Source organism: Streptomyces sp. NPDC039609 (assembly GCF_055596705.1).
On record NZ_JBVIUJ010000008.1, the window covers coordinates 287,733 to 403,075 of the forward strand.

The following is a 115,343-nucleotide window of genomic DNA, read 5'->3' on the forward strand; positions in this document are numbered from 1 at the left end:
CATGCTGCTGTTCCGCGGGCTCACGGAGATCTTCCTCAAGGGCCAGACGCTCGGCCCCTTCCCGGACGGACTGCAGAAGATCGCCAACGGCTTCCTGCCGGAGGCGGGGCCGCAGACCAACTACCACAACCTGACCCTGCTCCTCGGCGTCGGTCTGATCGTCTACGTGGTCCTCCAGGAAGTGCGGGACCGTCGCCGTCAGCGGGAGTTCGCCCTGGAGACGCTCCCCACTGGCCTGTTCGCCCTCAAGGTGACGGCACTGGTCGCCGCAGTCCTGGTCACCACCCTGCTGCTCGCCAGCTACAAGGGCGCTCCCGTGGTCCTCCTGATCCTGGCCGCGCTGCTGGTGGCCTTCGGATACGTGATGCGCAACGCGGTGATCGGCCGCCACGTGTACGCGATCGGGGGGAACCTGCCCGCCGCGAAGCTGTCCGGGGTCAAGGACAAGAAGGTCACCTTCGCGGTGTTCCTCAACATGGGAATGCTCGCGGCGCTCGCCGGACTTGTTTTCGCGGCCCGCTTCAACGCGGCCTCACCGAAGGCCGGCGTGAACTTCGAACTCGAGGCCATCGCCGCCGCGTTCATCGGCGGGGCGTCGATGAGCGGGGGCGTCGGGACCGTTCTGGGAGCCATCATCGGCGGCCTGGTCCTCGGCGTGCTCAACAACGGCATGAACCTCGTCGGGGTGGGCACCGACTGGCAGCAGGTCATCAAGGGCCTCGTGCTGCTCGCTGCGGTCGGCTTCGACGTGTGGAACAAGCGAAGGGCAGGCGCCTGACACCGCTCCGGGGACATGGCTGTGCCCGCCGGCACCTCCGCCGGCGGGCACAGCCATGTCGGCGTGTTCGTACGCGGTCAGTCGCGGGTGCTGAACCGCAGGACCGTCCTCGACCGGTACTCCTCGCCGGGTCTCAGCACCGAAGACGGGTCATCGGGGCGGTTCGGGGAGTCGGGGAAGTGCTGGGTCTCCAATGCGATGCCGGCGCCCGCCCGGTAGGGCGTACCGCCCTTGCCCAGGACCGATCCGTCGAACTGCCCCGCGGTATAGACCTGGAGTCCGGGCTCCGTGGTCAGCACCTCCATGCAGCGACCCGTGGCCGGCGCGTGGAGGACGGCGGCCCGGCGCAGCGTCTCGTCGCCGTGCGGGCTCAGTACGAAGTTGTGGTCGTACCCGTCGGCCGCGCCGGGGCGAGCCAGGGCCTCGGCGATCCTGAGCGGCCGGCGGAGGTCGAACGCGGTACCGGAGACGGAGCGGTGGTCCCCGCGGGGGATGAGGTCCCCGTCGACCGGCGTGTAGTGGGAGGCGTCGATGGCCAGTTCGTGGCCGAGAATGTCGCCGGCGTCCTCGCCCTCGAGGTTGAAGTAAGCGTGGTTGGTCAGGTTGACCAGGGTGGCCGCGTCGGTGACCGCCGCGTAGGAGAAGGAGAGTTCGTTGTCGCGGCCGATGAGACAGCTGACGGTGACGTCCAGGTTTCCCGGGAACCCCTGGTCACCGTCCGGGCTGCGGAGGTGCAGGAGCACACCGGTCCACTCCGGGGTATGCAAGCTCTCGGCTTCCCAGAGCCTGGTGTCGAAGCCGTCGGTTCCGCCGTGCAGGCAGTGGCCGCCCTCCTGCGTGGTCAGCTGGTACGGCTTCCCGTCCAGGGTGAACCGGCCTTGTGCGATGCGGTTGGCGTAGCGGCCGACGGTGGCGCCGAAGTACCGGGCGGCGGTGGCCGTCCGGGCCGGGTCGCGGGGAGCGAGGACGACGTCGGCCGGGGTGCCGTACCGGTCCGGCACCCACAGAGCGTGGAGGCGGGCGCCGCGGGTGTGCACCTCCGCCGTGAGGCCGTCGGGAAAGCCGAAGGTCCATCGTTGCCCGGAGTCCGTGCCGGGGTGGCAGGCCGGTGGGCCTCCGGTGAACGGAGGACAGGAGGACGGGGTCATGGGAGTTCCTTGTCCGGAGTACGGCACAGCCGGGAAAGAGGGCTGAAGGCCCCTCTTTCCCGGCCGCGGTCGCCGTGGTCGGTGATCAGTGGTCTGCTCGGGATCCGGGCCTGCCCGGGAGGTCTAGTGCGCCGGGCGGGATCCGCCGAAGAGCCGTTGGAGGAGGATGAAGACGAACAACAGGCCGCCGATGACGATGCGCGTCCACCACGAGCTGAGCGTGCCCTGGAAGCTGATGATGGTCTGGATCAGACCGAGGACCATCACGCCCAGCGCGGTGCCCAGGACGAAGCCGGAGCCTCCGGTGAGCAGCGTCCCTCCGATGACCACGGCCGCGATGGCGTCGAGTTCCATGCCGACGGCGTGCAGGGCGTAGCCGGACAGCATGTAGAAGGTCAGCAGCAGACCGCCGAGGGCGGAGCAAAGGCCGCTCACGGCGTACACCGCGACCTTGGTGCGTCCCACGGGCAGGCCCATGAGACGGGCGGAGGACTCGTTGCCGCCCAGGGCGTAGACGGTGCGGCCGAAGCGGCTGTGGTGGAGGACGACGAAGGCGAGCGCCAGCACGACCAGGGCGATGACCACGGCGGGTGAGACGAACAGGCCCCCGGGCAGGAGCACCCGCGTCTGGGCGATCCGTGTGGTCGTCGGGTCGGTGAGGGAGATGGACTCGGTGCTGATCATGTAACAGAGGCCGCGGGCGAGGAACATGCCCGCGAGGGTGACGATGAAGGGCTGGATCTCGAAGGTGTGGATCACCCAGCCCATGAGGGCGCCGCCTCCTGCTCCCACCAGCAGGACCAGCGGCACCGCCAAGGCGAGCGGCGCGCCGTTCTGTTCGACGAGCCAGGCTGTCAGCATGGTCGACAAGGCCACCATGGAGCCGACCGACAGGTCGATGCCGCCGGTGAGGATGACGAACGTCATGCCGATCGCCACGACGAGCAGGAAGCCGTTGTCGATCAGGACGTTGAGCAGGACCTGTGCGGAGAAGAAGCCCTCGTACTGCAGGGAGCCGATCGAGAACATCGCGATCAGCAGAGTGGCCGTCACCATGAGCGGCAAACGGACGGCATGCCGTACCGAGAACCGCTGGAGCGGCCTGGTGAGGGAGCTGAGGGTGGTGCTCACGGGTGGACCTCCTGCTGGCGGGCTCCCACGTCGCCGGCCGCGGGCGCCCGGTCCGGGGCGGCCGCTCGGCGACGGCGTGAGAGTCGCGCGCGGAACGCGGGCGACTGGACGAGACACACGACGATGACGACCAGGGCCTTGAAGACGAGGGTGGTCTCCGGCGGTACGCCGAGGGTGTAGATCGTGGTCGAGAGGGTCTGGATGATCAGTGCGCCCAGGACCGTACCGCCGAGGGAGAAGCGGCCGCCCGTCAGCGCGGTACCGCCGATGACCACGGCGAGGATCGCGTCCAGCTCGATCCACAGGCCCGCGTTGTTGCCGTCGGCACTGGACACGTTGGAGCTGATCATCAGGCCGGCCACCGCGGCGCACACGGCGCTCACGACGTAGACCATGACCAGGAGCCCGGCCGCCCGGATGCCGACGAGTCGGCTCGCGACCGGGTTGCCGCCCACCGATTCGATGAGCATGCCGAGCGCCGTCCGCCGGGTGACGAGGGAGGTGACGGTGACGAGGGCCGCGGCGAGCAGGACGGCGAAGGGGAGGGTGAGCCAGTAGCCGCCTCCGATCATCTTGTAGACGCTGCTGGACACGCTGATGATCTGGCCGTCGGTGATCAGCTGGGCCACGCCCCGCCCCGCGACCATGAGGACCAGCGTGGCGACGATGGGCTGGACACCGAGCCGGGCGACGAGGAAGCCGTTCAGCAGTCCGATCGCGGCGGCCACGCCGACCGCCAGCGCGATCGCCGACATCACGGTGGGCAGACTTCCGGGGTCCTTAGCGGTGGCGATGTGCTCGCACGCGAGGGCGCCGGCGATGGCGACCGTCGAGCCGACCGAGAGGTCGATGCCCCGGGTCGCGATGACCAGCGTCATGCCGAGCGACACCAGGATCAGAGGGGCGCCGAACTGGAGGATGTCGATGAGGCTGCCGTACAGGTGTCCGTTCTGGACGCGGACGGCGAAGAAGTCATGGGTGAGCGCGACGTTCCCCAGCAGCAGGGCGGCCAGGACGGCGGCGGGCCAGAACAGGCGGTGCTCGGTGAGCTGCCGGGCGCCGGGCGCCCGGGCCGGACGCCCCCCGGCGCCCGTGTCGTCAGGTGGTGTCATGAGGTGGCTCCGGTGGCGATGGTGCCCAGGATCCGGTCGGGCGTCAGGGTCAGGTCGTTGGGAAGGGTGGCGACGAGCCGGTGGTCGCGCAGGACACCCACGCGGTGGCTCAGCCGCAGCACTTCCTCGAGTTCGGCGGAGATGAAGAGGACCGCGGTGCCTTCCGCGGCCAGGCGGGTGACCAGTTTCTGGATCTCCGTCTTGGCGCCGATGTCGATGCCCCGGGTCGGTTCGTCCAGGATCAGCAGTTCGGGATCGGTGAGCAGCCACCGCGCGAGCAGCACCTTCTGCTGGTTGCCTCCGCTGAGGTTGCGGACCTGCGCCTCGGGGGCGGCCGGACGGATGTCGAGGACCTCGATCCACCGGGCGGCGATCTCGTCCTGCCGGGTGCGGGAGAGGGGTCTGGTCCAGCCGCGTGCGGCTTGGAGGGCGAGCACGATGTTCTCGCGCACCGTGAGTTCGCCGACCAGCCCCTCCGCCTTGCGGTTCTCCGAGCAGAAGGCGATCTTGTGGGCGATCGCGGCGCGGGGGGATCGCAGGGCGGCGCGTTGGCCGTCGATCCGGAGCTCTCCTCCGTCGGCGTGGTCGGCTCCGAAGAGCAGCCGGGCCGCCTCGGTGCGTCCGGAGCCGAGGAGCCCTGCCAGGCCGATGACCTCGCCGCGGTGGATGTCCAGGTCGTAGGGCTGGACGGCACCGGACCGGGTAAGCCCTCGGGCACTGAGGAAGGGGGTGTCTGCGGACTCGGGGGTGATCGCGGTGCCGGTGTGGGACGTCTCGGCCAGTTCGTCGAGGGTGCGCAGTTCGCTGCCGACCATACGGTGCACGAGGGTGACGGGGGTCAGCTCGTGGATCCGGTACTCGCCTTCGAGCCGACCGTTCCGCAGGACGGTCACCCGGTCGCACAGGTCGAAGACCTGGTCGATGAAGTGGGTGACGAAGAGGATCGCGACGCCCCGGTCGCGCAGCCGGCGCACCAGGGCGAACAGCTGGGCGACTTCGTCCCGGTCGAGGCTGGAAGTGGGCTCGTCGAGGATGAGGACCTTCGCCTTGACGTCCACGGCCCGTACGATCGCGACCAGTTGCTGGACGGCGAGGGAGTGCGCGCTCAGCGGCAGGCGGACGTCGAGGTCGAGTTCCAGCTCGGTGATGAGCCGTGCCGCGCGTTCGTGGAGGGCCGACCAGTGGACGAGCCCCAGGCGCCGGGGTTCACGGCCGATGAGAATGTTCTCGGCGACCGAGAGGTTGGGGCACAGGTTCACCTCCTGGTAGACCGTGCTGATTCCGACGTGCTGTGCCTCCAGTGGTTCGGCGAACCACTGGAGGCTGCCGTCGACGGAGACCGTTCCCGTGTCGGGCGGGTGGACGCCGGTGAGTACCTTGATGAGGGTCGATTTGCCCGCGCCGTTCTCGCCCATCAGGGCGTGGACCTCGCCTGGGAAGAGGCGCAGGTCCACGCCGTCGAGGGCGAGGACTCCGGGGAAGGCCTTGCGGATGCCGTGGGCCTCCAGGACCGGCCGGCCGGTGCCTGCGGGTGTGCGGGGGGTGGGTGGGGCTGCCATCCGCCCTCCTCTCCTGAGGGATCGGGGGCGGCGCGAGGGCAGCCCCCGGTCTGCTGCGGGCGGAAGGTCAGTACTGACGGCCGGGCAGGGCGGCCGCGGCCTGGTCCTGGGTGAAGACGCCCTCCTTGACCTCGACCCGCCGCGGGACGCTCTCGCCCGCCACGACCTTCTTGGCGAGTTCCATCAGCTGGTCGCCGAGGAGCGGGTTGCACTCGACCACCACGTTGATCTTCTTCTCCTGCATGGCGACGAAGGCGTCCCTGATGCCGTCGACGGAGATCACCTTGATGTCGACGCCCGGCTTCTTGCCCGCTTCCTCGATGGCCTGGATGGCGCCCAGGGCCATGTCGTCGTTGTGGGCGTACAGGACGTCGATGTCCTCGTGGGACTTGAGGAAGGCCTGCATGACCTCCTTGCCCTTGGCCCGGGTGAAGTCCCCGGTCTGGGAGGCGACGACCTTGAACTTGGGGTCGCCCTTGATGGCGTCGGCGAAGCCCGCCTTGCGGTCGTTGGCGGGTGCCGAGCCGGTGGTGCCCTGGAGCTCGACGACGTTGACCGGCTCGGAGGTTCCCTCGTACTCCTTCACGAGCCACTTGCCGGCCTCCTGTCCCTCCTTGACGAAGTCGGAGCCGAGGAAGGACCGGTAGAGGGAGGTGTCCTGCGAGTCGACCGCGCGGTCGGTGAGGATCACCGGGATGCCGGCGTTCTTGGCCTCCTTCAGGACGGTGTCCCAGCCGGACTCCACCACTGGCGAGAAGGCGATGACGTCCACCTTCTGCTGGATGAAGGTGCGGATCGCCTTGATCTGGTTCTCCTGCTTCTGCTGCGCGTCGGAGAACTTCAGCGTGATGCCGGCCTTCTCTGCCGCCTCGCGTACGGACTTGGTGTTGGCGGTGCGCCAGCCGCTCTCGGCTCCTACCTGGGCGAACCCGAGCACCAGCTTGCCGTCGGAGGAGGCCTTGCCGGTGGTACCGGTACTCGCGGGCTCGGTGGTGCAGGCGGTCAGCACAACGCCGGCCAGGGCGGCGGCGGCGATGATGCGGAGGGCTCTGTGGGCCATGTCGTGGTTCCTCTCGGGACGTGCGTCGTACCAGGCGGAGCCCTGAAGGAGATGGGCCCAGCGAAGGCATGGCTGCGCAGCGGTAGTTGAGCCGGGCGGAGGCAGAGTGAAGCGTCGGCCCCGACGACCGGTGAGCTGGCGACGCGACACATTGTGAGCGCTAACAGACTTGTAACTCAAGGGCTCGTACGACCGTTACCCGTTCTTGACGCTCAGGGGGGTGAGTCGGCGACAAAGTACGCGAAGACCCTGAAGTCAGGAGGAGCACGCAGCTGCCGAGGTCGCCTCGGCTCTCCGAGCGGGCCATACGTCCTCCACCGACTCAAGGAGCCTTCCGCCGCCCACAGACCCGATTCAGCTACCTGACATGGAACATCGACTGAAGAGTTGTGAGCGTTAACACTCGTGGCCATTCCGTACGCGCGCACCGGAGCGGGCCTCGGCACACGCCCTTCTCACGCTCGGACCCCAGCCGAAGGGCCGCCGGAGTATCGCCACAGGCTGCCGAAAGCCCCGCGGAATGACGACCGTTGACACGTCCACACCACGCTTCGTATCGTCGCGACACGATTTGGAACAACGTCCGAGGTACCGAGCACCACGAGTCGCCCCATGTGTTCCATTCGGTCCAGCACCCATGGTCGACCTTCGGTGAGCCCTCGGAGGCAGGCTGTCGTCCTCGACGCTCCCGGAACGTTTCGCCTCGTGGAGCACGCGCCTCGCCAGCCAGGGCCCGGCGAAGCCCAGGTACACGTCCACGCCGTCGGGATCTGCGACAGCGACCGCGACGTCTACCTGGGCCGCCGCCCCGCTCCCTACGTGCGCTATCCGGTCACCCCGGGCCACGAGTGGTCCGGCACCGTCACCGCCGTGGGAGAGGGCGCGCCCGCTTCCCTGATCGGCCGCAAGGTCGTGGGCGAAGGGCTGCGGAACTGCGAGACCTGCGTACGCTGCCGCGACGGCGAGACCAACCTGTGCGCCCTCGGCTACGAGGAGACGGGGTTCACCCTTCCCGGTGCCATGGCCTCCACCCTCACCCTCCCCGCTCGTCTGCTGCACACGCTTTCGCCGGACGCCGACCTCACCGCCGCCGCGTTCCTCGAGCCGGCCGCCTGCGCGGCCGCCGCCGTCCTCAAGGCGTGCCCTCTGCCCGGTTCACGGGTGGCCGTCATCGGCTCCGATGCCCTCGGCCTGCTCGCCGCACAGCTCCTCGGCGCCTTCTCTCCGAGCGAGCTGACGATCGTCGTCACGAGCCCCGATCGAGCCGATCTGTCACGTCGTTTCGGAGCCACCGCCTACCGGACGTGGGACCGTGCCTCCGGTCTCGCGGACTTCGACGTGGTGATCGACGCCGCGGGCGCGACTTCGACCGCGCGGGCCGCGACATCTCTGCTGCGACCGGGAGGACGCCTGGTTCTTACGGGTATCCCGGTCCACGGGGCGGAAAGACTCGATCCCGCCCAGGTCGTCGCGCGGCAGCTGTCGATCGGAGCCGCCTTCGGAGCCTCCTCCGGCGCCTGGTCCTACGCCGTACGCGCCTTCTCCGCGGCAAGGCGACGGTGGAGGGGCTTCTTCCCAGTCTGGGAGCGCTCCCGAAAGGCGGCGTCGAAACCCTGCCGCACCCTGACGGTCCGTCAAGGTGGCTGACCGGCAACGGCCCTGCACGGCGCGCGGGTGAGCACGAAGGTGGGCGCAGAAGGCGGGCCGGAGCCGCAGGGCCGACCGAGAGGCCGGTCGCGAGGCGGTCCGTCAGGCGCTGGCGCGGATTCCCGGCACCGGCGATCGTGCGCACCGCACCGGCTGCCGACCTGTCCCAGGTGCTGCTGGTCGGCCACTCACGCGGCGGGGAGGGCGTCAACCAGGCCGCCACGGACAGCATCACCCCGCCTCCCGTCGATCAGGACGGTTACCAGGCCACGATGCGCTGGCGCATCCGCCGCACCGTCCTCGTGGGCCCGACCGCCTTCGGACAGAACCCGGCCCCCGACGTGCCGTCGATGACCATCCTGCCGGGCTGCGACGGCGACGTCGCCGACCTGCAGGGCGAGACGTACGTGGACGGCACGCGCGGAGTCAGCCGAGGTGCCGCCCTGCACAGCGCGGTCTCCATGGTCGGCGCCAACCACAACTTCTTCAACAGCGAATGGACACCGGGGCAGGCGACGGCTCCCGCCGAGGACGATTTCGCGGACCACTGCCGATCGGACCCGGTGTGCTCGCCGGGCGTGGCGACCCGGCAGACGGCAGTTCGGCAACAGGAAGCGGGCGCCACGTACATCGCCGCGGAGCCCGCCTGTTCGTCGCGGGCGGCGCGCACCGCACCACCGCCTTCGTACCGGACACCTCGCTCACCGTGAGCGGCGGACGGCTGTGTTCGGCGGTGGACGCCGACCCGACGGTCGCCTGTCTGAACTCTGACGGGACCGGGACCTCGCCGCACTTCGCGGAATGGGAACCGGGCCCCGAACCGGGCCGCCACGCGGTGGCCCTGAGCTGGCCGACACCGGGGTCCGCGGTACGGGTGCGTTCTGCCAAGCCGGTCTCCCTCTCCGGCGCCGAGGCGCCGGCCCTGCGGGTGATCGTGCCGCCGGGCACCACCGCAACCAAGCTGGATGTGTCGGTCGCCGACGCTTCCGACCGCCGGGTCACCCTCGGCGGGGTCCGTCTCGACGGGTTGCCGGGGAGCGACCGTACCGCCTGTTGCCGGGGACAGGAGATTCGCGTGCCGCTGACCGCCGTGACCCGGGCCGGGCTGGATCTGACGAGGGTCGAAAGCCTGGAGCTGACCCCGCGCAGCAGCTCCGGACGGGCCCTGGCTGATGGACGCCTGGGGCTGGCGCCCCGGCACACCGGCCGTCCGGCCGGCCGCACTGCCCCGCGTCGACATCGGCCGGCTGAAAGTCGAGGAAGGGAACTCCGGGACGCGCACCCACCAGGTCCCGGTGCGGGTCTCCGGCCAGGGCAGCGGCAAGGTCCGGCTGTTCGTCCTGGACCACATCACCGGACGGGTCACCACCCGGCTAGTGCCCCGGTAGCAATGTCGTCGACCTGCCGGTGGAGGTGGAGGGCAACACGCGCTACTCCTACGATGTTTCGCACGATGTCCTCGTGAAGTCGGTGCGGGGCGCGGTGGTCGGTTCCCACCACGGCGGCGTGACCGTGCAGAACGACGACCCGATGCCCGAGGTCACCGTGACACCGGTCACGGACCGGGTCTCCGAGGGGCAGAGCCTGACGTGGCGGGTGTCCCTGTCCGAGGCCGCTGACACCGAGATGTTCGTCCCCTTCGGCGTCCTTCCGACGGGCGACGACACGGAGCCGTCCAGCACGGACGTGGACCCGCGGTGGCTGATGGAGAACTACGGCGAATCGCCGCTCCCGGAGCGCCCCCTGTCCAAGGTGGCCGGAACGTCCCTGCTGTCCAGCGTCCCCGCTGGTCAACTGAGCACCGAGGAGTGCCATACCCAACGATCGCGGACGGTGACCGAACGGGAGGAAGTGGTGCGGATCCAGCTGTTCGGCTTCGAAGCGCCACCAGTCGGCCCGATCTTCGCCGGAAGGGTCGCCGACGGCTCCTGAGCGACGCCGGGCACACGTCATGGGCAGGGGTCCCGGGGACGGCCCGGCCCGTGGCGTGTCCGTCAGGTGGCCTCTCAAGCCACACCGGAGAGGCCGGCCATGCCTTGGGGCGCCGCGGTCATTCATCGAGGGCATCGGCCATGGTGTCGAGGTCGGCAAGAAGCGCGGCGAGGCGCTGGGGAGGGATGGCTTTGATCATGCGTTCTTCGATGGCGTAGACGACGCCGCGGGCCGCGTGCAGTCGCCGCCGGCCGGCGGGGGTGAGGTGGACGGGCAGGGCGCGGCCGTGATCGGCGCTGGTGGGCCGGGTGATGAGACCGGCGTCTTTGAGTCCGCGCAGGACCACGTTGGCCGACTGCCGTGTGACGAAGGTGCCGCGTGCCAGCTCGGCGTTGGACAGGCCCGGCTGTTCGTCGAGGAGTTCCAGACAGGAGTACTGCGGAACGGTGAGGTCATGCTCGCGCAGGGCCTTGTCCATGGCGCTGCGCAGGGCGGCTGAAGCGCGTTTGAGGCGATACCCAACGTGCTCGGTGACGTCTTTGGCGGGGTGGGGCGAGGGCACAGGAACACGGTCTCCCATGTCAGCATTTTGACATATGCGAGAAGCGGCACCTACGGTCACCCATGTCAAAGTCCTGACATCACACCCTGGCGCCCCAGTTCCGGAGGAACCATGCCTGCCACCGTCGAAGGTCCCGATTTCATCGCTCTGCAGGTGAAGGACGTGCCCGCCGCGGCCGCCTTCTTCGAGGAGCACCTCGGTATGCGCCGCGCACCCTCTTCACCCCCCGGCGCGGTCGTGTTCACCACCAGCCCGATCCCGTTCGCGGTCCGCGAGCCGCTCCCGGGCGTCGACCTGGATGGCGATAACCGCCTCGGCCTGGGGGTGGCCCTGTGGCTGCGGACCGCGAACGCCGCACAGCTGCGCGAGCAACTCGTGACTGCCGGAGTTGCGGCCGTCACGCCCTTGCAGGACAGCCCGTTCGGCCCCACCTTCACCTTCACCGGCCCCGGGGGCTACCTGCTCACCGTGCACGGAGGCTGACCACGGCCGCCTTGGGTCGCCGCGCGACCGACGACGGGCGCCTGTGACGCTGCTCCCGACGAGGAAGTCGCGCCGAAGAGACCAAAAGGGCCAGACGTCGCTGGCTGATGTCCGTAAATCGAGAGAGCCACATCGTCGGCCTGACACCACCTCAGAGGTGTTCCAGCAGATCGCGACGATGCCACGGGGCTGTGCTTGGATCGCAATTCATGGATGGCCTACACGAGGCCGGGCCTGAGGACCAATGTCTGGCATATGTGGTTCGTGGCCGACTCGTATGTGGTGCGCTGGAACCGGGCCCCGGTCTCCTATCTCTGCCCCACGGTCGTAGCCGCCGCGCCTGCGTTGCTTCGCGTCTGCCTCCTGCGTCAGGCCGAACGAGTAGTCGGCGCAGGGGGCGGAGGGGTGGGAGCGTTCATGCGTCGGGAGTGATCCCCTGAGGACGTGGTGACGTGTTGGACGCCGATGGGCAGTGACTGGGACCTGGTCGCGAACAAGTCACCCGACCCGGCTCGGCTTCGTACTGACGCTGAAGCTCTTCGAGCTGGAGCCCCCTTTGCGCACTCGGGCGGCCGGGTTTTCAGCCCCTTGCTGCCACGGCCGCGTCCCGGGCCGGTGGCCCGGCCCGTTTACCGTCTCGGTCCCGCGACGGCGTAGGCCGCGGTGCCGGCGACCGCGAGGACCACGGCCGTCCAGGTGCCCGCTGCCGTACCAGGCGGCAGTAGCATCCAGGTCGCCACCTGCATCGGCACACTCGTCGGGGGCGGGGCGAAGAACGAGAACGCGAGCCAGGCGAACGGCAGCGTCCAGGCGTACTGGCCGCCCGAGAGCGCCGCGCCCAGGGCGACCAGTCCCATCATGCCCGCGCTGTCCCGGAAGACGAACGCGGTCGTGGCTATGTCCTCGCCCATCGCCTGCACGGTCAGCAGCACCGTGCCGACGACTGCGCTGGCGAGCAGCACGTGCGCCGCCCTGTGGGGCACCCAGCGGATCGCGGCCGTCCGGTCCAGCGCGAGGTCGTGCCCGCTGAGCCCGATCGAGACCGCCATCGCCCCCGTCGCGAGGACAAGCACGGCCAGCCGCGGATCCCCCGGCCCCCCGCCCCCGTCCCGGGCGAGTGCCCACACCGACACCGCGCTGATCACCACCGCGGCGAGTGACGCGGGCACCTGCCGCGAGCGCGCGTACAGCGTCAGCCATCTCACCGGGACGCACCGCCTTTCAGCGCGTCGAACGCGTCGCCCTTGCAGGAGAGCGCGGTAGCGCGCATCGCGTTGATCCGCGAGAGCTGCTCGGCCCGCGGCAGCGCCTTGAGTTCCGTCCACACCGGGCGGGCCTCGGCGTCGACCTCGCGGCGCAAACTTGCCGGCATTGTGCCGGGCAGCGACCTGAGGTCCCCGAGGAGCCAGCCCACCGCGACGGTCTGCGCGAATTCATCTCCCCCAAAGCTGCGCCAGCCGACGGGTGCGCACCCTGGCACCATGCCTTTGGCGATCAGGGCCCAGGTCAGCTCCCCGCCCTTCGCGGCGGCAATGATGTCGTCGTCGAAGTCGAAGAGCACGGTCTTGCGGGACCACTGCGGCGTGGAGCCGGCCGGCAGGACGGCGGTGTTCTCCCGGACCGAGACCGGCGCCTGGCCGCCCAGAGCGTCGTGCAGCAGGCGCAGCGCCTCCCTACCGGGACCCGCGAGGTCGGCGAGTCGTGCCTGGTGCGCGGTCGTCACGCATACCGGGCCGTCGCACACCAACTCCGCGGCGGCCTCGTCGACCACGTACGTGCGGCGCGGGTCGGAGGGGAGGACGAGCAGGGCGATCACCGCGCCCACCAGGACGGGCGTCAGGGCGAGCAGCCGGGCGCGCGGGGTCGCGGCGACCAGCAGCGCGAAGCCGGTCGCGGCCATGCCGAGCAGCCAGATCGTCTGCCCGAGGTGCACGGAGGCGGAGAGGGTGACAAACACCTCGCGCACCTGCCCCACCGCCGGTGACAGCAGCGAGAGCCGGTTCACCACCGAGGCCGTCGGCACCCCCGATTCCGTCGACAGTCGCAGGAGGATGGCGAACACGAAGGCGCCCATGGCCAGCGCGGGCGGGGTGAGCGCGGACGGCAGCGCGCGCCCGGCCCCCATGCCCAGCACGGCTCCCGCGACGAGAGAGAGCGCCGCCACCAGCGAGATCGGCAGCCACCCGAGGTGCGTGTACTCGGTGTTGGCGAGCACCTGGACCGCGCCCACGAGGACGAGGAACACAAAGGCCGAGGGCAGGGTGATCGCCGTCGTGCCCGCCAGCGTGGCGGCGCGGTGCCAGGCGGGCCGCGATGTGGTCGTCAGCAGCTCGGACATCTTCGAGCGGTGGTCGCGCAGGCCCTGCAGCGCCCCGAGCCCCACGGCGAGCGGCCACAGGTAGGCCAGCAGGGCGCGGGTCCACAGGGCCATGGACGTCCACTGGGCCGTCCACGCCGTGGTGCCCCTCCACCATGCGGCGTTTACCAGGTACAGGAACGCCAGCGCGCTCGTCAGGACCACGGCCCCGGCCCACGGGGCGATGGAGCGCCTCAGCTCGATGCGCAGGACACGGAGGTTCACCAGCTGCCCCTTCCCTGCTCGGAGTTGAGCAGCAGCGCCGAGTAGCCGCGCTCCAGCGGGCTGTCACCCGCGTCCTCCGGGCCGCCGATCGAGGCCAGCTCGTCCGGAGGGCCCTGGAAGACCAGCCGGCCCTCCGCGAAGAGCACCACGTCGGTGCAGGCGGCGGCGACGTCCTCCACCAGATGGGTGGAGACCACCACGCACGTGTCCGTGCCGAGCTCCTGCAGCAGCTCGCGGAAGCGCAGCCGCTGCGCCGGGTCCAGGCCGACGGTCGGTTCGTCCAGCAGCAGGATCGTCGGGTCGTTGACGATGGCCTGGGCGATGCCGACCCTGCGCACCATGCCGCCCGAAAGGGCTTTCATCTTCTCGTCGGCGCGGTCCGCCAGACCCACCCGCTCCACGGCGCGCTGCACCGCCCCGGGGATGTCCGCCTTGGGCACCTCCTTCAGCCACGCCATGTACTCGACGAACTCACGCACCGTGAAGCGCTTGTAGTAGCCGAACTCCTGCGGCAGGTAACCGATCCGGCGGCGCAGCGAACGGTGCTCGCCCATGCCGCCCGCGGACTCTCCGAGCAGCTCCAGGGTGCCCTCGGTGGGGCGCAGTACGGTGGCCAGTGTCCGGATGAGGGTGGTCTTGCCCGCCCCGTTGGGGCCGAGGAGTCCGTGTATGCCGGTGCCCAGCGACAGGTCGAGCCCGTCGACGGCCATCCGGTTCCTGCCGACTTTGACCTTCAGCCCGACGGCCTGGATCTCCCAGGCGTAGGCCGTCGGCGCGACATCAGCCGCGCTCACCGCGGTCATCATGTGGTGTTCCTTACGTTGTTGGTGGGTTGATTCCGGTCACTCGTAGGACCGGGAGACCCAGGGATGCCGGTGTGGCTGCGGTGTTTCAGCCACTCATCGGGATGCGCGCGACAAGATGGCAGGTAAGGACACACCGGCGATGCCGGTGGTCATCGATGGGCTCCCAGCACGGAGTACGCGCCCCTGCGGGCGATCACGACACCGATGCCGAGCGCGAGGATCAGCCCCCACACGGGCAGACCGTCCGTCTGCAGGGCGAAGGTCGTGCGGCTAGCGACCAGGGTCGGCGCCACGACTACGGCGGCCCACACCGCGACCAGCGCAACAGCCGCACGGGTCACGCCGACGACACCGCCGAGCGCCAGGGTCGCCGAGGTGAAGGCCAGACAGGGCAGCAGCCATTGCGCGGCCGTCATCCCCGTCACCCATCCGGCCACCAGCAGCGCGGGGACGACCACGGCGAGCACGGAGGCGGTGCGCCGCAGCACCAGGTACAGCCCTGCTCTGGGCGCCGAGGCCGTCAGTTCATACGCCGGGTCGAGCCCGCGCGACCACGACGCCGCGACGCCGAGCACGGGCAGGACCGGGGCGAGCAGAAGGACCAGTGACACCCCGCTGGATCCGGTGCCGACCAGGTCGAGCAGGAGCGCGAGCAGTGTCACGCTCACGACCATGGCCAGCCACGGCACCATCACCGGCGTCATCCACGCGGACAGCCACACCGACCAGCGCCGCTGGCGCGGCGTCGTGGCGGTGGCGGCCAACTGGGGGCCGAGGCCGGACCACACCGTGTCGACCAGTGCCGCCACGGCGGGCACCTGCGCCCTAACGGCGGCCGACAGCCGGTCACGGCACACCCGGCACGCTTCCAGGTGGGCCTCCAGGGCCCACACCTCGTCGGCGGCGATGTCCGTGTCGCCGCGCGCGTAACCTTCGATGATCCGCATCGACGCGTGTTCCACGCTCATGCCAGCGTCCTCCGCATCGCGATCCTGGCCCGGCGGGCACGGGTCTTGACCGTGCCCTCGGGCAGTCCGAGCAGGACCGCGGTCTCCCTGACGGACAGTCCGTCGAGCACCATGGCCTGCAGTACCTCTCTGAGCTCCGGCGCGAGGCGCCGCAGCGCGTCGCCGACGTCACCGCCGACGGTGGCCGCGAGCGCCTCCTCCTCGGCGGCGGGCGCCAGGGGCTGCGGGGCGGCCGCGGGCGGCGGCTCCGCGTGGTGGGCCCTGCGCCGGAACGCGTCGACGAGGCGGCGCGCCGCGATCGTCCACAGCCAGCCGACGGCCGTTCCTCCGGCCGCGGCCCCGGCGAACGCACCCGCCGCGCGCCACACCGCCAGATACGTCTCCTGCATGACCTCGGCGACGATCTGCTCGTCCGCGCAGCGGCGGCGCAGCCGCACCGCCATCCACGGCGACGTACGCCGGTACAACTCCTCGAACGCGGCACGGTCGCCCTTGGCCACCAGCCGGACAAGACGCTCCTCGTCCAACTCGTGCAGCGCTGCTCTGACTGATCTCACACTCCCTAGACGCCCGAGCCGGGCCGCAGGTTTTCCCCCCAATGTGATCCCCGCCACCCGTGGGAAGACCCGTGGGTTCCACTCAACCGACGTTTCGCCGCTGTGCAGCGGTAGCTTCGCCGGCCCGGCAAGCCGGTCTGGGCTTCTGTATTCGTCGATTTGAGCCGCGTGTGGGAGGGGCTTCCTGCCGCGTGGGCCGGGTCAGGCGGGGCCGGTGTGCTCTTACGCCGGGTGATCCAGCCGGGGGTGAAGGCGCCCCAGCCCGGGTGGACGGCGGCCTTCCCCAGTCGTTGCGGGAGGTGCTGATGGAGCAGCACGGCCGACTGACCGCCGCCCCCTCGCTCCGGCTCGCCTCAACCCAGGCGGGGCAGGGGCGGTACGGCCGGTCAGGCTTGAACCGCGGCACGCAGGGCTCGCGCCAGCCACTCCAGCTCCTCCGACGTGTCGGGAGACGAATACTGTCCGCGCACGCGGGCGACGAGCCTGCGGTAGCGATCCGCCCCTGCCTCGATCCCGGCCTCCAGGCACAACAGCACGGCGGCCCTGTCGGCGTCGCCGAACAGCTCGGACAGCACTTCGGCCGCAGCCGGTCCCTCAGGGGCGATCCCGCATTTTCTCACCTCCGCGACGGTCTGCACGACCTGCCTGGCCCACCAGATGGACGCCCCGGGGGCACGATCCTGCCCGGGGACCGGGGTGCTCAGCTCCAGCATGGTGCGCATCCGGGCTCGGAAACCGGGGTCCCGCACCAGCTCGACCAGTTCGATCCAGGCGTCGACCTGCTCGGGTGTCGGGTCGTCGGGCAGTTCGATGCTGAAGGTGCGCATGCGGTCACGCAGGCGCGGGTCGACGTCGAGACCGCCGAACACCTCCTCCTTGAACTCGTCGATGATCTGCTTGCGCTCGGCGGCGGAAAGCCGTGCCAACCGGTTCATCAGTGCTGTCTCCTCAGCGGTCGAACCACGCTTCGATACGGTGGACAGGACGGCCCGGCTCACCTTGAGGGAGCGGATCTGCGCGTCGAGTGCGGCCACGTGCGCGTCGGCGACCTCGGCGACCGTGGTGCGGCCGCTCAGGACGCGGCACACGTCGTCGAGCCCGAGGCCCAGCTCCCGCAGGGTGCGGACCAGCTCGACGCGGGCCACGGACTCGGCGTCGTACAGCCGGTAGCCGCTCGCGGAGCGGGCCACGGGCGGCACCGCTCCCTCGTCCGACCAGAAGCGCAGCGTGCGCACCGAAAGTCCGGTGCGGTGCGCGAGCTGACCGATGGTGAGCACGTCGCGGCGTTCGTCTTCCATGGGCGAGATCCTGGACCCTCCAGCCGCTGGAGACTCAACCGCCGGGCACGCGAGCCGGTGGATCTTGACGTCGAGGGGCTTCCCGCCGCTTGCCGTGGCGGTCATGCAGGTCCACCTGAGCCCGTGAGGACCCGGCACACGACGGGGTCAGCGAAGGCGCATCAGTACTGGCAACACCACCTCCTCTGCGCGGAGGTTCCGGACGGGTTCCATGACGTGCCGAGCAGGAGGGGTCATCGGCGATGTACACGGTGAAAGGGACACCCGGCCCGGCACGCTCCTCCAGGTCGTGCCCGCGCTCCTGCTGCAGCCCTCTCCCCGTACGCATTCAGCGGACCATGCCCACCTTGCCCAGCCCCGCGGCCGTGCCGCCCGCCCGAGAAGGCGCACCATGACCACCAGCCCGTCCACCGCAAGCGGTACCGCTCTACAGCAGAAAGCCGCCCTCCAACCGAGATGTCGCACCGGTCAGGAGGGCGGCTTCCTGTTGCTGATAGCGCGTCAGCTCACACGTCGAACGTGTGTCCGCTCCGGCGTCGAAGTCAGGACGGGTCGCCGTACTGGAGGCCGCGTCCGTTGGTGCCGACGTACACGCGGCCGAAGGTGTCGGGGTCGCCGGTGATGACGCCGACGCCACCGATGCTGCCCCACTGGCGGGCGTCATCGTTGACGCGGAGCCAGGTGGCGCCCTTGTCCGTCGAGCGGAACACTCCGGTGACGTCCTTGACCGTGCCGATCAGGTACAGGGCCTGGTAGGAGGCGCCGGGTGCGGCCTTGCCGAAGCCGAGGGCGGAGACGGACTGAACCGTGGTGAGCGTGGTGAAGGTGCGGCCGCCGTCCGTGGAGTGCAGCAACCCCTTGGCGCTGCCGGCGATCCACAGGTCTCCGGCGACGCCGGGGACGGCCGTGAGCCGGCCGGTGGGCAGGTTGGTGGCGCGGGCGGTGAAGGTCGCGCCGCCGTCGGTGCTGGCGTAGAGCGTGCCGCCAACCAGTGAGTAGAAGGTCTTGGCCGAGGAGCGGTCGGCGACGACCACGGCGTCGGTGCGCAGGCCGCTGACCTTCGACCAGCTCGCCCCCTTGTCGGTCGAGCGGTACGGGACCTGGCCGGACTCGGTCCAGACGATGGCGGAGCCGTCCGCCGCGAGCGCGACACGGCCATCCTGGGCGCCGGCCACCGGCTCTGACGTGAAGCCGCTCCAGCTGACGCCGCCGTCGGTGGAGTAGGCGCCGTCCTGCGCGCCGCCACGGCCGACACGGACCATCATCGAGGGGTTGGCCTGAGCGAAGTCGATGTCGGTGCTGTTGGTCATCATCGGGTTGTTCAGCCGCCCGGCGGGCACCTTGGTCAGGTCGTCGTGGCGGAAGCCGCCTTGGTCGCCCATGGCCGTGATGACGGTGGCACCGCCGGGCGGGGCGATCGCGTCCATCAGCGCGGTCTCCTCAAGGCCCCGCGCTCCGACGGTCCAGTGGCTGGTGCCGCCGCTGTCGGTGGCGTCGGCGTCCTTGCTACGCCAGATGCCGTTGCCGGTGCCGTACAGCACGTGCCCGGAGTCGAAGGGGTCGATGGCCAGTGCGGTCATCCAGTGCCCGGTGTGGGTGCCGATGTACGGAGCGGCGGAGGCGTTCCGCACCGACTTGTCCGCCAGTGCCTTCCAGGTCGTGCCGCCGTCGGTGGTGCGGTAGATCTCGTCCTCGGGCCACCAGCGGTCGAGGGTGGTGACCATCACCGTGGACGGCTTGCGCGGGTCGACGGCCAGCCCGGAGAACCCGTACGAGCCGCGGGACGGGGTGATGTCCTTCCAAGTCCCACCGGACGGCGTGTGCTTCCAGACCGAGCCCGCCGTCACGCCGTTGGGCCCGAGGGCGTTGGTGTACGTCAGGTACAGCGAGCCGTCACCGGAGAGCACGCCGTGCTGCGGCAACTGGCCCGTGGGCTGGCCGGGGACGGCCTGCCAGGTGCTGCCGCCGTCGGTGGAGCGGTAGAGAGAGGTGGACCTGTCGGCGACGCCGACGTAGACCGTCCTGCTGCCGGCCGGGCCGTACGTCACGAAGGAGACGCCCGCACCACTGCCCGCACCGTCCTTGACGGGGAACGAGGAGACCTGCCGCCACGTCGCACCGCTGTCGGTGCTGCGCCACAGGCCGTTCTTACGGGTGCCCAGCAGCAGGGTGCGGTTGTCCGAGGGGTCGATCGCCAGCCGTTCGCCGGCCCCGCGGCCGTCCTCGTTGCCGCCCAGCTTGAACGGCAGGTCGGTGCGCTGGAAGGTGCGGCCCCGGTCGGTGGAGCGCAGGAGTGCGCCGTTGCCGGCCCACTCGTTGGTGTAAGTGCCCGCCGCCAGGTAGAGCCGACCCGGGTCGACGGGGTCGGTGGCCACCGCGTCGATGCCCAGCAGGTTCCAGTCCTTCTCGCCGACCCAGTCGGTCAGCGGGATCCACTGCTCGGCCGCGGCGTCCCAGCGGTAGGCGCCGCCCATGTCTGTACGCGCGTACAGAAGACCTTTCTCCCGCGGGTTGAACACCAGGCCGGTGACGTAACCCCCGCCCACCACCTGGGCGTTCTTCCACGCGTACGGTCCGGTCCCGGTGGCCGGGGCCTCGGCCGTCTTCACCAGCTTCCACTGCTGGTTGGTGCCGCCATGGCCGCCGTACTGGATGACCGCCGCGCCGTCGGCCGTGGAGCCTCCGGAGACGTCCAGGACCTGGCCGCTCCTGCGGGAGGTGAAGGTGACGGCGTCGGTACCGCTCACGTCGTCGACCCGCCACTCCTGGGAGGCGGAGGAGCTGTCGGTCTGCTGCTCGGCGGCAGCCGCCTGCGCGGTCGAATCGCCCGCTATGCCGAGCACTTTGCCGCTGTTGCGGTTCACCAGCTCGTAGTAGCCGTCGCCGGTGGACCTCAGCCTCCACTGCTGGTTGGCGGTGGTCTGATCAGTCCACTGCTGGATGCGGGTGCCGTCGGCGGTGGAGAAGGCGTTGACGTCCAGCACCTTGCCGCTGCGCACCGAGACCAGCTTGTAGTAGGCACTGTCGTCGACCGTCGCGGCCTGCGAGTCGTCCTGCACGAACAGGAGGTACGGCACGACGGTGGCGGGCACACCGAGCAGCAGAGCGGTGGCGGTCCTGCGACGGCGGTGACGTCCGCGGCGCCCGGCGTTGGTGGGGTTGTTCATGGGGGGTGTTTCTCCTTGTGCAACCGTGGATCGGGCAGGTCAGCGCTGCAGGGTGAGGACACCCGGCCGGTACGGCAGTCGGTCGTAGGGTCCGCCTGCGGTGGGGGACTTGCCCTGGTACAGGAACTGCAGATTGCAGGGGTCGATGGTCATGGTCTGGTCGGGGTTGGTGCGGACCAGGTCACCGTGGCTGATGTCGTCGGTCCAGGTCGCGCCGCTGTTGACCTTGCCCGCGAAGGGGTTGCTTTCGCTGGCGGCCTGCGGGGTCCACGAACCGCTCAGGCTGGAGGCCGTGAACGAGCGGAAGTAGCGCCGCTCGTTCGCACCCCGAGCCTCGACGATCATGAGGTACTGGTTCTGGCCCTGGACCTTGTAGACCTGCGGCGCCTCGAAGAGGTTCTTCGTCGTGTCGCTCATGACCGTCGTGTACGACGAGCCGAAGTTGCCCGGGAAGTTCCCGATCGGCATGCTCGCCCGGTAGATCTTGCCGTTGTCACCGGCGAAGAACAGGTACATGTTCTTCTCGTCGGCGATCAGGGTCTGGTCGATCGGCCCGGTGCCTGATTCGGTGCGGGGGATGCTGCCGGTGAACAGCGGCTGCGGCGCCGACCAGCCGTTGGGGTTGGTGGGGTCGCTCGACGTGCGGTAGCTGAAGGGCGATGCACCCCACTGGTACGCCAGCACCCAGATCTTCTTGGGCGCGAAGTAGAACAGCGTGGGCGCCACCGCGTTCTGGCTCATCCGGATCTGGCCGGCCGACGCCATGTCCGACCAGTTCGTGAAGGGGCTGAACGCCATCGAGCCGTACGAGGTTCCCGACGCGCTCGACGCGTAGACCAGGTGCTTGCCGTTGTGCACCACGTTGGTGAAATCCTTCACCGCGGCCCACCCGTTCGACGGCTGTGCGAGGGCACCCGTCGAACTCCACTTGTACGTCGACGGAAGAGCACACGTGCCGCCGCCCGTCCCGGACGAGGCGGTCCACTTCTGGTTGTTGACGGACGCGCAGGCGTACAGCTGGATCTTGGTGCCGTTCGCGGTGGCCGCGCCGACGGCGTCGAGGCACAGCCCGGACTGGACGCCGGTGATCGTGCCGTTGGTGCTGATGTTCCACTGCTGGTTGGCGCCGCCGTTGCAGTCCCAGATGACCACCGGGGTGCCGTTGGTTGTGCCCTTGCTCTTGGCGTCCAGGCACTTGTCGTCGTAGACCTTCAGCTGCTTGGCGGCGGTGTAGGTCCAGCGCTGGTTGGCCTGTCCGCTGCAGTCCCACAGTTGCGCCCGGGTGCCGTTGGCGGTGGTGGAGTCGGGGATGCCGATACAGCGGCCGGAGGCCACGCCCTTGATTTCCCCGGTACCGTCGGTCGGCTTGACCGGGGTGGTACCGGAGCCGGTCTTGAGAGCGTTCATGACGGCGGTGTACGCGGGCTTGGGCTTGCCGTTGTCGTCGAACAGCAGGGGGTTTTCGCCGCTGCGCCAGGAGTCGCTGTCACGGACGCCCCACACCGTGATGCCGGTGCACCGAGCCACGGACAGGCAGGTGCTGACCGTGTTCGCGTAGTGGGTGGGTGATGCCTGGGCGATGTCCAGCTCGGTGATCTGGACGTCGACGCCCAGGGCGGCGAAGGCGGCCAAGGTGGTCTTGAAGCTCGCCGGCGGGCCGCCCGCCCCGAAGTGGCTCTGGAACCCGACGCAATCGATGGGCACGCCGCGGGACTTGAAGTCCTTGACCATGCGGTAGACGCCCTGGGTCTTGGCGTCCGACCAGTTCTCGATGTTGTAGTCGTTGTAGCAGAGCTTGGCAGAGGAGTCGGCCGCACGGGCGGTGCGGAAGGCTTCCTCGATGAAGCCGTTGCCCAGCACGGTCTGGAAGACCGAGCTGCGGAGCCGGCCGCTGCCGCCGTCGGCGAACGCCTCGTTGACCACGTCCCAGGCGTAGATCTTGCCCTTGTAGTGGGTCATCTGGGTGGTGATGTGGTTGTTCATCACGCTGCGCAGCGTTTGCGCGTCGCGGATGGAGCTGACCCAGGAGGGGAGCTGCGAGTGCCAGACCGTGGTGTGGCCGCGTAGGCGCTGGCCGCGTGCCATGGCATGGTTGACGATCCGGTCTGCGGGGCCGAAGTTGAAATTGCCGCGGGACGGTTCGATGGCGTCCCACTTCATCTCGTTCTCCGGGGTGATCATGCTGAACTCCCGGTCCGAGATCGCGGTGTACGCGGAGTCACCGAGCCTGCCGGCGGCCACAGCCGTGCCGAAGTACCTGCCCGAGGGGGCAGCCTGGGTGCCCAGGCTCGCGGCTCCGGCGGAGCTGGGGAGGAGCGTCACGACGCCGGCCACCAGCGCCGTGGCCGACAGTCCTATCGCCCATGTCCGGCGTCGCCGGCGGAGCCGGTGCAGGCCCTTCATGATTCTCCTCGGGGGCCCTGCGTACCGGTCGCCCTGGGTTCGTGGGTGTGTTGCGTCATGTGAGGGGCTTTCTTCAGGGGATAGTCAGTGAGGGACGTCGGGACCCAGCCGCGCCGGCACGTCATGACAGGCGGCGGGAAGGACACCCCTGAAGTGGAGGCTTCCGAGCTCGCGGTCTCGTAACAGAAAAGTCGCGCCGTCCGCAGGATTGCCCAGTGATGCATCTCGCAGGCAGAAAGCGTTATGCCGGACGTCGTGGCCTGGTCGCGCCCGTGGAAGAGGGGCGCCGCACCGATCTGCAGTGAACGCCGGTCACGGCGTGGGCAGGAACCGTGGGGGATCCGGCTGGAGGAGCACCAGCTGTGACTGTGCGACTCGGTCGGGATCGCCCGAGGAGCGGTGCTCAGGCCCCGGGGCTGCGCACGATGAAGGAAGCCTGGCCGGCGAAGGCCCGCGTGCCGTCGGAGCCGTCGAGCCAGATACCGCCGTCGCGGTGGCGGAGGACCGATCCCGGATAGTTGTGCGCGTGCAGGGTCACGGACCCGGCGACCGCCCCGGGACGGGGACAGAAGGTGGCGTCTTCACGGAACAGTGCGCTGCCGTCGTCGGTGCTCAGCCGCAGCCTCAGGTAGTGGTGGCGAAGATACCGGCCGTCTGCGGCGCGGAGGGTGACGCACCGCATGTCGGCCAGTCCCCCGACGACCGTGAAGGTGACCCGCTGACGTGCCTGCGCGCTGCTGGACGCGGCGACGCTGCCGAGCGCCGCGAAGTCGCCCGTGTACGTGACGAACAGGCCGGGACTGTCCGCGGACTCCAGCGACTGTGCGCCCAGCGGAACGGTGCCCGCGACGGCGGACGGGCCGACCGAGGGCGGGCTCACCGGGGACGGACTCGTCGGGGACGGTCCCGCCGAGGTGGTGGTGCGCGAGGGAAGGGGCGTGGGAGTGCCGACCGTGGGAGCGGCAGTGGCGCCGGGCAAACGAGGCGCCGGTTCGGGCCAGGTCGCATAGGTGGCGGTCCCGGCGATGAGCACCGCGCCGGTCGCGAGGCTCACCAGCGGATGAGCGGTCACCGCCTGGAGTTTGCCGATCAGAGCGCCGTGCAGACCGCCTCCCCCCGTCGCCGTGCCGACGGCGACGGGGGCCGCGGCCAGCCCGGCGGCGCCCGCTGCCGTACCCGACAGCAAGCCCTTGGCGGCCAGCGCGGCGATCAGTGCGGCCGGGACGGCCAGCGTCGTGAGGCTGAGGGGCAGCAGTTCGGCCGGAACCCGTTCCGCCGACGTCGCCATGCAGACCGGGCAGTCACGTGTGTGCCGCGCGATCCGCTTGCGCCACACCGATGCACGGTGACCGTCCCAGCCGACGACGGTCTCCCCCAGCTGCGGACAGCGCGGGTCGGCCTCCAGCGCGGCGACGATCGTCCGGCACAGTTCCAGCTGCTCCCGCATGCGTTGCAGGCGCACTCCGACGTGCGCGACCGTGAGCCCCGTCGCGGCGGCCATGTCCTCCCGGCTGAGCAGGCCGGCGCACTCCTGCCACCACAGCGACAGCAGCACCCGGTGGTCCGGGTCGAGCCACCGGCCGGCTTCGACGACCCGGCGCCGCTCGTCCGACACGTGCAGCCGCAGGATCGTCACGTCCACGGGCTCGGCGCCGGCGTCCGGTATCCGGCGTGCCTCGTCGATGACCGTGGTCCGGTCGGCGAGGGCGTGCTGCCGGTGCCAGTGGGTGTTGATCTGGCGGAGCGTGATCGACACCAGCCAGGACCGAAAGCTCTCCGGGGCACGCAGGGCGGGCAGGTCACGCACCACGCGCAGCAGGGTCTCCTGGACGACGTCGTCGACGTCGGCATGTCCGCTCAGCGCTCGCCCGACGATGTTGTAGAGCAACGGCAAGTACGCGGCGATGAGCTCCTCGCGCGCCCGATCGTCACCGGCCTGCGCCGCGACAACCAGCCCCGCGTGGTCTGCGTCCTTGAGCCCCATTCCCACCTTCTTCAGGGGAGCGATCCGCCGAGTACGGCGGCACACCCTAGCCTCGACGAAGGCATACGGCCAAAGCCTGCGCCTCGGGCGGACGGTCCGCCCGTGCCGACATGGAAGGCCCGGCGCCCGGGGGGGTGTGTCCGGTCCCACTCGGCCAACTCGCTGACGGCCCATTCAAGCCGATGATCTCGGAAGGCCACGCGCGGTGGGGCTCCACGCTCCAAAGAACCCCTGACACAACCCGCACCGGACGCCCCACCTAGCGTCACGGAACGTCACTACCGAGAAGCGGATGAGACAGGAGTAGCCGACAGCTCGACAGCCAGCGCCCCAGCCACCTCAAGGTACCTACGACCACACACCCGAGGGCTCCAGCCGGCGGTCACTCACCGCGCATGACGACCCATCAAAAACCGCGCCGTCCGTGCGCCAAACGAGCGTCGAATATGCGTCAAGATATCGCACCCAACGCACGTAACGCCCATCACGCACACTCGGAGAAACACCAGGTCAGCGGCCCTTTTCGGCGGGCTCAAGGATCGCCACACACTCCACGTGGTGCGTCATCGGAAATATGTCGGCCTGAGCAAGGTACGCAAAGGCCCAGGTCAAGGACGGTTTTTCCGCTCGCTGACCCGCGTGCGGGCGCCCAGAGCGTCAAACGAGCGTCATGGCTGACAGCCCGTCCCTCCTACTCGGCGTAGGGCCAGCTGCCGCAACCGTCTCCCCCAGCACTGGGGATGTCCCCGACCGGGTCCGCCGGGGGCCACAGGCGACGACGGTAGTCACCGCCGCGGCAACGGCGGATCGGACGGCTACGAGCGGGAGGCGGCTTGGCAACCGGTGCAGAAACACCAGCGGCATCCTTCGTCACGAACGGCCGACCAGTTGTGGCCCGTCGGTGGACTGTCTGGTGGAGTCGGAGCATGGTGCCGGAACGTGTTACGTCCGAGGAACGTGCCGTGCCGCCCATGGAGCGGTCCCACTGGGTGGCTTTCGCCGGAATCCTTCTGATGCTCGGTGGACTGTTCAACATCATCAACGGCTTCGTCGCGCTGCTGGACGACGGCTACTACGAGACGACAACCGATCACGGCAACCGACTGCTCATCTTCAACTATGCCTTCTGGGGCTGAGTGTGGATCACCATCGGTGTCGCACAGTTACTGGCCGGCGTCGGCGTCTTCGTGGGATCACGGGGCGCCCGGATCACCGGCATCGTCCTGTCAGGACTGTGCCTGGTCGGCCAGATGATGTTCCTCTCCACCTTTCCGTTGTGGTCGCTAGCCACCATGGCACTGTCGCTCCTTGTGATCTTCGGTCTGGTCACCGAGCCTCGGCACGTTCGAGGCATGCGGGTCTGACCCTCTGCTGTTGAGCGGGAAGCCTCGTACGGCTCGGGAGTGCACAGTTGAGGAGGAGGCACATGCGTGGGGGCGACCGTGCCCGGAGTTGGCGTACGGCAGCCGCCGACGCAACTGGACGGGCCTGGGATCGGGTGAACGCCGACACGGGGCCGATGGTGCAGATGACCAGCGCGGCGCTCTTGCCGCCTGGGTGATCGCCACGCGGATCGTGGATCACCACGATCCGGTTCACGCCGAGCGCCGCTGTGGTCGGGCTCAACTCCTCCCGCGGGAAGCGTGGCGGCAACATGGGGTGTTGGCATCGTCATGTCCTGGGTGCGAGGACTTTTCGGCGAAGTGGACACGACACTTGCCGTGGCGCTCTTCATGTCGGCGGTGACAGCTCTCGCCGTCAATGCCGAGCGGATCGCGATTGCCCAGGCCGCGTCAGTAACCGTTGCACTGCGAGCCCCCGGACACCCGCATTCACCCACTCGCCGGACGCACCTCGCTTCGAAGCGTCTCCGTCTGGTCCGCACGTTGGCCCGAAGGTAGCGCGCCAGGCCGACGGACGGGCTGGGCACCAAGGCGCCGAAGCTGGAGCGGACCCCGGAGCCCAAGCGCACGGCGATGCTCACCGCGGTGATGCGTCACATGGAGACCAAGGCGATCGACGACGCCTGGATCTGTTCGAGATCCTGATGGCCACCAGGTTGATCAGCACCGCGAATCGGTCCATCGGCAAGCAGCGCCTGTCCACGCTGTTCGTTCAGGAGCTGGAGCTGATCGAGCAGAGCGGCTGCGATGTGGATGCGACCGCGCTGGAGGAGGTTGCGTCCCGGGCGGCATTGTCCAGCGCGGCCACCGTGGTGGTGAGCCTGGTCCCGGAGGACGACCGTGCGGCCGAGTCCGCGCTGCGTGGGCGCTGGCGTTGCGCTTCAACAAGTCGTTCCCTTCGCTGTCGGGAGAGTCGAAGCCGCTGGGGGCCGCAACCGGCGGGGCCCGCATCCTGGCCGGGGTGAAGCGGCTGCCGGCGCTGTCGCGGCGGAAGGTGGGCGAAGCCGCTGCCGCGGGAGGCCGACGACAAGCTGTGTCGGCGCACTGACGCAAGGCGGTGTACGCCAAAGCCGAGCTGCCGCAGGGGGCGGTGGACCGCGACGCGTACGTGGTGAGCGTGCTGGCGCAGCTGTTCCCCGCGCTCAAGCGCGCGACATCCTCGCGCCCCCCTCGCACCGCTGGTCCGACCCGCGCGCCCGCCTGCTCGACGGCAAGGGCTGGAAGGCGGTCCGCGAGGACGTCTTGGCCGGGCTGAGCCTGGAGGAGGACGCCCAGGAGCACCTGCGGGAGCGAACGGGGTCCTCGACGCGACATGGAAGCAGATGGCCGGGCGCCTGGAGGAGGCCCACACCGACGCGAAGATCAGCCCGCCCGGGACGGGCGCGTACGCGAGGCGGCGACGTTGCCTGAAGCGGCACTGGATTCCCGGCTCTGTTGCACGCGCGCGGTGACAGGGCTGCTCTGCCCCGACGCCGGATGCACCCGTGGCGTCGGCGGCCTCGAAGGGGGACGTCACCGGCTCGGCCGTACGCGTCCGGGCGGAGCGTGTGCCTATTGCGCAGGACTATGGATTCTGTCATATTCCATAGTGATGGGAAGGAGGCAGCGATGCCCCAAGACAAGGTCAGTAGTCGGGAGCGGATGGTCAACAGCGCGGTCAAGCTGTTGGCCACCCGCGGTGCGGCCGGCATCACGATCGACGGCGTGCTCGCCGACAGCGGGGCGCCGCGCGGGTCGGTCTACCACCACTTCCCGGGCGGCCGGGAGGAGCTGATCACCGCAGCGGCCCGGGCTGCCGGTGAGCGCATGTCCGCTTTCCTCCAGAAGGACGACGGTCCGATGCACCCGAAGGATGCACTCGCGCACCTGGCCGAGTTCTGGCGGTCGCTGCTGACCGCCAGCGACTACGGCTCGGGCTGCCCGATCGTCGCGTTGACCGTCGGTGGCGGCGACCAGGTCCCCGCCGCCGCCGAAATCGCTCGCGAGGTGTTCAGCGGCTGGCAGAAGCAGTATCGCGACCTTCTGGTCGCGCACGGGGTCCCACAGGATCGAGCGGCGAGGCTGGCCACACTCACCGTCGCCTCCATCGAGGGCGCGGTCATCCTGGCCCGCGCGCAGCGCAGCACCGCGCCACTGGACGAGGTCATCGCCGAGCTGACGGCGCTGCTCTGAACCCCACCACCACACCCCGCCCAGCACCGCACCGGTGCACCCCTCAATGAAGGAGATCCCCATGCCCATGCTCGACGTCTACATCCCCGCCGGCGCGATCGCCCCGGACGCCGAACGCACCCTGATGGACGAACTCACCTCGATCCTGCTGCGCGCCGAGGGCGCAGACCCTACGAGCGCATTCGCCCGACAGATCTCCTGGGCGTTTCTGCACCGCCCCGAGGTCTTCGTAGCCGGCGCCACCCCCGACAAGCCGCACTACCGGGTCATAGCAGGGGTTCCCGAGGGCCAGCTCAACGGCGCAGCCAAGAAGCAGCAGCTCGTTGCCGAGGTCACCGACGCCATCGTGCGCGCGGAGGGTGCGAACGACGAGCAGGCCAAGGATCGGGTCTGGGTGTTCCCGCTCGAGATCCCCGAGGGCCACTGGGGTTCCTTCGGCGGCATCCAGAGCCTGGCCAACATCTTGGGCGCGGCCATCGGCGACGCCGACAAGGGCCGCGGCGTCGCCCAACACCGCATCTCCCAGAGCCGCCAGGAACGCGGCCTCCCCACCGCCTGAGCACCCGCCAGGCCCCGACCTACGCCGGCCGGGCGTACTGACGCCCCTCTCCGCTGCTTGCCTCAGAGGGGCGTCGCGGCCGGGTGGCGGAGTGCGCGGTCGCGGCCACCTCGGCGTGGACAGATCGCGCTCTCGCCTCCCCGGCGACACCCCGGCCACGCCGCCGACTTCGCCAACGACACCCTGCCCGGCACCCACGGCGCGACCCTCATCGTCCACCCGAGGACCGAGAAGGCCCACGTGCGGCGGGCCCTCACGGACCTGCGCTACGGCACCCGTCGGCGTAACTGCTGGTCCGGCGTCAACCGCTCGGCTACCCCCTTGGGTGCCTACCCGGTCACACCCGGCAAGCGATCGGCAGCGGCATCGGATTCGTCAGCCACGCCGCCATGCTCGTGGACATCGAGAAGACCGTGGTGCGCGCCCCCTTCGCGCCCGCCCCACGCGGTCTGTTCACGGTTTCCCGTCGCCTTCCGCGACAGCCGTACCCCGTCACCAACCGCACCGGTCGCACCACCCTCGAACGCGTCACGCGCTTCACCACCGCCCCCGGCCTCGCCCAACTACCGGCCATCCTCGCCTCCGCGCTGCGCTGAACAGGCAGCGCTCCTTTCGTCGGCCGCAAGAAGGACCTGATCATCCACGGCGGCTACAACTACCCCCGCGATATCGAGGAAGTCCTCTACGAGCACCCCGCCGTGGCCGAGGCCGCCGTGATCGGCGTTCCGAACCCCACGCTCGGCGAGGAGGTAGCCGCGGTGGTGGCCCTGCCGACCGGCTGCCGAGGCAAGCGCGGAGGAACTGCGGGACTTCGTCCGCGACCGGGTGGCGGCACATAAGCACCCGCGTGAGGTCTGGCTGGTGGACGCTCTCCCGAAGGGGCCCACCGGCAAGATCCTCAAGCAGCAGATCACCGTCCCCGAGGCCCGCTGAGCCGGGCCCCGGCAGCCGACGACGGCGGCCTGACGCCGCCCTCGGCACCATCAAGTCCCGCATGCACGCCCCGACCCTGGCCACCCTTCGGGACACGACCAACCCCCTCGGCTAGTCACGACTGGTGCGCAAGGTGGCGGGCGGGAGGACAACAGCTCCCGCCGCCTCGGGCGCATCGCGCTGCCGCTTCGTCCCGTCCCGTCCCGTCGAGGTTGCGACTGGATTTGGCGGTCCACCGCAGTGGCGACATGAGACCCCCGCGGACGTCCGGCTCGACCGGGACGAGCAGCGCCGCCAGAAGTGCAGGTCCAGGTCAACGGCGCGCTGGCAGCTCCTCGGCCCACGTGCCGCGGTCCGCTGCCCCCGGTAGGCTGATGTTCGGGGCTCCTCATGGAGGTTCGTCATGCCCCGCCCTGTCTGGTCCGGAGCCATCTCGTTCGGCCTGGCCACGATCTGGTCAAGGTGCTGTCCGCGAGCGGGTCGGGTCGGGTCGGGTCGGGCACCGTGAACACTCCGCAGGACACGTCGAGTACGTCGGGTCGGACCGACCGTGACTCGGATGATGCTGTCCTCGCGGCTCTGTTCTCCGAAGCCCAGGTCGGCCTGCATGTCCTGGACACCGAGCTGCGGTTGGTCCGGTACAACTCCGCAGCCCGGAATATTCGCGCGTTCCCACTTGAGGAGTTCCTCGGCCGCAGGCTCATCGACGTGCTCCGGGGTCTTGACGTCGCGGAGGCGGACGCCATTGAGAACGTGGTCCGCGGGGTGTTGGACACCGGCAGGCCGATTCGCGATGTGGTGGTGACGGTACGTTCCAGGCATGAGCCGTTTACCCGGGTCACAGCATCGGTGTCTTGGTACCGGCTGGAGGGCCCGCACGGGCGTCCCCTGGGGGTGGCGGGCGCGATCGTCGATGTCACGGACCGTTACCAGGCCCAGGAGCGACTCGCCCTGCTGGATCGGGCAGCGGCCCGTATCGGCCACACCCTGGATCTCTTCCGCACGGCGCAGGACCTGGCGGACATCGCGGTCCCGGAGCTGGCCGACACGGTGACGGTGGACCTTCTCGACCTGGTCCTGCGCGACGACGACCTGGCACTCGCTGTCCAGCTGGCCGCACGTACCGCGGTCTGTCTGGACAACGCCCGGCTCTACAGCCGCGAACACTCCGCCGGTCAGCTCCTCCAGCTCAGCCTGCGGCCACCCGAAGTACCTGCGCACACTACGGTGGAGACGGCGCACCAATACCACCCCTCCAGCCCCAGCGGCGACTGGTTCGACGTGATCCCCCTGTCCGGCGCCCGAATCGCCTTGGCCGCCGGCGACAGCCCCGGCCGCGGAATTCGTGCCGCGGCAGCCATGGGCGAAATCCGAGCCGCCATCGGAGCCCTTGCCGCTCTGGACCTGCAGCCCGACGAGCTCCTTGAGCGCCTGCACGAACTGGTCACCCGGCTCAGAAGCCAGCAGCCCCGGCATGACGACGCCGACGGGCGAACCGTGGGCGTCACCTGTCTGTACGTGGTCTACGACCCGGCGACCCGTCAGTGCAGCATGGCCCGGGCGGGCCATCCGCCTCCGGTCCTCGCCTCCCCCGACGGCACCGTGCAACTCGCCGACATCCCCCAAGGACCACCCCTCGGACAGGGCCGCCCCGCCTACCGAACCGTCCAGCGGGAACTGCCGGAAGGCACCCTTATCGTCCTCAACAACACAGCCCTGGACCCCACCGGCTCCCCCACCGGAGCGGGGGACTGGACCGCATCCGCACCGCCCTGGCATCTGACGGCAGCTCCCTGCAACACATCTGCGACGCCCTGCTCGCCCTCTCGACCCCGGAGAGCCGCCAGGAGGACGCGGTCCTCCTTCTCGCCAGAACCCGTGCCCTCGACCCCGGCCGGCTCGCCTCCTGGACACTGCCCCCGGCGCCCGAGGTCGTGGCGCAGGATCGCAAACTCACCGTCGGCCAACTCAACGCCTGGAGCCTGGACGACCTCGAATACTCCACCTCACTGGTCGTCAGCGAGTTGGTCACCAAAGCGATCCGCTACTCCCACGGCCCGATCGGGCTGCGCCTGATCCGCGACCGGTCCCTCATCTGCGAGGTCTCCGACACCAGCAGTACCTCACCGCAACTGCGGCACGCCGAGGACACCGACGAGGGCGGCCGCGGCCTCTACCTGATCGCGCAGATGACCCAGCGCTGGGGCACCCGTCCCGGCCGTCGAGGCAAGACCATCTGGACCGAGCAAGAACTGCCGTGACCGGCCGGGCGCCCAAGCGGGCTCTATCGGCTCGCCCTGCCACCGCCCGGCCGGATGGCACCGACCCGTCCAACTCGCGCAACAGAAGCGCTGTGGGGGCAGGCCGACGGGTGCGTCCCGACCGCGCCGCCGACCCCCTATCGGTGCCTGGAGACACCCGCCTTGCGACGCGCAAGGCCAAACCCCTGGCCGCTGCAGACCGCGTCCTGCAGCCGGGTGATGGCGCATGAGGGACATCCGCACACCTCTGCCCCTACCGGGACTGCATTCGAATGATTGCGCCGAACATGTGCTTCCGAATGGGATGCGCCCTGGAGTTGCCCATGATCCCCACGATGCCAAAACTGCGGTCTCCGTCCCCGCAAGACGGGTGGCCCAGGACGCCCCGACTGTCATCCGCGGCCGAGTACGGACACTCACCGTCGATCGAGCCGGCCTGGGACACCTACCGCGGGGGACGCAAGAACCGCAGGGGACGCTGCCCGTGTGCTTATCGAGCCGCTTCGATCGTGTGGTCCTCCGGGTCCCTCAGCTCGCGCTTGAGGATCTTGCCGGTGGCATTCATCGGCAGGACGTTGCGGAACTCCACGAGGCGGGGGTACTTGTAGCCCGCCATCTCGTCCCTGCACCAGTCGATCAGCTCCTCCTCGGTGAGCGTCGATCCCGGGGCGCGGACCACGCATGCCTTGATCTCCTCGCCGTGACGGTCGTGCGGCACGCCGATGACGGCCACCATGCTCACGGCAGGGTGTGTGAGCAGTACCTCCTCGATCTCCCGCGGGTACACGTTGAAGCCACCGCGGATGATCATGTCCTTGGCGCGGTCGACGATGTAGAACCATCCGTCGGCGTCACGGCGGGCCAGGTCGCCGGTGCGGAACCAGCCGTTGCGCATCACCTCGGCGGTCGCCTCGGGCCGGTTGTAGTAGCCCTTCATGATGTTGTGGCCGCGGATGACGATCTCGCCGATCGCGTCGGCGCCCTGTACCGGTGTCCAGTCCTTGTCGACCAGGTCCACCTCGACACCCCAGACGGGGCGCCCGATGGATCCCGGACGCACCTCCTCGCCGCGCGGGGCGAAGGTGGCCGCCGGGCTGGTCTCCGAGAGGCCGTACCCCTCCATGATGGTGACCCCGAAGCGCTCGCTGAACCGGCGGTGGATCTCGACCGGCAGTGCGGAGGCTCCCGACACGGCGATCCGCAGGTTTCCGGCGATCTGCGACAGGTCCACCTCGGGTGCCTCCGCTTCGAGGAGGGCCCAGTACATCGTGGGAACGCCCGCGAAGAACGTGACCGCATGCCGCTGCATCAGGACCAGGGCGGACGCGGCGTCGAAGCGTGGCAGCAGTACCAGCGTCGCCCCCGAGGCGAGGCCGGCGTTCATCTGCACGACCTGGCCGAAGGAGTGGAAGAGCGGCAGGGTGATCAAGTGCACGTCGTGCACGACCTCGCCGAGCAACTTGTGGCAGGTCAGCACATTGAGCATCAGGTTGGAGTGGGTGAGCTCGGCGCCCTTGGGGCGGCCGGTGGTACCGGAGGTGTACAGGATGACCGCCGTGTCACCCGGCTCCGTGGCCACCGTCTCGAAGTCCGCGCTCTGGCCGGCCAGGGCCGCGGTCAGGGTCTCAGCGCCCGCGATCGGGGAGTCCGCGGTGGGGGCGGCGGTCATCAGGAAGAACGCGTCGCATCCGGGCGTCTCACCGAAGCCGGACCAGCCCTCCTGGCCCATCGGAAGATCCGGGCCGCCCTCGAAGCAGAAGTAGGCCTTGGCCTCGGAGTCCGCCAGGTGGTAGGCGATCTCACGGCCCTTGAGCAGCACGTTGAGGGGGACGACGACCGCGCCGGCTTTGAGGATGCCGTAGTAGACGATCGGGAACCAGGGGAGGTTCGGGCAGGACACCGCGACCTTGTCGCCCGGGCCGATGCCGCGCGCGTGCAGCAGGTTGGCCACGCGGCGGGCGGCCGTGTCCAGCTCGGCGTAGGTCAGGCGTTGGACGCCCAGCACGACCGCCGTGCGGTCGGGCACTGTGCGGGCGCTGTTCTCCAGCAGGGAGGCGAGATTGAGCATGAGGTCTCCGTAGGGATGCTTCGGCGGGCGCCACGGGCGTGGCGGATACGAGGGGCCGAGGGCCGGGGGTCAGCCCCGCAGCGCGGCGGCGAAGAGTGCGGGGAGCTTCGTCAGGCTCGGCGCCGCGGTGAAGCGAGTGAGGCGTTGCACCGTGGTCAGCGAGGTGCGGTGGGTGACGAAGTACGGGGGGCGCGGGGACAGGGACGGGTCGCCCGTGAACAGACCGCGCGGCGCGGGGGTGAAGGGAGCGCGCAGCACGGTCTTCTCGATGTCTTCGAGCATGAAGGCGTTGTGCACGAAGCCGATGCCGCTGCCGATGTTCTGGCGGGTGTGGCCGGGGAAGGCGCCCCAGGGGGTGTAGCCGAGGAGGAAGCCGACTCCTGACCAGCAGTTGACGCCCAGTGTGCCGTAGCGCAGATCGGCGATGGCGGTGCGCACCGTCTCCCGGTGGGCCTTCTCGGTCCTCGGGTGGACGATCAGGGTTGCGCCGAGGGTGCCGGGCAGGGTGTCGTTGGCGAAGTCGACGGCGTGGCGCAGGAATTCTGCCGGGGTCGCGCCGGGCAGTCGTACGACGCCCAGGGCGCTGCCGAAGACCTCGTCGGTGATGAGGACATCGTCGTGGTGGTCGGTGATGTCGGGGACGAGCAGCCGGCAGTCGTCGCCGTGCGTCTCCGCCTGCGGATGAGCCTCGCGTACCGCGGCGAGACGGCCTGCGGCGCCGGGGTAGTAGTCGGTGCGCGGGGGCAGCTCACGCAGTACCCGCCGGATCTCGTCGAGGAGCCGTTCGCTGCCGTCCCAGTCGCGCGGCAGGACCAGGATCTGGCTGGCGATGCAGTTGTGGCCGGAGTTGTTCATCTTGCTGGTGACGATGTGCTCGGCCTGGAAGCGGAAGTCGGCGTCGCTCCACGGGCCCGGCGCCACGATGCAGGGACTGACGCCGCCCAGTTCGCTGCTGAAGGGCTTGGCGATCAGCGGGAGGTCGTCACGGCGGCGTTGTTCCGCGTCCTCGCCGGTGCCCCAGACGATGGCGTCGTGGGTGCGGTCGCTGCCGGTGACATGTATGGCGTCGACGCCTTCGTGGCGGGTGAGATAGGCGCCCTCGGCCGCGCCGCCGTCGACGAAGCGCACCCAGCCCCGCTCGACGAACTCGGCGAAGACGTACTCGAAATGGGGTCGCAGGTAGGCGTTGACCGGGTTCATCTTGGCGATGACGACCTGGCCCTCGGCGTAGAGCTTGTGCAGGATGTCCAGCGCGGTGATGGCGGCGACGTTGCCGGCGCCGAGTACCAGGGCCAGGGCCGGGTCTCCCTGCCTGCCCCGGTACTCGCCCGCGGCGCATGCCCGCGCCTGCTCCGCCGTGACGCCGGGGCGCATCCACACCTGCGCCCGGAACCCGTTGAGCAGCAGGGTGTCCCAGCCGGTGGCGGGGAAGACGTCCACGCGGGTGCGGCCGTTCTCCTCGTGGACCGCCCTGCCGTCCAGCGGATCCCTGCCCGCTGCGATCCGTCGCAGGACGTGCAGAAGCGCCGCGGCGTTCTGGACCAGGGCCCAGGGGCCGCCCATCCAGTCTTCCGCCGCCCAGGGGGAGACCGGTTCGTACCCCTTCGCCCGGGAGCCCGCGGCGGCCATCTCGGCCGCACGCGCGATGACGCGCGGCTGCAACCGCTCCAGGAGGGCGATGCGTTCGGTGATCGGGGTGGTGGACCAGGACTCGGCGTTACCGCGTACGTCGGCCACGGTGCGGTCGAGGAAGGAGGTGTCGAGGGCGCTGGTGTTCAACGTCGTCCCTTGCGGAAGGTCGAGGGCGGGAAGGGTGGGGCCTGCCCCGTGCGTTGTGCGAGGAGCAAGCCCGTACGTGTCGTCACACGGAGAGCAGGCGGGCGTCGCGGTCGGGGTTGATCAACGTGACGGCGGCTATTCCGCCCACCAGGAGCAAGGCGCCGGTGATCAGGACCGCGTACTCGTAGCCCCCCGATCCATGGGTGTCCACGAGGCTGCCGATCAGCGTCGGGGCGATCAGACCGGCGGTGGTCACCACGGCGTTCATGATGCCCAGGGCGCCACCGCGACGATTGGCAGGAGCCAGCTCCATGATGGTGGTGGCAGCGATGCTGGCCATCGCTCCGGCGAGGCCGAATGCACCGACCAGCAGCACGACGGTCACGGCACCGCCAGGGGCCACGGGCAGGGCCAGACAGGAGACACCGGCGATGAGCAGAAGGGCGCCGCCGACCCCACCGCGGGCCCACCGGCTCGCGATTCCGCGGCGCAGCATCCATCCGGTCAGGCCCGCCTGTCCGAGCACCAGGATTCCGCTCAGACCCCAGAACAGCATCAGCAGCTGTGTGGACACGGCCGATGAGTAGCCAAGACCGTCACGGAGGTAGGAGGGGAGCCACACCAGGGCGAAGGCGATCACCCAGTAGGTGCTGAAGTAGCCGATCGTGACACCGATCCAGGTGCGGGTCGCGAGGATCCGGCGGTACGGCATCTTGGGCTGTGCCTGGCCCGCGCTCGCGGCGCCGGTCTCGGCCTCGGTCCCCTTGTTCGTCCCCGGCCCGTCGTCGGAGGCCGCCTCGGACGGGGAGTCGTTGTCCGACGTGGTCGCGTAGGGCCCTTCTCCTCCGAAGGGGATCCACAGCAGCGTCCACACCACGCCGGTCAGCGCCACCGCGGCGACGGCCGAGCGCCAGCCGTGATGGCTGATCAACCACGTCAGTACGGGAGCGGCGACCAGGACCCCCAGCGTGACCCCCAGGGCGATGAGCGCCCCGGGCAGGTTGCGCCGGTGGTTGGGGAACCAGGACAGGGTCGTCTGCTGGGCGACCGGGTAGGCGGGCCCCTCGGCGGCGCCGAGGAGAACACGAGAGGCGATGAGCACCGCCAGCCCTCCGCCGACGGCCAGTGGCGCCTGGGAGACGGACCACAGAACGGCCATGATCAGCAGCAGCCACTTCGGCCGTACGCGGTCGGCGAGCAGCCCCACCGCGGCACCGGAGATCGAGAACAGCAGGAAGAACGCGCTGTTGGCGAGTCCGAAGGCCGATGCGGACAGGCCGAGGTCCTGTCGGATCTCCTCCGCCGCCAGACCGAGCACGGACTTGTCGGCGAAATTGATCATCATGAAGACGACGAGCAGCGCCGTGACGATCCACGCGCGGCGTCTCGTTCTGCTCGGCGCCTGCGCGGTGCCGGCGGGCACAGCGGAAGCGACGTCGGTGTCGGTCACAAGGGCTCCGCGGAGACTGGATGGGGAGGGAGGAGGGGGCCGGGAGCTCGATCAGGAGAGCGGGACGCCGGCGATGGCGATGCGCTCCATGACACGGCGCTGCGGGAAGTAGTCGTTGATCGCGTAGTGCTGGGTGGCGATGTTGTCCCAGATCGCGACGGACCCCGGCTGCCAGCGGAAGCGCACCTGGTACTCGGGGATCCGGGCCTGGAGGACGAGCTCGTCGAGCAGTTCGCGGCTCTCCTCGTCCGACAGGCCGACGATCCGGGTGGTGAAGGGCTCGTTGACGTAGAGCACCTTGCGGCCGGTGCGCGGGTGGCGGACGACCACCGGGTGCTCGACGGCCGGCAGGTTCTCACGGTGTGCCGCGATCTGACTCTCGGTCATCAGCGCGCCGTGGCTCACCACCCAGTCGTGCACGGCGGTGAGGCCCTCGATCCGGGCCTTCATGGACTCGGTGAGGTTGTCGTAGGCGGCCGCCATGTCCGCCCACATGGTGTCGCCGCCGGCGGACGGAACCTCGACGGCGCGCAGGACGGAGCCGAGTGCCGGCGCGGCCATGAACGAGTGGTCGCTGTGCCAGATGTTCTCCGTGCCCATGAGCATGGCGTCCTTGGCCAGGCGGGTGACCACAGCGGTGTCGCCCTTGGGGAAGAAGGGGTTCTCCTCGGGCTCGCCCCACAGTGCGGAGAACGCGAGCTGGGCCTGCGGGTCGAAGGCGTGCTGGTCGCGGAAGAAGAGCACCTTCCACTCCAGCAAGGCCTGCCTGATCTCCGCCGCGAGCTCCTCGCCGATCGGGCGCGAAAGGTCGACGCCCTCGATCTCGGCGCCGATGTGCGGGGTGAGCGGGCAGACGTCCAGCAGCCGGTAGTCGGGCTGAGCCGCGTCAGGCGCGATGCGGTCGAGGGTGCGCTTGCCGTAGTGCATCAGCGGCTTGTCGAGCGCGGGAGCAGGGGTGGTGACGGCGCTGTCCATGAGAGTCCTCCGTAACGAGGCCGAAAATCGTTACGAGGAGTATCGTTATGAGGGTGCAGGGAAGCAAGAGACCTGACGCCATGAAATATGTGGAGCCGTAGAGCGCTGCCAGACGCCGTCAGCAGATCGGGCCGACAGCGCGGGCGACGAGATCGACCAGCGCTTCCACGAAACCGTCGTCAGGTATCTCCTGCTCACCGATCAGCCGGAAGAGCAGCGGTGCGGCCACCAGCGTGGCGGCGGCCCGGACATCGGTGTCCGGGTCCACGTCACCGCGGGCGATCCCCCGCTCGAGGATGCGCCTCGTCTCACTCGTGATCCGCTCGGTGTACTCCGCGTACTGGCCCCGGGTCGCGCCTGTCTCGGCGGCCGCTCCGATCATGCCCGCGATCAGCCGGTCGGTACCGGGCAGCCGATACGCCTCCAGGCGAGCGGTGAGGACGAAGCGGAGCTCGGCGCGGAAGTCGCCCAGATCAGGTACCGACAGGACGCCGAGACGGGTCTCGGCAGCAGCGATGATCAGATCCTGCTTGGTGGGCCATCGCCGGTACATGGCCGGCTTGCTCACCCCGGCGCGGGACGCGACGGCGTCCATCGTGACCGCTCCGATCCCCTGCTCGGTGGCCAGGTCCACGACCGCGGTCAGGACCGCCCCGGTGACCCGCTCCTCGCGCGGGCGCCCCGGCCCTCGTACGGCCCTGTCCCGCTGCATATCCACCATGCTCAGAGCCTACGGTCTCCGCCGGACCTGCCGGAACGAGGTGAGCTCGTCGACCGGAGCCCCCTACGAGGGATACTGCCCGCCAACGCCCTGGTGGTCGGCCTGGTGCACGATCACACGGCGGGCCGACCGGCGATGCATTCCTCGCCCTGGCAGTGAACAGGCAACACGCCCGTGTCCCGACTCGTACTCGCCTCTTGACTCATGCCCACGACAGACGCAGCGTCGCCGTCCACAGTTCCCTCGACCACGGTTGCGGAACGAACACGTGGCCCGTGTGAGGACGGTGCGGGCCGCCGCCGTGGCCGACGCACCGGGGTCGGAGACTTTGGTCCGCCACAGGCAGCAGCGACTGCTCGGCAACTCGCCTGGGCTCCGAGCGCTGCCCTGCCCACCCGCCCACGCGTGCGGGCAGCCACATGTCAGACGGCCGCCCAGCCGTCGACGACCGGGATCACGGCCCCGTTGATGAAGGAGGAGCTTCGCGACGAGGTAGACGACGGCGTCGGCTCGTCTTTGCCGTCCCGAGTGAGGGACTTCGGCTGAACGCCGACGACCAATCCAGCCGTGGACTTGCAGGCCCCGATCTCACCGATGTCCACAAGCCCGGCGGGCCATCGAAGCGAGCGTCATTTGAGCGTCAAGAACGTTCGCAAGACGGTCGCCCCGACGCCCTTCGCGCTCCCCGATCACCCCACCCGTTGTACATCGGGAAACAGGTCGAGAACGACCTTGAAGCAGAAAAGCGCAGGTCAGATGCCCTTTGTTGCCGGTTCGAGGATCGCCACGCACTCCACGTGGTGCGTCATCGGGAACAGGTCGAACGCCCGCAACGTCCGTACCCGGTAGCCGCCCTCCCTGAAGTACGCGATGTCTCGGGCCAGGGCCGCCGGGTCGCAGGCGACGTAGGCGATCCTTCGCGCCCCCAGGCTCGCGAGGTGCTTGACCGTCTGCTTGCCGGCGCCCGCGCGGGGCGGGTCCAGGACGATGAGGTCGACCTCGGTGATCCGGGTGCGCGGGAGGACCTGGTCGACCTTGCCCTGTTCGATGCGGACGCGGTCGTAGGCCTCGAGGTTGTGGCGGGCGTCCTCGACCGCGCGCTTGCCCGACTCGATGCCGAGCACCGCACCCTGGTCGCCCACGCGGTCGGCGATCGCGCCCGCGAAGAGGCCGACGCCGCAGTAGAGGTCGAGAGCGGTGTCGCCCTTGCGGGGCATCAGGCCCTGCATCACGGCGAGGACCAGCGTCTGCGCGGCCTTCGGGTGGACCTGCCAGAAGCCGCCGTTGCCGACGCGGTACGTGCGGTCGTCGGCGCGCTCGCGGACGAACGGGCGGCCGTGGACGCGGTGGACGCCGCCGTCCTTCTCGTCGACGCGGAGGACCGAGACCGGCTTGTCCAGTTCCACCAGGGGGAGGCGCGCGCCGGGGCGCGGGGTCAGGACGACCTGACGGTCGCCGGAGCCCGAGGCGGCGATCGCCTCGATCGAGGCCATGCCCTCCCAGGTCCGCTTCTCGATGCCGAGCTCGGAGACGCCCTCGGCCGCGATCATGCAGTGGTCGATCACCTCGACCTCGTGCGAGCGGTGCTTGCGCAGGCCCGCGTGGCCCTCGGTGTCCACGGCGTACTGGACGCGCGTCCGCCACTGCGGGACCTCGCCCGCCGGGAGCTTGTCGCCCTCGGCCGGCATGACGGTGCCGTCCCAGCCGGCCTCCTCGGGGGTGAGCCCGGCCAGGCGCTGGAGCTGCTCGGCGATGACCTCGCCCTTGAGGCGGCGCTGGGCGCCCGGCTTGGCGTGCTGCCAGTCGCAGCCGCCGCACTTGCCCGGGCCCGCGAAGGGACAGGGCGCCTCCACGCGGTCCTTCGAGGCCTCCAGGACCGTGACCGCGTCGGCGCGCAGGAAGCGGGACGTCTCCTCGCCCTCCGTCACACGGGCGACGACCCGCTCGCCCGGCAGCGCGTGCCGGACGAAGAGGACGCGGCCGGCCTCCGTACGGGCGATGCAGTGGCCGCCGTGCGCCACCGGGCCGACCTCGACCTCGTACTCTTCCCCGACCAACGAAGGAACAGGTGCGTTCTGCATGACGGGGGAACTCCAGAGAATGAGAGAGGTGGGCCGCCGCAGCGCGGCAGCCCACCAGTCTACGTGTCCGCGACGACGCGGGACGCCTCAGCTCTTGGCCGCGGGCTCCTTCGGGCGCTTCTCGACCGGGCCACGACGTACCGAACCGGGCGCGTTCCAGTCCTGACGCTTCCTGGCCCGCTTCTTCGCGACCTCGGAGGACTGCAGCTGGTACGGGACGGACGTCACCATCACGCCGGGCGTGAAGAGCAGACGGCCCTTGAGCCGCAGCGCGCTCTGGTTGTGCAGCAGGTGCTCGTACCAGTGGCCGACGACGTACTCCGGGATGTAGACGGAGACGGCGTCGCGCGGGCTCTCGCGGCGGATGTTCTTCACGTACTCGATCACCGGCCGGGTGATCTCGCGGTACGGCGAGTCGAGGATCTTGAGCGGTACGTTGATCCCGCGCCGCTCCCACTCCTCCTTGAGCGCCCTGGTCTCGGCCGGGTCGACGTTGACGCTCAGCGCCTCCAGCTCGTTCGCGTGCAGCAGCTTGGCGTAGGCGAGCGCCCGCAGCGTCGGCTTGTGCAGCTTGGAGACGAGGACGACGGAGCGGACGCGCGAGGGGCGCACGTACTCGTCGGGGCGCTCCTCCGCTGCGGCGATCTCCTCCGCCACGGAGTCGTAGTGGCGGCGGATCGCGGTCATCGTCCCGTAGAAGATCACCATGCCGAGCAGCGCGACCCAGGCGCCGTGGGTGAACTTGGTGGCGAGGACGACGACCAGGACGAGGCCGGTGAAGAAGGCGCCGAAGGTGTTGATCGCGCGGGAGCGGATCATGTGGCGGCGCTTGGCCGGGTCCCTCTCGGTCTTCAGGTGCCGGTTCCAGTGCCGGACCATGCCGGTCTGGCTGAGGGTGAAGGAGACGAAGACGCCGACGATGTACAGCTGGATCAGCTTCGTCGAGTCGGCCCCGTAGACCCAGACGAGGAGGGCGGCGGCGCCGGCGAGGAGCACGATGCCGTTGGAGAAGGTGAGGCGGTCGCCGCGGGTGTGCAGCTGGCGCGGCAGGTACCGGTCCTGGGCGAGGATCGACCCGAGGAGCGGGAAGCCGTTGTACGCCGTGTTGGCGGCCAGGAAGAGGACGAGCGCGGTGGCCGCGGCGAGGAGCACGAAGAAGAATGTTCCGTCGCCGAACACGGCGGCCGCGACCTGCGAGATGACCGGGTCCTGGACATAGCTCTCGCCGACCGGCACACCGTTGAGCAGCAGATCCTGGGCGGGCTTCTCGGCCATCCGTACGTCGGTGGCCAGCGCCAGGAAGATGATGCCGCAGAACATCGTGACGGCCAGGGCGCCCATGAGGAGCAGCGTGGTGGCCGCGTTCTTCGACTTCGGCTTGCGGAAGGCGGGAACGCCGTTGGAGATCGCCTCGACACCGGTGAGAGCGGCACAGCCGGAGGAGAAGGCACGCAGCAGCAGGAAGAACAGCGCGAAGCCGGCCAGGCCCTGGTGCTCGGGCTTGATCTCGAAGTCGGCGGTGGGGGCCTTCATGGTCTCGTCGAGGACGATCCCCTTGTACGCGCCCCAGGCGATCATGATGAAGACGCCGGCGACGAAGACGTACGTCGGGATGGCGAAGAGGCTGCCCGACTCCTTCACACCGCGCAGGTTCATCAGCGTCAGCAGAACGATGACGCCGACCGCGCAGAGGACCTTGTGCTCGACGACGAACGGGATGGCCGAGCCGAGGTTCTCGATACCGGAGGAGATCGAGACGGCCACGGTCAGGACGTAGTCGACGAGCAGGGCGCTGGCGACGGTCAGTCCGGCCTTCGGGCCGAGGTTGGTGTTGGCGACCTCGTAGTCGCCGCCACCGCTCGGGTAGGCGTGGACGTTCTGCCGGTAGGAGGCGACGACCGTGAACATCAGGACGACCACGGCCAGCGCGATCCACGGGCTGAAGTGGTAGGCCGACAGACCTGCGATCGACAGGACGAGCAGCACCTCGCCGGGTGCGTACGCCACCGAGGACAGCGGGTCGGAGGCGAAGACAGGGAGAGCGATGCGCTTCGGGAGGAGGGTCTCCCCGAGCTTGTCGCTGCGCAGAGCCCGTCCGATCAGGATCCGTTTGGGAAGGTCGGTCAGTTTGGACACGGAGAGGATCGTAAGCGTTCGAAAAGAGCCATGCTCACCGCGACCCCCAATCCGCACGGAATCTCCGTGCCCACTACCTCGGATGCGGTCCCGTTCGGGGTTGCCGCATAAGCTCGGATCGGGCAGCACGGCAGGGCGCTGCCCGCCACGGCCCGGGCCAGTCGGGTGAGGAAAGTTGTGAGCAGGGTGTATTCGCAGGTCAGTAAGACGATCAGGAGTGCGGGGTAAGGGGACGTGCACATCGTCATCATGGGCTGCGGGCGAGTGGGAGCCGCTCTCGCGCAGACCCTGGAGCAGCAGGGGCACACCGTCGCGGTCGTGGACCAGGACCCGACGGCTTTCCGCCGTCTGGGCTCGGGCTTCGGCGGACGCCGTGTCACCGGCGTCGGCTTCGATCAGGACACGCTGCGCGAGGCGGGGATCGAGGAGGCCGGCGCCTTCGCCGCGGTGAGCAGCGGCGACAACTCGAACATCATCGCGGCGCGGGTCGCGCGCGAGATGTTCGGCATCGAGAACGTGGCCGCCCGGATCTACGACCCGAGGCGCGCCGAGGTCTACCAGCGGCTCGGCATCCCCACGGTCGCCACGGTCCGCTGGACCGCGGACCAGATGCTGCGGCGACTGCTGCCGTCCGGGGCGGAGCCGCTGTGGACCGACCCCAGCGGTGGCGTGCAGCTCGCCGAGGTGCACACCTCCGTGGCGTGGATCGGCCACAAGATCAGCAAGCTGCAGGACGAGACGGGTGTGCGCGTGGCGTTCCTCACCCGGCTCGGCGAGTCGATCATCCCGACGTCGCAGACCGTGCTGCAGGAGGGCGACCTCGTGCACGTGATGATGCGTACGGACGAGATCGCGAAGGTCGAGGAGGCCTTCGCCGAGGGTCCTGAGGAGGGCGGTCACTGATGCGTGTCGCTATTGCGGGCGCGGGCGCGGTGGGCCGTTCCATCGCGGGCGAGCTCCTGGAGAACGGTCACGAGGTGCTGCTGATCGACAAGGCGCCGACCGCCATCTCGGTGGAGCGGGTTCCGCAGGCGGAGTGGCTGCTCGCCGACGCCTGTGAGATCACCTCGCTCGACGAGGCCGCGCTGCAGCGCTGCAACGTCGTGATCGCGGCCACGGGTGACGACAAGGTGAACCTGGTCGTCTCGCTGCTCGCGAAGACCGAGTACGGCGTGCCGCGCGTGGTCGCCCGGGTGAACAACCCGAAGAACGAGTGGCTCTTCAACGAGTCCTGGGGCGTGGACGTCGCCGTGTCGACGCCGCGTCTGATGTCGGCCCTGGTCGAGGAGGCGGTGAGCGTCGGCGACCTGGTCCGGCTGCTGCGCTTCAGCCACGGTGACGCGAACCTCGTGGAGCTGACCCTCCCGCCGGAGTCCGCGATCGCGGGTACGGCGGTGGGCGATGTGGCCTGGCCGCAGGACACCTCCCTGGTGACGATCATCCGCGGCTCTCGGGTGCTGACCCCGAGCCCGGAGGAGACCCTGGAGGCGGGCGACGAGCTCCTCTTCGTGGCCGCCCAGGCCCGCGAGGAGCAGCTGGAGGACCTGCTGTCGGTCCGCCGCGACACGTCGTCGGCGAGCTGAGTCGAAGCCGGCGGGCAAGGACGAGGAAGGGCCCGGGACCTTGAGAGGTCCCGGGCCCTTCCGTCTGCGTACGCGCTCTGTGCCTTACGCCTCCGGCTGCCGCGCCGCTTCAGCCTTGCGGGCCTTCTCGGCCTCTTCCTCGGCTTCCATCTCGGCGAAGACGTCGATCGGCGGCGGCGCCTTCGCGAGGAAGACCCACGTCAGATACACCGCGAGCAGGAAGGGCGGGATCTTCAGCGCGACCAGGACCCAGCCGAACTTGGTGGTGTCGGCCCACCAGTACATCGGGAAGAGGATCGCGCACTTGCCGAGCAGGATCAGGCCCCACGCCCAGCTCGCCTTGGTGTACGCCTTCTTGCGGCCGGGGTTACGGGTCCGCCAGGAGAGGTTCTCCTTGAAGACCGGGCCGAGGATCAGGCCGATCAGGGGGACGCCCGCGAGCGCGGTGATGATGTACGCGAGGGCGAGGCCCAGCGTGTACAGCATGCCCGGCAGATAGAAGTCCTTGGCGTTGCCGGTCATCATCGCGAAGACCACGCCGAACGCCACGCCGAAGACACCGCTGAACGCGTGCTTGACGGTGTCCCGGCGGATCAGCCGGACGGCGACGAGAACCAGGGAGACCGCGAGTGCCGCGATCGCCGAGGTGTGCAGGTCCTTGTTGATCGTGAAGATCGTGACGAAGAGAAGGCCGGGCAGGACCGTCTCGACCATGCCCCGCAGGCCGCCGAAGGCCTCGAACAGCGCAGCCTCCGTGACCTCCTTCGTGGCCTGGGAATCTTGGTGCGCCTGAGCGTCCTGGGCGTCCTGATCCGTCGTCGGCTTGTCGAACGACGTCACCGGCTACTCCTGTCCGAGCGGTCGGAGCTCGTATTTGGGGTTGAAGAGGACCCGCCGGCCGTGGCTCATCGAGATGCGACCGGAGGCGATCAGCTTGCGGCCCGGCTCGATGCCCACGATGGACCGCCGGCCGAGCCACACCACGTCCAGCGGGGCCGTGCCGTCGAACAGCTCGGCCTCGAGGGCCGGCACACCGGCCCGTGGACGCAGGGTGACCGTGCGCAAGGTACCAGTCACCTTGACTATCTGGCGGTCGGAGCAGTCGGAGATTCGGGTGCAGCCCGACGCCTCGGCGTCCTCCTGGAGCTCTTCGGACTCCAGCTCCTCCTGCGAGGTGGACAGCCGGTCGAGCATCCGGCGGAAGCGCCCGGCCGGCTTCTCTGTACGCGGTGCAGCACTCATACAGAAAGCGTACCGGCCCCGGCGGACAGGGGAAGCGGCCGTCCTCGCCGACTCTTCCGACCCCCCTGGAGCCCGTCTCCGTCCCGGCCTCGGCGCCCTTCTCGTCGCCCTTCCCGGCCCACCTCTCAGCGCGCCTCTCAGCGCTCGAAGCGGTAGCCCATGCCCGGTTCGGTGACGAAGTGCCGCGGGTGCGAGGGGTCGGCCTCCAGCTTGCGCCGCAGCTGCGCCATGTACACCCGCAGATAGTTGGTCTCGGTGCCGTACGAGGGGCCCCAGACCTCCTGGAGGAGCTGCTTCTGGCTCACCAATCGCCCGCTGTTGCGGACGAGCACTTCGAGCAGGTGCCACTCGGTGGGTGTGAGGCGGACGTCGCGCCCGTCCCGGTGGACCTTCTTCGCGGCCAGGTCGACCGTGAAGCCCTCGGTCTCGACGACCACGACCCCGTCCTCGCCGCCGCCGACCGGCTCGGCCCTGCGGACCGCGGCGCGCAGCCGGGCCAGGAGCTCGTCCATTCCGAACGGCTTGGTGACGTAGTCGTCGGCTCCCGCGTCGAGCGCCTCCACCTTCTCGTCCGAGGTGTGCCGCGCCGAGAGCACCAGGATCGGCACCCGCGTCCAGCCGCGCAGGCCCTTGATGACCTCGACGCCGTCGAGGTCGGGCAGTCCGAGGTCGAGGACGACCACGTCGGGGTGGCGCTCGGCGGCCATCCGGAGGGCGGTGGCGCCGTCGGGCGCCGCGTCCACCTCGTACTTCCGCGCCTTGAGGTTGATCACCAGCGCGCGGACGATCTGCGGCTCGTCGTCGACGACGAGAACCCGGGTCATCGAAGGCTTCCTTCTCTCTGTCGGTCCTGTGAGGGTCGTACTGCTCGCGTTCGGATCGCGTCGCCGGACCGATCGGCCGGTTCGCACGGTCGGCTCGCTCGCTCGATGCGCCCGGCCGGATCGCACGGTCGGAGCCGCGATCGGAGCCCCGGTCGCATCCCCCGGTTCAAGAAGTCACCCGGGCGGGTACGTCGGCGGCCGGCGGCGGCCGCTGCCCGGTCACGGCCTTGAGGGTGAGGGTCATGGTCAGTCCGCCGCCGGGCGTGTCCTCGGCGGTGATGATGCCGCCCATGGCCTCGACGAAGCCGCGGGCGACCGCGAGCCCGAGGCCGACCCCGGAGCCGCGCGGAGCGTCTCCGAAGCGCTGGAACGGTTCGAAGATGCCGTCCTTGCTCTCGTCGGGCACCCCCGGCCCCCGGTCCACGACCCGCAGTTCGACCCGGTTGCCCAGAGCGCTGGCGGAGACGGCCACCGGCACGTCCTGCGGGCTGTACTTCACGGCGTTCTCGACGATGTTGGCGACGGCCCGCTCCAGAAGCCCCTTGTCGACCTCGACCATCGGGAGGGTCTCGGGGATGTCCAGCTCGGCGCTGCCGTCGGGAACCCCACCGAGCGCCATGGGGACGACCTCGTCGAGGTCGATGGCGCGGATCAGTGGAGCGACGGTGCCGGTCTGGAGCCGGGACATGTCGAGGAGGTTGCCCACCAGGTGGTCGAGCCGGTCGGCGCCGTCCTCGATTCCCTCGAGGAGTTCGGCGCGGTCCTGCTCGGACCATTCGACGTCGTCGGAGCGCAGAGAGGAGACGGCCGCCTTGATTCCGGCGAGCGGGGTACGCAGGTCATGGCTGACCGCCGCGAGCAGGGACGTACGGATCTTGTTGCCCTCGGCCAGCTTGCGGGCCTCCTCGGCCTCGCCGACGAGCCGCTGCCGGTCCAGTACCACCGCGGCCTGGGCGGCGAACGCACCGAGCACACGCCGGTCCTCGGCGGGCAGCACCCGGCCGGTCAGGGCGAGCGCCAGGTGCTCGCCGACGGGCATGTCCACGTCCGCGTCCTCGGGACGGGTGACGGGGTGCGCCCCCACACTCGCCGCACAGGTCCACGGCTCGACGTCGCTCGTCCGTTCCAGCAGGGCGACGGACTCCATGGCGAAGGTCTCGCGGACCCGTTCGAGGAGGGACTCCAGGCTCGTCTCGCCGCGCAGCACGCTTCCGGCGAGGAAGGAGAGCGTCTCGGCCTCGGCACGCAGGCGGGCGGCCTGGTGGGTGCGGCGGGCCGCCAGGTCGACGACCGACGCCACGGACATGGCGACGCCGAAGAATACGGCGATCGCGACGATGTTCTTGGGATCGGCGATGGTCACCTTGTGCAGGGGCGGGGTGAAGAACCAGTTCAGCAGGAACGAGCCGAACGCGGCCGACGCCAGCGCCGGCATGAGTCCGCCGAGCAGCGCCGCGGCGACGGTCAGCGCCAGGAACAGCAGCATGTCGTTGGCGAGGCCGAGGTCGGCGTCGACATGGGTGAGCAGCAGGGCGAGCAGGCCGGGTCCCGCGATGCCGACGATCCAGCCCCAGATGATCCGGGGGCGCCCGAGGCGGGCGCCGCGGGTGACGGGCAGTCCGCGCCCCTTGGCGACCTCTTCGTGGGTGACGATGTGGACGTCGAGGTCGGGGCCCGACTCACGGGCGACGGTCTGGCCGACGCCGGGGCCGAACATGTACTGCCAGGTCTTGCGTCGGCTGGAGCCGAGGACGATCTGGGTGGCGTTGACCCCTCGGGCGAATTCGAGGAGGCCCGAGGGGATGTCGTCGCCTATGACGTGGTGGAACGTTCCGCCGAGGTCCTCGACCAGGGTCCGCTGGACGGCGAGTTCCTTGGGCGAAGCGGCCGTGAGGCCGTCGCTGCGGGCGATGTAGACGGCGAGGACCTCACCGCCGGCGCCCTTCTCGGCCAGCCGGGAGGCGCGCCGGATGAGGGTGCGGCCCTCGGGTCCGCCGGTGAGCCCGACGACGATCCGCTCGCGCGCCTGCCAGGTGGAGCGGATGTTGTGCTCGCCCCGGTACTGCTGGAGGTACTCGTCGACCCGGTCCGCGGTCCACAGCAGCGCGAGCTCGCGGAGCGCGGTCAGGTTGCCGGGGCGGAAGTAGTTGGCGAGGGACGCGTCGATCCTGTCCGGCTTGTATATGTTTCCGTGGGCCATGCGGCGGCGCAGGGCCTGGGGTGACATGTCGACGAGCTCGATCTGGTCGGCGCGACGGACGACCTCGTCGGGGACGGTCTCCTGCTGACGTACACCGGTGATCGACTCGACGACGTCGCCCAGGGATTCGAGGTGCTGGATGTTGACCGTCGATATGACGTCGACCCCGGCGGCGAGCAGCTCCTCGATGTCCTGCCAGCGCTTGCCGTTGCGGGAGCCGGGGACGTTGGTGTGGGCGAGTTCGTCGACGAGCGCCACGGCCGGCTTCCTGGCCAGGACCGCGTCCACGTCCATCTCGGTGAAGGTGGTGTCGCGGTAGGCGAGGGTGCGGCGCGGCACCTGCTCGAGGCCGTGCAGCATGACCTCCGTACGGGGACGGTCGTGGTGCTCGACGAAGGCGACGACGCAGTCGGTGCCACGCTCGACTCGCCGATGGCCCTCCGAGAGCATCGCGTACGTCTTGCCGACGCCCGGTGCCGCACCCAGGTAGATCCGTAGCTTGCCGCGTCCCATGGCATGACCTTACGTCCAGCGAAACGGACATTCTGCACGAGGGGCAAGGCCCGGGGGCCGTATTGACGGGATCCTGATGTGGATCCGATATCCGTCCGACGGGTGGTTCGAGGAATGGATATCGGATCCAATATTCAATTCCTGATATCCGGCATCCAGGATCCCCTGCGCGCGACGACTCCGTCGTCAGTGCTCGATGATCTCGCCGTCGCCCAGTTCCAGCACCCGGTCCGCGAGCCCCAGAAGCTGGGTGTCGTGCGTGGCCACCAGCGCCGTGACGCCCTCGCTGCGGACCACCGCACGCAGGAGCTCCATCACCGCGAGCCCGGTCTCGGCGTCGAGCTGGCCCGTCGGCTCGTCGGCGATCAGCAGGGCCGGCCTGTTGGCCAGGGCGCGGGCGATGGCGACGCGCTGCTGCTGGCCGCCGGAGAGTTCGCCGGGCCGCTGGGCCGCGTGGTCGGCGAGGCCGACCAGCGCGAGGAGGAGCGCGATCCGCTCCTCCCGCTCCTTCGGATCCGCCCTGCGCAGCCGGAGGGGCACGCCGACGTTCTCCGCGGCGGTGAGGATCGGGATGAGCCCGAAGGACTGGAAGATGAAGCCGATACGGTCCCGGCGCAGCTCCAGGAGCCCGTCCTCGCCGAGTTCCGCGAGGTCCGTGCCGCCGATGGTGATCCGGCCACCGTCGGGGCTGTCGAGGCCGCCGACCAGGTTGAGCAGGGTGGTCTTGCCGGAACCGGAGCGACCCTTGAGCGCGACGAGCTCGCCGCGCGGGATGTCGAAGGAGACCCCGCGCAGGGCATGGACGGCCGCCGCGCCCGTACCGTACGAGCGGTGCAGGTTCTCGACCCGGACCATGGGTCCGCCGGACGGGTCCTCGACCACCGCCGTGCCGGACCGCGCGCTGCTGTCACTCATCCCCGAACTCCCCCTCGTCGAACGTGTGCGCCCGTCAGTATGTGCCGCCGAGGGGCCGCCGGGCCAGGGTCCGGGAAACGCCGGTGGGCCGCATTCCGGACAACGTGTTCGGAATACGGCCCACCGGCCTCACGGAATCAGGGGTTCAGCGGACCTCGGTGATCTCCGGTCCGCGCTGGAGCTGGCCCATGCCGCCGGAGAAGCGTGAGCCTTCCTGCTCGTCCTGCTGGACACCGTCGGGCACCATCTGCGCGTCGTTCGGGAGCTTGAGGACGATCGGGTCGCGCGGGGCCATCGGGCCCTCGCCCCGGACCACGACGGTGTCCCGCACGATCTGCTCCAGCAGACCGGCGGCCTCCGGCTGCACCGCGCCCTGGCCGGAGATCACTCCGCGCAGGAACCAGCGGGGTCCGTCGACACCCACGAAACGCACCAGCTGCACACCGCCGGTGCCGTCGGGCAGCTGCACCGGGACCTGGGCCCGCAGCTCCCAGCCCAGCGGGCCCTCGACCTCGTCGATGACACCGCCCTGCTGGGTGATGCCGGAGGCGATCTCCTCACGGACCTCGCCCCAGATGCCTTCCTTCTTGGGCGCGGCGAAGGCCTGCAGCTGCACGGCGCTGTCGCGCAGGACGACGGTCGCCGCGACGATCGCATCGCCCGCCACCTCGACCCGCAGCTCCATGCCCTCGACACCGGGTACGAAGATGCCACCCAGGTCCACCCGCCCGTCCTCGGGCTTGGAGACCTCGGAGATGTCCCACGGCCCGTCGGGGCGGGGGGCCGGCGGAAGGTTCACCCGACGCGGGGCGTCCTTACCGTCGGTGCCGACCTCGTCGACGACCTGCTCGGCCTCGCCCGCTGCGTCCTCAGCGGCACCGCTCTTCTTGCGACGTCCGAACACGTCACTGTCCTTCCCGGTCGGATACGACCGAAGCGTATCGATTCCCACCCGTTGTGCCGTCCACAGCGGCATGACCGCCGGTGGACCCGAAGCCCCCCTCGGCCCGCGCCGAGCCGGGAAGCTCCGCCACCTCGTGGAAGCGCACCTTCTCGACCTGCTGGACGACCAGTTGGGCAATCCGGTCGAACCGTTCGAACCGCACGCTTTCGCGCGGGTCGAGATTGACCACGATCACCTTGATCTCTCCACGGTACCCGGCATCCACCGTCCCCGGGGCATTCACGAGGGCGACTCCGCACCTGGCAGCGAGCCCGGAGCGAGGGTGAACGAAGGCGGCGTAGCCGTCGGGCAGGGCGATGGAGACCCCGGTGGGCAGCACGACCCGCTCCCCGGGGGCCAGGACGGCCGCCTCGGTGGTCACGAGATCGGCTCCGGCGTCGCCGGGGTGGCCGTAGGCCGGGATCGGCACCTCGGGGTCCAGGCGCCGGATCAGGACGTCGACAGGGTTGCGCATCAGGGGTTCACCTCGAAGGCGCGAGCGCGCCGGACCTGGTCGGGGTCGGACATGGCGGCCTGGATCTCCTCCGGGCGGCCGTTGTCGATGAAGTGGTCGACCTTGACCTCGATGAAGAGGGCGTCGGCGCGGACCGCGACGGGGCCGTCGGGCCCGCCGATCCGGCCGGTGGCGGTCGAGTAGATCTTGCGTCCGTGCACGGCGGTGACCGCGGCCTCCAGGTGCAGGACGGTGCCGACCGGAACGGGCCGCGCGAAGTCGGTCTCGAGCCGGCCGGTGACGGCGATGACCCGGAGCAGCCAGTTCAGGGAGCCGAGGGTCTCGTCGAGCGCCGTGGCGAGGACGCCGCCGTGCGCGAGTCCGGGGGCACCCTGGTGGTCGGGGGTCACGGTGAACTCGGCGGTGACGGTCACGCCCTCGCCGGCCCGGGCCTCCAGATGCAGACCGTGGGGCTGCCCGCCGCCGCACCCGAAGCAGTACTCGTAGTGCGCGCCGAGGAGCTCGCCGGGGGCGGGCGCGTCGGGGTGGCGTACCGGCGGTATGGCGTCGGCCGGCGGGGTGAGGGCGGCAGATGTTGCAGTCACAGCCGCAGACCTTACCCGCGAGGCCGGGCGCAGGTCGCGCCGTGCCAAGCTTGGACGTATGCAGCCTTCCGTACCGCCTTCCGCGCCGCGCTTCGACGAACGTCTGACCGCCCCCCGCTCCTGGTGGGTGATCACGGCTCTGCTGGGCCTGTCCGGCGGTCTGGTGACGTTCCCGCTGGGCACGGTCCCGACGCTGGGCGGGCTGCTCGTCGCGACGGCGCTGGCGGCGGTCGTCGTTTCCTCGTACGGCTCAGCCCGGATCCGGGTGGTGGCCGGTTCGCTGGTGGCGGGCGACGCGCGGATCCCGGTCTCGGCGCTGGGTGCGCCGGAGGTACTGGACGCGGAGGAGGCGCGCGCCTGGCGCACGTTCAAGGCCGACCCGCGCGCCTTCATGCTGCTGCGCAGCTATGTCCCGCGCGCGGTCCGGGTCGAGGTGACGGACCCGGCGGACCCGACGCCCTACGTCTATCTGTCCAGCCGTGACCCGGAAGGCCTCGTCGCGGCCCTTGAGGCCGCACGCGCGGAGAACCCGGGCAGCGAGGCCGGGACCGGTGAGGCCATGACCGCCGAGGTCCGGGCCGGCGAGGGCTAGAAGCCGATCTCCTTGGGGTTCTCGGGCTGCTCCAGCGGGGGCAGCCCCTCCAGGGCGCTCCACGGCACCTGGCGCCTCCGCAGGTCCTTGCGGACGTGCTGGGCGAGCTTCTTGGTGTCGCGGCGGTTCATCACCGCGCCGACGGCGGCACCGACCATGAACGGCATCAGGTTGGGCAGGTTGCGCACCATGCGCTTCATGATCTGCTGACGCAGCTCTCGCTTGAGCTGCCCGCCGAGTGCCGCGTTGACGGTGGTGGGCTTGGTGGGGTCGATGCCCCGTTCCTCCGTCCAGGAGGTCAGATACGCGGTCGATCGCTGGGTGAGCGTGCCGGGCGGCCGCAGGCCGTACACCTCGTGCAGCTCGGCGATGAGCTTGAGCTCGATCGCGGCGACTCCGGTGATCTCCGCCGCGAGCTCTGCCGGCATCGCGGGGGGTACGGGCAGCATCGCGGCGGCGCCGATGCCCGCGCCGACCGTCGAGCTGGCGTTGGCTGCGCCCGCGACGAGCTTGTCGGCGATCCGCTCGGGCCCCATGCCCGGAAAGTGCCTGCGCAGGGTCGCCAGGTCCCGGACGGGAATGCGCGGGGCGATCTCGATGAGCCGGTCGGCGAGGTAGCCGATCCCGGCTTTGGCGCTCTCGCCGCCACGCTTCACGCCGCGTTTGACGGCGTCGATCCGCGCGCGGTCGAGTTTCATACGGTCCAGCTGTGCGCGCGCCGGATCGGCGACGCGCCTGACGGCGTCGAGACGGCGCCCGCCACGCGGGGCCTCCCGATCCACCGGCTCCGGCGTTCCGGCCGTCCCGGTCGTGACGACTGCTTCGAGCGAGGCCGAGGGGCCCCGCCCGTCGTCACGTGCGCCGGGGGAGGGCAGGAGGGCGCTCTGCTCGGCTTCGGGGGCCTCCTGAGCACCCTCCGCCGGGTCCGAGCCGCCCTGATACGCCTCCGGCCTCCCGGGAAGCCGGAAGCGTCGCTTCCGAGACGGTGAGTCGCCTGCCACGGCAGAGCGACCTCAGTCGCAGTCGCGGCAGATCGGCTGGCCGTTCTTCTCTCGTGCCAGCTGGCTGCGGTGGTGCACGAGGAAGCAGCTCATGCAGGTGAACTCGTCGGCCTGCTTGGGCAGGACCCGTACGGCGAGTTCCTCGTTCGACAGATCGGCGCCGGGGAGCTCCAGGCCTTCTGCGGCCTCGAACTCGTCGACGTCGACCGTCGAGGTCGACTTGTCGTTCCGGCGAGCCTTCAGTTCCTCAAGGCTGTCCGAATCGACGTCGTCGTCGGTCTTGCGTGGGGTGTCGTAATCCGTTGCCATGTCGCTCTCCCCCTCTGGGTGGTTGCGGTGTCTCCAGCGCACGTAACGCGTGAGAGGCCGGACTTGTGCCCGACCCGAGGCGGAGATTTTGCCTCACATCAAGGTCTGTTACTCAATCGACACCCAACCGGCCCTCTCACGAGTGATCGGCTTTGGGTGGCGAACGGGACCGTACACGGTCCACCTGCCGTCCTTCACGGGCGCCACCCCGTGTACTTCCCGTCATCCAGCCCCCCGGAAACCCGGACTTTTCCGGGTTTTCCGAGGGATTTCTCGATCACGGAGAGTGGAGAACCGGATGCTCGCTCCTGTGATCGATCACACATGAGCGTCTCAGAAACGGGATCCGGGAATTCCGCGCAAAGCGAACGGAACCGGCTGGTACCCGAAGTGTGTCAGATCGGGAGAGTGACACGCATCACGAGACCGCCGCCTTCGCGGGGCTCCGCGATGATACGGCCACCATGGGCCCGTGCGACGGATCGCGCGATCGACAGGCCGAGACCGACTCCCTTGTCGCTCCCCGTCCGCTCCTGCCGCAGCCTTCTGAACGGCTCGAAAAGGTTGTCGATCTCGTACGCGGGAACCACGGGACCCGTGTTCGAGACGACGAGGACCGCCTGGCCGCGCTCGGTCTCGGTGGTGACCTCGACCCAGCCTCCTTCGGCCACGTTGTACCTCACGGCGTTCTGGACCAGGTTCAGGGCGATCCGCTCGAGCAGGACGCCGTTGCCCTGGACGACGGCCACCTCCCGCTCACCGCGGATCTCCACACCCTTGGCCACGGCCTCCGCGCGCACCTGGTCGATGGCGCGCGAGGCGACCTCGGCGAGGTCCACGGGCTTGCGCTCCACGATCTGGTTGTCGCTGCGGGCCAGCAGCAGCAGGCCCTCCACCAGCTGCTCGCTGCGCTCGTTGGTGGCCAGCAGGGTCTTGCCGAGCTGCTGGAGCTCCACGGGCGCCCCGGGATCCGAGAGATGCACCTCGAGGAGCGTGCGGTTGATCGCCAGCGGGGTGCGCAGCTCGTGCGAGGCGTTCGCGACGAAGCGCTGCTGGGCGGTGAAGGCCCGCTCCAGACGCTCCAGCATCTCGTCGAAGGTGTCCGCGAGCTCCTTCAGCTCGTCGTCCGGGCCGTCCAGCTCGATCCGCCGGGCCAGATCGGATCCGGCCACCTGGCGGGCGGTCCGGGTGATCCGGCCGAGCGGGGAGAGAACCCGGCCGGCCATCGCGTAGCCGAAGGCGAAGGCGATGATGCTCAGGCCCAGGAGGGCGAACAGCGAGCGGCGCAGGAGGTCTCCGAGCGCCAGGTCCCGCTGGTGCTGGAGGCAGGCGGAGACGGCTTCGTTGAGCTGCTCCCCGGTTCCCGTGGCGGGCAGCTGGCACCAGGAGGTGGTCGGCTGGACCTCGCCCTTGACCACCTTGAAGGGCAGCTCCGAGGCGCTGTCGCCCAGAGCCTGCGCGGTGAACAGATAGATGATCGACAGCAGCAGGATGCCGGCGATCAGGAACATGCCGCCGTACAGGAGCGTGAGCCGTATCCGGATCGTCGGACGGAGCAGCGGCCTGACCGGGTCCCTGGGGTCCCAGGTCGGCTTCGGGGGCGCCTGAGGGGGCGCGGGGGTCGCGGCCACCGGGTCAGATCCGGTATCCGGAGCCGGGGACCGTCACGATGACGGGCGGCTCGCCGAGCTTGCGGCGCAGGGTCATCACCGTGACCCGTACGACATTGGTGAAGGGGTCCGTGTTCTCGTCCCAGGCCTTCTCCAGGAGCTGCTCGGCCGAGACGACCGCACCCTCGCTACGCATCAGGACCTCCAGGACGGCGAACTCCTTCGGTGCGAGCTGCACCTCCTTGCCGTCGCGGAAGACCTCGCGGCGGTTCGGGTCGAGCTTGATGCCGGCCCGCTCCAGGACGGGCGGCAGCGGCACCGTGGTGCGCCGGCCGAGGGCCCGCACGCGCGCGGTGAGCTCGGTGAAGGCGAAGGGCTTGGGGAGGTAGTCGTCGGCCCCCAGCTCCAGGCCCTCCACACGGTCGCTGACGTCGCCGGAAGCCGTGAGCATCAGGACCCGGGTGGGCATCCCCAGCTCGACGATCTTGCGGCAGACGTCGTCGCCGTGGACCAGGGGGAGGTCCCGGTCGAGGACGACCACGTCGTAGTCGTTCACCCCGATGCGCTCCAGGGCGGCGGCGCCGTCGTACACGACGTCGACTGCCATGGCCTCCCGGCGCAGTCCGGTGGCCACCGCATCGGCGAGCAGCTGCTCGTCCTCGACGACGAGTACGCGCACGTCTGTCATTCCTTCCTGGGAGCCCTCGTCCCTCACACGGACCCGGGCGGTTCTTGAGCACTGACTGTGCGTATCCATCCTGCCCGGTACGCGCGTAAACCGGCTGTAAGGCGGCCTACGGGCAGAACCGGGAGGGCACGCGGGCGACGAGGGGGCGTGTGGGGGCACGAGTGGGTCGGAGAGGGGCGCGCGGAGAATTCACCGGATTCACGGGCCAGTTGAGGTTTCTGTGAGGAAGGGCGTGGGGAGGACGTCTGCACACCCCGCGATCACGCCCTGTATGTGGCGCGCCACAAGCCGCTCTGTCCCCCAGAGGTTGCAGCGTGTGATCCACCCCACCCTCGGCACACCCCCGTGCCACCGACCCATGACGAGGGGGCGCACGATGGACGCTTTCACCGCAGGACTGCTGCAGCGCATAAGGACTGCGCAGACCGACCTCACACGGGCACGCGAGACGGGCGACGACTTCCTCGCGGAGGTCGAGCAGGCCGAGCTCGACGACCTGCACCGCCTGGCCGCCGAGCACGGTGTCGAGGTCGGCGCCGCCAGCGCCTGACCCCTGACATGGAAGGGCCCCGGTGTCGACGACACCGGGGCCCTTCGCACGGGCGGTCCTCACCCCTGGTCGCGCCAGGCCCCGAACTCCTCCAGGAGCTGCTGGAGGGGCTCGAAGACCCCTGGTGGGGCGGCGATCGTCAGCTCGCCCGAAGGGCGCTCTCCGGGCCGTCCACCGGTCAGGGCGCCCGCCTCCCGGGCGATCAGGTCACCCGCGGCGAGGTCCCACGGGTTGAGGCCGCGCTCGTAGTAGCCGTCGAGACGGCCCGCGGCGACGTCGCAGAGGTCGATGGCGGCCGATCCGCCGCGGCGGATGTCGCGCAGGCGCGGAATCATGCGCTGCGCGATGTCGGCCTGGCGGGCTCGGCGGGTCTGGACGTAGGCGAAGCCGGTGGAGATCAGCGCCTGCTCCAGCGGGGGCGCGGGACGGACGGCCAGCCGGCGCTCCCCCACGTACGCGCCGCCGCCGAGCACGGCCCGGTACGTCTCGTTCCGCATGGGCGCCTCGACCACCCCGACGACCGTCTCGCCGTCGCGCTCGGCGGCGATGGAGACGGCCCAGGTCGGCAGCCCGTAGAGATAGTTCACGGTGCCGTCGAGCGGGTCGATCACCCAGCGGACCCCGCTGGTGCCGGGGCTGGCGGCTCCCTCCTCGCCGAGGAAGCCGTCGTCGGGCCGGTGCTCGGAGAGGAAGCCGGTGATCAGCTTCTCGGCGGCGATGTCCATCTCGGTGACGACGTCGATCGGGCTGGATTTCGTCTTCGCCACCGCCAGGTCGTCAGGCCTGCCGTCGCGCAGCAGGGCGCCGGCCAGGCGTGCGGCCTCCAGGGCGAGGTCGAGCAGCTCGGTGAGCAGGGGGTCGGTCGGCACAGGGTTCACGGGCTCGGTCACAAGCACTCCTTATGCGTACGGGCTGTCGGCTCCGGCCGCCGCGGGCCGCTCCGCCCTCGCCGGGCAGCAGCCGATGGGGCAGAGGTCGTGGGAGGGCCCGAGGGCGCCGAGCGCGCAGCGCTCCACCCGGACACCGCGCTCGCTCCCCGCGCGCTCCAGGACGAGGTCCCGTACCGCCGCCGCGAAGCGCGGGTCGGCTCCGACGGTCGCGGAGCGCCGGACCGGGAGCCCGAGCTCGGCGGCCTTGGCGGTGGCCTCGGTGTCGAGGTCGTACAGCACCTCCATGTGGTCCGAGACGAAGCCGATCGGGACCATCACGGCTGCCGGGACCCCGGCGCCGTGCAGCTCCTCCAGGTGGTCGCAGATGTCCGGTTCCAGCCAGGGGATGTGCGGGGCGCCGCTGCGGGACTGGTAGACGAGCTCCCAGGGGTACTCGACGCCGGTCTTCCTGCGGACCTCGTCGACGATCACCCGGGCCACGTAGAGGTGCTGCTTCACATAGGCGCCGCCCTCTCCGTGCTCGCCGACGGGGCCGGAGGAGTCGGCCGCCGAGTCGGGGATCGAGTGCGTGGTGAAGGCGAGGTGGGCGCCGGCCCGGACGGACTCGTCGAGGTCGGCCAGCGAGGCGAGCACCCCCTCGACCATGGGCTCGACGAAGCCGGGGTGGTTGAAGTAGTGCCGGAGCTTGTCGACCCGGGGCAGCGGGAGCCCCTCCGCCTCCAGCTCCGAGAGCGCGTCGGCGAGGTTCTCGCGGTACTGACGGCAGCCGGAGTACGAGGCGTAGGCGCTGGTGGTCAGGACGGCGATGTGTCGCCTGCCGTCGGTGACCATCTCCCGCAGGGTGTCGGTGAGGTACGGCGCCCAGTTCCGGTTTCCCCAGTAGACCGGCAGGGCGAGGCCGGCCCCCGCGAAGTCCGCCCGCAACGCGTCGAGCAGCGCGCGGTTCTGGTCGTTGATCGGGCTGACGCCACCGAAGAGGAAGTAGTGCTGCCCCACTTCCTTGAGCCGCTCCTTCGGAATGCCTCGGCCGCGGGTGACGTTCTCCAGGAACGGGACGACGTCGTCCGGGCCCTCGGGGCCGCCGAAGGAGAGCAGCAGAAGGGCGTCGTACGGGGCGGGATCGTGCTGATCGGACATGGCACCGATCCTCCCATCCGTCGCTGACGGCCGATGGCGCGCCCCGACCGAACAATGCGGCTGCGCCATTCAGTTCAACACCGTAGGCTTTAGCTATTAATTACACGTGTTGAGCTGACGCCCGGAGATCCTCTTGCCCAGTCCCTACCGCGCGATCTTCGCGGCGCCCGGCACCAGATCGTTCTCGGTCGCCGGTTTCATCGGCCGGATGCCGCTGTCCATGATGGGCATCGGCATCGTCACCATGATCTCCCAGGTGACGGGGAGGTACGGCCTCGCGGGCGCGCTCTCCGCGACCATGGCGATGTCCGCCGCCGTGCTGGGCCCCCAGGTCTCGCGGCTGGTCGACAGGCACGGACAGCGCCGTGTGCTGCGCCCCGTGACCCTCGTGTCGCTGGTCGCGGCCGCCGGTCTGCTGCTCTGCGTCCAGCAGGGCGCGCCGGACTGGACCCTGTTCGTCTTCACCGCCGTGATCGGCTGCGTGCCGAGCCTCGGCGCCATGACCAGGGCCCGCTGGGCGGACATCTACCAGGGGGAGGCGCGCCGGCTGCACACCGCGTACTCCTGGGAGTCGATCGTCGACGAGGTGTGCTTCATCTTCGGCCCGATCATCTCCATCGGCCTGTCGACCATCTGGTTCCCCGAGGCCGGCCCGCTGTTCGCGGCCGTCTTCCTCGCCGTCGGCGTCTTCTGGCTGACCTCGCTGCGCGCCACCGAGCCCGAGCCGCACCCGAGCGACGGGAGCTCCGGCGGTTCCGCGCTCCGCTCCCCCGGCCTTCAGGTCCTTGCTCTCGCCTTCGTCGCCACCGGCGCGATCTTCGGCTCGGTGGACGTGGTGACAGTGGCCTTCGCGGAGGAGCAGGGCAGCAAGGCCGCCGCCAGCCTGGTGCTCGCGGTCTACGCGCTGGGCTCCTGTCTGGCCGGCGCCGTCTTCGGCCTGCTCCACCTCAAGGGCGATCCGTCGCGCAGGTGGCTGCTGGGCGTCTGCGCGATGGCCGTGAGTATGATCCCCCTCCTACTGGCCGGGAACTTGCCGTTGCTGGCCGTGGCGCTCTTTGTCGCGGGCCTGTCCATCGCACCGACGATGGTGACCACCATGGCCCTCGTCGAAGCACACGTGCCTCGCACCAAGCTGACCGAAGGCATGACCTGGACAGGGACCGGGCTCGCGATCGGTGTGGCGCTCGGCTCCTCGGCCGCCGGCTGGGTGGTCGACGCCTCGGGTGCGGAAGCGGCGTACGTGGTGCCCGTCGTCTCGGGCGCGCTCGCGGTCCTGGTGGGTCTCCTGGGCTACCACCGGCTGCGGCAGCCGGTGCCGACACGGGAGGGGCAGCGTGAGCGGGACGAGCAGGGGGCAGTCACAGCGGTCGGAGAGCACCGGGACGGTGAGCAGCCCGTGGCGTAACTGGGCGGGGAACGTCACCTCCCGTCCGGTGCGGGAGGTGCGCCCGGCCTCGGCCGAGGAGTTGGCCGACGCCGTCACGAAGGCGGCCGCGGACGGGCTGCGGGTGAAGACGGTCGGCACCGGTCACTCCTTCACCTCGATCGCAGCCACGGACGGCGTGCTGGTCCGGCCGGACCTGCTGACGGGCATCCGGCGCATCGACCGCGAGGCGATGACGGTCACCGTGGAGTCCGGCACTCCGCTCAAGCGGCTCAACGTGGCGCTGGCCCGGGAGGGCCTGTCGCTCACGAACATGGGCGACATCATGGAGCAGACGGTCGCCGGGGCCACCTCCACGGGCACCCATGGCACCGGCCGCGACTCGGCCTCGATCGCCGCGCAGATCCGGGAGCTGGAGCTGGTCACCGCGGACGGGCAGCTGATGACCTGTTCGGAGAAGGAGAATCCGGAGGTCTTCGCGGCCGCCCGGATCGGACTCGGCGCGCTCGGCGTGGTCACGGCGATCACCTTCGCCGTGGAGCCGGTCTTCCTGCTCACCGCGCGCGAGGAGCCGATGACCTTCGACCGGGTCACCTCGGAGTTCGACGCGCTGCACGCGGAGAACGAGCACTTCGAGTTCTACTGGTTCCCGCACACCGACAACTGCAACACCAAGCGCAACAACCGCAGCGCAGGCCCCGCCGCCCCGCCCGGACGGATCAGCGGCTGGGTAGAGGACGAGCTGCTCTCCAACGGGGTCTTCCAGCTCGCCTGTTCGCTCGGCCGGGCCGTGCCTCCGGTGATCCCCTCGCTCGCGAAGATCTCGAGCCGCGCCCTGTCGGCCCGTACGTACACCGACATCCCGTACAAGGTGTTCACCTCCCCGCGCCGGGTGCGCTTCCTCGAGATGGAGTACGCCCTGCCGCGCGAGGCGGCCGTCGCGGCGCTGCGCGAGGTGAAGGCCATGGTCGAGCGCTCGCCGCTGAAGGTGAGCTTCCCGGTGGAGGTGCGGACGGCGCCGGCCGACGACATCGCGCTCTCCACGGCCTCGGGCCGGGAGACCGCGTACATCGCCGTGCACCTCTACAAGGGCACGCCCCACCGCGGGTACTTCACCGCCGTGGAGCGCATCATGACCGCGCACGGCGGCCGGCCGCACTGGGGCAAGGTGCACACCCGGGACGCCGCGTACTTCTCCGAGGTCTATCCGCGCTTCGCCGAGTTCACGGCGCTGCGTGACCGGCTGGACCCGGGACGGCTGTTCGCCAACGACTATCTGCGCCGGGTGCTGGGCGACTGACGGTCACTCGGCCGGGATCTCCTGTCCGCCGACATCGGTGCCGGCGGACGGGGTCCCGGTCGGGGTCGGGGTCGGCGTGGGCGTCGGGTCGGTGGGCGTGGGCGTCGGGGTGGGTGTGGGCTCCGGGTCGCCCCCGGTCGAGCGCGAGGGTGTCGGCGCGGGGTCGGAGGTGGTCCCGCCGGTCCCCGGGGACTGCGTGCCGGTACCGCCGCCGCTCTCGTCCGGCTCCCGCTGCCGCCCGGTCCGCGGCTGCTGCGAGGGCGTCGCACCGGTCGAGGGCTCGGTCCTGCCGCCGCCGTCGCCCCGGACGACCGAGCCGAAGGTCGTGCTCCCCTTGGTGCCGCTGAAGTCCTGATCGGAGATCAGTTCGTAGCCGGTGATGCCGCCCATGGCGACCAGGAAGACGAGCGCCGCGGCGATGCCGGAGCGCTTCCAGCCCCGGACGCGGGTGCCGTGCGTGGTGGCCTCGCCGAACTCGTCCCCGAACTCGTCCCCGAACTCGTCGCCGTGCGGGGCCGGCCCGGGCGCGCCGACGGTCGCGAACACCTGAGTACGGTCCGGCGCCGACTGCCGGACCGCGGGCTCCGCGGCCTTCGACGGCTCCGGGTGGACGGCGGCCTCCCGTATCTGCTCTCCCGTGCGCTTGAAGAGGTGTTGGAAGACCGAGCCTCCGCAGGTCGCGATGACACTGATCACACCGGCGCCGAGGATCGTGCCGTACACGCCGAGGGTGGAGGCGAGTTTGGCGGCGACGACGGCGGCGACCGCACTGCCGGAGACCTGGGCGACGCTGAGGTCGATCCGCTTCTTCTTCTCGTCCTTCGCCTGATCCATGCCTCGCCCTTGCCTGCTCATCCGTTCAACCATGCACCCACAAGGGACAAATGGGCGAAGTGAATAGTTCCGTTTCCGCTGGTTCTGTGAAGAGGGACACGTACGGGCAAAGGTCGCGGAGACTCAACTCCCGTGCCTCCGGAGAAGTTGGGCGGCGTGCCGGTCCACCCAGGTGGCCCGAATGGAGTACTGTGTCGAGCCCTGGGTCCGGGCTCTCGCAAGGGTGCTCGGGGTCTACGGGAGGGGGCCGAAAGTGGCACTCGAACCGGCGGCGCCGTGGCACCGCACGGATTCCTGTCGCACAGCGTGACCGCCGGTCACTCTGCGTCGTGAATAGGTAACCGTGCCATAACGGCGTTCCAGGGTCCATGCCCGACACGCCGGGCAACTCGGCAAGGTTGTGGCAGGCTGCACCCGGGCAGGCCACACTCGACTAGCGGAAGCAGCGACGCACGTGACGTCGGCAGGCACCACCCGGGAGGTCCCCATGCCCGAACTGCGTGTCGTGGCCGTCTCCAACGACGGCACACGACTGGTGCTGAAGGCTGCTGACAGCACGGAGTACACGCTTCCGATCGACGAGCGACTGCGCGCCGCCGTGCGGAACGACCGCGCACGGCTCGGTCAGATCGAGATCGAGGTGGAGAGCCACCTCCGCCCCCGCGACATCCAGGCACGGATACGAGCCGGTGCCTCCGCGGAGGAGGTCGCCCAGCTCGCCGGCATCCCCGTCGACCGCGTGCGGCGCTTCGAGGGCCCCGTGCTCGCGGAGCGGGCGTTCATGGCGGAGCGGGCCCGCAAGACTCCCGTGCGCAGGCCAGGGGAGAACACCGGGCCGCAGCTCGGCGAGGCGGTGCAGGAGCGGCTGCTGCTGCGCGGCGCCGAGAAGGACACCGTGCAGTGGGACTCCTGGCGTCGTGACGACGGCACCTGGGAGGTGCTGCTCGTCTACCGGGTGGCCGGCGAGGTCCACACCGCGAGCTGGACGTACGACCCGCCCAGGCGGCTCGTCCAGGCCGTGGACGACGAGGCACGCTCGCTGATCGGCGAGACGGACGACACGATCGCCGCCGCGCCGGAGCCCAGCTTCCCCTTCGTGCCGCGCATCGCCCGGCTGCCGCGGGACAGGCCGCTGGACCGCGCGCTCGACCGCCAGATGGAGCGGCCCGCGCCGGTCGCCGAGCCGGAGGAGGAGCGGGACTCGCTCACCAGCCTCCTGGAGGCCGTGCCGAGCTTCCGTGGCGACATGGTCGTCCCGGACCGGAACCCCGAGCCGTCCTCGACCGAGCCCTCCGACGAGCCCGAGTCGGAGGAGCCCCCGGCTCCGGCTGCATCGGCCGGCGCGGGCTCGGCCTACGCCGACGTCCTGATGCCCCGCGCGGTCTCGGGCCACCGCGACCGCCTGACGGGTACCACGGACCGCCAGGCCGAGGCCGACGGCGTCCGCCCGGGCCGCCGCGCGGCGGTCCCGAGCTGGGACGAGATCGTCTTCGGCACACGAAGGAAGAAGCAGGACTGACGTCCGTACGGGAAGGGGGCCCGCGCCGACAAGGCGCGGGCCCCCTTCTCCGTGGCGTCGGGCGGTGTCCGGCGGATCGGTGCCGGACGGGACGCGGCGATCGGCGCCAGGCGTCTCCCCAGCCCCCGGGGGACGGCCGCCCTGCGGGTCGCGCGGGCCCCTGGGGGACGCGCCGCAAGGCGCCGTGCCGCGGCCGGCGTCGTACCTAGGGGTTCGGGCCCGTCGCCACCGGGCGGGTGGGGTCGTTGGACCACTCCGACCAGGAGCCGGCGTAGAGGGCCGCCGGGATGCCGGCGATCGTCAGGGCCAGCACCTCGTGCGCGCCCGAGACACCCGAGCCGCAGTAGACGCCCACGGCTTCGCTCCCGCCGTCGCCCGCGCCCGCGCCGAGCTTCGAGAAGCGCGCCGCCAGGGCCTCGGCGGACAGGAAGCGGCCGTCCGAATCCACGTTCTCCGTCGTCGGTGCCGACACGGCGCCCGGGATGTGGCCGCCGACCGGGTCGATCGGCTCCACGTCGCCCCGGTAGCGCTCCGCCGCCCGTGCGTCGAGGAGCAGGCCGGAGCGGGCCAGCGCAGCCGCCCCGTCCGCGTCGAGCAGACCGACGGCGCCCGGCCCCGGCACGAAGTCGCCCGACTCGGGGGTCGGGGTCTCCTTCGACAGGCCGTGGCCCGCCGCCGTCCACGCCGCCAGCCCGCCGTCCAGGACCCGCACGCGCGCGTGCCCCGTCCAGCGCAGCAGCCACCAGGCGCGGGCCGCGCCCCACCCGAGCCAGTCGTCGTAGACGACGACCGGGGTGTCGGCGGAGACACCCGCCCGGCGCATCGCCGCTCCGAAGATCGCCGGGTCCGGCAGCGGGTGCCGCCCGCCGCTTCCGGGCGGACCGGCCAGTTCCGCGTCCAGGTCGACGAAGACCGCGCCGGGGATGTGCCCGGCCTCGTACGCGGGCAGCCCGGGCGGGCCGCCGAGCTGCCAGCGGACGTCCAGCAGTACCGGGGGCCTGGCCCCGGCCGACTCGCTCACGAGTTCGCTTGCGGTGATGATGGGCTTCATGGGTGCCATCCTCGCGCAGCACACCCTGCCTCGGACCATGCCGTAGCTCCGGAACGGCGACACGGCATCACAGGACCGCGAGGACCCGGCCCGGCGATCCAGGCATCCTCGCGCGGGATCGCGCCAAAGAACGGCGCGGCCCTGGCGCGCTGCACGCCCGGTGGTGCGAGCATCTGCACGGAGGCGCGCGACCCGGCGCGCGTACGGCAGGTGAACGGCGGGCAGTAATCCGCTGCGGTCCCCGGGGCCCCGCCCCCACCGCCCCGTACGCGCTCGTGCGCGCGGCTTGTCCCCCCGTACGGCCACGACGATGGTCCGAGGAGAGAGTGACGATGACCGAGGCGACTCGGCGCACACCCGGTACACCCTGTTGGGTGAGCCTGATGGTGCACGGGCTTGACGCGACACAGGAGTTCTACGGCGCGCTCTTCGGGTGGGAGTTCGTTCCCGGCCCCCAGCAGCTCGGCCCGTACGTCCGCGCGCTGCTCGACGGCAGGGAAGTGGCGGGTATCGGCCAGCTGCCGCCCGACCGGCATCTGCCGGTCGCCTGGACGACGTACCTGGCCACGGACGACGCGGACGAGACGGCGGAGTCCATCCGCTGCTGCGGCGGGACGGTCGCCGTCGGCCCGCTCGACGCGGGCGATGCGGGGCGGATGGCGATCTGCTCCGACCCGACGGGCGCGGTCTTCGGTGTCTGGCAGGCCGGGGCGCACCTCGGCACGGCGGTCGCGGGCGCGCCCGGCACCCCGGTGTGGAACGAGCTCCTGACGTACGAGACGTCGGCGGTCGGCAAGTTCTACCGGACGGTGTTCGGGTACGAGGTCGAGCCGGTCGTCTCCGCCGACCTCGACCGTCTGACCCTCCATCTGGAGGGCCGCCCGGTGGCCTCTCTGCACGGCGTCGGCACGGCGCTGCCGCGCGACCGGGGCGCGCACTGGATGACGTACTTCGAGGTCTCCGACACGGACGCGGCCGCCCGCCTGGTCACCGAGTTGGGCGGCCAGGTCCTCAAGCCGCCCAGGGAGGGCACGGCGGGCCGGCTCGCCCTTGTCGCCGATCCGGAGGGCGCGGTCTTCACCATCGTCCGCTCGGCGCGCGGCTGAGAGGCACCCCGAGCGGCCCGCTCCTTCCGGTCAGCTCCGGCCGCTGCGGACCAGGCTCCGGCGGAGCCGGGACGCGCCCCGCCGTACGTCGCCGTCGGGCAGTCCGAGTTCGGTCAGTCGCTCCCGCGGGAAGTACCGCTCCGTGCCGCCGTCGCCCTGGAGCGCCCTGAGGAACTCGGCCGTCCCGGGGCGCAGCAGCGGGTGGAGTCTCGGCTGCATGCAGTAGCCCACGGCGCGTACGAGCGGGGTCAGGGTCGCCGGCGCCGCGCCGGGCACGGCCGGGCCGTCGTCCGACTCCAGGTCCGGTACGACATGGTCCACGACGGTGAGCGGCACCCGGTTGCTGTTCTCGTACGGGTTGAGCCGCTCCAGGACCGTGTCGGTGCCGACCCGGGCGATGGGGACGTCGTAGTAGACGGAGGCGGTGAGCATCGCGGTGGAGAAGCAGCCGACGACGAGCCGCGGACGGCAGCGCTCGTAGAAGGTCTCGGCGAGCAGCGGACCGTCCAGGACGGTGAGCCGTACGCCGGACGCCTCGGCCGCCTCGTGCAGGGCCGTCGAGTAGCGGGCCGGCGCGGTCGGGTGCGGCTTGAAGATCACCGACGTGTGGCCGGCCGCAGCGGCTCCGCGCAGCATCCGGATGTGCAGCTCCTCCTCCTCGTCGGCGGTGAGGATGCCGAGGGCGGCGAGGTACTGGCCGAGGAGGAGGGCGCTGGGCGCTGCCTCGACCGCCTCGGTCACCTGCCGGTCGTCCCCGGCGGCCTCGGCGATCTCCGCGAGCACCGCGCGGAACGCCGTGTCGGGTACGAGCTCGGGCTCGACGTCGTACTCGGCGAGGAGGAGCGGGCGCAGACCGGGCACCAGGTCGAGGTGGAGCAGGCGCTGGATGCGGCAGGCGATCGACTGGGGCAGCTCGTCGCGCGTCGGCCCGTAGCTCATGAGGCCGTCCGCGTACACCTCGACGGTGCTCTCCGTGAAGACCGCGGCGAGCGCCTTGGCGGGGTTGACCTGGATGGACTCGACGATCAGTTCGACCGGGGCGGTGCCGAGACCCCAGGCCGTCCGGAACACCCGCTGCCACAGCGGTGCCTCCTCCGGGCGGGGCGACCAGGAGCTGGGGTGGTGGGGGTGGATGGCCTCGTTCCAGTCGATCGCCTCGTCGAACCGGGTGGCGATCCGGTCGTAGCCGGTCATGGCGTCGAGCCGCAGCGCCGTCTCCGGGATCTCCGCGTTGTTCGACACGAGGAGGATCCGCCGGACGTCCTCGCCGGCGCCGAACAGGCCCGCGTCGAGCGCCGCCGCGAGCGTGGCCGCGCCGTAGAGCGTGGACACCTGGAAGATCTGGGTACGCGGGTTCGCGGTCATGGGTCAGGCGGTCCTTCCGGTGGCGCGCAGGCGGGTGAGCAGGGTGCTGCGCGCGGTGTCCATCGTGGCCAGCGTCTCGTCGAGCACCTGCTGCGGCATGCGGCGCAGGGCGTCGGTGACGTTCTGCCTGAGCCGCTTGGTGACGGCCGGCTCGTACTGGTCGGCCTTGCCCATGTGGAAGGCGATCATGGCGCAGTAGGTGCGAACCGCCTTCGGCAGAAAGCGATCGGCCTCGGGGTCCCTCGACACCTCCTCGAGAAGGAGGTCGTAGGACGGAATGAAGTCCAGTTGGCGGTTGTCGGTGATCTGTGTGAGCGAGGTCGTGACACCGCGCCGGTAGAAGACTCCGTGCAGGCTGAGAGCCGCGTAGGTGGTGGCTTTCAGGTGGAGGCGCCAGACCCAGAGCCGGTCCTCGGCGGTGCGCAATTTCGTCTCGAACCGCGAGGCGCCGTTCTCGAAAAGACGGCTGCTGTAGATACCGAAGGGGACGAAGGGATAGTCCACCATCGTCACCATCTTGGCCGGTGCGATTCCGTCGCGCGGATTCATCACGGTGTCGCGGAGTTTGGCGGGCGCGTAGCGGATGCTGCGGGAGCTGCCGGTCGACTGCACATGGTCGGTACGGGCGAAGTCGCACCCGAGCGACTCGATGCCGCGGACCATGGCGCGCAGGTGGCCGGGGGCGTACCAGTCGTCACCGTCGAGGAAGGTGACGTAGTCCCCGGTCGCCGCGTCCAGGCCGGTGTTGCGCGCCTGCGCGACGCCGAGGTTGGTCTCGTGGCGGATGACGGTGGCGTTGGGGACCCGGCTCTGCCAGCGATCCAGCACGTACGGCGTCTCGTCCGTGGAGCAGTCGTCGATCAGCAGGAACTCGAATTCCGGGTCCGCGTTGTTCGCGAGGCTGCGCATGGTGTCGGGGGCGTAGATCCCGACATTGTGGAGAGGCACGATGACGGACAGTTTCGGCACACGGAATCCCAACACTCAAACAGACGATCAATCAGTCGATCACTCGGGCGATCGAGTCGTGACGTTCACCCGGACAAACGCCGACCAGGCGGGCAGCGTATCCATTGTCATTTCCCGTCGGACGGTCCCGATGTGCATTCCAGGTGAACTCTTGTCGTCCTGCGAAGAAACCGGCTCCGGAATCCGAGCGCCAGCAGGGCAAGAAGTGAGACGGCGGCGATCGCGCCGCCGAGGCGCAGACCCGGGGGCCGGAACGAGCAACTGACCGTGGTCGCCCCGTCGTCGAGCGGAACGGCCAGGAGGCCCAGGTAGCGCTTGGCGGGGGTCGGCTGCGCGTCGCCCGCGGCGCAGCTCCAGCCGGAGATCCGCGGTGCGGCGATGACGGCGGTTCCGGTGCTGCCGGCCGGGAGTTCGGCCGTGAGGCCGTGCCCGGAGACGTGCACGGCGGTGGCTCCGGTCGCGGTCAACTGCCGTACGGCCGTGTCCAGTCGTTCCGGGAGGAGGCAGCCGACGGGCTGCCGGGGCAGCTTCGGGGCTCCCCGGTCGCCGCGCAGTGCGATCCGCACCTCGCCGGATTCCGGAACGGCGCCGAGCGGCTGCATGGGGGCGAGCACGGACGGCATTTTGCCGACGAAGGACACGGGCTGCTGCCCGTCCAGCGCGGCGGTGCCCTGGAGTTGGGGCGCCCAGAACCAGACGCGTGCGTTCGCGGGGCAGGTGGCGGTCAGCGTGGCGGTGCCCTTCGGCCCGTCCGTACGGCGGACTTGGGCCGGCGTCTCGTACACCTTCGAGCCGAGCAGCAGCTCCTGGTTGGCGAAGGCGGAGTCTCCGAAGCGGGTCCCCGGCGCGGGCAGCCTGACGTCGGGCCGGACGGTGACGAGCGGGGGGACCGGCGTGTCGGTGGCGGTGATGACGGCCTCGGGCAGCTTGTCCGTCCGCAGGGGCACGGTGGGCTCGGAGCGCATCCGGGTGCCGATCGAGAAGATCGCGTCGGTCACCGGGTTGTCGAGGCCGACCGGGTGACGCCCCTTGGCGTAGTAGCCGAAGCCGAGGGAGGAGAGCGTGCGGGAGTAGATGTCCGAGCTCAGGCTGGAGTAGTACTCGCCGCCCTGCCCGCCGACCAGCAGGGGGTCGTTGCCGCCGGGCACGTCGCCGGGGTCCGTGCGGTGGCGGGGCCAGGCGTCCTTCTCGGTGACGACCCGGGCCATGTCCTCCTGCCAGGGGCCGACGCGGGGGGACCAGTGGACCTGGGCCAGTTGCTGCTCGGCGATCCTGCCGCCGGTGATCGCGGTCTCGCCGATCTGCGTCAGGACGAGGAGGGCGACGGCCACGACGGGCAGGACCCGGGAGCCGGCCGCGTACCGTCGCGCGAGGACGACGGCAGCGGCGGCGAGGACGGCGAGGGCCAGCGCGGCGGCGAAGGCGGGGTAGGTCCAGCGGTCGACGACGACGCTGCCCCGGACCGCGAACGCCATCGCCGCGAGCAGCGCCGTCGCGCCGAGGAGGGCGGGTGTCCGGGGCAGCCCCTGGGCGGTGGACAGCCAGCCCGCGATCACCAACAGGCCGCAGAGCACGAAGGCCTGACGGTACGGAATGCCGTTGGGCGAGGCGCCGGCGTGCCAGAGCAGGTGGGTGGGCTCCCACTGCATCGAGAGCGTCACCAGGCAGATCGCGGTCACCCAGGCGATCCGGACGCGGGGTGCGACGGCGCTGTTGAACGGCAGGGTGAGGGCGAGGGCGAGCGCCGGGGTGCCGATGAAGAGGGCGGGGCTCGCGACGCCCGCGGTGGCCGGGAGCAGCCGGGCGAACACGTCCGCCCAGTCGACGGCGGTGAAGGTCACCTCGGGGGTCGGGTCCGCGACACGGGTGGCCAGGAAGATCACCAGGACGAGCGGAGCCGCGAGTCCGATGCCCAGGAGCACCGCCCGGGCGGCGCGCAGCAGTCCGGCCAGGCGCCGACGGGCCGTACGCCCGGACTCCTCGGCCGTGAGCAGCCGGACGACGAGGAACACGGCCGCGCCGACGGTCGCCATGTACGCCGTGTAGAAGTTGGCGAACCAGGCCAGTGCCACGATCAGCGGACCGAGGACGGGACGGCGCCCGGTCCGGGCCCACTCCCCCACCAGGCACAGCAGCGGGAAGGCGAGCAGTCCGTCGAGCCACATCGGGACGGTGGCGCCGTGGTTGAGGGCCCAGCCGCACAGGGCGTACGCCGTTCCCAGGACGGCCGCCACGGGCCACGGGCCGCGGCGCAGCGTCAGGAGCAGCACCGCCATCGCGGCGCCCGCAGCGGTGATCTTGGCCGTGGTGACGACGTAGAGGGCGAGTTCCGTCCGGTCGGCCGGGAAGAGCACGACCATCAGGTCGAAGGGGCTGCTCAGATACGTGCCGTAGTCGCCGAGGAAGTTCGTCCCGAAGCCCGCGCTCCAGTTCAGGAAGAGATCGCCGTCGGCGTCACCGAGCAGCAGTCGCCGCCAGTAGGCGTGGTACGGCAGGTACTGCTGGCCGAGGTCGACGGTGTTGCGGGTCGTGGGTCCGAAGGGATGGGCGCCGGCCAGGAGCGCGCCCAGGCAGAAGCCGAGGCAGGTCAGCAGCGCGGCGGCGGCCGCCGCCCGTACGCGGAGGCCGCGTCGGCCCGCGCGGATCAGCCGCGCCGCACGGGACCGGCCTCCGGCTCCGTCCGTCGCACCGGGCCGGTCGCCTTCCGTCCGCGCGCCCTCGCCCTGGTCGGGCACGGTCTCGGCAGCAGGGGGCACACGTCCTCCGGGGTGATTCGTGCGGCGCGCGGATGCGCGGGGGCCCCGGTGCTCACGTCGGTGCGGCTTCCCGTCACGGGCCGAGGCCCATTACCTCTGAGCCGGGCGTCCCGCATCCGATCAACAAGGGATCTCCGGGCACACCGCAGGTGAACACGGCGTGCCGTCGACCGGGGAGCATGCCGAAGCAAAGTAGCCCGCACACGCAATAGCCACCGTTTGCATTTATCCCGCGTCTGCAACTATTGTCGAAGCACGCAAGACCCCCCTGCAATCGTTTTGGAAGGTGCTTCGCCATGCCTCTCGCGCTCCTGGCCCTGGCCATCGGGGCCTTCGGGATCGGCACCACCGAGTTCGTGATCATGGGCGTGCTGCCCCAGGTCGCCGGTGACTTCGGTGTCACGATCCCCACCGCCGGCTGGCTGGTGACCGGCTATGCCCTCGGCGTCGTCTTCGGAGCCCCGCTCCTGACCGTGCTCGGCACCAAGGTGTCGCGCAAGAAGATGCTCCTCTTCCTGATGGGCCTCTTCGTCGTCGGCAACCTGTTGTCCGCCTTCGCCCCGTCCTTCGGCGTGATGCTGATCGGCCGGATCGTCGCCTCGCTCGCCCACGGCGCGTTCTTCGGCATCGGCTCGGTGGTGGCGGCCGGTCTGGTCGCCCCGGAGAAGAAGGCGTCGGCGATCTCGCTGATGTTCATGGGCCTGACCGTCGCCAACATCGTCGGCGTCCCGCTGGGCACGTACATCGGCCAGGCCGCCGGCTGGCGCGTCACCTTCACCCTCGTCGCCGCCCTCGGGGTGATCGGTCTCCTCGGCGTGGCCAAGCTGGTGCCGGAGACGGGCCGGGCCGAGAGCGCGAACGTCCGTACCGAGTTCGCCGCGTTCAAGAACGTCCAGGTCTGGCTCGCCATGGCGATGACCGTCCTCGGATACGGCGGTGTGTTCGCGGCCATCACGTACATCACCCCGATGATGACCGAGGTCACCGGCTACACCGAAGGCGCCGTGACCTGGCTGCTCGTCCTCTTCGGCATCGGCATGTTCCTCGGCAACCTCCTCGGCGGCAAATTCGCCGACCGCGCCCTCATGCCGCTGCTCTTCACCACCCTGGGCGCCCTGGCCCTGTCCCTGCTGGTCTTCACAGCGACCGCGCACGACAAGGTGCTCGCCGCGATCACCCTCACGCTGATCGGCGCGCTCGGCTTCGCCACGGTGCCGCCGCTGCAGAAGTGGGTCCTCGACCAGGCGACAGCCGCCCCCACCCTGGCATCGGCGGCCAACATCGGCGCCTTCAACCTGGGCAACGCGCTCGCCGCCTGGCTCGGTGGCGTCGTGATCTCCGCCGGCCTCGGCTACACCGCCCCGAACTGGGTCGGCGCGCTCCTCTCGGCCACCGCACTGCTGCTGGCCTTCCTGGCCGCGTTCCTCGACCGGCGCACCAAGGCCCGCTCCCGGGTCGTGGCGACGGGCGCCGCTCCGGCGGCCGCACCGGCAGTCGCCACCGTCGGACGCTGACCCCCGTACCCCTGGCTCCTCATCACCTCGTCACCACGAAGGAAGAACGCACCATGAGCACCACCACCCCCACCGCTGTCACCCCGCTGAGCACCCGGGACGCCGAGCTCCTGCTCGACGCCGCCCGCCGCGCGGCCGAGGACGCCGGCGTGACCGTCAGCGTCACCGTCCTGGACGCGGGCGGCCACCTGCTGGCCTTCCGCCGGGACGACCGCGCCGTGCTCGTCTCCGGCGAGACCAGCACTCGTAAGGCGTACACCGCGCTGCAGTTGAACGCCCCCACCGCCGACCTCGTCGACCTGGTGAAGCCCGACGGCCCGTTCCACAGCCTCACCACGGCCCTGGACCGACCGCTCCTCTTCATCGCCGGAGGCCTTCCCGTCCACCGCGACGGTCGCCTCATCGGTGCCATCGGGGTCGGCGGCGGCGCCCCGGAACAGGACCACGGCTTCGCCACGACGGCCCTCACGGCACTCGCCTGAGACCGGGCCGGTGGGTCGCGACGCTCGCCTGAGAGGCCGGCTGGGCGGATCGCGGTGCTTGCAGGAAATCGGGTGGGCGGGCCGCTCTCCTGAGACCGGCCGGCGGGCCGCGACGCCGGGCAGAGCCACCGGCGCCCTCGCGGCGGGCCTGAGCCGCCGGAGATCCGTCAGGCCGGCGTGACCGGCAGGACGTCCGGGGACAGGGCCGCCGCCCGTGCCGTCGCCGCCGTCACGCGACGGCGGAGCGAGCCCGCTCGGCAACCATTGTCCGCATAAGAAGGGCCTCAGACGGCAGTGTGTCGCCGTCTGAGGCCTTCCTCAATGTCCTTCCGCGGCCCATCGGGCGATGTGCCCTTGATGTCGCCGGTGAGATCGAAGGAGACGATGTCGCCGTCGATCATCTCGGCGCCGAACTTTCTCGGCCTGGGCCCGCATGTCCTCCATGAGGACCGGGCCGTCGACGCCGTCCGGGAAGCCGGGGAAGTTCTCGACCTCGGTCGTGGTCGTCGGCGAGCCGCCGACGAAGATCGAGCTGTCGAAGAGCAGGGGCTCGAGCTGGGCCCACGCGGTGTAGAGGGCGGCGGTGCATCCGGCGGGGCCGGAGCCCATGACGATGGCGTTGCGTATGTCGTCGCCGGTGCCGGCGGCGGCGGCGGTCGAGTCGGTCACCGAGGTCACGCCTCCTACTGCGCGTCGATCTCGGCGATCAGGGCCTCGATGCGGGTCTTGATCTCGTCGCGGATGGGGCGGACAGCGTCGACGCCCTTGCCGGCCGGGTCTTCGAGGGCCCAGTCGAGGTACTCCTTGCCGGGGAAGATCGGGCAGGCGTCGCCGCAGCCCATGGTGATGACGTAGTCGGAGGCATGAACGGCCTCGGTGGTGAGGATCTTCGGAGTGGCGGCGGAGATGTCGACGCCGACCTCCTTCATGGCCTCGACCGCGGACGGGTTGACCTGGTCACCCGGGATCGAGCCGGCGGAGCGGACCTCGATCCGGTCGCCCGCGAGGTGGCTGAGGAACCCGGCGGCCATCTGGGAGCGGCCGGCGTTGTGAACGCAGACGAAGAGCACGGAGGCGAGCGGAGCAGTCATCGGTTCTTCCTTGGGCAGGGATGGTGCGCGAGGCGGGCGACACCGGCCGCGAGACGTCCGTCGGGAAGGACCGGGTACGAGGACGCGGTCATGGCGTGCCCCCCGGGTTCAAGGAGGTCAGCCCAGGCTGGTATCAGCGCCGAGTGATGTGACAGTATCAGCCCATGATGACGTCAGTCGATACTGATCTGATCCGGGTGCTGGGTGATCCCCTGCCCCTCCAGATCGTGACCCTGCTCGCCCGCGAGACGCTGTGCACCACCCACCTCGTGGAGGAGACCGGTGCCAAGCAGACCAACCTCTCCAACCACCTGAAGGTGCTGCGCGAGGCCGGGGTCGTCGAGACCGAACCCTGCGGCCGGTTCACCTACTACCGCCTGAAGCCGGACGTCATCGAAGGTCTGGCCGGGCAGTTCGCCGCCCTCGCCGAGACCGCGCGCGCCAACGCCGACACCAAGAGAGCCTGCCCGTAACGCTCTCGCCTCACCTGCCCGAGGAGACCCTGCCCGTGACCGCCACCGAGCCCGCCGCGAGCGACGCCATAGCCGTCGACACGTCGCCGCAGCCCGCGCCCGGCGCCACCCCGCCCCGTACCCCGCTCGCCGCACGCGCTGCGGCCGAGCTCGTCGGCACCGCCGCCCTGGTGGCGATCGTCGTCGGCTCCGGAATCCAGGCCACCGGCCTCACGGACGACGTCGCGCTGCAGCTGCTTGCGAACTCCACCGCCACGGTCTTCGGCCTCGGCGTCCTGATCGCCCTCCTCGGGCCGGTCTCCGGTGCGCACTTCAACCCGGCGGTCACCCTGGCGGAGTGGTGGACCGCCCGCCGCGGCGGTGCGGGCGTGAACGCGCGCGAGCTCGCCGTCTACGTACCGTCCCAGATCGTCGGCGCGATCGCGGGCGCGATCCTGGCGGACGCGATGTTCGGCGAACCGCTGGTGAAGTGGTCCACACACGACCGCTCGGCGGGCAACCTGCTCCTCGGCGAGGTCGTCGCCACTGCCGGCCTGATCCTGCTGATCTTCGGCCTGGCGCGCACCGACCGGCTCCGCTTCGCGCCGGTGGCGGTCGCCTCGTACATCGGTGCGGCCTACTGGTTCACCTCGTCCACGTCCTTCGCGAACCCGGCGGTGACCATCGGTCGCGCCTTCACCGACACGTTCGCCGGCATCGCCCCCGCCTCCGTACCGGCGTTCATCGGCATGCAGCTCATCGGCACCGCCGCGGGCCTGGCCCTGGTCGCCGTCATCTTCATGCACGGCAAGACGAACACCGAATGACACAGGCCGTGGACGTGATGGTGTTCGGTGGCGGGCAGGTCGAGCGGGGCCGGCCGGATCGGTGACGATGACGATGACGATGACGATGACGATGACGATGACGTGAACGACCGTGCCCGGCCAGGCGCCGTCGATCTGTCGGCGCAGACGCAGCAGGGGTGACGCAGAGGGGGCCGGTGCCGTCGACGACGAGGCCGGCCGCCGGTGCGGGTGTCCCGGTCATCGCGGCAGGGTCTGGGTGACGCGCCACAGCCGGCGGGGCAGTTCGCCTTCCTCGAAGGCGTGGACCTCGTTCAGGGTCCAGCCGTCGGCGAGGGTGTCGACGAGACCGCGGGGGAAGAAGTGGACGGCGAAGCCGCCGTGTTCGTAGATGTCGTCGCCGTGGGCGGTGCCGATGCCGTAGTGGGCGTCGCCGGTGTGGCGGACGGTGTAGAGGAAGATGCCGCCTGGCCGGAGGACGCGGCGGACCTCGCCGACCAGGGCGTGGATCTCCTTCGTGGACAGGGCCATGCACAGCAGCATGTGTGCGAAGACCGCGTCCACGGAGGCGTCCGGCAACGGCAGCGGATCGCGTACGTCGTGCACTGCGGTGGTCACCCGCTCGGCGACGCCGCTCGCGCGGGCGACTTCCTGGAGCTGCTCGAGGCCGACGGGGCTGAAGTCGGCGGCTTGGACGGTGAACCCCTCGCGGGCGAAGTGGAGCGCGTCGCGGCCGTGCCCCGCCCCCAGCTCCAAGACGTCGTGCCCTCCGGATGCCCGGAACACACGGGCGGCGTGAACGGCGGGCGCGGACGGCTCCTCGCCGTACATGCCGGGGTGGGCGGTGTAGGTGTCATGCCAGTGCCGTTGCTGGGCCCCGGCCAGTTCGCCCTCGTCCGCCATGGTTTGCCCCTCTCGATGCGTTCCGTGATCAGCCTAGAGGTCGGCGACGCGAGGTCAGGAGCAGCAGTCGCAGCCTGCGCGGCACCCGCACGCGTCCGCCCCCCATCAGGTGCCGGCGCCGCTGCGGCAACAAGGAAAGCGCAGCAGCCCCTGTCTGCTGTGCAGCTCTTCGCCCGTCACTGCGCATCCCGGCCGGCAGAGGCCCGCTCCTGGAGTGCGTCCAGCACGCCCTCGTGAGCGTCATCGACGGAGACGTCCAGATGGATCAGCTCGGGGCCGGGGCCGGGGCTGACGGTGAAGGTGAAGAACGAGCAGCAGCGGCTCTCGCGCGCGACCAGATTGCGCACCTTCTCCCCCACACCGTCACCGCTGGTGAGTACCAGCCGCAGCCGGAGCCGGTCCGGCCGTTCCAGGCCCGCCAGGCTCTCAGCGAACAATTCGTCGAACTCGGCCACACGCAGCGGCTGCTCGGTGGTGGGCAGGGTGCAGGAGTTCGGTACCCAAGTCGTCATCATGACCACTTCCATCGACATCGCTTCCCGCCGCCGGCAGAGGAGACGCCTCCGACGGAAAACCTGTACCTGGGTACAGGCCGCAGGCCCGGGGAAGTCAGGACTCCGGACTCCTGGCAGAAGGCTTCACGCCGCGGCAGCTTTGGTGAGCAGCTGCCCCATGGCAGCCAGGACCGCGGGCTCGACGCGGTAGTAGACCCAGGTGCCGCGCCGCTCGGAGGAGAGCAGTCCTGCGTCCTTGAGCTTCTTCAGGTGGTGGGAGACCGTGGGCTGGGAGACGCCGACGTCGGAGATGTCGCAGACGCATGCCTCGCCGCCCTCGTGCGAGGCGACCGCGGAGAAGAGCCGCAGGCGGACCGGGTCTCCCAGGGCTTTGAACATGACCGCGGTCCGTTCGGCTTCCTCCGCCGTCAGTGGGCGCTCGTTCAGCGGCGGGCAGCAGGGCTCGACCTCGGGCTCCAGCAGCGGCAGCACCTTCACATTCGACATACGTCTATGTTGACACATGTCGAACCAAGCCCAAAGGGGGCCCGCGGGGGCGAGCCCCCTGCCACATCGCCGGTCCACGTGTCGCGGCTCGACCGAGCTCGCCACTCGCGATGGCTGCGACTTCGACGCGCCCCGCGAAGCAGACCACACATCGATGGATGTCTATGTTGACGCTTATCGATGTGGGTGCCATGCTGAAGACACAAGGTATCGACAAACGTCGAAACAAAGGGGACTCGTCATGAACGCCACCGCCATCGAGCAGCTGCCCGTCGTGGTCATCGGGGCCGGCCCTGCCGGGCTGGCTGCGGCCGCTCACCTGGTCGACCGGGACCTTGAGGCGCTGATCCTGGAGGCGGGCGCGCAGGCGGGTGCGGCGGTGCGCGAGTGGTCGCACGTACGGCTCTTCTCCACCTGGGGCGAGCTGACCGACCCGGCCGCCGAGAAGCTCCTCGCTCCCACCGGCTGGGTGAAGCCGGACGCGGGCACATACCCGACCGGCGGGGACTGGGCGGGCCGGTACCTGGAGCCGCTCGCCGACGTCCTCGGTGACCGTGTTCGTTTCGGCGCCCGGGTCACCGGCGTCTCCCGCGCGGGCCGCGACCGGATCGTCGACGCCGACCGCGAGACCCAGCCCTTCACCGTCCACATCGCCTACGCCGACGGGCACGAAGAGCGAATCCTCGCCCGCGCCGTCATCGACGCCTCCGGTACGTGGGCCACCCCGAGCCCGGCCGGCGGCGACGGCCTCCCCGCACTCGGCGAGCGAGCGGCAGCCGACCGGATCTCCTACCGCGTCCCCGACCTGAAGGAGCCCGCCACGCGGGCCCGATACGCGGGCAGGCGTACGGCCGTGATCGGCTCCGGCGCCTCCGCTTTCACCGCACTGGCCTCCCTCGCCGACCTCGCGAAGTCCGAGGACGGCACCGGCACGCACGCCACCTGGATCCTGCGCCGGGGCATCTCCGGCTCCACCTTCGGCGGCGGCACCGCCGACCGGCTCCCCGCCCGCGGCGCACTCGGCCTCGCGGCCAAGGCCGCCGTCGACGAGGGCCACGCCGACGCCGTCACCGGCTTCCGCACTCAGGCAATCGAGCGCGCCGGCGAGCAGCTCGTCCTGGTCTCCGAGAACGGGCACCGCCTCGACCCGGTCGACGAGGTCATCGCCCTGACCGGCTTCCGGCCCGACCTGTCCTTCCTCGACGAGCTCCGCCTCGGCCTCGACGAGCGCCTCCAGGCCCCGGTCGAGCTGGCTCCGCTCATCGACCCCAACCAGCACTCCTGCGGCACCGTCTACCCGCACGGTGTGAAGGAGCTCTCCCACCCTGAGGAGGGCGTCTACCTGGTCGGCATGAAGTCCTACGGACGGGCGCCGACCTTCCTCGCCCTCACCGGATACGAGCAGGTCCGCTCCGTCGTCGCCGCGATCGCCGGCGATCGCGAGTCCGCCGAGCGCGTCGAACTCGTCCTGCCGGAGACCGGGGTCTGCGGCGGCGCCGGCCTCTTCGACCAGCCACTGACCGACGAGGCGGCCGTCGACGGCGGCTGCTGCGCCCCCTCCCCCGCCCTCATCCAGCTCGGCACCAAGACCACGGCACCCTCCTGCGGCTCGTGACCCACCTCAACACCCGTGCGAACGGGGCCGCGACCGGAACAGGGGACCGGTCGCGGCCCCGCGCCGTCCTGCCCGCGCTGTGCCTCACCCAGATCACCAGCTGGGGAATCGTCTACTACGCCTTTCCCGTCCTCAACCCGGCGATCACCGCGGACACCGGTTGGAGCGCGGGCTCGACCACCGCGGCGTTCTCCGCCGCCCTCGTCGTCTCCGCCCTCGCCGGGATCTACGTAGGCCGCGTCCTGGACCATCGTGGCCCCCGCATCGTCATGACGGTCGGCTCCGTCCTCGGCGTCCTGAGCCTCCTGCTGGTGGCCGCAGCCCCCAACATGGCTGTCTTTCTCGTCGGATGGCTGCTCGCCGGAACGGCGATGGCCGCCACCTTCTACCAGCCCGCCTTCGCCGCACTCACTCGCTGGTGGGCGCCGGACCACGTCCGTGCACTGACGATCGTCACCCTCGCCGGCGGACTCGCCTCCACGGTCTTCGCACCCCTGACCGCGATCCTCGCCGACCACATGTCCTGGCGCGTCACTTACACGGTGCTCGCCGGCATTCTCGCGGTCCTGACCATCCCTGCCCACGCCCTCGCCCTGAAAGCACCCTGGCCACCAGCCCCCGACAGCCCCTCGCACATCACCGGCGGCAGCGGTGGAGTGGTCCGCAGCCGCGCGTTCTGGATGCTGGCCGCCACCTTCACCCTGTCCGCGTTCGCGATGTACGCCGTCGTCATCGGCCTCGTCCCCCTCCTCCTCGAACGCGGCTACACCACCACCCAAGCCGCATGGGCCCTCGGCCTCGGCGGCGCAGGACAAACACTCGGCCGGACCCTGTACGCGACCCTCGCCCGCCACCTCGGCGTCACCGCCCGCACGGTCACGCTCATCGCGCTCGGAGGCCTCACCACCGCAGCCCTCGCGACCGTGGCCGGCCCGTACGCGGTTCTCATCGCCGTATCCGTGCTCGCCGGGGTGGTTCGAGGCAACCTCACACTCCTCCAGGCCACCTCCGTCACCGACCGCTGGGGTACCGCCCAATACGGCCGACTCTCCGGACTCCTCGGCGCACCCGCCCACGTGGCAGCCGCTCTGGCACCCTTCGCCGGCGCAGTCCTCGCGGGTCCGCTCGGCGGGTACCCCGCCCTGTTCACGCTGCTCGCGGCGCTGTCACTCGTCGCCGCCGTCACAGCCCTGGGGACCCACCCGCCAAGGGTCCGACCGGATGGTGGAGGCGGTTCGTCGGCCGGACCGGGTGAGTGAGCGGATACGCGCGGCGGGGGCGCCACCGGCTCGTCACTTCCTCCCTGACAAGCAGCACACCGCCCGTCGATCAGGCGCGATTGACGGGGAGGACGTCCGGGGAGAGGGCGGCGGCGTGTGCGGAGGCCGAAGTCATACGGCGACGGTGGTGGCGTCGGCACAGGACCTCGTAGCCGACCTCTACAGGGCGGTTGACGTCGCCCACGACGACCTGTTCGCCCTCGACAACCATCTCCCCGTCGACGGTACGGGCGTTGTGGGTGGCACGTGCGCCGCACCAACACAGCGCCTCGACCTGGAGCTGCTCTATACGGTCCGCGAGTTCGATGAGGCGCTGCGAGCCCGGGAAGAGCTTCGTACGGAAGTCCGTCGTGATCCCGAAGGCGAAGACGTCCATGTCGAGGTCATCCACGATCCGGGCCAACTGGTCGATCTGCCCCGATGCCAGGAACTGGGCCTCGTCCACGATCACGTAGTCCGCTCTCCCGCCCTGGGACAGCTCACCGACCAGGTACGCGTAGAGGTCCATCGCGTCAGTCACTTCGACCGCCTCGGTGACCAGGCCCAGTCGGGAAGAGAGCTTGCCCTCGCCGGCGCGGTCCTGGCGGGTGAAGATCACCCCCTGCAGGCCGCGGGCCGAGCGGTTGTGGGTGATCTGCAGCGCCAGAGTGCTCTTCCCGCAGTCCATGGTGCCTGAGAAAAAGACCAGTTCGGACATCAGGAGGAGGTGACCTTTCGGGTCGTCGGGCGCGCAGCCTCGGTGCATGGCGGATTCCCCGGCGAGAGGGTGCTCTTTCCGCAGTCCATCGTTCCGGAGAAGAACACCGGCTCGGGCATGGCAGGTCGAGGACCTTTCACATCGTGGGGGAAGGGGTGGGCGGGTGGTCAGGAACGGACTTCGAGGAGCGGCACCAGCTGCTCCGCGGGGGTCATCGATCCGTGCATGCCGACCATCGCCGACTCGTGGGGCTCGTTGGCGGAAGCGGTGATCACGACATCGTCGTGGGCCGCCGCGACGACATCGCCGATCCGGCCGTACACGCGCTCGTCGACCTCGTCGCCGAACCAGCCGAGCGCGATGGCCTCGTCCCGGCTCGCCACCCAGAACTGCTCGCCGAGCACCTCGCGCCAGCACGTCAGCACATCGGCCTCGGCCCCCGGCACGGCGTAGACATGACGGGCGCGGCCCTCGCCGCCCAGGAGGGCGACCCCGGCGCGCAGCTCCCAGTCCTCGTCGAAGTCGATCCGGTGCTGGTCGTCGAAGGGGATGTCGACCATGCCGTGGTCGGCCGTGACATAGAGCGCCGAGCGGGACGGCAGCTGCTCGGCGAGGCGCTGGACCAGCCGGTCGACGAACATCAGCTGGCCGCGCCAGGCGTCGGAGTCGATGCCGAAGCGGTGTCCGGCCCCGTCGAGCTCGCTGTAGTACGTGTAGACCAGCGAGCGGTCGCCGCCGGCGAGCTGCTCGGCGGCGAAGTCCATCCGCTCCTCGCCGGAGAGCCGGCCGTGGAACGCTCCGCCGCTCAGCGCGATCTTGGTGAGCGGGGTGTCCTGGAAGATCGGCGAGGAGACCTGGGCGGTGTGGATGCCGGCCTCGTGGGCGAGCTGGAAGACGGTGGGGTACGGCTGCCAGACCCGCGGCGAGGTCCACGGCTTCCAGCGGAGCTGGTTCATCAGCTCGCCGGTCTCCGGGTTGCGGACGGTGTAGCCGGGCAGGCCGTGCGTGCCGGGGAACCGTCCTGTGCCGACCGAGGCGAGCGAGGTCGCGGTGGTGGCGGGAAAGCCGGCCGTGATGGGCCGTCCCGTCCCGCCGCGGGAGCCGCCGAGAAGCGAGGTGAGATACGGGGCCTCGTCCGGGTGGGCCTTGATCTGCTCCCAGCCGAGCCCGTCGATCAGGAAGACGCAGTTCCGGTCGGCCGGCGTGAGCTCGGCGATCCGGGCGTCGCAACCGGGCACGCCCTGTCCGGCGACGAGCGTCGGAAGGAGATCGCCCAGCGAGCCGGTGCCGTACTCGGGCACGGGCGCCGTGGCGAGGTCGAGCGGAACGGGGTCGTCCGGCCAGCCGGACGTGACGGCGGTGGGCTGGACCATCAGCGGGTCGCCGCGGTGGCTTCGGAGAGCGACTGGGCGAAGGCGAGGGTCTGGCGGACCGTGTCCGGGCCGTCGCCGGCGTCGCTGACGCGCAGGCTGAGGTCGTCGGCGGTGGCGTTGCCGGTGTAGCCGTGGTCGGCGTCGCAGTTCGGATCGCCGCAGGCGGCCGGCTCCAGGTCGATCCGTGAGACGGCGCCCCAGCCGATGGTGAGGACGACCTCACGGGGCAGGGTGCCGGGGGTGTAGGACTCCGGGTTGGCGACGACGCGGCTGACGACGACCGAGGAGATCCGGTCGAGCTTGACCGACTCGGTGGAGGTGGTGGCGTACGGCGTCGGGGAACTCGTGTCGGCGTTCTGCTCGTCGGTGTGGCTGACGATGAAGCGGTTGGCCGTCAGGACGAGGACCGTGACATGGCGACGGACCTCGTTGGAGTCGAATGTGGTCTCCTGGTGTACCAGGTACGACGCGATCGCCTCGCCACCGACAGCGGCCTCCACCGCCTCGGCCACGAGGGCCGGGTAGTAGCCGCTGCGCTCGATCGCCGCGCGCAGCCCCTGGGTCGTCGTACCGGTCTTCGCCATGGACTCCATCCTAATCCGTCGGGAGGGGCGCTCCGGGCCGCTCCGTGGCGGCCGCCGGGCGGGTCGGCTCAGTAGCTGGGGAGACGGCGCGGACCGAGGTCCGTGCGGGGCGGGGGCGGGGCGAGGCGGACGGTGGCGCCGAGCACGGAGAGGCCGTGCGCGGCGACGACGACGGGCTCCAGGGCGATCGCGACGACCTCGGGGTGGTCGTCGACGAGCCGGGAGACGCGCAGCAGCAGCTCCTCCAGGGCCGGGGTGTCGACGGGAGCGGAGCCGCGCCAGCCGAACAGGAGCGGGGCGGTACGGATGGACCGTACGAGTTCGGCGGCGTCCCGTTCGGTCGCCGGGACGAGCCGGTGGGACATGTCGCCGAGCAGCTCGGAGGCGGCTCCGGCCAGGCCGAAGGAGAGCACGGCGCCGACGGCCGGGTCGATGGCGGACCGCACGACGGTGTCCACGCCGCGCGGCACCATGGCCTGGACGACCGGCTGGAGCTCGGCGGGCTTGCCGAGGGCCTCGGTCAATTCCGCGTACGCGGTCCGGAGTTGTTCCTCGGTGGCCAGATCGAGCCGTACGCCTCCGAGGTCGGGGCGGTGGCGCAGGTGGGGGGCGGTCGTCTTCAGGGCGACGGGGTAGCCGAGGCGGGCGGCGGCCAGGACGGCGGCGTCGGGGGTGGGCGCGGGCAGGGTGGGCAGGACGACGATCCCGTACCTGCCGAGGAGCTCGCCCGCCGCGTCGGGGTCGAGGGTCACACCCCGGGCGGTGCTCTCCGCTCCCTCCGGCGTCTCTTCACCGAGCGCCCGCTCGATCTGCGTGGCGGCCCCGCCCTCGTCGATGTCCTCGAACTCGGGCACCCGCCCCGGCTCGGCGGCCTGCCGCCGCCACTCCCCGTACCGCACGGCCTCGGCCAACGCCCGCACCGCCCGCTCGGCGGCGGGATAGGCGGGGATGGCCCCGGGACGCGGCGCGTCGTCACCACCGGGGGCATCGACCTCACCGGCGCCCCGTCCGGCCACGGGGCGGGAGGGGCCACCGACGGCGGGTGCCGGGGCGGCGGTCCCTGGCCTGGCGGCGGAAGCGGACGGGCCACCGACTGCGGGTGCCGATGTGGCGATCCCGGGTCCGGCGGTCTCGGGTCGGCCGGCGGTGCCGGACCGGTCGGCGGGAGCGCCGCCGTACCCGGGCGTGCCCGTCGGTACGGCGCCGGGCGGGGGCGTCGGTGTCGCGCCGGGCGGGGGCGTCGGTGTCGCGCCGGGCGCGGGCGTCGGTGTCGCGCCGGGCGTGCCCGTCGGTACGGCGCCGGGCGGGGGCGTCGGTGTCGCGCCGGGCGCGGGCGGGCGGTCGGCCGGAGCGCCGTCGGCGGGTGTCGGCGTGGTGGTGGGCGCCGGCGAGGCGGTGGTCGGGGGGCGCTCGGGCACGCCGCTTCCTGCCCACGGCGTCGAAGGCGCAGTCGCAGTCGGCGCGGGTGCCCGCCCTCCCGCCGACGGGCCGTGCGCGGCACCTCGCTCGGCGGTGGAATCCGCCGGCGGCGGGGCCGTACCTGCCGGGGAGCCGGCGGCCCCCGTCGCGCCCCTCCGGGGGGCCGGTCGGGTGCTGGTCGCCACGGCGAGGGCTTCCGCGAGGCCGCCCATCTCCACGTGGACCACGACCACCGGCTTCGCGAGGGCCGGGGCCGAGGCGACCGCGTCGCGGAGGGAGGCCGCGAGGACCTCGCCGTCGCCCGACTCGACGGCGCCGTTCTCGCCGACCCACGGGATCGCGGTCACGACGACCGCGTCACAGGCGTCGTCCACGAGCGCCGCAGCCAGCGCGTCGCGGAAGTCGGCCGGGGTCGCCGCCGTCGTCAGGTCGATCGGGCGCTGCGGACGCAGTCCCTCCGTCAGACAGGCGTCGTACGTCAGCAGCCCGAGCGACTCGGAGTTGCCGAGGATCGCGACCCGGGGCCCGGTCGGCAACGGCTGGCCCGCGAGCAGCAGGCCCGCGTCGACGAGTTCGGTGACCGTGTCGACGCGGATGACCCCGGCCTGCCGGAGCAGCGCGGAGACGGTGGCGTGCCCGATACGGGTGACCGGTACCCGGTGTCCCGGCGGCGCGCTCCCGCTGTGCCGGGCGCCCTTGACCACCACCACCGGTTTGACCGCCGCCGTCCGCCGGGCCAGCCGGGTGAACTTCCGGGGGTTCCCGATCGATTCCAGGTACAGCAGGACGACATCGGTCGCGGGGTCGTCGTACCAGTGCTGGAGGAAGTCGTTGCCCGAGACGTCCGCCCGGTTGCCCGCGGAGATGAAGGAGGAGAGACCGGCGCCGCGCCGGTGGAGTCCGGCGAGCAGTGCGATGCCGATCGCGCCGGACTGGGTGAAGAGCCCGATCCGCCCGGCGGCCGGCATCTGCGGCGCGAGCGAGGCGTTCAGCCGGACGTCGGTCGAGGTGTTGATGATCCCGAACGCGTTGGGACCGATGATCCGCATCCCGTACGAACGGGCCTGCCGCACCAGTTCCCGCTGCCGCTCCCGCCCTTCGGGCCCGCTCTCCGCGTACCCCGCCGAGAGCACGACCAGGCCCTGCACCCCGTGCTCGCCGCAGTCGGCGACCGCCTCCGGCACCCGCTCGGCGGGCACGGCGACGATCGCCAGGTCGACCGGTTCGCCGATGTCCCCGACGGAGCGGAAGGCCGGCACCCCGTCGAGCGTGCCCCCGTCCCCGAGGGCGCGGTTGACGGCGTACGTACGGCCGGTGAACCCGGAGTCCAGCAGGTTGCGCAGGACCGTCCGGCCCACCCCGCCCGGCGCGCGTCCGGCGCCGATGACGGCGACCGAGCCGGGGGCGAGGAGGCGCTGCACGGATCGCGCCTCGGCCCGCTGCTCCCGCGCGCGCTGCACGGCGAGCGAGCGGTCGGTGGGCTCCAGGTCGAGGTGCAGCCGTACGGAGCCGTCCTCGAAGCTGCGCTTCTGGGTGTATCCGGCGTCGGTGAAGACCTTGATCATCTTCGAGTTGGCAGGCAGCACCTCCGCCGCGAACCGTCGGATGTCCCGCTCCCGCGCCACCGCCGCGATGTGTTCGAGCAGCGCGGAGGCCACACCCCGCCCCTGGTGCGCGTCCTGGACCAGGAAGGCGACCTCGGCCTCGTCGGCGGGGGCGCTGGCCGGCAGCCCCCGCTCGTTGATGCGGTCGTACCGAACGGTGGCGATGAACTCCCCGCCGACGGTCGCCGCGAGACCGACCCTGTCGACGAAGTCGTGATGGGTGAAGCGGTGCACGTCCTTGGCGGAGAGCCGCGGGTAGGGCGCGAAGAAGCGGTAGTACTTCGACTCGTCCGAGACCTGCTCGTAGAAGCTGACCAGCCGGTCGGCGTCGTCGACGGTGATGGGCCTGATGCGCGCGGTGCCGCCGTCACGGAGGACCACATCCGCTTCCCAGTGGTCGGGGTAGGCGTGTTCCGGTTGTTCCGGCTGTTCCGACGCGCTCTGCATGGGGCAAGCGTACGGCCGGGGTACGTCAGTGGCACCGGTCGCGCGGCGTCTGTGTGCCATGCAAGGTAGGAGCACCGAAACGGCCCTGGGACAGGGTCCGAAGGTCGGCTTCGAGCATCCCGCCACCCGTGAGAGACTGGTCTAGACAACCCGCTTGAGACTTGAAGGGCAACACCATGGCTGAGCGCCGCGTCAACGTCGGCTGGGCCGAGGGCCTGCACGCCCGCCCCGCCTCCATCTTCGTCCGTGCCACCACGGCCTCCGGCGTCCCCGTGACGATCGCCAAGGCCGATGGCAACCCGGTGAACGCCGCGTCGATGCTCGCGGTGCTCGGTCTGGGCGCGCAGGGCGGCGAGGAGATCGTGCTCGCTTCGGACGCCGATGGCGCCGAGGCCGCTCTGGACCGTCTGGCGAAGCTGGTTGCCGAGGGCCTCGACGAGCTCCCCGAGACCGTCTGACTTAATTCCGATGGAGCCGCACACGCCGAAATGAAGGCGAGTGCGGCTCCATTGTTTTCCCTGCCGACCCGACCACCGAATTTCTGGAATCCCGGGCAGCACGAAGAAAGCCCCGAGAATTCCTATTCTTTGTATACGGCCCGCGTGTTAATTCTGGGCGCTCGCGGTGTTTACGACGTGTTGCGAAGCCCTCACACGTCCGCGCTCCTGGCGCTTCAACCGGTGCTGCGCCAGCGAGCGCTCGGCGTGCAGCGCGGTCAGGGTGCGGGCCCGTTCGGCGTCGCCGCGCGCCACGGCGTCGACGATCGCCCCGTGCTCGGCCCACGCCTCGACGGGCTGGGCGGCGGGCTCGACCGCGTACATCCAGGCGATCTTGTGCCGCAGCTGGGTGAGCAGCGCCGTGAGCGCCGGACTGCCGGAGGCCTGTGCCAGCGTCTCGTGGAACCAGCTGCCGAGCGAGCGCAGATCTTCACCCTGGCCGCGCCTGGCCCGCTCCTGCCCCAGCCTGACCAGGCCCCGCAGCACCTTGAGATGGGCGTCGGTGCGGCGCTGCGCGGCGCGGGCGGCACCCAGCGGCTCGAGCAGTGACCGGACGTCCAGAAGATCCGCCGCCTCCTGCTCGGTGGGTTCGGCGACATGGGCGCCCGCGTGCCGGCGGCTGATCACGAAGCCCTCGGACTCCAGGGTGCGCAGCGCCTCGCGGACGGGGACGCGGGAGACCCCGTAGCGGCGGGCCAACTGCTCCTCGGTCAGCCGGCTGCCGCACGGGAGGACCCCGGAAACGATGTCGTCCCGAATCGCCGTGCATACCGACTGCGCGGGAATGCGCATCTTCGACCTCCGCCTTGATCCGCGCGAAACCGGTTCGTCGGCGACTCTATTGCAGCGGGACGGAATTTCCGAAGGCGATCCGGGAACATGGATATCTTTTGGCCAGCGAAAAGCCCCGGCTCAGGACGAGCCGGGGCTTTTCTGACGCTGTTCCGTGGCCGTCAGACGTTCACGCCGCGGGCGCGCAGATACGCGACCGGGTTGATGTCGGAGCCGTACTCGGCGGTGGTGCGCGCCTCGAAGTGGAGGTGCGGGCCGGTCGAGTTGCCGGTCGAGCCCGAGAGGCCTATCCGCTGGCCCGGGGTGACGGTCTGGCCGACCGAGACACTGATGGACGACAGGTGACCGTACTGGGTGTACGTGCCGTCGTTCATCCGGATGACGATGTTGTTGCCGTACGCGCCGCCCCAGCCGGCCTCGACGACGGTGCCGGAGCCGACGGAGACGACCCGGCTGCCGGAGGCGGCCCGGAAGTCGACGCCGGAGTGGCTGCCGGAGGACCAGAGCGCGCCACCGGCCTGGTAGCTGGTGGTCACGTACGAACCGGCGACGGGGAGCTGGAAGGAGTTCAGACGCTTGCGCTCGGCCTCGCGGGCGGCGCGCTCCTTGGCCTCGCGGATCTCCTTGGCGCGGGCCTCGGCCTTGCGCTTCGCCTCCGCCTTCGCCCGGGCCTCGGCCTTGGCCCGCTCGACGGCCTCGGCGGCCTCGCGCTCCTGGGCGGCGGCCTGGGCGTCGATCGTGGCCGCGAGGGTGTCGGCGGCGACGATCTGGGTCAGGCCGGTGTCCTCGAAGGAGGGGGCGTCCGCGTCGGCGGCGAGCGCCGGCGAGGCGAGGGTTCCGATGACGCCGGTGGTGGCGATGGTCGCGACGCCGGCGATGCCCGCGCTGCGGCGCGCCAGACGGCTCGGACCACGATGCTTCCCGGTGGCACGGGTGAACGCCATGTAGTGGCTGATCCTTTCCTTCCTTCTCGCCTACCGGGTTAGCTGACGGGTTCGGAGCAGGAAGGTCTCCTACGGGCCCCTCCGCACGGGTGCGAAGGCGTCCGATTCACCCCAGGGACTTCGTGTGGGTCCCCGGCTCCCCAGGCTCGCGCCTGACGGGGACTCGGCGATGACTGTCCGATGCCACGGGCTCGCGGCGGGTGCAACTGGCGAACAGCCGGACCGACGCTAAGCGGACTGTCTTTCAATCAGCAAACAGACACGCCCGTTTGTAAGACATGCCACAGGGCATACGCCCACCCATTCCCTCAATACGGACAAAGGGGAGGACCCCGCCATACCGTGATAACGGGGTCCTCGAAGTGGCGCGGGGTTGCCTCAATCAGCCGGTGACGACGGTCACTTCGCCGATGCCGAGGGCACGCACCGGCTCCTCGATCTGCGCCGCGTCACCGACGAGCACGGTGACAAGACGGTCCACCGGGAAGGCGTTCACGACCGCCGCGGTCGCCTCCACCGTGCCGGTCTCGGCCAGGCGGGCGTACAACTGCGCCTGGAAATCGTCCGGAAGGTGCTGCTCGACCTGGTCGGCGAGCGTCCCGGCGACGGAGGCGGCCGTCTCGTACTTCAGCGGCGCCACCCCCACCAGGTTCTGCACGGCCACATCGCGCTCGGCGTCCGTCAGCCCCCCGGCGGCGAGGGTGCGCAGCACCTTCCACAGGTCGTCAAGTGCCGGTCCGGTGTTGGGGGTGTCGACGGAGCCGCTGATGGCGAGCATCGAGGCGCCGTGGCCCTCACCGTCGGACCGCAGCACCTGGCCGAAGGCACGGACGCCGTACGTGTAGCCCTTCTCCTCGCGCAGGACGCGGTCCAGGCGGGAGGTGAGGGTGCCACCGAGGCAGTACGTGCCGAGGACCTGGGCCGGCCAGACACGGTCGTGCCGGTCGGCGCCGACGCGGCCGATGAGCAGCTGGGTCTGGACGGCGCCCGGCCGGTCGACGATGACCACCCGGCCGGTGTCGTCGGCCGTGATCGGAGGCATGGGGCGCGGCTCGGCCGTGTTCCCCGTCCACGCGCCCAGCGACTCGGCGAGGACCTTGTCCAGGTCCACGTCGGTCAGGTCGCCGACGACGACGGCCGTGGCCGTGGAGGGCCGCATGTATGCCTCGAAGAAGGCACGGACGGCCGCGGCGTCGATCGCCGCCACCGTCTCCTCGGTGCCCTGGCGCGGCCGCGACATGCGCGACGTGGCCGGGAACAGCTCCTTGGAGAGCTGCTTGGCCGCCCGGCGGGCCGGGTTGGCCGTCTCGTGCGGGATCTCGTCGAGCCGGTTGCGCACCAGGCGCTCGACCTCGGTGTCGAGGAAGGCCGGCGCGATCAGCGCTTCGGCGAGCAGGCCGAGCGCCTTCGGCAGCCGGGAGACGGGGACCTCCAGGGAGACCCGTACGCCCGGGTGGTCGGCGTGCGCGTCGAGCGTGGCGCCGCAGCGCTCCAGCTCGGCGGCGAACTCCTCGGCGGAGTGCTTGTCCGTGCCCTCGGAGAGGGCGCGGGCCATGATCGTGGCCACGCCGTCCAGGCCCTCGGGCTCGGCGTCCAGCGGGGCGTCGAGGAAGATCTCGACGGCCACCACCTGCTGGCCGGGGCGGTGGCAGCGCAGCACCGTCAGGCCGTTGTCCAGCGCTCCGCGGTCCGGTGCCGGGAAGGCCCAGGGCTTGGCGGTGCCCGGCTCCGGCTGCGGGTGGAACGTCATGCTCGTCAAAGACGCGGCAGCGTCGGTCACTGGTCCGCTCCCTCTTCCTCGTCGCTGTCGCTCTGTTCGGTACCGGTCGGCTCGTAGACGAGCACCGCGCGGTTGTCCGGGCGCAGCCGGGCCTTGGCAACCGCCTGCACCTCCTCCGCGGTGACGTCCAGGACCCGGTGCACGGCGGTGAGGGCGAGCTGCGGGTCGCCGAACAGGACCGCGAAGCGGCACAGTTCGTCGGCCCGGCCCGCGACCGTGCCGAGCCGGTCCAGCCACTCGCGCTCCAACTGGGCCTGGGCGCGCTCCATCTCCTCGGGCGTCGGGCCCTCGGCGGCGAACCGGGCCAGCTCCTCGTCGACGGCGGTCTCGATCTCGGGCACCTCGACACCGCCGGACGTCTTGACGTCCAGCCAGCCCAGCGACGGCGCGCCGGCCAGCCGGAGCAGGCCGAAGCCGGCCGCCACCGCCGTGCGGTCGCGGCGGACCAGGCGGTTGTGGAGCCGCGAGGACTCGCCGCCACCGAGGACGGTCAGGGCCAGGTCGGCGGCGTCGCACTCGCGCGTGCCGTCGTGCGGGAGCCGGTAGGCGGCCATCAGCGCGCGGGCCGGGACCTCCTCCTCGACGACCTCGCGCAGCTGCTCGCCGATGGTGTCCGGCAGGGTGCCGTCGCGCGGCGGCAGCTTGCCGTCGTGGGACGGGATCGAGCCGAAGTACTTCTCGATCCAGGCCAGGGTCTGCGCGGGGTCGATGTCGCCGACGACCGAGAGCACCGCGTTGTTCGGCGCGTAGTACGTGCGGAAGAAGGACCGCGCGTCCTCGAGGGTGGCCGCGTCCAGGTCGGCCATGGAGCCGATCGGCGTGTGGTGGTACGGGTGGCCCTCGGGGTACGCGAGGGCGGTGAGCTTCTCGAAGGCCGTGCCGTAGGGCACGTTGTCGTACCGCTGGCGGCGCTCGTTCTTGACGACGTCCCGCTGGTTCTCCATGGACTCGTCGTCCAGGGCCGCGAGCAGCGAGCCCATGCGGTCCGCCTCCAGCCAGAGCGCCAGCTCCAGCTGGTGGGTGGGCATGGTCTCGAAGTAGTTGGTGCGCTCGAAGCTCGTCGTGCCGTTGAGCGAGCCGCCCGCGCCCTGCACCAGCTCGAAGTGGCCGTTGCCGTGGACCTGCTTCGAGCCCTGGAACATCAGGTGCTCGAAGAGGTGGGCGAGGCCGGTACGGCCCGCGACCTCGTGGCGCGAGCCGACGTCGTACCAGAGGCAGACCGCGGCGACCGGGGTCAGGTGGTCCTCGGAGAGCACCACCCGCAGGCCGTTGGCCAGCCGGTGCTCGGTCGCTGTCAGGCCGCCGGAGCCGGCCTCTGCCGTGGCCGTGTGACCCATGGGCATGTACGTCCCTTCGATCGCGATATGGAAAAGTCCTGCCACCCTATGCAAGCGCACTGACACCTGGCGAAGTTCCCGCAGGTTCGAGGCGTCCCTCTTCCGGGTCGCAGGGGCGTCGCGGACGGCTGACGGCGGGCCGTACCCGGGTCGCGGTCGGCGTTGTCGGTGGGACGGTCCACAATGGTCCGCGTCAGATCAACCTTGTTGGTGAAGGAGCCGCAGCCGCGATGGCCCGCCGCAGCACGAAGACACCGCCGCCGGAAGACGCGTTCGAGGAGAGGATCCTCGACATCGACGTCGTCGACGAGATGCAGGGCTCCTTCCTCGAGTACGCGTACTCGGTGATCTACTCCCGCGCGCTGCCCGACGCCCGGGACGGCATGAAGCCGGTGCAGCGCCGCATCGTCTACCAGATGAACGAGATGGGCCTGCGCCCCGACCGCGGCTATGTGAAGTGCGCGCGCGTCGTCGGCGAGGTCATGGGCAAGCTGCACCCCCACGGCGACGCGTCGATCTACGACGCGATGGTCCGCATGGCGCAGCCCTTCTCCATGCGGCTCCCCCTCGTCGACGGCCACGGCAACTTCGGCTCCCTGGGCAACGACGACCCGCCGGCCGCCATGCGGTACACCGAGTCGAAGATGGCCGCCGCGGCGCTGATGATGACCGAGTCGATCGACGAGGACACCGTCGACTTCTCGCCGAACTACGACGGCCAGGAGCGGGAGCCCGTCGCGCTCCCCGCGGCCTACCCGAACCTGCTGGTCAACGGCGCGTCCGGAATCGCCGTCGGCATGGCGACGAACATGCCGCCGCACAACCTGGGCGAGGTCATCGCGGCCGCCCGGCACCTGATCCGGCACCCGAACGCGGACCTCGAGGCGCTGATGCGCTTCGTGCCCGGCCCCGACCTCCCCACGGGCGGCCGGATCGTCGGCCTGTCCGGCATCAAGGACGCGTACGAGAACGGCCGAGGCACGTTCAAGATCCGCGCCACGACGACGGTGGAGACCGTGACGGCCCGCCGCAAGGGCATCGTCGTCACCGAGCTGCCCTTCACGGTCGGCCCGGAGAAGGTCATCTCCAAGATCAAGGATCTGGTCGGCTCCAAGAAGCTGCAGGGCATCGCTGACGTCAAGGACCTCACGGACCGTGCCCACGGTCTGCGCCTGGTCATCGAGGTCAAGAACGGCTTCGTGCCGGAGGCGGTCCTGGAGCAGCTCTACAAGCTGACGCCGATGGAGGAGTCCTTCGGCATCAACAACGTGGCGCTGGTCGACGGCCAGCCGCTCACGCTTGGCCTCAAGGAGCTCCTCGAGGTCTATCTCGACCACCGCTTCGACGTGGTGCGCCGCCGCTCCGAGTTCCGCCGCAGCAAGAAGCGCGACCGGCTGCACCTGGTCGAGGGTCTGCTCGTCGCGCTGCTCGACATCGACGAGGTCATCCGCCTCATCCGCTCCAGCGAGAACTCGGCGCAGGCCAAGGAGCGCCTGATCGAGCGCTTCTCGCTGAGCGAGGTCCAGACGCAGTACATCCTGGACACCCCCCTGCGCCGGCTCACCAAGTTCGACCGGATCGAGCTGGAGACCGAGCGCGACCGGCTCAACGGCGAGATCGACGAGCTGACCGGAATCCTGGATTCCGACAACGAGCTGCGCAAGCTGGTCTCGGCCGAACTGGCCGCGGTGGCGAAGAAGTTCGGCACCGACCGGCGTACGGTCCTGCTGGAGTCGGCGGGCGCGCCGGTCGCCGCCGCTTCCCTCGAGGTCGCGGACGACCCCTGCCGGGTCCTGCTGTCCTCGACGGGCCTCCTGGCCCGTACGGCGACGGAGGAGATCCCGGCCGCCGCGGAGGGCAAGCGTGCCAAGCACGACGTGATCGTCTCCGTGGTTCCGGCGACGCAGCGCGGCGACGTCGGCGCGGTGACCTCCGCCGGACGGCTGCTGCGGATCGCGGTGATCGACCTGCCGCAGCTGCCGAACACGGCCGCCGCGCCGAACCTGGCGGGCGGGGCGCCGCTGGCGGAGTTCCTCACGCTGGAGGACGACGAGACGGTGGTCTGTCTGACCACGCTCGACGAGTCCTCGCCGGGCCTTGCGCTCGGCACCCTGCAGGGCGTCGTGAAGCGCGTGGTGCCGGACTATCCGACGAACAAGGACGAGTTGGAGGTCATCACCCTCAAGGACGGTGACCGGATCGTCGGCGCGACCGAGCTGCGCACGGGCGAGGAGGACCTGGTCTTCATCACGTCCGACGCCCAGCTCCTGCGCTACCAGGCGTCGCAGGTGCGGCCCCAGGGTCGCCCCGCGGGCGGCATGGCGGGCATCAAGCTGACCGCGGGCGCCGAGGTGATCTCGTTCACGGCGGTGGACCCGGCGGCGGACGGGGTGGTGTTCACGGTCGCGGGTTCCACGGGCACGCTGGACGACTCGGCCGGTACGTCGGCGAAGCTGACGCCGTTCGACCAGTACCCCCGCAAGGGCCGCGCGACGGGCGGCGTGCGCTGCCAGCGCTTCCTGAAGGGCGAGGACGTGCTCATCCTCGCCTGGGCGGGCGCGACCCCGGCGTTCGCCGCTCAGAAGACCGGTGCCCCGGTGGATCTCCCCGAGATCGACCCACGCCGTGACGGCTCGGGCACCCCGCTGCCGAAGCCGGTCGCGGTCCTGGCGGGCCCGGCGAGCTAGAGCTCCGGAGCAGCCGTCTCGTCCGGCTGCTGTACGTACCGCAGGACGCCCCACATGCTGTGCTCGTCGGGGGCGTCCTGCGGGCCGTTCACGCGGCAGCCGTCGAGCTCCTTGCGCAGGGCCTCGCCGTCGACGCCCGAGCCGATGACGACGAGCTGGGTGAGCCGTTCCTGGCCGGCCGTCCAGGGCTCGGGGTAGAAGCGCAGGAACCTGCCGACGGCGTGCACGGAGTAGCGGTTGTCGGGATCGGCGGCGCCGAAGTCGACAAATCCCTTGATGCGGTAGAGACCCTCCGGGCGGGAGTCCAGGAACTCCATGAGCCTGCGCGGGTGCAGTGCGGTCTCCGAGGCCAGGGAGAGGGTCTCGTAGACGGCGTGCGGATGGTCGTGGGCGTCTTCGGGATCCCCGTAGAGCAGGTCCTCGATGGACATCTGCCCTTCGATCTCCCCGTCGGGCACCACCCGGTCGAAGAGAAGCTCGGGGTCGACACGTCCGTGCGCGGCACGGACCACCGCGGCGGGTGCGGCGAGCCCGCTGACGGCGGCGTGGACGGCGTCAAGCTCCCGCTCCCCCACCCGGTCGGCCTTGTTGACCACGACGAGGTCGGCGAGGGCGAGATGCCGGTCCGTCTCGGGGTGCCGCGCACGCGTGGCGGAGAACTCGGCGGCGTCGACGACCTGCACGAGCCCGCCGTACACGATCCGCTCGTTCTCGCTGGCGAGCACCATCCGCACGAGCTCCTGGGGCTCCGCGAGCCCGCTCGCCTCGATCACGATCACATCGAGGCGCAGCTCGGGCCTGGTGAGCACCTCCAGGTACTCGTCCAGCTCACTGACGTCGACGGCGCAGCACAGGCATCCGTTGCCGAGCGAGACGGTGGACCCGACCTGCCCGGCGACGGTCATGGCGTCGATCCCGATGTCACCGAAGTCGTTGACCATGACCCCGATCCGGGTGCCTCGGGCGCTGCGCAGCAGATGGTTGAGCAGCGTCGTCTTCCCCGATCCGAGAAACCCGGAGAGGACGACGACAGGGATCTGCTGCTTGCTCAAGGAAACCCCTCCGACGACTCGACACACACCAAAGCCCCCAGAATAGGCACGCCCCCCAGGAAGCCCGCACCCGGCGACGGACGCGCCACCGCCCCACCGGCCGGCCCGCGCGCCGCGAAGCCGCCGTACGCGCCGACGGCGCGCCACCGCCCACAGGGCGACCCGCACCTCTGCTCTCCATGGCTGCACAGGTGGTGCGGGCGGGAACCCCAGCCCGGCCGCATCACCCCGGGCCCGCGGCCGCACCACCCGCCTCCGCCCACCGCCGCCCGCCCAGGGCCCCGCACATTTCCGGTCCCGGCCACCCTCCCCGTACCGTTCCTGCCATGAGCCCCGCACCGACCACCCCGCCGCCGCCCCCCGCGCGACGCAGGCGGTTCGGCTGGCCGCAGCGGGTCTTCTCGCAGGTCCTCCTCATGCAGCTGGCCATCGCGACCGGGGTCACGGTCCTGGCCACCGGCCTCTTCCTCGCCCCCCTCAGCGCCCAGCTCGACGACCAGGCCATGCGCCGCGCCCTCGCCATCGCCGAGACGACCGCCTCCCCTCAGGTCGCCACCGCGCTGACGGGCTCCGCGCCCTCCGCCCAGGGCCCCGTACAGGCGGAGGCCGAGCGGATCCGGCAGTCCACCGGCGCCGAATACGTCGTCGTCATGGACACCCGCGGCGTGCGCTGGTCCCACACCGACCCCGCGCAGATCGGCAGGCGCGTCTCCACGGACCCCAGTGAGGCGCTCGCCGGGCGCGAGGTCATGGAGATCGACAGCGGCACCCTTGGCCGCTCCGCGCGCGGCAAGGCCCCCTTGCACGGCCCCGACGGGACGATCGTCGGCGCGGTGTCCGTCGGTATCGAGTACGACAGCGTGCAGGACCGCCTGCTCGGCGCGATCCCGGGACTCCTCGCGTACGCGGGCGGCGCCCTGGCGGCCGGTGCCCTCGCCGCGTATCTGATCTCCCGCAGGCTCCAGCGGCGGACCCACGACCTGGCGTTCTCCGACATCTCCGCGCTGCTCGCGGAGCGCGAGGCCATGCTCCACGGCATCCGCGAGGGCGTCGTCGCCCTCGACCGCACGGGCCGCGTGCGCCTGATGAACGACGAGGCCCAGCGCCTCCTCGGGATCGGCCCGGAGGCCACCGGCCGGCCGCTGGAGGATGCCCTCGGTCCCGGCCGCACGGCCGATGTGCTGGCCGGGCGGGTCACGGGCGAGGATCTTGTGACCGTCCGCGGCCACCGCGTCCTCATCGCCAACCGGATGCCGACGGACGACGGCGGCGCCGTGGCGACCCTGCGCGACCGCACCGAGCTGGAGAGGCTCGGGCGCGAGCTGGACTCCACCCGCGGCCTGATCGACGCCCTGCGCGCCCAGGACCACGAGCACGCCAACCGGCTGCACACCCTGCTGGGCCTCCTCGAGCTGGAGATGCACGAGGAGGCGGTCGAGTTCGTCACCGAGGTCGTCGGCGTCCATCGAGCCACGGCCGAGCAGGTCACGGAGAAGGTTCACGATCCGCTGCTCGCCGCGCTCCTGGTCGGCAAGGCCACGGTCGCCGCGGAGCGGGGCGTGTCGTTGCGGATCTCGTCCGACTCGCTGCTCCCCGACCGTCTGGTGGACCCGCGCGAGCTGGTCACCGTCGTCGGCAACCTCGTCGACAACGCCCTGGACGCCGCCGCGGGCACCGCCGAACCGCGCGTCGAGATCGCGCTGCGGGCCGAGGGACGCACGGCCGTCCTGCGTGTCACCGACAGCGGCCCGGGCGTCCCGGACGACCGCCGCGAACTGATCTTCACCGAGGGCTGGACCACGAAGGAGCTGCCGTCGCACGGCAAGCGGGGTCTGGGCCTGGCTCTGGTCCGCCGGCTCGCCGAGCGCCGGGGCGGCAGCGCGCGGGTCGCCGACGGACCGGACGGGGGCGCCGAGTTCACCGTCGTACTCCCGGAGGCACTCAGCGAGCCGGAACCCGGATCGGCGCCGGAGCCCGCCATGGCCCGGGCGGGCGAGGAGCCGCGATGATCGACGTGCTGGTCGTGGACGACGACGTACGCGTCGCTCAGATCAACGCGGCCTATGTGACGAAGATGCCCGGGTTCCGCGTCGTCGCCACCGCCCACTCGACCGCGGAGGCGATCACCCGCCTCGGTGAGGTCCCGGTCGACCTCATCCTGCTCGACCACTACCTGCCGGACGAGAACGGCCTCGCGGTCGTACGGGAGCTGCGCCGGCAGGGCCATCAGACCGACGTGATCATGGTCACCGCCGCGCGCGACGTGGCGACGGTCCAGGCGGCGATGCGCCACGGCGCGCTCCAGTACCTGGTCAAGCCGTTCACGTTCGCCGGGCTGCGCGCCAAGCTGGAGGCGTACGCCGCCCTGCGCCACACCCTCGACGGGGGCGGCGAGGCCGAGCAGGCGGAGGTGGACCGGTTCTTCGGCGCCCTGTCGGCGGGTGCGGCCGAGCCCGCACTGCCGAAGGGTCACTCCCCCACCACCGCCGAGCTCGTACGGCAGGTGCTGCTCGCCGCCGACGGAGCCCTGTCCGCGCAGGAGATCGCCGAGCGCGCCGGGGTGAGCAGGCAGACCGCCCAGCGCTATCTCAAGCTGCTCGAACGCACAGGGCGCGTACGCCTCTCGCTGAGGTACGGCGAGACGGGCCGGCCCGAGCACCGCTACGTCTGGGTCCCGGCCGCCCGCTGAGCTGCCTCCCGGGGCTCACACGGCGCCCGCACCGGTCAGCGCCCTGACCTCGGTCTCCGCGTGCTTGGCCGCGTCGGGCGGTTCGGAGGAGGTGACCGCGCCGATCCAGCCCGCCAGGAAGCCGAGCGGGATGGAGACCACCCCCGGGTTCTGCAGCGGGAACAGATGGAAGTCGACGCCCGGGAAGAGCGCGTCGGGGCTGCCGGAGACGACCGGCGAGAGCACGACCAGCAGGACGGCCGGGATCAGCCCTCCGTACACCGACCACACGGCGCCCCGCGTGGTGAACTTCCGCCAGAAGAGCGAGTAGAGCAGCACGGGGAGGTTGGCGGAGGCGGCGACCGCGAAGGCGAGTCCGACCAGGAACGCCACGTTGAGGTCGCGGGCGAGCAGGCCAAGACCGATCGCGGCCACCCCGATGCCCGCGGCGGCCAGGCGTGCCACGGTCACCTCGCTGTACTGCTTCGCGTGCGCGTTGCGGCGGCGCAGCGAGGCGTACAGATCATGGGCCACGGACGCGGAGGAGGCGAGCGTGATCCCGGCGACAACGGCCAGGATGGTGGCGAAGGCGATGGCTGCGACGATCGCGAAGAGCACGGTGCCACCGGTCGACCCCGCACCGCCGCCGAGGTCGAGGGCGAGGAGCGGTACGGCGGTGTTCCCGGCGGCGTTGGAGGCGCGGACGGCGTCGGGTCCGATGATCGCGGCCGCGCCGAAGCCGAGGACGATCGTCATCAGATAGAAGCCGCCGATGAGCCCGATGGCCCAGACGACCGAGCGGCGGGCGGCCCGTGCGGTGGGCACGGTGTAGAAGCGGGACAGGATGTGCGGCAGGCCCGCGGTACCGAGGACGAGCGCGATGCCGAGGCTGATGAAGTCGAGCCGCGCGGTCCACTCTCCGCCGTAGCGCAGCCCCGGTGCGAGGAAGTCCCGTCCGTGCCCGCTGCGCTCCGCGGCGGCGGTGAGCAGCTGGTTGAAGTCACCCTGGAAGCGGAGCAGGACGAGCACGGTGAGGGCGATCGTGCCGGCCATGAGGAGCACCGCCTTGACGATCTGGATCCAGGTGGTCGCGCGCATCCCGCCCAACGACACATAGGTCACCATCAGGGCGCCGACGCCGATCACGGTCCAGGACCGGGCCGCCTCGCTCGTACCACCGAGGAGGAGGGCGACCAGGCTGCCGGCTCCCACCATCTGGGCCACCAGATAGAGCACGGAGACGGTGACGGAGGACGTTCCGGCGGCGATCCGGACGGGGCGTTCCGCCATCCGGGCGGCGACGACGTCGGCGAGCGTGAACCGACCGCAGTTGCGAACCAGTTCGGCGACCAGGAGGAGCACGACCAGCCAGGCGACGAGGAAGCCGACGGAGTACAGCATCCCGTCGTAGCCGAAGAGCGCGATGAGGCCCGAGATGCCGAGGAAGGAGGCGGCGGACATGTAGTCGCCGGCGATGGCGAAACCGTTCTCCATGGGCGAGAACAGTCGTCCGCCGGCGTAGAACTCCTCCGCGGAGCCATGGCGGTTGCGGCTCACCCAGGTGGTGATCCCCAGCGTCACCGCGATGAACGCGCTGAACAGCAGCAGTGCGAGCGTCTGATGGTCGTCGGTCACCGTCCGCCCCCTCGCGTCATCTCCTGGGCGCGCGTTTCGTCGTACACGGTCCAGCGCAGTTCCAGCGCCGCCCGGTCCCGGCGCAGCCGGGCATGCCGGGCATAGGCCCAGGTCAGCAGGAAGGTGGTGAGGAACTGGCCGAGTCCGGCGACCATCGCCACATTCACCGCGCCGGCGACCGGCCGGGCCATCAGTCCGGGTGCCACGGTCGCGGCCACGACATAGGCGAGGTACCAGAGGAGGAAGCCGAGGGCTGCGGGGATCACGAACCGCCGGTAGCGGCCGCGTACTTCCTGGAAGGCAGGACTGCGCTGGACCGCCAGATAGATGTCGGCGGCGCTGTGGGCCGGCTGCTGTCGCGGAACGGCTCCCGGCATCGGCGCGCTGTACGCCGAGGCGCCGGTCGGCGTCTCGGTCTCGGCCGCCTCACCCCAACCGGCGGCCAGTGCGTCATACCAGGGGTCGTCGATCCGCACTGCCGGGAGGCCCGGCCCTTCGTGCTTCTCCACCGGTGAACTCTCCTTGTCAGCGAACCGTTTCGGCCGCGTGCCCAAGGATGGACAGAGCGGGAAGATCCAGGACTCTTCTCCTCTCGCTCTTCACCCCATCAGGTGACGGTTTCGCCAGGTGGTGCCACGAGCCCGTGCTGATATGCGTACCGGACGGCCTGCACCCGGTCACGCACCCCGATCTTGGCGAAGAGGTTGTTGATGTGCGTCTTGACGGTCGCCGTGGAGATGCCGAGCCGGCGGGCGATCTCCTGGTTGGAGAGCCCGTCCGCGACCAGGCGGAGCACTTCGGTCTCGCGCTCGGTGAGTCCGTCGGGCTGCGACTCGCCGTGCCGCGGACCTCGCCATCCGTCCTGCGCCGCCTCGGACGGTCGGCCACAGGCCGGTGCGTACCGCTGAGGCTGGGCCATCAGCTGTTCCAGGAGCCTCCGTTGGACGGCGGGGGCGAGCCCGGCCCGTCCGTCGAGCACGTCGTGGACGGCCCGTACGATCTCCTCCCCGCCCGCGTCCTTGGTGAGGTAGCCGCGGGCACCGGCGCGGAGTGCCAGAAAGAGCGAGTCGTCGTCGGCGTAGGTGGTCAGTACGACGACTTCGGTGTCCGGGTGCTCGGAGCGGATGCGCCGGGTCGCCTCCACCCCGTCGCACCGCGGCATCCGGAGGTCCATGAGCACCACATCGGGGGCGAGTTCCGCGGTCAGCGCGATGGCTTCCTCGCCGTCCCTGGCTGCTCCTACGACCTCGATGCCGGGCAGCAGTCCGAGGACGAGCACGATCCCCTCGCGCACCATGGACTGATCGTCGGCCACGATCACGCGCGCGACCCGGCCGTGGTCGTGCTGCGCGTTCCGACCGCTCATGCCGGCACCCTCAGTCGCACCGCAAACCCTTCGTCCTCGGGGCCGGCCTCCAGCGTGCCGCCCAGGAGTTCGGCGCGCTCCCTCATGCCGATGAGGCCGTAACCGGAACCTGAACCGCTCAGCCCCGCGGCCTCGGTGTCCCCGGCCGCACCCGAGTCCCGTATCTCCAGGGCGATCTCCCCCGTCTCGTAGGCGAGCCGGAGCCGCGTCCTGGCCCCCGGCGCGTGTTTGCGTACGTTCGTGAGGGCTTCCTGGGCCACTCTCCGTACCGCCTGTGAGGCCTCCGCCGGAAGGGGCCTGCGCTCACCGACGACCTCGACCTCGGCCCGGTCCCCGCGGGCCAGCTCCCGCAGATAGTCCTCGACGGGCACCATGTCGCCGCGGAGCGCGGAGAGTGCGTGCCGGGTCTCGGCGAGCCCCTCGCGAGCCATGGACCGGGCGGCGGCCACCCGCTCGAGGACGTCCTCCCGCCGTGCGCCGGACTCGATCTGCAGCCGCGCGGCCTCCAGGTGAACCATCTGCGCGGAGAGGCTGTGCGCCAACACGTCATGGATCTCGCGGGCGATCCTGGCCCGTTCGGTCAGCGCCGCGGAAGCGGCCTCTGCCTCACGAGCGGCCCGCTCCTGAGCCAGCAGCCGGAACCCTGCGCTGCGGGCCTGCGCGTCCAGGCGAAGGGAGTACCCGGTGAGCAGCACGGCGGCCGTGGTCACTCCGGCTCCCAGGAACCCGGTCTCGTCCGCGTCGACGAAGCCTCCGGCGAGGACCAGCACCGTGCCCAGGGCGACGAGCAGCGGGAGGCGCTCCATCGCCGTGACCGACACAACGATCCAGATCAGCGTCGCGGAGACATGGGCTCCGGCGGCATGGGCGCCGAGCCCGACCGCGGCCACGAGGGCGAGCAGCCCGAGCGACCGCGAGAGCTGACGGGCGACGGTGGTGGCGTGATAGGCGACGACCGCCGCCACGCAGAGGGCGAGACCGAGCGGGGGCAGAACCCCGTACCAGCCGGGGAAGACCCCTGAGATGTACGCGCCCGCCACGATCCATGAACAGATCGCGGTGAGCAGCAGGCCGTCGATCACGAGGCGGCCGCGTGGCACGCCGACCCGGGTCAGCGCCTCCGGCGCGGGCCACACGAGCCATCGCCCGGTCGACCTGCTGCGATCCATGTCCGTCCCCCTCCGTCGCTTCGATGCTACGGAGAGGAGATGCGTCTGTGATCGTCTCAGGGGTGGAACTCGGCGGCTCCACCCCTGGGTGGACGGTCGGTCGGACGCGCCGGGCTAGGCGTCGATCCGCGAGCGGTCGAGCGTCGCCGCGGAGCTGGTGATGAACTCCTTGCGGGGAGCCACGTCGTTGCCCATGAGCAGATCGAAGACGTGCTCGGCCGACTCCAGGTCGCCGATGTTGATCCGGCGCAGGGTCCGGTGCCGCGGGTCCATCGTCGTCTCCGCCAACTGGTCGGCGTCCATCTCGCCGAGACCCTTGTAGCGCTGGATGGCGTCCTTGTAGCGGACGCCCTTGCGCTGGAACTCGAGCAGGGTCTGACGCAGCTCGCTGTCCGAGTACGTGTAGACGTACTTGTCCTGGCCCTTCTTGGGCTGGACGAGCTCGATGCGGTGCAGCGGGGGTACGGCGGCGAAGACGCGTCCCTGCTCGACCATGGGCCGCATGTAGCGCTGGAAGAGAGTCAGCAGCAGCGTGCGGATGTGGGAGCCGTCGACATCGGCGTCGGTCATCATGATGACCTTGCCGTACCGTGCGGCGTCGATGTCGAAGGTGCGGCCGGAGCCGGCTCCTATGACCTGGATGATCGCTCCGCACTCGGCGTTCTTGAGCATGTCCGAGACGGAGGACTTCTGGACGTTGAGGATCTTGCCGCGGATCGGCAGCAGGGCCTGGAACTCGCTGTTACGGGCGAGCTTGGCGGTGCCGAGCGCGGAGTCTCCCTCGACGATGAAGAGCTCGCTGCGCTCCACGTCGTCGCTGCGGCAGTCGGCGAGCTTGGCCGGCAGCGAGGAGGACTCCAGCGCGGTCTTACGGCGCTGCGCCTCCTTGTGCTGCCGGGCGGCGATACGGGTCCTGGCGGCCGCCACGGTCTTGTCCAGGACGGCCCGGGCCTGGGCCTTGGCGTCACGCTTGGTGGACGTCAGGAAGGCCTTCAGCTCCTTGGCGACCACGTTGGCGACGATCCTGCGGGCCGCCGAGGTGCCGAGCACCTCCTTGGTCTGGCCCTCGAACTGCGGCTCGGCGAGCCGGACCGTCACGACCGCCGTGAGGCCCTCCAGGGCGTCGTCCTTGACGATGTCGTCCTCGGCGACGCGCAGGATCTTGGCGGAGCGCAGGACCTCGTTGACCGTCTTGGTGATGGCCTGCTCGAAGCCGGAGACGTGCGTGCCGCCCTTGGGGGTGGCGATGATGTTGACGAAGGACTTGACCGTGCTGTCGTAGCCGGTGCCCCAGCGCAGCGCGACGTCGACGCCCAGCTCACGGGTGACCTCGGTGGGGGTCATGTGGCCGCGGTCGTCGAGGACCGGCACGGTCTCCTTGAAGGTGCCCGTGCCCGTCAGCCGCTGGACGTCGCAGACGGCCTTGTCCTGGGCGAGGAACTCGCAGAACTCGCTGATGCCGCCGTCGAAGCGGAAGGTCTCCTCGCTCTTGCCCACACCGTCCAGGTCCCGCTCGTCGCGGACCACGATGGTCAGGCCGGGAACCAGGAAGGCGGTCTGGCGGGCGCGCTGGTGGAGCGTCTCCAGGGAGAGCTTGGCGTCCTTGAGGAAGATCTGGCGGTCGGCCCAGTACCGCACGCGGGTGCCGGTGCGGGTCTTCGGGACGCGCTTGCCCTTCAGCAGCCCGTTGCCCGGGTCGAAGGGGCTGTCGGGGCCCTGCTCGGTGAAGATGCCGGGCACACCGCGGCGGAAGCTGATCGAGTGCGTGGCGCTGTTCCGGTCGACCTCGACGTCGAGCCGGGCCGACAGCGCGTTCACCACGGAGGCACCCACGCCGTGCAGGCCGCCGGAGGCGGCGTACGAGCCGCCGCCGAACTTTCCGCCGGCGTGCAGCTTGGTCATGACGACCTCGACGCCGGAGAGCCCGGTCTTGGGCTCGACGTCGACCGGGATGCCCCGGCCGTTGTCCTGCACCTCGACGGAGCCGTCGTCGTGAAGGATCACGTCGATGCGGTCGCAGTAGCCGCCGAGGGCCTCGTCGACCGAGTTGTCGATGATCTCCCAGATGCAGTGCATCAGGCCGCGGCTGTCGGTGGACCCGATGTACATGCCGGGGCGCTTGCGGACCGCTTCGAGCCCTTCGAGTACGAGCAGGTGCCGCGCGGTGTAGTTGGAACCGTCACGGTCTGCGGTCAGCAGCGCACTGGACGGCACGGACGTTTCGGCGGTCACGCGGTTCGCTCCTCGCTGAATTTGAAAACTGGCCCGGTGGGGTAAGGCCCGGCGTCGTTCACCGGTCTGAGGGTACCGATGCCTGGTAGAGCCGTTGTCACGCCACCCTCCTGATTTCTCATGCTAGTGCAGAGTCGCATGAGTGTTCGATCCCTCGAAGGGGTGACGTGAACATCACGTTCCCTTCCAGGCATGAACCATTTAGGCTCCGGGCACGTCCTCATGAACAACCGGCAACCCAGCCGGGAGGACGAACCGAGACAAGCAATGCGAAATCCGTAGAGCGACGCAATACGGCTCATTCGCCGCCAACCGGCAGCAGACAGCCACCTCGGGAAGAAGTTTCGAGGAAAAGCCACGAGCGGGAACGTTTTCGGCCTGGTTGGATGTTGACCCTGGTACGACAGCTCGTCGAGCTAGAGAAGAGGCGACGTGACTACTGTTCTGACCCCCGCGAGCCCCCTGACGGCCGCTGACCGCTGCGACCGCTGCGGCGCCCAGGCGTACGTGCGCGTCGTCCTGACCAGCGGCGGTGACTTGCTCTTCTGCGCTCACCACGGGCGCAAGTTCGAGCCGGAACTCAAGAAGATCGCCGCGGAAATACAGGATGAGACGGACCGGCTCACCGACGTGCCGGCCAAGGCAGTAGACGAGGACCGCTGACACCTCGCATCCACGACGAGCCAAGGGCCGGTCGCTGACCGGACGACGGGCGGCCACCCCCGCAGTCAAGGGGGGTGGCCGCCCGTCCTCGCGCGCGGGGCCCGGGTCCGGCTCGGGCCCCGCGCGCGTGCCGCTCAGAGGTTCGCCGGCAGGACCGCCGAGACCCGGGTGTAGACGCCCGGATTCTCGGCCTGACCGCAACCGCTGCCCCAGGACACCAGCCCGATGAGCCGCCCCGCGGCCACCAGCGGCCCTCCACTGTCCCCCTGGCAGGCGTCCCTGCCGCCCTGCGGGTGACCGGCGCACAGCATCGTGTCGCCCCGGTACGCGGCTCCGAAGCCGCCCGGATAGGCCCGCTCGCACGCCGTGTCGGGCAACACCTGGATACGCGCCGAGCGCAGCGTCGAGGCATAGGTGCCGTTGCCCGTGGTGTCCCCCCATCCATAGACGTCCGCCTCCACCCCTGGGGCCTCGGCCGGGTCGCCCGGGCGGGCCGCCTCGATCACATAGGACTGCGGCAGCGCGGTCGCCAGTGTCAGTACGGCCAGATCGTTGGCGTTGGTCGTGGGGTTGTACTCCGGACTGGTCCAGGTGCCGGAGATCCGGATCTCGTGTCCACCCTGACCACTGAGGGCGCTGCGACCCGCGATGACCTTGAGGTCGGTGAGATCCGAGGGCTCGCCGCCCAGGACATCCCTGCCGAGGCAGTGGGCCGCGGTGAGCACCCGGGTGGGCGCGACGACCACGCCTCCGCAGAACTGCCCCCCACGCGTACCTCCGAACCGGTCACGGCTGGAGAGCGCCACGACCCACGGGGCTTCCGCGATCTTCGCGGACTGCCCTCCGACGACGACACTGTCGGCGGCCGCGGGAGCGGCGGCGGCGAACGGGCCCGCCGCCGCCGAGATCAGGCCCAGGGCAGTGGTCACTGCTCGGGCGATGGGGCGACGCATAGAGCCTCCTGACTCTCCGATGATGTCGGTTCACCCAGCGTGGTCCACGTGTCGTCGCCCTGCACCCGCGCACGCCGAAGGGCCCGGCTCTCCTTTTCGGAGAACCGGGCCCTTCGGCGTGTACGACCGCGGACTAGTCGAGGTAGTCGCGCAGGACCTGCGAACGGGACGGGTGGCGCAGCTTCGACATCGTCTTGGACTCGATCTGGCGGATCCGCTCACGCGTGACGCCGTAGACCTTGCCGATCTCGTCCAGCGTCTTCGGCTGGCCGTCGGTGAGACCGAAGCGCATGGAGACCACGCCGGCCTCACGCTCGGAGAGCGTGTCGAGGACCGAGTGCAGCTGCTCCTGGAGGAGCGTGAAGCTGACCGCGTCGGCCGGGACGACCGCCTCGGAGTCCTCGATGAGGTCACCGAACTCGCTGTCTCCGTCCTCACCCAGCGGGGTGTGGAGGGAGATCGGCTCGCGGCCGTACTTCTGGACCTCGATGACCTTCTCCGGGGTCATGTCGAGCTCCTTGGCCAGCTCCTCCGGGGTGGGCTCACGGCCCAGGTCCTGGAGCATCTGGCGCTGGACGCGCGCGAGCTTGTTGATGACCTCGACCATGTGCACCGGGATACGGATGGTGCGGGCCTGGTCGGCCATGGCGCGGGTGATCGCCTGACGGATCCACCAGGTGGCGTACGTGGAGAACTTGTAGCCCTTGGTGTAGTCGAACTTCTCGACGGCGCGGATCAGACCCAGGTTGCCCTCCTGGATCAGGTCCAGGAAGAGCATTCCGCGGCCGGTGTAGCGCTTGGCCAGCGAGACCACCAGTCGGAGGTTGGCCTCCAGGAGGTGGTTCTTGGCGCGGCGGCCGTCCTCGGCGATGATCTCCAGCTCGCGCTTGAGCTTGGGCGCCAGCTTGTCGGAGTTGGCCAGCTTGTCCTCGGCGAACAGACCGGCCTCGATACGCTTGGCGAGCTCGACCTCCTGCTCGGCGTTGAGCAGCGGGACCTTGCCGATCTGCTTCAGGTAGTCCTTGACCGGGTCGGCGGTGGCACCGGCGACCGCGACCTGCTGCGCCGGAGCGTCGTCCTCGTCCTCGTCGGACAGGACGAAGCCCTTGTTCTCGCCCTCGGCCTCTTCGTCCTCGCCCTTGCCGGGCGCGACGTCGTCGAGCAGCTCCTCGCCCTCGACGGCCTCGTCGGCGTCCTTCTTGGCGGCGGTCTTCTTGGCCGTCGTCTTCTTGGCGGTGGCCTTCTTCGCCACCGTCTTCTTGGCCGCGGTCTTCTTCGCGGCCGCCTTCTTGGCCGGCGCTCCGGCCTCGTCGGCCGGGTCCGCGTTCTCTGCCGCCGGGGCCGCCGTGGCGGCCGAGACGGTCTTCGTCACGGTCGTCTTGGCGGTGACGGTCTTGGTGGCGGTGCGCTTGGCCGGGCTCTTCGCTGCGACGCTCTTGCGGGCGCGCTTCGGCGACTCCGCTGCACTGACCATCAGCGTCACACCCTCTTCCTCGAGGATCTGGTTGAGGCTGCGCAGAACATTCTTCCACTGGGTTGGCGGAATCTGGTCAGCCTCGAAGGCCCGACGCACGTCATCGCCGGCGATCTGCCCATCAGCCTTTCCCCGCTCGATGAGCGCCATCACAGACTCGGACTCGGCGATCTCCGGCGGGAGCGTACGGGATGTGCTGGCCGACACGAACAACCTCTCGGAACGATGGAAAACGGCTTCCGGCCCCGCCCAGGATCGGGCCGGAGCCGACGACCATCGGCTGGGAATGTGCCGACGGCGCGGGCTGGACCGGGGAACTGCACAGCGCCTCACGCGGCTGCTGTATTCCTTCCTCGGCTGTCACCTCTTAGGTCATCGCACGGCTTCGAGGAGTGTTACGCCCAATCCGCGTGGCCCGAGTCACACCTCATTTGCGACGAAGCGGCCAGAACGGGCGTTCGTCGCACATTCGCGCCCCCCGAGCCGCCGCGGAACCCTGGGGATGCGCCGTGATCCCCGGGTTCCGCATGGCTCCGGCGGCACGCGAAGCGTACGGCTCCGCGCCCCTGACCGTGGCCTGCGGGTCAGTGCTCACGCGGAGCGGGCACGACGCGCTCCACCTCCGGGTGAACGGTCAGCAGCTGACGCATGGCCGCCTCGGCGCCCTGCGCGTCCCCGGTCGCGAGGCAGTCGACGATGCGCGCGTGGTGCGCCAGGCAGTGCTCACCGGGGCGGTCACAGCCGGTGACCGGACCGCCGGAGACCTGGAGCGCGGCGGCGACGATGCCGGAGAGGTGCTCCAGCATCCGGTTCCCGGCGAGCTGGATCAACAGGGAGTGGAACTCGACGTCGGCCCGGGAGAAGGTGATGCCATCACCCTGGGCGTAGGCGTGCCCCATGATCTCGACCATGTCGGCCAGCCGCTGCTGGACGTCCTCGCGGCCGTGCCCGGCGGCGAGCCGGGCGGCCAGGGGCTCGATCGTCCAGCGCAGCTCGTTCAGCTCGCGGCGCTGATCGTCGCGCTGAGGGCCGAAGGCGCGCCACTCGATGATGTCGGGGTCCAGCAGGTTCCAGTCACTGACGGGCCTGACCCGGGTGCCGACGTTGGGGCGGGCGCTGACCAGGCCCTTCGCCTCCAGGACGCGCAGCGACTCACGTACGACGGTGCGGGAGACCTCGAAGCGCTGACCGATCTCCTCCGGAACCAGTGGGCGGTCGGCGCCGAGGTCGCCGGAGACGATCATCTGCCCGAGCTGCTGGACGAGCTGGCCGTGGAGGCCGCGGCCGCGACTGCCGGCCGTGCGACGACCGACCCGGCCGAGGTCCGTCTCCACTCCTTCCCAGGAGGGCGGACCCACACGGTCGGCGACGGGCGCCTCCGCGTACGGGTAGCGGTCGAGATCGCCCGGGGCGCCGAGGCCGGAGTCGACGGGGCGGGCGGCGGTCATCATGGTGTGCGCAAGGGTACTCACGCATCCTTTGTCGGCGTGCCCCCCGTGACCCTTGAGGTCTTTGGTGAAAAGCACACGAAAGGGTGATCGGCACCCCCTACACAATTGACGATTAATCGGACATATGCGGCCATTTTCAAGGGAGTTGCCGCGGAAGCGGAAGCTTTCGATCCGGAAGTGATCACCAACGCGCCTTGCGACGAAGGCCGGTGAACAGATAGGCGCAGAGCAGGGCGGTCAACGCCAGCGCCAGCGCCACCCCCACGGGCTGGGCGACCACCCGCAACACCCCCGTCAGCCAGCGGTCGGCCGCGGCCGGCCACTCCATGCTGACGAAACCCCGCAGCCGTGCGGGGAGCCCGGAGATCGCACGGCCCGGAGGCCCGGACGTCGCCATCTGCAGCAGGGGCGCGAGGGCCACCGGCACCGCGAGGACCGCCGCCACTCCCGCCGCGGCGACCCGGAAGACCCCGGCTCCGAGCACCCCGGCCCAGGCACAGCCGACGGTCAGACCGAGCCAACTCGCACACAGTGTCGGCCAGTTTTTCGGTACGGGAATCAACTCGCCGCCGTAGACGAGGCGAAGGGTCATGAGGTCGGCGGCCACAACGAGCACGGCCAGGACAAGGGCGACGGCCGCCGCGACAACGAGCTTGGCGAGCAGCAGTCCGAGACGGCGTGGAACCGTGCCGCGGCCGGTGGTGAGCGCCGGGTATCTGTACTCGTCCGCGAACGAGAAAGCGCCGAGCAGCCCGGCTCCGATGGCGGCGGGCGGCAGCGGGGAGAGGGTGGGCCAGCCGGCGAGGAGGGTGGGCACGGGCGTCCGGCCGCTCCGCGCGAGCAGTACCGAGACCACGACCGAGGCGACCAGGACCGCGGCCGCGACGAGCGGGGTGGCCGGGACGCCGAGCAGTCTGCGGATCTCGTACCGGAGTGGACGGAGCGGCGAACGGGTCGGCCGGCGCTTCGCCGGCGGCTCGGGCTCGCGCACGGCAGCGGCGCCGCCTTCGGATTCGGAGGTGCGGCTGCCCACGGGAGTGGCCGCTGAGGATTCGGGCACGTCACGCGAGCCTGTGTCGCCCACCTCGTCGGAGAGTTGGTGGATGAGCACGCCGTGCCGGTACGCGGTCTCGCCGATCGTGGCGCAGTCGCTGCCGTAGACGGAGAGTCGATTGCCCTTCTCGGTGACGACCTCGACGGTGCGGCGCGCGGCGCGCGCCTCCTGCGTGACGACCGAGGCGAGCCGCGCGGCGTGGGGGGTGCGTACGGCCACCCGCGGCCTCAGCCGCGTTCGGGCGAAGTCGGCCACCTCCTGCTCCGCGACGAGGCGGCCGTGGGCGACGGTGACGACCCGGTCGGCGTTGCGGGCCGCGTCCTTGGGGTCGTCGGTGGTGTACAGGACGGTGCCGCCCTCCACGGCGTGGGCACGCAGGAGTTCGTGCAGCCAGGCCTTGTCCCGTGCGGAGAGACCGGCGCCGGGCTCGTCGAGCAGAAGCGCGTGCGGATCGGCCAACAGAGCCGAGGCGAGCCCGAGTCGGCGGTCCATCGCGCGCGGCAGGGTGCCGATGCGCTGGTCGGGGAGGCCGGTGAGTCCTACGGCCCTGAGCATTTCGTCGGCCCTGGACACGGGAACGCCGGTCGCCGCGCACAGCATCCGCAACTGGCTCCGCATGGTGCGCGAGGGGTGCCCGGGGACGTCCCCCAGCAGCACACCGACCTCACCGGGGGGATGGGCGACGCGATGGAGAGGGCGGCCGCGGAAGTACGTGACGCCACGGCCGGGCTCGAGTTCGAGCATCAGCCGCAAGGTGGTGGTCTTGCCGGATCCGGCGGGGCCGAGGAGGGCGGTGACCTGCCCCGGCCGGGCATCGAAGGTGAGATCGTCCACGGCGGGCCGGCGGTCGCGGCGGGGGCTGCTGGTGAGTCCGAAGGCCTGGAGCATCGCTTCTCTCGCGGTAGGTGACACCGCTCCGCGGCAGGGCGGCTATCGAAGCAAGATAACGCGACATTTCGGACTTTTGGCGCAGGGTTGGAACCTCGGGTCGCCCTGGAGAGCGCCGTCAGACCTCGGGACGCAGCATGGGCGGGTTGAGCAACGTCGCCCCACCCGCACGGAAGAGCTGCGCGGGGCGGCCGCCCTGGCGCGTGGTGGTGCCACCCGCGGGAACCAGGAAACCCGGGGTACCGGTCACCTTCCGGTGGAAGTTGCGCGGGTCGAGCGCGACACCCCAGACGGCCTCGTACACCCTCCTGAGCTCGCCGACCGTGAACTCCGGCGGGCAGAAGGCGGTGGCCAGCGAGGAGTACTCGATCTTGGAACGGGCCCGCTCCACTCCGTCGGCGAGGATCTGCGCGTGATCGAACGCGAGCGGCTCCCCCTGCCCCTCCTCGCGCTCGAGGGAACCGTCCTTTCCGAGCACTTCCTCGACCGGCGCCCAGCGTGCGCTGTTCGCGTCACCACCCGCGCGCGGCGCCGGCAGGTCCGGGGCGAGCGCCAGATGGGCGACGCTGACCACCCGCATCCGGGGGTCGCGCTGCGGATCCCCATAGGTCGCCAGCTGCTCGAGGTGCGCGCCGTTGCTCGCCATGGGCGACGGGGCCCCGGGGTCGTGGACGCAGAGTCCGGTCTCCTCCACCAACTCGCGCGCCGCCGCGGCGCCGAGGTCCTCGTCATCGCGGACGAATCCGCCCGGCAGCGCCCAGCGGCCCTGGAACGGAGCTTCTCCCCGTCTCACGATCAGGGCGCACAGCGCGTGGCCCCGCACGGTGAGCACGACCAGATCGACGGTGACGGCAAAGGGCGGGAAGGCCGACGGGTCGTAGGGAGACATGCCGCGATCATAGTCGTCTTCCTGACGATAAACACTCCCCTCCGCTACATCGAGAATCACTTCTTGTCCCTCCCGTGAGGCTTCCTTCACGCTGCCACCCCGCATGGTCAGCCTCCCAGCTGAAGGCCGTCGCCGGCCTCCTCGACCATGCCGAGCCCGAGTCGGCTCACCCTCACCGTGAACGGCTCCCCCGCGACCCGCAGCCCCGACAGTCGTACCGCGCCGAGCGGAGCCGACCGGACGGGATGCAGGGCCACGGTCCGGCCGGGCGCATCGGGCCGGATCCCGGCGAGGGTCGTCAGGAGATGGACGCCGGCGGCCGCTGCCACTGCGGCCGGACGGCAGGCCGCCGGGTGCGGCACCGGAACACCACCGGCCGTGCGCTGGGCACCCGCGTACATCTCGGGCAGGCGGTGGCCGAACGCCTCCGCCGCGTCGAGGGCGCCACGGAGCAGGGACGCGGCCTCCCTCTCGTATCCCGCCGCTACGAGCCCGGCCACGGCGACCGCCGTTTCATGGACGCGCACGGCTCCCGCCCGGTGCCCGAAGGGGTTGTGTCCGGGTTCCTTGGCACCGAGGCTGCGCAGCCCCCAACCGGAGTCCAGGGCCGGGGTACCGAGCAACCGGGCCAGCTGTTCGGTCTCTGCCCTGTCCAGCAGGCCGGGGGCGTACCGGCCGCCGCCCAGCAGGCCGGTGTCGAGGAGGTGTGCCGCCCACCCTCCGAGCTGGGTCCATGGTCCGCCGCCCGGCGCCCGGGCGGCGGCGGGTCTGCCGCCGGACCTGTCGTCGAGCCAGAACTCCGCGCGGAATCGGGCTCGAAGGATGCTCGCCCACTCCCGCCAGGCGTCCCCGCCCGGACGGCCGCATGCGTCGAGGAGGTCGGCGCCGAGCACGGCCGCACGGTGGGCATGGGCCTGAGTCTCGGCCCGCCAGGGACCGGAGGGCCCCGGGTCCGGGACGAACCCGTGCGGGTCGGCGGCGGCCCGCAGCCACTGCAGACACCGTTCCGCCGCGGGAAGCAGCTCCTCGAGGTCCTGCTCGGGCAGCCCCCAGCGTCTGGCCTCGGCCAAGGCGGCGGGGAAGGCGAGTGTGGCCTCGATTCCGGTGCAGCGGGGCGGCAGGTAGGGCCCCGCATCCCTGAGAGGGCCGGGGATGCGTCCCTCCGCCGGGCCCGGTCCACCGATCTGGGTACGGGCCAGCGTTCGGAGCGTGGTGACGGCGAGCCGAGTACCGAGGGGCAGGGCCATGCGCGCTGCCCAGAGCGCTTCGGAGGTGGCGGGTCCGCAGCGCCAGGGCACTCCGGCCGCGAGATGGACGTCCGCCGGGTGGGCCGTGTCGCGCTGGAGGAGGGCCCGCAGATCGTCGACGGATGTTCGTAGGAGTTCCCCGATCCGGTGATCGTCGCCCTCGGCACGGGCCTCGGCGAGGACGCTGCCGCCGGGCCGCCCGACCCCTGGCGCGGGGAGTGGGGCAGACCGGGGTGTCCGGTCCGCGCGCACCCTGAGTTCGATGATGCTTGTGGCTCCGGGGGCCAACTCGACCTCCCACCGCAGAAGACCGGCAGCGGCCAGCGCGTCCATCGGCGGCGGGTCCGCGGTGACGGCCGCGTACCGGCCGTCGTCCGCCGTCCAGCGCATCCCGGTGCCGTGGACGCTGGGGAAGATTTCGGGCCCCGGCTGCCCGGACGCCACCGCGCCCAGATCCGCGAGATCCGTCCCGAGAGCGATCTCCACCGGGAGGCGCAACGGTCGCGCGACCGAGCTGCGCAGGGTGATCCGCTCGGTTCCGTCGGCGCAGCGCGAGCGCTCGACGGTGATCCCGGGGTCGGGCCCGTTGTCCCCCGTCGTACGCAGAGCCCCGAGGAACACGGCCCGGTCGGCGGCGGACCGCCTGCCCTGGAGTGCGATGGGTTCGCGTCCGGCCACCCGCAGCACACAGCGGGAGAGGAGTCTCCGTCCGGACAGATAGACCCCTTCGAGGCCGTGCCCGGTGAGCTGTCCGTGGTCCGCACAGATGACGAGGGCGGGCAGGGCGACGCAGATGAGCGCGTTGTGCACCGAGGGCAGCTCGCTCGGCCGTGGGGCGCCCGGGAGGGTGAGTCCGGCGAGGGTCGCGGGGCCGGGTGCCGCTGCGGAACTGGGGGCCATGGGTGGTGTGCGGTGCTCTCTGTGCGATCCGGACTGCCGGTGTGCGGTCGGCGGGACGGGTCGTGGGGCTCCGCCACAGAGCTGAACGCCGCCGCGGGCGGCCTGGTCACGGGCGTCATCGACCGCTCCTCGTCCCCCGCTGTCCGGTGCGCCGGGCCGCGGCGTCCCGCGGCGGCTTCGGTGAGGTCTTGCCAGGGCGGGTGCCGGCGGCGGGCCCGCCCCTCCTGACCGGCTGCGGGCGGGCGCCCCGCGATCCCGCGCGGCGCGCCCCGGCACGGCGCTCGACGGCCGCCGTCCTCGACTCCCGTTCGTGGCGCAGGCAGCTGCGCAGCGACTCGGGATC

92 protein-coding genes, 6 pseudogenes and 1 riboswitch (2 of these 99 cut by a window edge) are annotated in these 115,343 nt (G+C 70.8%); of the genes and pseudogenes, 31 read left to right on the forward strand and 67 right to left on the reverse strand.

Features of this window, described 5'->3' with window-relative positions; translation table 11 throughout:
- Positions 1 to 778, forward strand: partial view of a multiple monosaccharide ABC transporter permease gene (mmsB, locus tag ACZ561_RS25140; RefSeq protein WP_470999047.1) — the 3' portion only. Its footprint begins 467 nt before the window's first position; only the last 778 of its 1,245 coding nucleotides appear in the window; the start codon falls outside the window, past its left edge; it ends in the stop codon at positions 776 to 778.
- A gap of 77 nt (positions 779 to 855) precedes the next feature.
- On the opposite strand, the gene ACZ561_RS25145 is transcribed toward mmsB, so the two are convergent.
- The 5 genes from ACZ561_RS25145 to ACZ561_RS25165 all read right to left on the reverse strand — a co-directional run bounded on the left by ACZ561_RS25145 (position 856) and on the right by ACZ561_RS25165 (position 6,788).
- Positions 856 to 1,926 carry an aldose epimerase family protein gene (locus ACZ561_RS25145; RefSeq protein ID WP_470999049.1) on the reverse strand — a complete coding sequence of 357 codons (1,071 nt, stop codon included), beginning with the start codon at positions 1,924 to 1,926 and terminating at the stop codon, positions 856 to 858.
- 123 nt (positions 1,927 to 2,049) lie between these two features.
- Positions 2,050 to 3,057, reverse strand: a complete 1,008-nt coding sequence (yjfF, locus tag ACZ561_RS25150) for a galactofuranose ABC transporter, permease protein YjfF (protein ID WP_467864591.1) — start codon at positions 3,055 to 3,057, stop codon at positions 2,050 to 2,052.
- Complete coding sequence (locus ACZ561_RS25155; RefSeq protein WP_470999051.1) at positions 3,054 to 4,169, reverse strand: ABC transporter permease; 1,116 nt, start codon at positions 4,167 to 4,169, stop codon at positions 3,054 to 3,056. The genes yjfF and ACZ561_RS25155 overlap by 4 nt, the downstream gene beginning before the upstream one ends.
- Positions 4,166 to 5,728, reverse strand: coding sequence for a sugar ABC transporter ATP-binding protein (locus ACZ561_RS25160; RefSeq protein WP_470999053.1), 1,563 nt, complete (start codon positions 5,726 to 5,728; stop codon positions 4,166 to 4,168). The genes ACZ561_RS25155 and ACZ561_RS25160 overlap by 4 nt, the downstream gene beginning before the upstream one ends.
- Before the next feature lie 67 nt (positions 5,729 to 5,795).
- Positions 5,796 to 6,788: an ABC transporter substrate-binding protein gene (locus tag ACZ561_RS25165; protein WP_470999055.1), complete on the reverse strand. Its 993-nt coding sequence runs from the start codon at positions 6,786 to 6,788 to the stop codon at positions 5,796 to 5,798.
- Positions 6,789 to 7,400: 612 nt separating this feature from the next.
- On the opposite strand from ACZ561_RS25165, the gene ACZ561_RS25170 reads away from it, so the two are divergent.
- Together ACZ561_RS25170 and ACZ561_RS25175 are read left to right on the forward strand one after the other, a co-directional pair.
- Complete coding sequence (locus ACZ561_RS25170; RefSeq protein WP_470999057.1) at positions 7,401 to 8,435, forward strand: zinc-dependent alcohol dehydrogenase; 1,035 nt, start codon at positions 7,401 to 7,403, stop codon at positions 8,433 to 8,435.
- 86 nt (positions 8,436 to 8,521) lie between these two features.
- Positions 8,522 to 10,367: pseudogene (locus ACZ561_RS25175) on the forward strand (hypothetical protein); the annotation flags it as partial.
- Between the two features lie 118 nt (positions 10,368 to 10,485).
- On the opposite strand, the gene ACZ561_RS25180 reads toward ACZ561_RS25175, so the two are convergent.
- Positions 10,486 to 10,947, reverse strand: a complete 462-nt coding sequence (locus ACZ561_RS25180; RefSeq protein WP_470999059.1) for a MarR family winged helix-turn-helix transcriptional regulator — start codon at positions 10,945 to 10,947, stop codon at positions 10,486 to 10,488.
- Between the two features lie 93 nt (positions 10,948 to 11,040).
- Between ACZ561_RS25180 and ACZ561_RS25185 the strand changes: the two genes are divergently transcribed.
- The gene (locus ACZ561_RS25185) at positions 11,041 to 11,412 is read left to right on the forward strand and encodes a VOC family protein (RefSeq protein WP_470999061.1); all 372 of its coding nucleotides are present in this window, start codon (positions 11,041 to 11,043) and stop codon (positions 11,410 to 11,412) included.
- 629 nt (positions 11,413 to 12,041) lie between these two features.
- Here ACZ561_RS25185 and ACZ561_RS25190 read toward each other — a convergent pair.
- The 9 genes from ACZ561_RS25190 to ACZ561_RS25230 all read right to left on the reverse strand — a co-directional run bounded on the left by ACZ561_RS25190 (position 12,042) and on the right by ACZ561_RS25230 (position 25,176).
- On the reverse strand, positions 12,042 to 12,617 hold the full coding sequence (locus ACZ561_RS25190; protein ID WP_470999063.1) for a hypothetical protein: 576 nt from the start codon (positions 12,615 to 12,617) through the stop codon (positions 12,042 to 12,044).
- Positions 12,614 to 13,993, reverse strand: coding sequence for a hypothetical protein (locus ACZ561_RS25195; protein ID WP_470999065.1), 1,380 nt, complete (start codon positions 13,991 to 13,993; stop codon positions 12,614 to 12,616). The genes ACZ561_RS25190 and ACZ561_RS25195 overlap by 4 nt, the downstream gene beginning before the upstream one ends.
- Positions 13,990 to 14,799 (reverse strand): ABC transporter ATP-binding protein, encoded by an 810-nt coding sequence (locus ACZ561_RS25200; protein ID WP_470999067.1) that lies wholly within the window; start codon positions 14,797 to 14,799, stop codon positions 13,990 to 13,992. Before ACZ561_RS25200 ends, ACZ561_RS25195 begins: the two co-directional genes overlap by 4 nt.
- A 149-nt stretch (positions 14,800 to 14,948) precedes the next feature.
- The gene (locus ACZ561_RS25205) at positions 14,949 to 15,767 is read right to left on the reverse strand and encodes a zf-HC2 domain-containing protein (protein WP_470999069.1); all 819 of its coding nucleotides are present in this window, start codon (positions 15,765 to 15,767) and stop codon (positions 14,949 to 14,951) included.
- Complete coding sequence (locus tag ACZ561_RS25210) at positions 15,764 to 16,324, reverse strand: RNA polymerase sigma factor (protein WP_470999071.1); 561 nt, start codon at positions 16,322 to 16,324, stop codon at positions 15,764 to 15,766. Before ACZ561_RS25210 ends, ACZ561_RS25205 begins: the two co-directional genes overlap by 4 nt.
- Before the next feature lie 386 nt (positions 16,325 to 16,710).
- The gene (locus ACZ561_RS25215) at positions 16,711 to 17,622 is read right to left on the reverse strand and encodes a helix-turn-helix domain-containing protein (protein ID WP_470999073.1); all 912 of its coding nucleotides are present in this window, start codon (positions 17,620 to 17,622) and stop codon (positions 16,711 to 16,713) included.
- 542 nt (positions 17,623 to 18,164) lie between these two features.
- Complete coding sequence (locus ACZ561_RS25220; RefSeq protein WP_470999075.1) at positions 18,165 to 20,789, reverse strand: RICIN domain-containing protein; 2,625 nt, start codon at positions 20,787 to 20,789, stop codon at positions 18,165 to 18,167.
- 39 nt (positions 20,790 to 20,828) lie between these two features.
- Positions 20,829 to 23,192 carry a non-reducing end alpha-L-arabinofuranosidase family hydrolase gene (locus tag ACZ561_RS25225; RefSeq protein ID WP_470999077.1) on the reverse strand — a complete coding sequence of 788 codons (2,364 nt, stop codon included), beginning with the start codon at positions 23,190 to 23,192 and terminating at the stop codon, positions 20,829 to 20,831.
- 403 nt (positions 23,193 to 23,595) lie between these two features.
- Entirely contained in the window at positions 23,596 to 25,176 is a 1,581-nt protein-coding gene (locus ACZ561_RS25230) for a sigma-70 family RNA polymerase sigma factor (RefSeq protein WP_470999079.1), read from the reverse strand.
- A gap of 971 nt (positions 25,177 to 26,147) precedes the next feature.
- Here ACZ561_RS25230 and ACZ561_RS25235 point away from each other — a divergent pair.
- The 8 genes and pseudogenes from ACZ561_RS25235 to ACZ561_RS25270 all read left to right on the forward strand — a co-directional run bounded on the left by ACZ561_RS25235 (position 26,148) and on the right by ACZ561_RS25270 (position 32,504).
- Positions 26,148 to 26,540, forward strand: a pseudogene (locus ACZ561_RS25235) (DUF7144 family membrane protein).
- A 558-nt stretch (positions 26,541 to 27,098) separates the two neighbouring features.
- Positions 27,099 to 27,946, forward strand: a pseudogene (locus tag ACZ561_RS25240) (Tn3 family transposase); the annotation flags it as partial.
- 241 nt (positions 27,947 to 28,187) lie between these two features.
- A complete protein-coding gene (locus ACZ561_RS25245) occupies positions 28,188 to 28,751 on the forward strand; it encodes a TetR/AcrR family transcriptional regulator (RefSeq protein ID WP_470999081.1) in 564 nt (187 codons plus the stop codon).
- A 61-nt stretch (positions 28,752 to 28,812) separates the two neighbouring features.
- Positions 28,813 to 29,310, forward strand: coding sequence for a tautomerase family protein (locus ACZ561_RS25250; RefSeq protein ID WP_362810944.1), 498 nt, complete (start codon positions 28,813 to 28,815; stop codon positions 29,308 to 29,310).
- A gap of 389 nt (positions 29,311 to 29,699) precedes the next feature.
- Complete coding sequence (locus tag ACZ561_RS25255; RefSeq protein WP_470999083.1) at positions 29,700 to 29,906, forward strand: hypothetical protein; 207 nt, start codon at positions 29,700 to 29,702, stop codon at positions 29,904 to 29,906.
- Between the two features lie 18 nt (positions 29,907 to 29,924).
- A pseudogene (locus ACZ561_RS25260) lies at positions 29,925 to 30,243 on the forward strand (AMP-binding enzyme); the annotation flags it as partial.
- Positions 30,244 to 30,633: 390 nt separating this feature from the next.
- Positions 30,634 to 31,887 (forward strand): annotated as a pseudogene (locus tag ACZ561_RS25265) (PP2C family protein-serine/threonine phosphatase); the annotation flags it as partial.
- Between the two features lie 290 nt (positions 31,888 to 32,177).
- On the forward strand, positions 32,178 to 32,504 hold the full coding sequence (locus ACZ561_RS25270; protein ID WP_470999085.1) for an ATP-binding protein: 327 nt from the start codon (positions 32,178 to 32,180) through the stop codon (positions 32,502 to 32,504).
- Between the two features lie 490 nt (positions 32,505 to 32,994).
- On the opposite strand, the gene ACZ561_RS25275 is transcribed toward ACZ561_RS25270, so the two are convergent.
- The 7 genes from ACZ561_RS25275 to ACZ561_RS25305 all read right to left on the reverse strand — a co-directional run bounded on the left by ACZ561_RS25275 (position 32,995) and on the right by ACZ561_RS25305 (position 43,714).
- Positions 32,995 to 34,572 carry a long-chain-fatty-acid--CoA ligase gene (locus ACZ561_RS25275; protein WP_470999087.1) on the reverse strand — a complete coding sequence of 526 codons (1,578 nt, stop codon included), beginning with the start codon at positions 34,570 to 34,572 and terminating at the stop codon, positions 32,995 to 32,997.
- 69 nt (positions 34,573 to 34,641) lie between these two features.
- Positions 34,642 to 36,351, reverse strand: coding sequence for an aldehyde dehydrogenase family protein (locus ACZ561_RS25280; protein ID WP_470999089.1), 1,710 nt, complete (start codon positions 36,349 to 36,351; stop codon positions 34,642 to 34,644).
- 82 nt (positions 36,352 to 36,433) lie between these two features.
- On the reverse strand, positions 36,434 to 37,801 hold the full coding sequence (locus tag ACZ561_RS25285) for an MFS transporter (protein ID WP_470999091.1): 1,368 nt from the start codon (positions 37,799 to 37,801) through the stop codon (positions 36,434 to 36,436).
- 51 nt (positions 37,802 to 37,852) lie between these two features.
- Entirely contained in the window at positions 37,853 to 38,776 is a 924-nt protein-coding gene (locus ACZ561_RS25290; protein ID WP_362810959.1) for a TauD/TfdA dioxygenase family protein, read from the reverse strand.
- Positions 38,777 to 38,894: 118 nt separating this feature from the next.
- Complete coding sequence (locus ACZ561_RS25295) at positions 38,895 to 39,497, reverse strand: TetR/AcrR family transcriptional regulator (RefSeq protein ID WP_470999093.1); 603 nt, start codon at positions 39,495 to 39,497, stop codon at positions 38,895 to 38,897.
- A 752-nt stretch (positions 39,498 to 40,249) separates the two neighbouring features.
- Positions 40,250 to 41,578 carry a class I SAM-dependent RNA methyltransferase gene (locus ACZ561_RS25300; protein WP_470999095.1) on the reverse strand — a complete coding sequence of 443 codons (1,329 nt, stop codon included), beginning with the start codon at positions 41,576 to 41,578 and terminating at the stop codon, positions 40,250 to 40,252.
- Between the two features lie 87 nt (positions 41,579 to 41,665).
- A complete protein-coding gene (locus ACZ561_RS25305; RefSeq protein WP_470999097.1) occupies positions 41,666 to 43,714 on the reverse strand; it encodes an APC family permease in 2,049 nt (682 codons plus the stop codon).
- A gap of 234 nt (positions 43,715 to 43,948) precedes the next feature.
- On the opposite strand from ACZ561_RS25305, the gene ACZ561_RS25310 reads away from it, so the two are divergent.
- Positions 43,949 to 44,617, forward strand: coding sequence for a potassium channel family protein (locus tag ACZ561_RS25310; protein ID WP_376435004.1), 669 nt, complete (start codon positions 43,949 to 43,951; stop codon positions 44,615 to 44,617).
- Positions 44,617 to 45,297 carry a potassium channel family protein gene (locus ACZ561_RS25315; RefSeq protein WP_329114949.1) on the forward strand — a complete coding sequence of 227 codons (681 nt, stop codon included), beginning with the start codon at positions 44,617 to 44,619 and terminating at the stop codon, positions 45,295 to 45,297. The genes ACZ561_RS25310 and ACZ561_RS25315 overlap by 1 nt, the downstream gene beginning before the upstream one ends.
- A gap of 84 nt (positions 45,298 to 45,381) precedes the next feature.
- Here ACZ561_RS25315 and ACZ561_RS25320 read toward each other — a convergent pair whose 3' ends face one another.
- The 8 genes from ACZ561_RS25320 to ACZ561_RS25355 all read right to left on the reverse strand — a co-directional run bounded on the left by ACZ561_RS25320 (position 45,382) and on the right by ACZ561_RS25355 (position 52,993).
- A complete protein-coding gene (locus ACZ561_RS25320) occupies positions 45,382 to 46,137 on the reverse strand; it encodes a DUF3159 domain-containing protein (RefSeq protein ID WP_470999100.1) in 756 nt (251 codons plus the stop codon).
- A 3-nt stretch (positions 46,138 to 46,140) separates the two neighbouring features.
- Positions 46,141 to 46,539, reverse strand: coding sequence for an OB-fold nucleic acid binding domain-containing protein (locus tag ACZ561_RS25325; RefSeq protein ID WP_361967355.1), 399 nt, complete (start codon positions 46,537 to 46,539; stop codon positions 46,141 to 46,143).
- Between the two features lie 137 nt (positions 46,540 to 46,676).
- Positions 46,677 to 47,363 carry a response regulator gene (locus tag ACZ561_RS25330; protein ID WP_376434998.1) on the reverse strand — a complete coding sequence of 229 codons (687 nt, stop codon included), beginning with the start codon at positions 47,361 to 47,363 and terminating at the stop codon, positions 46,677 to 46,679.
- Positions 47,364 to 47,529: 166 nt separating this feature from the next.
- Positions 47,530 to 50,076: a DUF4118 domain-containing protein gene (locus tag ACZ561_RS25335; protein ID WP_470999102.1), complete on the reverse strand. Its 2,547-nt coding sequence runs from the start codon at positions 50,074 to 50,076 to the stop codon at positions 47,530 to 47,532.
- A 186-nt stretch (positions 50,077 to 50,262) separates the two neighbouring features.
- Entirely contained in the window at positions 50,263 to 50,991 is a 729-nt protein-coding gene (locus ACZ561_RS25340; RefSeq protein WP_470999104.1) for an ABC transporter ATP-binding protein, read from the reverse strand.
- A 145-nt stretch (positions 50,992 to 51,136) separates the two neighbouring features.
- Positions 51,137 to 51,895, reverse strand: coding sequence for a DUF3710 domain-containing protein (locus ACZ561_RS25345; RefSeq protein ID WP_470999106.1), 759 nt, complete (start codon positions 51,893 to 51,895; stop codon positions 51,137 to 51,139).
- A gap of 1 nt (position 51,896) precedes the next feature.
- Positions 51,897 to 52,409 carry a dUTP diphosphatase gene (gene dut / locus ACZ561_RS25350; RefSeq protein ID WP_376434987.1) on the reverse strand — a complete coding sequence of 171 codons (513 nt, stop codon included), beginning with the start codon at positions 52,407 to 52,409 and terminating at the stop codon, positions 51,897 to 51,899.
- Positions 52,409 to 52,993, reverse strand: a complete 585-nt coding sequence (locus tag ACZ561_RS25355; protein WP_376434985.1) for a PaaI family thioesterase — start codon at positions 52,991 to 52,993, stop codon at positions 52,409 to 52,411. The genes dut and ACZ561_RS25355 overlap by 1 nt, the downstream gene beginning before the upstream one ends.
- A gap of 58 nt (positions 52,994 to 53,051) precedes the next feature.
- Between ACZ561_RS25355 and ACZ561_RS25360 the strand changes: the two genes are divergently transcribed.
- Positions 53,052 to 53,585, forward strand: coding sequence for a DUF3093 domain-containing protein (locus ACZ561_RS25360; RefSeq protein ID WP_470999108.1), 534 nt, complete (start codon positions 53,052 to 53,054; stop codon positions 53,583 to 53,585).
- On the opposite strand, the gene ACZ561_RS25365 is transcribed toward ACZ561_RS25360, so the two are convergent.
- From ACZ561_RS25365 to ACZ561_RS25380, 4 genes are all read right to left on the reverse strand, one after another.
- On the reverse strand, positions 53,582 to 54,586 hold the full coding sequence (locus ACZ561_RS25365; RefSeq protein ID WP_470999110.1) for a hypothetical protein: 1,005 nt from the start codon (positions 54,584 to 54,586) through the stop codon (positions 53,582 to 53,584). The genes ACZ561_RS25360 and ACZ561_RS25365 overlap by 4 nt on opposite strands.
- Before the next feature lie 12 nt (positions 54,587 to 54,598).
- On the reverse strand, positions 54,599 to 54,895 hold the full coding sequence (locus ACZ561_RS25370) for a DUF4193 domain-containing protein (protein ID WP_003955561.1): 297 nt from the start codon (positions 54,893 to 54,895) through the stop codon (positions 54,599 to 54,601).
- A gap of 395 nt (positions 54,896 to 55,290) precedes the next feature.
- Positions 55,291 to 56,526 (reverse strand): sensor histidine kinase, encoded by a 1,236-nt coding sequence (locus tag ACZ561_RS25375; protein ID WP_470999112.1) that lies wholly within the window; start codon positions 56,524 to 56,526, stop codon positions 55,291 to 55,293.
- Between the two features lie 4 nt (positions 56,527 to 56,530).
- Positions 56,531 to 57,184: a response regulator transcription factor gene (locus tag ACZ561_RS25380; protein WP_132914883.1), complete on the reverse strand. Its 654-nt coding sequence runs from the start codon at positions 57,182 to 57,184 to the stop codon at positions 56,531 to 56,533.
- 385 nt (positions 57,185 to 57,569) lie between these two features.
- On the opposite strand from ACZ561_RS25380, the gene ACZ561_RS25385 reads away from it, so the two are divergent.
- On the forward strand, positions 57,570 to 57,743 hold the full coding sequence (locus tag ACZ561_RS25385) for a hypothetical protein (RefSeq protein WP_315893340.1): 174 nt from the start codon (positions 57,570 to 57,572) through the stop codon (positions 57,741 to 57,743).
- 59 nt (positions 57,744 to 57,802) lie between these two features.
- On the opposite strand, the gene ACZ561_RS25390 is transcribed toward ACZ561_RS25385, so the two are convergent.
- Entirely contained in the window at positions 57,803 to 58,633 is an 831-nt protein-coding gene (locus ACZ561_RS25390; RefSeq protein ID WP_470999115.1) for an inositol monophosphatase family protein, read from the reverse strand.
- Positions 58,634 to 58,642: 9 nt separating this feature from the next.
- A complete protein-coding gene (locus ACZ561_RS25395; protein WP_470999117.1) occupies positions 58,643 to 59,770 on the reverse strand; it encodes a ferrochelatase in 1,128 nt (375 codons plus the stop codon).
- 133 nt (positions 59,771 to 59,903) lie between these two features.
- Between ACZ561_RS25395 and ACZ561_RS25400 the strand changes: the two genes are divergently transcribed.
- Together ACZ561_RS25400 and ACZ561_RS25405 are read left to right on the forward strand one after the other, a co-directional pair.
- Complete coding sequence (locus tag ACZ561_RS25400; protein WP_470999119.1) at positions 59,904 to 61,175, forward strand: MFS transporter; 1,272 nt, start codon at positions 59,904 to 59,906, stop codon at positions 61,173 to 61,175.
- Positions 61,156 to 62,454, forward strand: coding sequence for a D-arabinono-1,4-lactone oxidase (locus tag ACZ561_RS25405; RefSeq protein ID WP_470999121.1), 1,299 nt, complete (start codon positions 61,156 to 61,158; stop codon positions 62,452 to 62,454). Before ACZ561_RS25400 ends, ACZ561_RS25405 begins: the two co-directional genes overlap by 20 nt.
- Positions 62,455 to 62,457: 3 nt before the next feature.
- On the opposite strand, the gene ACZ561_RS25410 is transcribed toward ACZ561_RS25405, so the two are convergent.
- A complete protein-coding gene (locus ACZ561_RS25410) occupies positions 62,458 to 63,288 on the reverse strand; it encodes a hypothetical protein (RefSeq protein ID WP_470999123.1) in 831 nt (276 codons plus the stop codon).
- 487 nt (positions 63,289 to 63,775) lie between these two features.
- On the opposite strand from ACZ561_RS25410, the gene sepH reads away from it, so the two are divergent.
- Positions 63,776 to 64,807: a septation protein SepH gene (gene sepH, locus ACZ561_RS25415; protein ID WP_470999125.1), complete on the forward strand. Its 1,032-nt coding sequence runs from the start codon at positions 63,776 to 63,778 to the stop codon at positions 64,805 to 64,807.
- Between the two features lie 205 nt (positions 64,808 to 65,012).
- Here the strand turns inward: sepH and ACZ561_RS25420 are convergent, their stop codons facing one another.
- Positions 65,013 to 65,858: a sulfurtransferase gene (locus ACZ561_RS25420; RefSeq protein WP_470999127.1), complete on the reverse strand. Its 846-nt coding sequence runs from the start codon at positions 65,856 to 65,858 to the stop codon at positions 65,013 to 65,015.
- 332 nt (positions 65,859 to 66,190) lie between these two features.
- On the opposite strand from ACZ561_RS25420, the gene ACZ561_RS25425 reads away from it, so the two are divergent.
- Complete coding sequence (locus tag ACZ561_RS25425; RefSeq protein ID WP_470999129.1) at positions 66,191 to 66,964, forward strand: VOC family protein; 774 nt, start codon at positions 66,191 to 66,193, stop codon at positions 66,962 to 66,964.
- 30 nt (positions 66,965 to 66,994) lie between these two features.
- Here ACZ561_RS25425 and ACZ561_RS25430 read toward each other — a convergent pair whose 3' ends face one another.
- The 3 genes from ACZ561_RS25430 to ACZ561_RS25440 all read right to left on the reverse strand — a co-directional run bounded on the left by ACZ561_RS25430 (position 66,995) and on the right by ACZ561_RS25440 (position 72,054).
- Entirely contained in the window at positions 66,995 to 68,329 is a 1,335-nt protein-coding gene (locus ACZ561_RS25430) for a polysialyltransferase family glycosyltransferase (protein WP_470999131.1), read from the reverse strand.
- 3 nt (positions 68,330 to 68,332) lie between these two features.
- Positions 68,333 to 69,298 carry a glycosyltransferase family 2 protein gene (locus ACZ561_RS25435; protein ID WP_470999133.1) on the reverse strand — a complete coding sequence of 322 codons (966 nt, stop codon included), beginning with the start codon at positions 69,296 to 69,298 and terminating at the stop codon, positions 68,333 to 68,335.
- Between the two features lie 107 nt (positions 69,299 to 69,405).
- Positions 69,406 to 72,054 carry a YfhO family protein gene (locus ACZ561_RS25440; protein WP_470999135.1) on the reverse strand — a complete coding sequence of 883 codons (2,649 nt, stop codon included), beginning with the start codon at positions 72,052 to 72,054 and terminating at the stop codon, positions 69,406 to 69,408.
- 296 nt (positions 72,055 to 72,350) lie between these two features.
- Here ACZ561_RS25440 and ACZ561_RS25445 point away from each other — a divergent pair, with 296 nt between their 5' ends.
- Together ACZ561_RS25445 and ACZ561_RS25450 are read left to right on the forward strand one after the other, a co-directional pair.
- Positions 72,351 to 73,568 (forward strand): MFS transporter, encoded by a 1,218-nt coding sequence (locus tag ACZ561_RS25445; RefSeq protein ID WP_470999137.1) that lies wholly within the window; start codon positions 72,351 to 72,353, stop codon positions 73,566 to 73,568.
- 53 nt (positions 73,569 to 73,621) lie between these two features.
- Entirely contained in the window at positions 73,622 to 74,050 is a 429-nt protein-coding gene (locus ACZ561_RS25450; protein WP_470999139.1) for a GlcG/HbpS family heme-binding protein, read from the forward strand.
- A 353-nt stretch (positions 74,051 to 74,403) separates the two neighbouring features.
- On the opposite strand, the pseudogene ACZ561_RS25455 reads toward ACZ561_RS25450, so the two are convergent.
- Positions 74,404 to 74,659: pseudogene (locus ACZ561_RS25455) on the reverse strand (NAD(P)/FAD-dependent oxidoreductase); the annotation flags it as partial.
- 74 nt (positions 74,660 to 74,733) lie between these two features.
- On the reverse strand, positions 74,734 to 75,141 hold the full coding sequence (locus tag ACZ561_RS25460) for an arsenate reductase ArsC (protein WP_470999141.1): 408 nt from the start codon (positions 75,139 to 75,141) through the stop codon (positions 74,734 to 74,736).
- A gap of 164 nt (positions 75,142 to 75,305) precedes the next feature.
- Here ACZ561_RS25460 and ACZ561_RS25465 point away from each other — a divergent pair, with 164 nt between their 5' ends.
- Entirely contained in the window at positions 75,306 to 75,614 is a 309-nt protein-coding gene (locus ACZ561_RS25465; protein WP_470999143.1) for an ArsR/SmtB family transcription factor, read from the forward strand.
- A 35-nt stretch (positions 75,615 to 75,649) separates the two neighbouring features.
- Positions 75,650 to 76,420, forward strand: a complete 771-nt coding sequence (locus ACZ561_RS25470; protein ID WP_470999145.1) for an aquaporin — start codon at positions 75,650 to 75,652, stop codon at positions 76,418 to 76,420.
- 219 nt (positions 76,421 to 76,639) lie between these two features.
- Here ACZ561_RS25470 and ACZ561_RS25475 read toward each other — a convergent pair whose 3' ends face one another.
- The 3 genes from ACZ561_RS25475 to ACZ561_RS25485 all read right to left on the reverse strand — a co-directional run bounded on the left by ACZ561_RS25475 (position 76,640) and on the right by ACZ561_RS25485 (position 78,303).
- A complete protein-coding gene (locus ACZ561_RS25475) occupies positions 76,640 to 77,302 on the reverse strand; it encodes a class I SAM-dependent methyltransferase (protein WP_470999147.1) in 663 nt (220 codons plus the stop codon).
- Between the two features lie 176 nt (positions 77,303 to 77,478).
- The gene (locus ACZ561_RS25480) at positions 77,479 to 77,817 is read right to left on the reverse strand and encodes a hypothetical protein (RefSeq protein WP_470999149.1); all 339 of its coding nucleotides are present in this window, start codon (positions 77,815 to 77,817) and stop codon (positions 77,479 to 77,481) included.
- 123 nt (positions 77,818 to 77,940) lie between these two features.
- Positions 77,941 to 78,303: an ArsR/SmtB family transcription factor gene (locus tag ACZ561_RS25485; RefSeq protein WP_470999151.1), complete on the reverse strand. Its 363-nt coding sequence runs from the start codon at positions 78,301 to 78,303 to the stop codon at positions 77,941 to 77,943.
- A gap of 241 nt (positions 78,304 to 78,544) precedes the next feature.
- Here ACZ561_RS25485 and ACZ561_RS25490 point away from each other — a divergent pair, with 241 nt between their 5' ends.
- Both ACZ561_RS25490 and ACZ561_RS25495 read left to right on the forward strand, forming a co-directional pair.
- Complete coding sequence (locus ACZ561_RS25490) at positions 78,545 to 79,918, forward strand: NAD(P)-binding domain-containing protein (RefSeq protein WP_470999153.1); 1,374 nt, start codon at positions 78,545 to 78,547, stop codon at positions 79,916 to 79,918.
- Entirely contained in the window at positions 79,915 to 81,177 is a 1,263-nt protein-coding gene (locus ACZ561_RS25495; RefSeq protein ID WP_470999155.1) for an MFS transporter, read from the forward strand. Before ACZ561_RS25490 ends, ACZ561_RS25495 begins: the two co-directional genes overlap by 4 nt.
- A 70-nt stretch (positions 81,178 to 81,247) precedes the next feature.
- On the opposite strand, the gene ACZ561_RS25500 is transcribed toward ACZ561_RS25495, so the two are convergent.
- The 4 genes from ACZ561_RS25500 to ACZ561_RS25515 form a co-directional block, all read right to left on the reverse strand.
- Positions 81,248 to 81,895: a thymidine kinase gene (locus ACZ561_RS25500; protein ID WP_376441510.1), complete on the reverse strand. Its 648-nt coding sequence runs from the start codon at positions 81,893 to 81,895 to the stop codon at positions 81,248 to 81,250.
- 167 nt (positions 81,896 to 82,062) lie between these two features.
- Positions 82,063 to 83,268, reverse strand: coding sequence for an alkaline phosphatase family protein (locus ACZ561_RS25505; protein WP_470999157.1), 1,206 nt, complete (start codon positions 83,266 to 83,268; stop codon positions 82,063 to 82,065).
- Entirely contained in the window at positions 83,268 to 83,852 is a 585-nt protein-coding gene (locus ACZ561_RS25510) for a DUF5998 family protein (protein WP_329115009.1), read from the reverse strand. The genes ACZ561_RS25505 and ACZ561_RS25510 overlap by 1 nt, the downstream gene beginning before the upstream one ends.
- A gap of 68 nt (positions 83,853 to 83,920) precedes the next feature.
- A complete protein-coding gene (locus ACZ561_RS25515; protein WP_470999159.1) occupies positions 83,921 to 87,322 on the reverse strand; it encodes a bifunctional acetate--CoA ligase family protein/GNAT family N-acetyltransferase in 3,402 nt (1,133 codons plus the stop codon).
- A 176-nt stretch (positions 87,323 to 87,498) separates the two neighbouring features.
- On the opposite strand from ACZ561_RS25515, the gene ACZ561_RS25520 reads away from it, so the two are divergent.
- Complete coding sequence (locus tag ACZ561_RS25520) at positions 87,499 to 87,780, forward strand: HPr family phosphocarrier protein (RefSeq protein WP_099889105.1); 282 nt, start codon at positions 87,499 to 87,501, stop codon at positions 87,778 to 87,780.
- A gap of 147 nt (positions 87,781 to 87,927) precedes the next feature.
- Here ACZ561_RS25520 and ACZ561_RS25525 read toward each other — a convergent pair whose 3' ends face one another.
- The 4 genes from ACZ561_RS25525 to ACZ561_RS25540 all read right to left on the reverse strand — a co-directional run bounded on the left by ACZ561_RS25525 (position 87,928) and on the right by ACZ561_RS25540 (position 92,678).
- The gene (locus ACZ561_RS25525; protein ID WP_470999162.1) at positions 87,928 to 88,611 is read right to left on the reverse strand and encodes a GntR family transcriptional regulator; all 684 of its coding nucleotides are present in this window, start codon (positions 88,609 to 88,611) and stop codon (positions 87,928 to 87,930) included.
- A gap of 161 nt (positions 88,612 to 88,772) precedes the next feature.
- Positions 88,773 to 89,555 (reverse strand): M23 family metallopeptidase, encoded by a 783-nt coding sequence (locus ACZ561_RS25530; protein ID WP_470999164.1) that lies wholly within the window; start codon positions 89,553 to 89,555, stop codon positions 88,773 to 88,775.
- Positions 89,556 to 89,568: 13 nt separating this feature from the next.
- Positions 89,569 to 89,734, reverse strand: a riboswitch (cyclic di-AMP (ydaO/yuaA leader).
- A gap of 203 nt (positions 89,735 to 89,937) precedes the next feature.
- Positions 89,938 to 91,305 carry a M16 family metallopeptidase gene (locus ACZ561_RS25535; RefSeq protein ID WP_470999337.1) on the reverse strand — a complete coding sequence of 456 codons (1,368 nt, stop codon included), beginning with the start codon at positions 91,303 to 91,305 and terminating at the stop codon, positions 89,938 to 89,940.
- A 26-nt stretch (positions 91,306 to 91,331) separates the two neighbouring features.
- The gene (locus ACZ561_RS25540; protein ID WP_470999166.1) at positions 91,332 to 92,678 is read right to left on the reverse strand and encodes a M16 family metallopeptidase; all 1,347 of its coding nucleotides are present in this window, start codon (positions 92,676 to 92,678) and stop codon (positions 91,332 to 91,334) included.
- A 224-nt stretch (positions 92,679 to 92,902) separates the two neighbouring features.
- Here ACZ561_RS25540 and ACZ561_RS25545 point away from each other — a divergent pair, with 224 nt between their 5' ends.
- Positions 92,903 to 95,359 (forward strand): DNA gyrase/topoisomerase IV subunit A, encoded by a 2,457-nt coding sequence (locus tag ACZ561_RS25545; protein ID WP_470999168.1) that lies wholly within the window; start codon positions 92,903 to 92,905, stop codon positions 95,357 to 95,359.
- Here the strand turns inward: ACZ561_RS25545 and ACZ561_RS25550 are convergent.
- The gene (locus ACZ561_RS25550) at positions 95,356 to 96,411 is read right to left on the reverse strand and encodes a CobW family GTP-binding protein (protein ID WP_470999170.1); all 1,056 of its coding nucleotides are present in this window, start codon (positions 96,409 to 96,411) and stop codon (positions 95,356 to 95,358) included. The genes ACZ561_RS25545 and ACZ561_RS25550 overlap by 4 nt on opposite strands.
- A gap of 326 nt (positions 96,412 to 96,737) precedes the next feature.
- Here ACZ561_RS25550 and ACZ561_RS25555 point away from each other — a divergent pair, with 326 nt between their 5' ends.
- Both ACZ561_RS25555 and ACZ561_RS25560 read left to right on the forward strand, forming a co-directional pair.
- Positions 96,738 to 98,420 carry an ATP-binding protein gene (locus ACZ561_RS25555; protein WP_470999172.1) on the forward strand — a complete coding sequence of 561 codons (1,683 nt, stop codon included), beginning with the start codon at positions 96,738 to 96,740 and terminating at the stop codon, positions 98,418 to 98,420.
- Positions 98,417 to 99,100, forward strand: a complete 684-nt coding sequence (locus ACZ561_RS25560; RefSeq protein WP_470999174.1) for a response regulator — start codon at positions 98,417 to 98,419, stop codon at positions 99,098 to 99,100. Before ACZ561_RS25555 ends, ACZ561_RS25560 begins: the two co-directional genes overlap by 4 nt.
- 15 nt (positions 99,101 to 99,115) lie before the next feature.
- Here ACZ561_RS25560 and ACZ561_RS25565 read toward each other — a convergent pair whose 3' ends face one another.
- From ACZ561_RS25565 to ACZ561_RS25585, 5 genes are all read right to left on the reverse strand, one after another.
- Positions 99,116 to 100,714 carry a solute symporter family protein gene (locus ACZ561_RS25565; protein WP_470999176.1) on the reverse strand — a complete coding sequence of 533 codons (1,599 nt, stop codon included), beginning with the start codon at positions 100,712 to 100,714 and terminating at the stop codon, positions 99,116 to 99,118.
- Positions 100,711 to 101,223 (reverse strand): DUF485 domain-containing protein, encoded by a 513-nt coding sequence (locus ACZ561_RS25570; protein WP_470999178.1) that lies wholly within the window; start codon positions 101,221 to 101,223, stop codon positions 100,711 to 100,713. Before ACZ561_RS25570 ends, ACZ561_RS25565 begins: the two co-directional genes overlap by 4 nt.
- Before the next feature lie 98 nt (positions 101,224 to 101,321).
- Complete coding sequence (locus ACZ561_RS25575) at positions 101,322 to 102,080, reverse strand: response regulator (protein WP_470999180.1); 759 nt, start codon at positions 102,078 to 102,080, stop codon at positions 101,322 to 101,324.
- The gene (locus tag ACZ561_RS25580; RefSeq protein ID WP_470999182.1) at positions 102,077 to 103,249 is read right to left on the reverse strand and encodes a sensor histidine kinase; all 1,173 of its coding nucleotides are present in this window, start codon (positions 103,247 to 103,249) and stop codon (positions 102,077 to 102,079) included. Before ACZ561_RS25580 ends, ACZ561_RS25575 begins: the two co-directional genes overlap by 4 nt.
- Positions 103,250 to 103,363: 114 nt before the next feature.
- On the reverse strand, positions 103,364 to 105,481 hold the full coding sequence (locus tag ACZ561_RS25585; protein ID WP_470999184.1) for a DNA gyrase/topoisomerase IV subunit B: 2,118 nt from the start codon (positions 105,479 to 105,481) through the stop codon (positions 103,364 to 103,366).
- 432 nt (positions 105,482 to 105,913) lie between these two features.
- On the opposite strand from ACZ561_RS25585, the gene ACZ561_RS25590 reads away from it, so the two are divergent.
- Positions 105,914 to 106,144 carry a DUF7455 domain-containing protein gene (locus tag ACZ561_RS25590; protein ID WP_329115038.1) on the forward strand — a complete coding sequence of 77 codons (231 nt, stop codon included), beginning with the start codon at positions 105,914 to 105,916 and terminating at the stop codon, positions 106,142 to 106,144.
- Between the two features lie 134 nt (positions 106,145 to 106,278).
- Here ACZ561_RS25590 and ACZ561_RS25595 read toward each other — a convergent pair whose 3' ends face one another.
- The 7 genes from ACZ561_RS25595 to ACZ561_RS25625 form a co-directional block, all read right to left on the reverse strand.
- On the reverse strand, positions 106,279 to 107,097 hold the full coding sequence (locus ACZ561_RS25595; RefSeq protein ID WP_470999186.1) for a serine protease: 819 nt from the start codon (positions 107,095 to 107,097) through the stop codon (positions 106,279 to 106,281).
- Positions 107,098 to 107,230: 133 nt separating this feature from the next.
- Positions 107,231 to 108,778 carry an RNA polymerase sigma factor gene (locus tag ACZ561_RS25600; RefSeq protein ID WP_470999188.1) on the reverse strand — a complete coding sequence of 516 codons (1,548 nt, stop codon included), beginning with the start codon at positions 108,776 to 108,778 and terminating at the stop codon, positions 107,231 to 107,233.
- Between the two features lie 377 nt (positions 108,779 to 109,155).
- Entirely contained in the window at positions 109,156 to 110,043 is an 888-nt protein-coding gene (locus ACZ561_RS25605; protein WP_470999190.1) for a FadR/GntR family transcriptional regulator, read from the reverse strand.
- Between the two features lie 160 nt (positions 110,044 to 110,203).
- Complete coding sequence (locus ACZ561_RS25610; protein ID WP_470999192.1) at positions 110,204 to 111,964, reverse strand: ABC transporter ATP-binding protein; 1,761 nt, start codon at positions 111,962 to 111,964, stop codon at positions 110,204 to 110,206.
- A gap of 118 nt (positions 111,965 to 112,082) precedes the next feature.
- Positions 112,083 to 112,853 carry an NUDIX hydrolase gene (locus tag ACZ561_RS25615; protein WP_470999194.1) on the reverse strand — a complete coding sequence of 257 codons (771 nt, stop codon included), beginning with the start codon at positions 112,851 to 112,853 and terminating at the stop codon, positions 112,083 to 112,085.
- Between the two features lie 107 nt (positions 112,854 to 112,960).
- A complete protein-coding gene (locus ACZ561_RS25620; RefSeq protein ID WP_470999196.1) occupies positions 112,961 to 115,000 on the reverse strand; it encodes a glycogen debranching N-terminal domain-containing protein in 2,040 nt (679 codons plus the stop codon).
- 115 nt (positions 115,001 to 115,115) lie between these two features.
- On the reverse strand, positions 115,116 to 115,343 hold the final stretch of the coding sequence (locus ACZ561_RS25625; RefSeq protein WP_470999198.1) for a DUF4192 domain-containing protein. The gene runs 1,140 nt beyond the window's last position; 228 of the gene's 1,368 nt are visible here — the last part of the coding sequence; its start codon lies beyond the right edge, outside the window; it ends in the stop codon at positions 115,116 to 115,118.

Coding starts and splice junctions, on each gene's coding strand:
- ACZ561_RS25145 (WP_470999049.1), bottom strand. CDS start 1,926: ATGACCCCGTCCTCCTGTCCTCCGTTCACCGGAGGCCCACCGGCCTGC.
- ACZ561_RS25155 (WP_470999051.1), bottom strand. CDS start 4,169: ATGACACCACCTGACGACACGGGCGCCGGGGGGCGTCCGGCCCGGGCG.
- ACZ561_RS25160 (WP_470999053.1), bottom strand. CDS start 5,728: ATGGCAGCCCCACCCACCCCCCGCACACCCGCAGGCACCGGCCGGCCG.
- ACZ561_RS25165 (WP_470999055.1), bottom strand. CDS start 6,788: ATGGCCCACAGAGCCCTCCGCATCATCGCCGCCGCCGCCCTGGCCGGC.
- ACZ561_RS25170 (WP_470999057.1), top strand. CDS start 7,401: ATGTGTTCCATTCGGTCCAGCACCCATGGTCGACCTTCGGTGAGCCCT.
- ACZ561_RS25180 (WP_470999059.1), bottom strand. CDS start 10,947: ATGGGAGACCGTGTTCCTGTGCCCTCGCCCCACCCCGCCAAAGACGTC.
- ACZ561_RS25185 (WP_470999061.1), top strand. CDS start 11,041: ATGCCTGCCACCGTCGAAGGTCCCGATTTCATCGCTCTGCAGGTGAAG.
- ACZ561_RS25200 (WP_470999067.1), bottom strand. CDS start 14,799: ATGATGACCGCGGTGAGCGCGGCTGATGTCGCGCCGACGGCCTACGCC.
- ACZ561_RS25205 (WP_470999069.1), bottom strand. CDS start 15,767: ATGAGCGTGGAACACGCGTCGATGCGGATCATCGAAGGTTACGCGCGC.
- ACZ561_RS25215 (WP_470999073.1), bottom strand. CDS start 17,622: ATGGAAGACGAACGCCGCGACGTGCTCACCATCGGTCAGCTCGCGCAC.
- ACZ561_RS25220 (WP_470999075.1), bottom strand. CDS start 20,789: ATGAACAACCCCACCAACGCCGGGCGCCGCGGACGTCACCGCCGTCGC.
- ACZ561_RS25225 (WP_470999077.1), bottom strand. CDS start 23,192: ATGAAGGGCCTGCACCGGCTCCGCCGGCGACGCCGGACATGGGCGATA.
- ACZ561_RS25230 (WP_470999079.1), bottom strand. CDS start 25,176: ATGGGGCTCAAGGACGCAGACCACGCGGGGCTGGTTGTCGCGGCGCAG.
- ACZ561_RS25245 (WP_470999081.1), top strand. CDS start 28,188: ATGCCCCAAGACAAGGTCAGTAGTCGGGAGCGGATGGTCAACAGCGCG.
- ACZ561_RS25250 (WP_362810944.1), top strand. CDS start 28,813: ATGCCCATGCTCGACGTCTACATCCCCGCCGGCGCGATCGCCCCGGAC.
- ACZ561_RS25255 (WP_470999083.1), top strand. CDS start 29,700: ATGCTCGTGGACATCGAGAAGACCGTGGTGCGCGCCCCCTTCGCGCCC.
- ACZ561_RS25275 (WP_470999087.1), bottom strand. CDS start 34,572: ATGCTCAATCTCGCCTCCCTGCTGGAGAACAGCGCCCGCACAGTGCCC.
- ACZ561_RS25290 (WP_362810959.1), bottom strand. CDS start 38,776: ATGGACAGCGCCGTCACCACCCCTGCTCCCGCGCTCGACAAGCCGCTG.
- ACZ561_RS25295 (WP_470999093.1), bottom strand. CDS start 39,497: ATGGTGGATATGCAGCGGGACAGGGCCGTACGAGGGCCGGGGCGCCCG.
- ACZ561_RS25300 (WP_470999095.1), bottom strand. CDS start 41,578: ATGCAGAACGCACCTGTTCCTTCGTTGGTCGGGGAAGAGTACGAGGTC.
- ACZ561_RS25315 (WP_329114949.1), top strand. CDS start 44,617: ATGCGTGTCGCTATTGCGGGCGCGGGCGCGGTGGGCCGTTCCATCGCG.
- ACZ561_RS25325 (WP_361967355.1), bottom strand. CDS start 46,539: ATGAGTGCTGCACCGCGTACAGAGAAGCCGGCCGGGCGCTTCCGCCGG.
- ACZ561_RS25330 (WP_376434998.1), bottom strand. CDS start 47,363: ATGACCCGGGTTCTCGTCGTCGACGACGAGCCGCAGATCGTCCGCGCG.
- ACZ561_RS25335 (WP_470999102.1), bottom strand. CDS start 50,076: ATGGGACGCGGCAAGCTACGGATCTACCTGGGTGCGGCACCGGGCGTC.
- ACZ561_RS25340 (WP_470999104.1), bottom strand. CDS start 50,991: ATGAGTGACAGCAGCGCGCGGTCCGGCACGGCGGTGGTCGAGGACCCG.
- dut (WP_376434987.1), bottom strand. CDS start 52,409: ATGCGCAACCCTGTCGACGTCCTGATCCGGCGCCTGGACCCCGAGGTG.
- ACZ561_RS25360 (WP_470999108.1), top strand. CDS start 53,052: ATGCAGCCTTCCGTACCGCCTTCCGCGCCGCGCTTCGACGAACGTCTG.
- ACZ561_RS25370 (WP_003955561.1), bottom strand. CDS start 54,895: ATGGCAACGGATTACGACACCCCACGCAAGACCGACGACGACGTCGAT.
- ACZ561_RS25385 (WP_315893340.1), top strand. CDS start 57,570: ATGGACGCTTTCACCGCAGGACTGCTGCAGCGCATAAGGACTGCGCAG.
- ACZ561_RS25395 (WP_470999117.1), bottom strand. CDS start 59,770: ATGTCCGATCAGCACGATCCCGCCCCGTACGACGCCCTTCTGCTGCTC.
- ACZ561_RS25410 (WP_470999123.1), bottom strand. CDS start 63,288: ATGGATCAGGCGAAGGACGAGAAGAAGAAGCGGATCGACCTCAGCGTC.
- sepH (WP_470999125.1), top strand. CDS start 63,776: ATGCCCGAACTGCGTGTCGTGGCCGTCTCCAACGACGGCACACGACTG.
- ACZ561_RS25420 (WP_470999127.1), bottom strand. CDS start 65,858: ATGAAGCCCATCATCACCGCAAGCGAACTCGTGAGCGAGTCGGCCGGG.
- ACZ561_RS25425 (WP_470999129.1), top strand. CDS start 66,191: ATGACCGAGGCGACTCGGCGCACACCCGGTACACCCTGTTGGGTGAGC.
- ACZ561_RS25430 (WP_470999131.1), bottom strand. CDS start 68,329: ATGACCGCGAACCCGCGTACCCAGATCTTCCAGGTGTCCACGCTCTAC.
- ACZ561_RS25445 (WP_470999137.1), top strand. CDS start 72,351: ATGCCTCTCGCGCTCCTGGCCCTGGCCATCGGGGCCTTCGGGATCGGC.
- ACZ561_RS25450 (WP_470999139.1), top strand. CDS start 73,622: ATGAGCACCACCACCCCCACCGCTGTCACCCCGCTGAGCACCCGGGAC.
- ACZ561_RS25460 (WP_470999141.1), bottom strand. CDS start 75,141: ATGACTGCTCCGCTCGCCTCCGTGCTCTTCGTCTGCGTTCACAACGCC.
- ACZ561_RS25465 (WP_470999143.1), top strand. CDS start 75,306: ATGATGACGTCAGTCGATACTGATCTGATCCGGGTGCTGGGTGATCCC.
- ACZ561_RS25475 (WP_470999147.1), bottom strand. CDS start 77,302: ATGGCGGACGAGGGCGAACTGGCCGGGGCCCAGCAACGGCACTGGCAT.
- ACZ561_RS25480 (WP_470999149.1), bottom strand. CDS start 77,817: ATGATGACGACTTGGGTACCGAACTCCTGCACCCTGCCCACCACCGAG.
- ACZ561_RS25485 (WP_470999151.1), bottom strand. CDS start 78,303: ATGTCGAATGTGAAGGTGCTGCCGCTGCTGGAGCCCGAGGTCGAGCCC.
- ACZ561_RS25490 (WP_470999153.1), top strand. CDS start 78,545: ATGAACGCCACCGCCATCGAGCAGCTGCCCGTCGTGGTCATCGGGGCC.
- ACZ561_RS25500 (WP_376441510.1), bottom strand. CDS start 81,895: ATGTCCGAACTGGTCTTTTTCTCAGGCACCATGGACTGCGGGAAGAGC.
- ACZ561_RS25505 (WP_470999157.1), bottom strand. CDS start 83,268: ATGGTCCAGCCCACCGCCGTCACGTCCGGCTGGCCGGACGACCCCGTT.
- ACZ561_RS25510 (WP_329115009.1), bottom strand. CDS start 83,852: ATGGCGAAGACCGGTACGACGACCCAGGGGCTGCGCGCGGCGATCGAG.
- ACZ561_RS25515 (WP_470999159.1), bottom strand. CDS start 87,322: ATGCAGAGCGCGTCGGAACAGCCGGAACAACCGGAACACGCCTACCCC.
- ACZ561_RS25520 (WP_099889105.1), top strand. CDS start 87,499: ATGGCTGAGCGCCGCGTCAACGTCGGCTGGGCCGAGGGCCTGCACGCC.
- ACZ561_RS25525 (WP_470999162.1), bottom strand. CDS start 88,611: ATGCGCATTCCCGCGCAGTCGGTATGCACGGCGATTCGGGACGACATC.
- ACZ561_RS25530 (WP_470999164.1), bottom strand. CDS start 89,555: ATGGCGTTCACCCGTGCCACCGGGAAGCATCGTGGTCCGAGCCGTCTG.
- ACZ561_RS25535 (WP_470999337.1), bottom strand. CDS start 91,305: ATGACGTTCCACCCGCAGCCGGAGCCGGGCACCGCCAAGCCCTGGGCC.
- ACZ561_RS25540 (WP_470999166.1), bottom strand. CDS start 92,678: ATGCCCATGGGTCACACGGCCACGGCAGAGGCCGGCTCCGGCGGCCTG.
- ACZ561_RS25545 (WP_470999168.1), top strand. CDS start 92,903: ATGGCCCGCCGCAGCACGAAGACACCGCCGCCGGAAGACGCGTTCGAG.
- ACZ561_RS25555 (WP_470999172.1), top strand. CDS start 96,738: ATGAGCCCCGCACCGACCACCCCGCCGCCGCCCCCCGCGCGACGCAGG.
- ACZ561_RS25560 (WP_470999174.1), top strand. CDS start 98,417: ATGATCGACGTGCTGGTCGTGGACGACGACGTACGCGTCGCTCAGATC.
- ACZ561_RS25575 (WP_470999180.1), bottom strand. CDS start 102,080: ATGAGCGGTCGGAACGCGCAGCACGACCACGGCCGGGTCGCGCGCGTG.
- ACZ561_RS25580 (WP_470999182.1), bottom strand. CDS start 103,249: ATGGATCGCAGCAGGTCGACCGGGCGATGGCTCGTGTGGCCCGCGCCG.
- ACZ561_RS25595 (WP_470999186.1), bottom strand. CDS start 107,097: ATGCGTCGCCCCATCGCCCGAGCAGTGACCACTGCCCTGGGCCTGATC.
- ACZ561_RS25610 (WP_470999192.1), bottom strand. CDS start 111,964: ATGCTCCAGGCCTTCGGACTCACCAGCAGCCCCCGCCGCGACCGCCGG.
- ACZ561_RS25615 (WP_470999194.1), bottom strand. CDS start 112,853: ATGTCTCCCTACGACCCGTCGGCCTTCCCGCCCTTTGCCGTCACCGTC.
- ACZ561_RS25620 (WP_470999196.1), bottom strand. CDS start 115,000: ATGGCCCCCAGTTCCGCAGCGGCACCCGGCCCCGCGACCCTCGCCGGA.